Genomic DNA, 115,343 nt, shown 5'->3' on the forward strand with positions numbered 1-115,343 from the left:
GCCTGGCGGCTCTTGGTTTGGCCCTGACGGGCCAATCGGGCCTGACGGCCCGTAAGATGACGGAGCGTCACGCCTGACGGCGTGACTGTTGGTTGGTGCGGCCGACGATGTCGGCCGTTGGGCTGAGGCGATTCCCCCTGTCGGGGGAATCGTGGGAACTGTGCTGGAGGCCGGTGCCTGCCGGCACTCGGCGTGAAGTCAAAGTTGGTTTTCTACATGGTTATTTGAGTAGGCCCCTCCCCTGGCGGGGAGGGAGTTGGTTCTCATGGAGGGTATGGGGTGGGTTGTCGTTAGCGAAGGTTCGCCGGCTGCGCCAGCTTGGTACTTGATCCCTGAGGCCATATTTCGGCTTGGCTCCTGCGTCATCGGAAAGGGTGTTCAGGACGAGTGGATGGAGCACCTGAGCTCTGACGAGCTCAGGTGCTGTCATGACTCGCCAAGGGCCGCACTCAATACCGGCGTTGTGGCTGGGCATCGCACGATGAGGTGGCTGCTGTCGTGCGCGGTACGTAGAGGCTTGGCCGTTGTCTACCTGTCGGCCATCACGGCAGTCATCGTTGAGAGTTCGGGGCCGCCGCTGACGCAGAAGAACCACGCCTCTATCTCACCACCGCAGTAGCCGCAGGACGGCAGAGAGTGGGGCACGTCTATGCGCCGGCACGGGGCTGCTTCGGCTATGTCCTCGGATCCGGTGCCGCTCTGCAGGGCGGGCTGGCGTCATCATGGAGCCTCTGGGCTCTTGGCAGGAATACTGAGGTGGTGAACCGTGGCCAGCTCGCCCGACCACCGTCCGCACTCCCTGCGGCTCCCGGGGCCTCTGACGGACTGCAGCAACGAGCTGAGGAGTTACTGTGCTGGATGGCGAAAGAGGAGCAGTTGCTAGCCCTCGTGCGATCCGGTAAGGATTCGTGGGAATTGCGTGAGCGGTTGGTCCGTATCCAGGCGCTGCAGCAAGCACTGCTCGGCTATCCCGAAGCGATGAACGCCACGGCTCCTGTCACCGCGACAGCGGCACCCGGTGCCTGTGTGCCGCCCGACAGCATCGCGTCCGTCGGCGGGCCGGTACGAAGACCCCAGCACGGGCACACCCTGGCCGCCGGTGGCAGCGACGACACCGTGCGCCTGTGGAATCTGACCACCCGGTAGGTAGACACCGTTCTGCCCCATCCCGGCCCCGTCACCTCCCTCCACTGGTACAGCCCCACCGTCCTCATCGACGGCGCGGCCGACAGTGCAGTACGCCTGTGGCACCTACCCAGCCCGGTCCTGCCAGGCACCAGCCCAGTCAACGTCGTGGCCTTCACCTCCGACGGCCGTTCCCTGATGGCGGGGGCCGCCACGCTGCGGGCATGGAGCACCACCACACGAGCACTCGTGGAGACCATCCCCATCCTGGTCCCCTGATCGAATCCATGGCGGTCAGCCCGACGGGCACACCCTGGCCGCCGCTTACAGCACCAGTGTCATCGCGCTATAGGACCTCTCCCACCCCGGGTCAGCTATCCGGATCGGTGCCCCGTTGACCGGGCCGGCCACCGGCTACGCCGAATCGCTCGTCTTCAGCCCCAACGGCCAGACCCTGGCGAGTAGCAACGATGACGGCACCGTCCGACTGTGGAACATCCGCAATCGAGCGCACCCCATCCCCCAGGCAACCCTCACGGGGCCGACGAGCTACGTCTTCTCTGTCGCGTTCAGCCCCGACGGGCGAACCCTGGCCGCCGACAGTACCGACAGCACCATCTGGTTGTGGGACATCGAGCGTCCCGCCGCACCACAACTACTGGCCACCTTGACCGGCCCCGTCGGTCACATTTACTCCATCGCCTACGCCCCCGACAACCGCACCCTGGCCGGCGCAGGCACCGACGGCATGATCCACCTGTGGAACACCGATGCGGAACGGCTCGCCTCCACCGTGTGCACCAGTGCCGGTTCCCCCCTGTCCCCCGCCGAATGGCGCGAGTACGTCCCGGACCTCCCCTACAACCCTCCGTGCAATACCGGACGATGCCCGTCGAAGATGGGCTCTGCCGGTCTTCAAGGTAGCGGTGCGAATCGGAACAGGATGCGCGTCGCCGCGAGCTGGTACAGGCTTCCAGCGGCCTCCTGTACTCCAGGTGGATCGGATGGCGAGCTTGCCCATGCGCGCCGTCTCGGCGATGGCATTTGCCCGCAGAGATCGATTGGAAGGCGCTAGCCTGCCTTGGTGTCGCTTGAAGCCCTTGTTGTGGCTCTCTTTTGGGCGTACATCTGTTGGTCTGCCGAGTGAAGGATCTCCTCCGGAGTCATCCCGCACCGCGCCCAGCCGATTCCGAAGCTGGCCCCGGTTCGTATGCTGTGGCCGTCAACGCGGATGGGCAGAATGATGGCGTTGCGCAGCCGGACCGCGAGGTCGGCTGCGTCGGCGGGCGCGAGGCCGTCCGCGAGGACGACGAATTCGTCACCGCCGAGCCGGGCGACGGTGTCGCCGTGCCGGGCCGTGTCGGCGAGCCGACGACCCACCTCGATAAGGACGGCGTCACCCGTGGGGTGTCCAAACCGGTCGTTGATCGACTTGAAGCCGTCCAGGTCACAGAAGAGGACTGCGAGCCCCTTGCCAACCGACTCATTGTTCTCATCGGGTGGGACGACGTGGACATGTGCTTCCTGCAGATGCTGCATCTCTTCGGTTGCCTGGATGGTTGCGGCGTCGTCGCCTGTGTTGCGCTGCCCGGGGCACAGGCGCGCCCGGATCCGTGCCCGCAACTCCGCGCTATTGGGCAGGCCGGTGAGGGGGTCGAGGCTGGCCGCGGGGGGCGCGAGCTGGAACTCGTGCCCCCCGCGCTCCTCGATCTCCGCGACGTGCGCGATCAGAAAATGCGGCCCGTCAACCGTGTCCGCGACTACCGAGTTCCGCAGCGAGACCCAGACGTAGGTGCCGTCGCCGCGGGCCAGCCGCAACTCGGCCCGCCCGCCCTCGGCCAAGGTGAGCAGCAGCTCACTGTCCTCGGGGTGGACGAGATCGGAGAGGGAGTAGCGCCACATCGTGGATGCGGACCGCCCCAGCAGCCGGCACAGCGCGTCGTTGACGCGCAGCAACTTGCCGTCCTGGTCGCCACCCATCTCGGCGATGCCCATACCGCTGGGCGCGTATTCGAACGCCTGCCGGAAGCGCTCCTCGCTGGCACGCAGCGCCCGCTGATCGTGGTCCAGCTGGACCGAAGGGGGCTGGGTTTTGGCCCGCAGTTGGGCGTTGTTGATCGCGATGGCCGCCTGGAACGCGTACATCTGGAGCGCCTCACGGCCCCATGGTCCCGGGTGCCGGCCGTTGGTGGGCTTGCCAACGGAAATCACGCCGATCAGCTCGCCTCCGATAGGACGAGAGGCGTACATCGGGGCGTAGAGACGGTCGTTGGGGTGCCACCCGTCGAGGGAGGGGGCAGGCGAGTCCTCCGGTGCGTCATCGCTGTCGGGTTGCCTGGGGTCAGACCAGGAAACGAAGCGCAGAGTGCCCCACCGCTCGCCTTGCGTCAGGCGTTGCTCCCAGGTCTCCCGGGGGGTCACTGTGCCGGGTCTGGCGGGGGCACGCCCGGCGAACGCAGCCAGGATCAGGTCGCCGTTCGGGCTCACCATGTTGACTGCGACTAGCGCGTAGCCCAGGCTGTGGGCTACTCCGTCGGCCACAGCCTGCAGGGTGTCAGCGACACTCCGCGGCGCATGGAGATCCGTTACAACCTGGTGCAGCTGACGCAGGGTCGCGAGACGGACATACGGCTCCGATCGGGTATCGGTATCTTCTTCGGCCAGGGCTAGCGGCGCTCCGGCCGAAAGCTTCTTGCGACCAGCCAACATCTTGCCCTGTTGGCCGGGGGCTGGGGTGTTGTCGTCCGGGTGATGGGCCGTGGCGAGGTCTGGAGGCTCCGACGGTGTGTGGGTCCGCGCGGGTGGGGAGGTCGGGTACTCCTGTCGGCCAGCAAGCGAGTTCGACGGGCGTGCGGCGGCGAGTTCGGCGAGTACCCGCTGGGCACTGGGCACTCCGGACCGAACAGCGATCTGCAGCCAGCGCACTGCCTCTGTCTCATGATCGCCGTCACGCTCCAAGAGGTAGTGCAAGCCCACCTGATAAGCGGCATGGCCCACCTCGGCTCGGTCCGAGGCGAGGGCCAACGCAGCGGTCTCCTCGGGGTTCATAGCAGCCAGGCGGGACATCACCATGCCGAAGCCGGCTGTGAGCTGTCCCTCGCTGGTTTCGGCTTTCTCTGTGCTGCTGTCGTCGTTGCTCACTCATCCACCTCCTCAGGTCGAGGCACGGTTTGGTAGGAGCCGAGCCGAACCGACCCTCGGAGTCGGTTCCGGGCCGTCTTGAGGAGCTTCTTCACCGTGTTCTCGCTGATGCCCATCAGTGGTGCCGTTTCATCCACTTTCAGTCCGTCGAGATAGTGCAAGTGAAGCGCCTCGCGCTGGCGGGGTGTCAGCGCAGCCAGCGCTTCCATCACATCCATGCGCAGGCAGGCGGCTTCACCTGCATCACGCTGTGCAGCCGTCCACGCGTCGGCTAGGAGTGTCAGGTCATCCCCTTCGACTGGCGCTTCACGCGATTTGCTGTGCTTCTGCCAGTATTCCGCGAGCCGGCACCGTGCGATCGGGAACAGCACTTTCACTGGGTCATCGTAGTTTTCGACATGGGTGTCGTACTTCACGAAGAACACCAGCCAGATCTCTTGGCATACGTCTTCGGCATCCGCACTTCGGCTGGCCATTCGGCGGCTGACGAACCCCCGCAACCGGGAGTGGTGTGACGCATAGAAGTGCCGCATGTCCTCCTGCCGCGCCCGGTCGGCGGATCTGCGCGGGTCATCAGCGTGTCCGTAACTCACCGATTCCCGTCACCGCCCCCCGGGTCCTGCATACGGTGTCCGCCACTGCCACCGCCGGAGCCGTGCGCACCCAGGTCAATCGTCCATTGGCCGGTCTGGGTCCGCTGCCGCACGTGTGCACGGCGGCCGCTGGCGGCCAGAACTGCAGTCACTTCGGCCATCGCCCGCCGTTGCTCACGGGCCAGCGCCACTCGTCCTCGGATTCGGATCGCCAGCGCGCCCAACCCAAGCAGGCTGGTGACCGCCGAGGCCACGCCTCCAAGCCCTACCGAATCAAGCACCTGAGGCCTCACAATCCGTCAGTGAACAGCATCAACACCTACATCGGTCGCGAGCGGTAGGAACGGGTACCCACCGGACCAAGATTCTTGGCAATATCCGTCCACGGGTCTGGGAACTGTCAATCCAGAACTGATCGTTCCGTGCGCTCTCTGGCGATGTACTGGGCCGGCCCGGCGGATGCGGCTGCGGGCTGGCGGCTGTCCAGGGCGTCGCCCCCTTCTACGAACGTGGCCCAGGCGATGGTCTCGGGCAGTCCTCGGGTCCAGCCGCAGTCGATGACCATGCCCTGGGCCTCGATGACGGCAATGCCGGTCTCACGGGGCCGCGTACTGCTCCACCTGTGCCCCAGGCGAGGTCGATGCCGATGAGCCGCTCCATTGCCATGCCTCGGTGTATCAGAACGGTCTGCGGCAGCGGCGGTAACTGACGTGCGATTGTCCCCGGTGGAATGGCCCCGGCTCCGGAGGCACTGGCTAGGGCGTCCACCGCATGTCAACGGCTTCGAGGGCAGCGATGCGTTCGGCGGTGAGGCGTTCCCTGCGGCGGCGGATGTTGTTGAGCCATTGGCCCAGGCGCACGGAGTCACCGTTCAGGTCTTCGATGTGGCGCTGGGGGACGTCGAGGTGTCCTTCGCGGGCGTGGAAGGCGTGGGCGGCGGCCAGCCCGCGCTGGAAGGCGCGCTCGTGCGCCGATAGCCGGTCAGGGGATGCCACCTGGGGTGGGCGGGCTGTGGGGGCGCACCGATCGCGTTCCAGGCTGGTCAGGAGGCGGAGTTGTTCGGGGTGGAGGCGTTCAGGATGTGCGTGCTGGGTGTGGAGCCACTCCCCCAGGTGCAGCCCGTCATCGGTGGTGCGGTGGCGGGAGGTGTCGGGGCTGGGAGTGGTTTCGGTGTGGTGGCGGGTGGCGTGGTAGGCGCGTTGCCAGGTCAGGGGCCAGGGTGGGTTCCACCACGGGTCGAGGGCGTGCAGGGCGGTGGTGCGGGCGGGGGTGAGGTGGTCGGCCTGGGTGCGTTGGGTGGCGAGCCAGCGGCCGAGGGCGAAGCCGTCGTGGCGGGTGGTGACGGGTGCGGCGAGGTGGCCGTGGAGGTCCGCGTAGGCGCGGGCGTGGGCCAGGCCGCGGTCCCATGCCTGCTGGCGGGGGTTCCAGATGATGCCCAGGCGTTCCATGGCGTTGGTTCGTGCGGGGTCGAGGGCTGCGGTGGTGTGGAGGTGGCGTTGCCAGGTGAGCCAGGTGCCCAGGGGGTAGTCGGTGTCGTCGGTGAAGGCTTGGGGGACGTCGAGGTGGTGGTGGGTGCGGTGGTAGCGGCGGGCGGCGGTCAGGCCGCGGCGCCATTCGGCGCTTTTGGGGGCCAGGACGCGCAGGGTCAGGGCGAGGGCGACTTCTTCGCCTTGGGTGGGGCGGTCGAAGCGCAGCCAGGCTTCGGGGTCGTGGTTGGGGTGGCTGGGGCGGTGGGTGCGGGGGTCGGCGAGGCGGGCGGTGAGGCGTTCGTCGTGGGCGCGTAGGGCTTGGACGGTGCGCCACAGTGGGGTGTAGGCGTCGGCGCCCAGCAGGTCGTCGGGGTCTTCGTCGGGGGCGAGGTAGACCGGGACGATGAGGGTGGCTTTCTTGCCGGCGCCGGGGCTTTGGCGCAGGGCGCGGCCGACGGCTTGGACGGTGTCGACGGGGCTGTTCTTGGGGTCGGCGAAGACGACGGCGTCGATGGTGGGGACGTCGATGCCTTCGCCCAGGACGCGGGCGTTGGCGAGGACGGCGGGGGTGTGGGGGTCGGTGTGCTGGGCGAATTCCAGCAGGATCCGGCGGCGTACCCGGGGTGGGTGGGAGCCGCTGATCCAGTTCGACCACAGGTGGGGCGGGCGCAGGTCGGGTGGGAGGGTGGTGGCGGTGTCGGTCAGGGTGGTGGCGAAGGCCCGGGCGTCGGCGACGCGGTGGTGGAAGGTCAGCACGCGGCGTAGCTGGTGGTCGTGGATGGCGCGCAGGACGGCGATCTGGCGGCCGGCCAGGCGCAGGCCGTCGACGCCGGCGCCGGGTCCGGTGGCGAGGAAGTCGCGTAGCTGGGTGTTGTCGATGACGGGGACGAGGATCTGGTAGTCGGCGAGCAGGCCCAGGTCGATCGCGTCGGACAGGGTCAGGCGGTAGGCGATAGGCCCGAACAGGGCGGGGTCGTCCATGGAGGCGAGGGGTTCGTCGCTGCGGTCGGCCTCGGGGTCCCAGATGCGGGGGGTCGCGGTGAGGTAGAGGCGCCGGTTGGCGGGGACCTGGTCGTCGTGGTGGATCGCGGCCCAGGCTTTGCCGAGGCGGCCGGCGGTGCGGTGGGCCTCGTCGATGACCGCCAGGTCCCAGGGGGGTAGGTGGTGGTCGCGGTGGGCGGCGGTGAGGGTGGGCAGGCTGGCGTAGGTGGCGTAGACCGTGACCGGCCCGTCGGTGGTGGTCAGGGCGGTGAGTTCGGCGGGTGCGGTGGTCATGGGCGTGTCGCCGGCCGGGTGGTGGTCCAGTGCCTGGCGGGAGGAGCAGGCGGCCACGGCCGGTCCTTTGCGGCCGGCGTCGCGCCAGGCTCGCACGGTCTGGGAGAGCAGGTCCAAGGTGGGGAGAAGGACCAGGACCCGGCCGCGGGGGGTGAGGCGGGCGGCGGTACGGGCCGCGATCAGCGTCTTGCCGGTACCGCACGCGGCGATCACGCTCGCCCGCGCATGGGTGTGCAGGGTTTTGACCGCGGCGGTGACGGCCTCCTTCTGATGGGGTCGGAGTTCGATCGCGGCGGTCGGCATGTTCTCCTGGCCGGTTCCTGGTCGGGACGATGTTTTCAGGCGCCGCGGATGCGGTGCCGGGCGGGGCGGTGGGTGTTCCTCTGCCCGGTGGCTCTGACGTTACAGATCGGCGCTGATCAATGGGCGCAGTGTGGAGCCGTTGCGGTGTTTCATCACGTTGAGCTGGCTGGGGATTCGGCGGCTGAGTTCGGCGACGTGACTGACGATGCCCACGGCCCGGTTCCCGGAGCGTAGTTGGTCCAGGACGTCCATGACTTCTTGCAGGTTCTGTTCGTCGAGGGTGCCGAAGCCTTCGTCGATGAACAAGGTTCCCAGCGGGCGGCCGCTGGCTTCCTGGGTGACGACGTCGGCCAGGCCGAGGGCGAGGGCGAGGGAGGCGGTGAAAGTCTCGCCGCCGGAGAGGGTGGAGGTTTCGCGTTCGGTGCCGGTCCAGGTGTCGAGGATTCTCAGTGCTAGGCCGGACTTGGGACGTCCGCGTCGGCCTGCGTCCTTGTCGGCCGTGTGCTGGAGGAGGTAGCGCTCCGAGGTCATGGCCTGCAGTCGGATGTTGGCTGCGTCGGCGATCTCTTCGAGGCGGGCGGCCAGGACGTAGGCCTCGAGCTCCATACTGAGGGTGTTGGTGGTGGTGGTTGCTGAGGCGATGCTGGCCAGGCGGTCGGCCAGGGCGTGGCGGGCTTGCAGGGGTTCCAGTTCGCGGAGGCAGGCCTCGAGGGTGGAGATCAGGGCGGTCAGGGCGGTGACACGGTCAGCTGCCTGTTGACGGGCAGCGGCGGTCTTCTTCACACAGTCTTCGGCCTGGAGCAGCGTTGTGGCTGCGGCTTGTGGGTCGGCAGCGGGTTGGAGGCCGGCTTCGAGCAGGTTGGGTGCTGTGAGGAGATCGATGACGACGGCGTCGTCCTTGTCCCATTGATCGAGTTCCTGGCCCCACTTCTCGAGGAGCGCTGCGGTTTGCAGGGCGGCGGTGGCCTCGTCGAGGGTCGGGAAGCCGACGTCGTGCGCGGTATCGGTGGCGGTGGCCGTTGCGTCACAGTGGCGGTCGGCTGCGTCGGCTGCCGTCTGGGCGGCGTCAATGGCGTCGGACAGCCCTTTGGCGGCGCAGCTGAGTTCAGTGATGCGCTCGCCCAGCGTGGTGGCAGTGCCGCGTGCGGCGGCCAGGGTGTCGGCGAGGGTGCTCTGCTGCTGGGCCAGGGCCTTGGTGCGGGCCTGGCATTCCGTCACACGGTCTTGTGCTTCCTGGCGCTGCTGGGTGCGGATGTCGTGCTCTGTGCGCAATCGGGTCAGTGCTTCCTGGGCGGGGGGCAGAGCGGCGGCTGCGTCGCACGCGGCCCGGTGGGCTTCCTGGGCCGTTTTGAGCTGTGCCTTGAGTTCTCCGCAAGGGGTGGGTCCTGCTGCTCCGGCTGCTTCGGCGTGCTGAGTGGCGAGGTCGTTGCGGTGACGGCTGGCCTGGGTGTGGAGGGTGTCGGCCTGCTCGTGGAGGGTGCGGGCTTTGGCTTCGTCCTCGCGTGTGGGCTGCGCGGGTTGGCGTTGTGCGGGGGCCGGGTGGGTCGGCGAGCCGCAGACCGAGCACGCGATCCCGTCGGTGAGTTCGGCGGCGAGCTCACCAGCCATTCCGTCCAGGCGGCGCTCGCGCAGGTCCAGCCATTGCTCTTTGGTATGGAGGGCTTCAGCAGCGCGGCTTGTTTCGGTTTCTGCGGCTGAGGCGAGCTGGGTGCTGAGGGTGTCGCGCAGGCGTGCGGCCTTGAGATGGGTGTTGAGTGTTCGGATGTCCCGCTCGCGTTGGGGTACCTGCTCGGCAGCCTTGGACATGTCTTCGAGGCGGCTGGTGTGTTCGGCCTTCAGGGCAGGCCATGCGGTCAGCCATTGCCCGGCCTCCTCCAGGTCGGCTCGTGCCTGTTCGTCCTTGGTGTCGAGCTCGGTGATCTGGGCGCCGAGCTGCGTGTGGTGCTGTTCGTCGGGCAGCAGCCCTTCGAGGCGGCCCCGGTCGGCGTGGTGCTGTTCGAGGACGACCCGCAACTGGGGAATGCCGGTGTGACGGTGCTCGTCGGCCAGCAGGGTGCGGGCTTCGTCCTCGGCCGTTGTGGCCATGCCCAGGGCCAGTGAGGTGTGCTTCACGGTGCTAAGGAGGGGGCGCAGTTGTTCGGCGCGCCGGCCGTGGTCCAGTTGCGAGCGGAGCCGTGGGTGGTCGGCGGCCTTGTCATCGAGAGCTGCGCGTCGCGCCTGGGCTTGGGCGTGTTGGGTTTGGTGGTTGGCGAGCTCGATGGTGCGCTGGTGTTCGGTCTTGGCGTGCTGGTGTTCTGTGTCGCTGTGTTCTTCATCGGTCTGTGACGCGGCGTGGGCCTGGGCGGCGAGGGTGTGGAGGTGCTGGGCCCACGCCAGGACGCCGGCGGGGTGCTGGACGTCGGGTCGGGCGGGCCCGTCGGTAGTGGTGTCCTCGTGGTGAAGGAGCGGGCCCGCTTCCTGGTAGATGCGTTCGCTGAGCTGCCGCAGGACCGTGGTGACCTCGTCGAGGTCCTTTCGTGTGGCTTTGCTTCGGTTGGTGAGCCATACCTGCAGTTCCTGGAAGCGTCCTGTGTCGAAGAGTCGGCGCAGCAGCACGGCGCGGTCTTTGGCGTCGGACTGCAGGAAGGTGGCGAAGTCGCCTTGCGGCAGGAGGACGACCTGGCAGAACTGTTCCTTGGACAGTCCCAGGGCCGCCTCGATCTCCCGGGCGGTGTCCTGGTGGTTGGCGGCGACCGGCTCCCACCCCGCGACACCGTCGGTGTCGGTCCACTGGTGCAGCTCGACGGTGGCTTCGGCGGTAGCGGTGCCGGTCTTCGCACGTTTGCTGGGGTAAGACTGCTTGGGCTTTCGCGTGACCTTCAGTCGGCGGCCGGCTGCGCTGAACTCCAAAATGACCTGGGTGCGCGTGTCGGTGGGGGCGTGGTCGCTGCGCAGGCGGTGGGTGGGGCGGATGCCGGGCACGGTGCCGTAGAGGGCGAAGCAGACGGCGTCCAGGATGCTGGTCTTCCCGGCCCCGGTGTCCCCGCGCAGCAGGAACAGGCCGTTGCTGGTCAAGTCGTCAAAGTCGACGGCTTCGGTGCGGGCGAAGGGTCCGAATGCCTGGATGGTCAGGTGGTGGAGGTACATCAGCTGGCCTCTCGTGCGGCTGCTGCGGTACGGACGCTTTCGAGTCCTTCTTGCAGCAGGCTCTGCTCCGGGGCGGTGGCGGGGATGCCGGTGACATGGTCGAGGAAGCCAAGGGTGATCTCGTGGTCACTGCGGCCGTTGACGCGGGAGCGGTAGGACTCTTCTGCGGAGCGCTGCTGCTGGGGGAAGCTCAGCTTCAAGGCGTGGGGGAAGCGCCGCTGCAGGCGTTCCATGGCCATGTGGGGCCGGTCGGTGTCGGTGAGCGTGATGTGCAGCCAGCAGTCTTCGTACTCGGTGTGCTCGGGTTGGGTGAGCAGGTCGTTCAGCGTGCCGGTCAGCTGATGCAGGCGGCGAGGTACAGGGCACAGGATCGTACGGGCGGTGAGGGCGGAGCCGGTGTCCAGGTCGATCAGCCAGGTTGCCTTGGGGTGGGAGGCCTCGGAGAAGGAGTAGGCCAGCGGAGATCCGCTGTAGCGGATGCGTTCGCTGATCTGCTGGCAGCGGTGCAGGTGCCCCAGCGCCACGTAGTCGACTCCGGTGAAGACGGAGGCGCCGACGGAGGGGACGCCGCCGGCAGTGATGTCGCGCTCGCTTTCGCTGGTGTCCGCTCCGGTGACGAAGGCGTGGGCCAAGACGACGGAGCGCGTGTTCTCCGGGCGGGCCGCGAGATCGATACGGATGGTGTCCATCGCCGCGCTGAGCACGGCGTGATGGCTGGGCTGCTCGACCCCGAAGTGCTTGTGGACCAGTCCTGGTTCGAGGTAAGGCAGACCGTAGAAGGCAACCGGTCCGTGCTCGTCGTGCAGGACGGCCGGGCGGGCGCAGTCCTGCACACTGGTCCGCAGGTGGATTCCCGCGCGCTCGATGAGCCTGGCATTGACTCCCAGCCGGCGGGGCGAGTCATGGTTCCCGCTAATCATCACGAGCGGGACCCGGAGGTCGGCAAGCTCTCCCAGGACCCAGTTGAACAGGTCAATCGCATCCAGCGGTGGGATAGCGCGGTCGAACACATCGCCCGCAACGACCACAGCCTCGACGTGCTCCCGGCGCACTGTGTCCAGCAGATGCTCGAGGAATGTGCGTTGCTCCGCGAGGAGCGGGACGCGGTGCAGTTGACGTCCGAGATGCCAGTCCGAGGTGTGCAAGATCCGCATGCACGCAGACGGTAACCGCCCGGAAGGGTGGTGCGGGCGGCTTTCCTGATAAACGGGCTTAGCTATCAAACTGAACAGATAAGCGAAGAAACATTCCACTCCTGACGCCACGGGGGCAGCCGGGGCGTGTTCTGAGCGATTTCGGGACTTGGGTGCTTCATGACGAAAGCCACCTTCCCTGTTGACGGCCTGTCAAGCTAGGGCCAACGTCGCTGTGGGCGTGAAGGGGCTGATGAAGGGGTCGCTCTCGCGCTTGACCACTACAAGGAGGGCTGCTGTGACAGGGATCGTCTCTTTGGCCGCGGTCATGATCGCTGCGATGTCGGCGTCGGAGTAGCGGAAGACCTGACCGAGGCGCCGGTTACAAGGCACCAGTCCCGGTGGCGCCACCTGGGTCGCCGAGTCGGTCCCACTCAGATAGCCCGCGAACCCGCGGACCGCGGTGATCCGCCGGGGACTGACCGTCGTGACCACCTCGGGCTCGCGGGTCTTCATCCAGTCCAGCGCGGCAGCGACGGTGTCGGTCTGTTCGCCGCGGTTGTCCGTGAAAGTCACGAAATCCGGCAGCAGGTACGCCGCTTCGGTCATCTGGTGCCCCAGCGAACGGCGAAGCCGCAGGTAGTGATCGAGGGCTTGGCGAAGATCGGCCATGCCAGCTGCGCGACCGCGCGCAGTGCGATGAAGTCGACCTTCGCGTAGAGCTCGGTCGTGGCCAGGTCCTGATGCCGGAGCACCTGCCCAATCGCGGTGAGTCCAGCGCCGCGGCACAGCATGTCGGCAGCCAGGGCATGGCGTAGTCGGTGCGGCCCGACCTTGGGCATCCCGGCTCGCCGGCAGGGTCGTTCCACCACGTCGCCGACCAGGTCCGCCCGGATCGGACTATGCGGATCCGTGCAGGTCAGGAACACGTGACGGGCATCCGAGGCGAGGCCTTGGACCGGACAGTACGCGACCAGGGCTTCCCCGACGTCGGCCGGCAAGGGAGCCGGCCCTCACGGCGTCCCTTGCCGCGGACGACGATCCCTTGCGGGCAATTGCTCCAACAGCCGCTGGATGTCGCCAGTCGCCATCGCCGGCGGCACGGAACCGAAGCGCCAGTCGACGCCGACAGGCCACGCTCAGGCTCCATGCAGCACCGGTACCGCCCCCGTAGGACCCCCGCTGGCGACAGATTGACCTGCGGTGCGGGCACCACCGCGGCCTCACGCAGGAACGTCAGCAACGGGACCATGCCGCGCGGACCAGCCATCCGGCATTTTCGACGCAGCACATCATCTGGGTCGCCTGCCGTCGAATCGATAGGCGTTGAAGAAAGGGGTGAATTCGCGCCAGCGTCGCGACCGGCCCTGGTGGCTGGCGGTGCGGAAGTGCCGCCCGTGGACTGAGGGGCCGCGTGCGGTTGCCTGCAGGCTTCCTCTCCGCAGGGTCCTCCGATGGCCCCTTAGGGTGAATTCACCGGACCTCGGAGCTGATTGTCAGACCACGCGTGTACGGTGCCGATTGCTAGCCCGTCTGGATTAGCCCCGTAAACCATTTGGTGGGGCATGGAAGGGGAATCTGTCATGCCCTCCGGCGAACACGCCGCTGCACGAAAGATCATTACGGCCGTCCTGCGGGCCGGCGCAGCCTGGCTCAACAGGAATGAGGAGCCGCGCGCATGGCGGGAGATATCTCGCATGCATGGTGTCGTCCTGGCATTTCTGCCGATCGGATCCGGACCGGCGACACCGTCCGACATGATCGACAATTTGTCGTCCCGGCTGCGGGACTGGGTGCCGCTCGACTGGCACCAGTTGCCGACAGCCATGGGCGAGCTCGCCGTTCTCGGCAGGAACGACAACGGCCACGAAGAGCTGACCGAAGATGCGTTTGAGGCGGGGCTGAGTTACCTCGAGGCCTTGTACGGGGACGACGGGCAATTCGATCTCGGCGGAGCATGGCTTCCAGCGTGGGTCCGGCAGACTGCCGAGCAGACCGAGCGGTCGACGTTCCGGCAGATCCGCTCGGGAAACCAGGCCGAATACGAGGCGGCACGGGCCATGCTCAGCGAGGTGCCGTGCGGCACCAAGCAGACTCTGATCGATGAGTACTCCCGGCGTGGTGCGCCACGCATGGACGTGTATGAGCCCCTTTCGCGAGATCGCGTCCATGAGGGGAGGAATGCTTCCTGGTGGTGGCCGTGTCCAGAGTGCCGCTATCCCATGGTGCTGCGTGGCGGTCAGCTCAGGTGCCAGTACCCGCCGCATCAGGGACGTTTCGGTGCCTTGCTCGACAGCGCGCGCGATGACAGGCCGCCGCGTATCACTGGTCTCAGCCCGCGCCTGAAGACGACCGCCGTACCGGCAGAGGGTGTGCTGTGCGTGAACTGGGCGGTCTGGCGCTACATCACGTGCCCGGGTCTGATCGAGGTGGGTCTGATGCAGTGGCTCGAGCGGCAGCCGGGCGTCCGGGTCGCACGCTGGGAGAACATGGATGAATGGGATATCGGTGTCTACCTGCCGGACGGGTGGATCTGCCGGGTCGATGTCAAGGACCACAAGGATCCTCAGAGCATCATCGACCGGCCGCCGACGGGTGAGACCATCGTTGTCCCCAACTACCGTCGTTCACAGGTCAACGCGCTCCAAGCCGGGCTTGATGCTGTGCGCACACCTGATGGCCGGCCGTACACGGTGTTCACCGTCAGCCGTTTCAAGGCCTCGGTGTCCAAGCGCCTGAAGGGGGAAGCCGCATGACGCCCGCAACGCGTCGCAAATACTCGGTGAGCGCGCCGCTCGTCATTCGGGCGGCGGTGTTGCTGGCCGCCCATACATTTCCCAACCGAGCTCCGCAGGAACAGGCTTCCTGGCGGCACATGGTCGACCTCGGCGACGCGCACTTCCTCGTCTCAGGGCAATTGCACCTGTGGGATGCGTGGCCCGACTTGCAGGAAGCGGACCAGGTGCGGATCACCCGCCTGCTCCGCCAGCGCCCGGCGTTCCTCGCGTCGCGTCTGGTGTTCCTCGACGAAGCCGCGACGCTCCTCAAGAACGGCGGGGCAGCCGAGTTCGCCCTGGCCGACACGGAGCACCACGTCCTTGTCCTACCCAGCGCTGACCCCCAAGCGCGGATCGAGGAGGTTCTCGATGCTCTGGAGGACAACGCGGCGCAAGGGTCCCCCTCCCCCGGGCCGGCTAAGCCGGGCTCCTACATTTCCGACCTCCGCATCGACGACCCGCTCAGCGCCTCGGGCCGGGTCGTCGATGTGTTTTACGACCTGGATTATCGGGGCGCCCCCGCAGCGAACACGGTGCAGGCTCTGGCCGCCCCGCCGGTGATGAACGAGGTGGTGATCCCGTTCGCCGCCCTCGAGCACATTGCCCATACCTTGGACACCTTGCGTGGCCAGAGCTACCGGAGCAAGGCAGTCGCGGATATCAGGCAGCATGCCCGCGGGCGGGACGCGGCAGGCGTGGGTGATGCCCTGCACATAACGGCCGGCCCCTTGCGGGTCTTCCATGCCCCTACCGGCATGGGCAAGAACGTCCTCAGCGAACTCATCGCCCTGTGGTGTGCGGACAACGATCGGGTGATTTCGCTGGTCGTCCCGCAGAACGCGCAAGTCCTCGATGCCGTGCACCGCCTGCGGCAGGACCTCGACGATCTGAAGATCACCGCGCAGGTCACCCCGATCATCTCCCCGAATTCGATGCAGGATCTGGCCGAACAGGCGGCGAGTAATCCGCAGGACGACCTGGCCTTCCGCTCCTGGGTGTACCAGGAGATGTCCTACAGCTGTCCCCTCACCGCCCACGCCACCGTGTCCGCGGCGGCTGTGGACTCATGGTCTCCTGGCCGCGAGCCGTGCGACCAGCTCAAAGCAAATGGCCGAGCCGGCAGCAAGGCCTACTCCTGCCCGTGGCGCGGATCCTGCGGAAAGTTCCGGCACCACCGCGCCGCCGCCCAGGCGAACATCCTGGTGACCAACCATGCGAACTTCCTGACCGGGCACATCCACACCCCACTGACCGGGCGCCCCTCCCCCGGTCGCACCATGACCACCGAGCAGCTGATGCTCCACCGCAGCCATTTGGTGATCATCGACGAGGTAGACGCGGTGCAGTCCCAGGCCTTCGACCAGGCCGCCCGGCAGGTGCTCCTCGCCCGGGACGGTGCGTCTCACACGCCGGTCCGCGACCTGGATGCCCAGTTCCGGCAGCACGGTCACCGGCTGGACATGGGCGTCGAGCAGCACCTGCGCCCCCTCATCACCCATCTGATGTGGCTGTCGGAGTCGTACGTCTCCCATCTCGTGGGAGGGGTCATTCACCCCGGCCGCGAACGGCGCAGCATGGTCGTGCCGCGCCGCTGGGATGCCATGATCGCCTCCCGGATCTTCGGCCTCGCACCGGGTGAACGCCCCAGTGCGCAGCAAATGGATGCGGTCAGCCAGCTCTACCAGCGGGAAGGGAAACTGGAGTTCGCGGATACTGTCTCGGGGCTGACGGAACTACGTGCGCTGCTGTCCTCCATTACCGACCTGTCGGGTGGGTTGGACAGACTGAACCACGCCACGTTGAAACTCATCGAGGACGCGTACTCCAAGATCATCGGCGAGACGGACGAGAAGCGTCTGCATCCTTTGGCGCTGTTCTCGGCGCGCCGCGCCTATCTGGAGGAGATGCGCAGCATCCTCCACCGCATCGTGAGCGTCGCCGCCCCGCTGCAGGGAGCCGGGATCTCTGCCACCAACGCCTTGGCTGACGCCTTGTCCTCGCACGTTCCCTGGCGTGCCGCGCCCTACGGGCCGCTGGGGCGGCCGTTGTTCGCGTTCTCCGAGACTTTTGATCCCGCGGACCGCCACCAGACCGCGCTCCACCTCAAGTCCTACGTCGGCGACCCCCACACCCACATCGCTTACCTGGGGGAAGTGACCGCACTGGCCCAAACCGGGACCCGGCGCGCCGTCATCGGCATGTCGGCCACCGCCTATATGCCCTATGCCCCGCGCCACCACATCCTGCAAACTCCCACCTGGTACGTGCCGGACGACGTCAACGGAAGCCTGACCGTGGAGCTGCAACCAGGTCAGGACAACGGGGCGAACGTCGTGGTGTCGGGGACCGACGGGGAGAGCCGTGAGCGCGCTTACGAGGCCATGGGGCGCAGTCTTGGGCGGGATCTTCCCGCGCAGCTCGCTGCCGTTGCCGCTGATGCGGCCACCGCTCACCGGGCGTTCTCGCTGCTGGCCCCGACCTCGTACGATGCCGGTCCGGCGCTCGCCCGGGGAATGATCGCTGCCGGCGTCGCCGCCTTTGAGATCTGCGTGGCCGTGCGGCCGACAGACATGCTGTCCTATGAGCGCAACCCTCCTGGTTGGGTGCCGATCCCCAGCAACCGGCTGGAGCAGTTCCCCTACGCCGTGGGTCACGGCCGGTGCCGCTACCTCATCGCGCCCATGGCCCGTGTGGAGCGCGGTCTGAACATCGTGGACAGCGCCGGGCGTTCTTTGCTGCACGTGGCGTGTTTGGTGAACCGGCCTCTGCCGATGATGGAGGATCCACCGGTCCTGCTGTCCATCGTGAACTCCATCGCCTACCGCCACGCTCAGCCAGGACCTAGACCAGCCGTCGAGCTTGAACGTCTGCGCATCGTGGCAGGGCAGACGTTCGATGACATCCGCAGCGGTCAGGGGTACTTCAAGACGCTGGGCACGGACGTCAAGCTTGCTGTCGTCGCCGAGATCCTGACGCGTCTGATCCAGCTCGGGGGCCGCACCCGCCGAGGCGGAGACTCTGGCCTGCTGCGTCTGCTGGACGCCGCGTTCACCGACACCGCCTCCCATTCCACTTTGCCCGCGCTCCTGGATCAGTTGCGGACGAACTGGCGCGAACGGGGTGAGATGCCGCTGATCGAGGAGATTTACCGCACCACCATGACCGGGGCCCTGCTGGGGCTGGCCGACCGTGGTGCTTCCCGCCCCGACGAACAGGAGTTCCCCCAGTGGTGAGTGACGACAACGACCAGGGCCTGTTCACGCTGTCCTTTCCCATGGACCAGCGGCTGCTGGGCGAGGTGTACATCTATCCGCAGTCGGATCAGTTCCGGTCCCTGTGGAGCCGCCTTCCCAAGCCCCGCGGCAAGGACGCGGTTCAGCCGATCGCTTCTCTGCAGACCGCTGCCCGCGCCGTCACCGGGGAGCGTCTGGTGTTCACCGACCCCAACTGGCCTTCCTTGGAAGGCTCCTGGGCCAAGCGGTCTCTGCTCATCACCCCCGGGCCGCTCGAGGGCAGGGTCGTCCGTAATGTGCTTCGGGAGTGGGAGACCCGCATTCCCGAGCACGAAGGGCGCAGCACGCTGGCCCCCGCACTGGAGCTGGACGAGGCGGCAGGCCCGTACCAGCTCGGGGAGCTGCTGCACCATGACGAGCAGGGACGCATCGTGGGACCGCACTGGGCGTTCCGCGTGGCGGGATGGAAACTGGCGAACATGCTCGCCGGCCAACCCATGCCCGTCGACAAGAATCTGCCTGGACCGCTGCCCTTCGTTCTCGATAGCGAAGGTGACCTTCTCGCCTGGGACTGGCCGCTGACGCACGAGAGAACGTGGACGGACGAGGAGACCGGGCGACGACGGCGCATCGTGGGCTACGCGATGGAACGTATCCACATCGAGGTGGAGCCGGCCCCCGGCGGAAAGAGCCTTGTCGCTCACCTGTCGGCACGTGTCTCCCGTGTCGCCAATCACTGGAAAGGGGTCCGCAACGTCCTCCTACGGCATCCCGTCAACTCCGGTGTGATCCTCAGGGCTCCCATCAGGACGCGGTGGGAGAAGGGTCCGGACGGTGCCATGCAGCCCCGCGCGGTCGAGTACCGCGGTGCGACAGCTCAGATCGTCGAGGCCTGCGGTGTCGGCTGTCTGCCGCAGCCGCCCCTGACCGATCTCGATGAGCTCACCGACGTGCGAGGCGTGCACCGCACCGACCGGCATCCCATCGACAAAGGTGTCGGCGCGATGTTCCTGGCCAGGCTCGAAGAACACGCCGCCAGCGTCTTCCAGCAGGACCCCGTCACGTACGAAGCGACCGGCATCAAGATCAGCAAACCCGGAACGGGCTCCCTTCCCTACGTGCCGGCTGGCAAGATGGTCCCCGCCCTTCGTAACGCTGATCTGGAAGCAGTGCGCGTTGTGGTGCTGTACGAGTCACCGGAGTGGAAACGGCGAGTGCTGGGGCAACTCGCCCGGGACTACGCCCTGCCGGCCCTGGCAGAGGTCGCCAACGAAGAACTTGTTCAGCTTGCGCCCGGATTCGAGCTCATTGCCCTGCGCCTGCCAGAACTCGTCCGCCACGGAGCCCACGACCGGGCCTTGGTCCTCAACAGCCTGCCCTGGTTCAAACCCGCGACTGAAAAGGGTCTGGTGACCGCCCTGTGCGAGACCCGCTACCTCACCGGACAGGAAAAGGAGGACAACGTCACCGATGCCAAACACGCCCTCAAATCCCTCTTCGCCGAGCGCGGTATCCCATCGCAGTTCATCACCATGGACTCCGATCCAGGGGACCCCTACCGGTTGAACATGCGCGACCGGATCGAACGCGCCAAGGCCCGCGAAGCAGAACTGCCTGAACCCGTGGTCGCCTACAAGGACGACAACGCCGTACAGATCGCGCTGGGGAGTCTTCAATCCGACTCGGGCATCATCGACAACCGCCTCGCAGCCACCGCATTCCACCGCAACGCCAAAGACACCGCCCTCGACCGCCCCGCAGTCGCCGTCGGACTCTGGACGCGCTACCACCGCTTCGAGACCATCACCGGGCGACCCAAGCGCCCTGCCGTCCTGGCCATCACCCTCGTCGCCATGCGCATCACTCCCGGAGCAGACGAGTACTGGCCCACCTTGATGTACAGCGACCAGGGCTGGCGGCGCCTGGCCACAGCACGCGCCATGCACCATGCCGGCCCGATCGGCAAGAAGGGTCATCACCTGCGCGACGCCCACGGGGGCCCCGACAACGTCCGCGACTATGTGGACCGCGCTCTCGCCACCCTCGGCAGGCACTATCCGATCATCGTGTTCACCGAGCAACGCAAGGGGATCTGGCCGGGCCTGTCCAACGAGAGACTCGGTGACCCACGGATCCCCGGCCAAAGCCTCATTGACCAAGGCTTGGACCTGGCCGTCGTCCGCGTAGGCAACGGTCAGGGAGTTCCGCAGCCGTCTCGGCGCACCGGTGGAGGAGGTAAGGCTCCAACCAATCCCCAGCAGCCCGCCATGCCGGAGAAGATCCTCTACCGCTCCCCCCACGGTGGCGCCCCTTCTTGGCTGTTCTCCGGCCAATCCCGCCAACACGCAGGAGGCCAACGCACCGGAACACAACACACCCGCCGCACCCTCCCCAGCGGCCAGATCGCCCAGATGAGCGCACCCTTCCACGCGATGACACGCACCGAGTACGTCGTGGCCCATCCCGGCGGGTGGCGTGAAGAACAGCTCGTCGGCCTCGCCGCGCGCATCTCCGAACAAGCAGCCATGTGGGACGGACGTACCAACCTCCCCGCTCCGCTCCACCTAGCCAAGAGCGCGGACGAAAAGCACCCCGCGTTCATGGACCAGGAAGGCCTGACGGACTAGTCGTGTCCACGGGGTCATGCCCAGCACCGTCTGGCCGTGCTCGAAGAAGCCCAACTACACCGTCTGCTGCCCGACCTGCGCCCCAAAGGTGTCAGGTGACGCGGGCGATGCCCCAGGTACTGGCCGCCCAGCACGGGGGATCGAATCCCAGTGCAAGGCGCTCGCCCATCCGAAGAGCATCACGACCTGGCCTGTCAGGGCGCGGTGGACCCGAAGCGGTCCCGCCGGTAGGTGGCCTGTCTGGGTCACACGGTCGGCGGCTCGGTGTCCGGGGCGGAGGCGGTGTGGCCTGTTCGGGTGTCGTTGATGATCTGCTGCTGGTGGACCGCTAGGCCGAGGGCGGCGATACGGGCGAGGTGGAGGGCGGCCCAGCTGGCGGTCAGGACGGCGCCGAGCCGGTCGCGGTCCGGTGCCGTATGGCGGGCGCTCATCAGGCCGCTTCCGGGCTGCTGACAGAGGCGATGGCCCACTCCAGGGCGGTCATGACGTGCTCGGGCTGCAGGCCGGCGTGCGGGTCGGGCTCGACCAGCAGGGTCGCGCGTCCGGCGGCGGTGCGGTCGGCGGCCCACTGGTGGTCGAGCGGGGTGAAGTCGTCGTCGATCCACACGACCGGGGCATCTGCGAGCCACCGCTCGACGTGGTCGCGCTTCCACAGATAGCCGTCGGGGTGGCTGGTGGTGGTCGAGGGGCGGGGCAACTCGATGTGCTCGAAGGCGGGCAGGCCGAGCAGGGGACCGATCAGGCGCGGAGCGTCGACGCGCCAACTGGTGCACCACACCGGCCGCACGAGCCCGGTGTTGATGGCGGCAGCGATCAGCGGGCCGTGCTCCGGGTTGAGCCAGACCCAGACCGGGTCGGAGTAGCCGGTCACCTGGACCTGGTGGCGGCTGTGGGTCGCCGGGGTGGACTTGTCCTCGGCCGGGAACGGGATCAGCACCCCGTCTACGTCCAGCAGGAGGAACGGGATCTGGTGCATCGGTGCCTCCAGGGGTTGGTCAGGGCTTCCGTGCGGTGATCAGGAGGGCGGTGGGCCAGCGGGTGCCGGTCGGCGCGTAGAGGTGGTGGACACCGGTGACCAGCAGCCCGGCCCGGTTCAGCGCGCGGGACCAGGCGGCGGGGTCCATGTCCCAGCGCTCGACGCTGTGGATGGCGCCGTCGGGCAGGGTTACGGTCTCTCGGGTGCGGGGGCTGATGGGGAAACCGCCGGTCCGCTGCGGGTGCGGGAGGGAGAAGGCCAGGACGCCGCGTCGGGCGAGCCTGCGGGAGCACGCGCCCAGGACCCGGGACGGCTCGGTCATGCCGACCGCACCGAACACGGAGACGACCGCGTCCAGGCGCTCGGTGCTCCGGCCGAGGTGGACGGTCGCGCTGGCGTTCAGGAACTGGGCCCCGGTGTGCCCGTAGTGGGCGGCAGCACGGCGGATCTGGCCGGCCGAGCGGTCTACACCGACGACCGTGGCCCCTGCGGCGGCGAGGTGGGCGGTGTTGTGGCCGGCTCCGCAGCCGAGCTCCACGATCCAGCGGCCGGTCAGGTCCTCGCCCAGGATCTCCGCCCCGGGGCCGATGCCCGGCCGCTGGGTCCACTCCATCCTCGGTGGCGGCTCCAGGCGGCCCGCAGGCCGCTGGTCGAGCCGGGCGGCGGCGTGGGCGTCCCAGAGGTCCACCTCAGGGTTCCAGGAGCCGCACGGCCGTCTTCAGGTGGCGGCGGACGACGGTGATGTACGCCTCGTCCTGGGACGGGTCGTTGATCCAGCGCAGCGCTTGCTCCATGAACCACTCGACCGCCCAGACGCGATGCCAGCCCAGTGCCCACGCCTCCGGGGCGAGGCCGCCGCGCTCGGCCAGCGCGCTGGGGTGGCCGCCGGCGGTGACGTACGCCTGGATGAAGCGGCGGAGCCGGACAGGGTCGGCGTCCTCGATGGTGCCGTGCCAGGAGGCGAGGTCGATCAGGCCGGGGCCGTTGAACGCGCGGGCGAAATCGAGCAGGCGCCAGCCGTCCCTACCGATGTGGAGGCTGGTGGGGTGGAACTCGGAGTGCACCCAGCCCCACGGGGCGGTGGTGGCGCCGTCGGCCCGCTTGGCGGCGGCATCCGTAAGGGCGTCCAGCATGCCGACGATGTCGTCGGTGCCCTCCGTCCACCGGCCCTTGTCGCGCAAACGGCGCAGGTGGCCGCGTGCCAGCGCCGGGAGGGCGGTCAGGGCGTCGTCGTCGAGCACGAGCAGCATCGACGCCGGGGCGGCGTCGTGCAGGGCGACGGCGGCCACGATGCCGTCAGCGTCCACCGCGTCCCGGACGGGCTCGCCCAAGTCCTCGATGACCATGCCCAGGACGTCATCGCGCACGATCGCGCCGATGACTGCGGGCACCGGGACGGCGGCCTTGCCGGCCGCGTGCAGAATCCGGTCCTCACTGGTGAACGGCTCGGCGGCGAACTTGTAGATCGCGGTGGTGCCGTCGGGGAAGGCGATGCGCTCCACGCCGGACAGCGACCACACACGTACCGGGTCGCGGCTGGGCTGGGGCAGGCCGACGCTGGAGCAAATGTCGGCCAGGATGTCGGTGATGAGCTGGGTGTCCACGGGCGGGCTCCGTACGACGTGAGGACTGGAGGCGGGGCGGGGGCGGTCCGGGGCGGCGACGCCTGCCGCCCCGGACCGGTGGGTCAACGCATGAATCAGGCGACGGTCACGCGGTGCGACTCGACCCGCTGGATCCACTCGTCCTTCATCCCGGCGAGCTCCACGGCGAAGTTCGCCATCGAGGTGCCGTAGGCGGCGACGACGCCGCCGGACTGGTCGGGGACGGACTGGCAGCCGTGCACCAGCCGCCCGCCCAGCGCGGTGTGGGCCTTGATGCCCTCGATCCGGCGGTGCTCGTTGAACCAGCCGCCGTGGTAGACCTCGTCGAGCATCTGGCCGTCCCGCTCGGAGAGGTCGAAGACGACCCCGGTGGCGGAGGGGAAGAACCAGCACGGGCCGACGTTGGAGATGTGCCCGTCCAGCTCGACCTTGTTCAAGGCCATGAACGTCGCGGCCTCGCGGAGCATCCGCAGGTGATCGGCGGTGAAGTTCGGCAGGCCCAGGGTGGCCAGGTGCTCGTCGCGGAACAGGTAGGAGTACACCTGGTAGGCGATGGCCAGGACCTCGCCGGCGTCGCTGGCGGAGCGGCCGTGGGCCTTCACGAAGTCGAGGGCTAACTGCTCGACGGCCGATTCCTCTGTTTCCTCGGCGTGCAGTAGGCCGGACGTGACGGTCTCCCAGTCGATGACGAGCCAGGAGCTGTTCTCGAAGCGGAAGAAGTACGCTTCCGGGTCGATGGTGATGCGCTTGCCGTCCACGGTGATGCCGGGCAGGCGGTTCCAACGCTGGTCGAACGCCTCGGGCAGCTCGACCGTGATCGTCGTTGTTGCGACGGTGGTGGTCACCTGGGTCTCCGTTCCGGATGAGGCACCCTATGGGTGCCTACGGCTGGGCCGGCCGCCCCGGATCGGGGGAACCCTGTCGCACCCGGGGCGGCCTGAAGACCACAGTGCCGCCCCGGCGTCCGTCACATCCGCAGCCGGGGTGCGGACCCGCAACCCGGCTGCGGGCCGGACTAGACCTGTTGCGCGCGCCCAGCAGGGGAGGGTGCCCTGCTGCCTTCTATGGCTGTTACTCGCTTTGCGGTGTGACGTGCTCGTCCCACTTGTGCAGCATCACTCCGAGCGGATGCTGCTGGGCGTAGTCAATGAGCCGGAGCGGCGGCATCCAGGCTGTGACGAAGTGCTGGTTGAGGTGAAGCGTAAGCGGCAGCAGGACATTCTCGTCATGCCACGGCTCCATCGCGAGGATGCTTGAACCCGGCTCGGGCGTCGGATTGATGAGCCCGGTTGCCGGATCGGTCCAGACGTAGAAGCCCTTGCCGAGAATCCAGATGCTGTCGGGCCAGTCCTCTGGCTCGTTGTTCGCACACCAGTCGGCGAAGTGGCCTCCGAGGACGGTGAGGTCGATGCTGTCGAACGCGAAGATCATGCCCACTGTCGGCACGTACGGGTAGGTCTTCCCGTAGGCCGTGCGGGTCCGCTGCGGTTGAGCAGGGTAGTACGCGGTCTTCGAGAGTTTCTTGGCCCTTTTGACCTTCTCGCAGGCGTCGATTAACTTCTCTTTGTCCAGCTTGGTCTTCACCTCAGCGACGCCGTAGACGCACTCGTTGACGACGATCCGATACCCCTGCAGGTCGGTGAGAGCTGGCGTGCTGCGGTCGACGATCGCGATATCGCACTGCGCTGACACGTCACCGGTCACGGTGACGATCTCGGCGTTATGGAGGACGTCGACATGCCCAGGCAACCGGTTGGCGAGGAACTCGCGGAAGAGGACCTCGCGGGTCGTCCCGGCTTCACCACGGTGCCTGAAGAGCTGTGACTGCTCGTAGTCGCTCCGCATTCTCTGTGCCACGGACGTCAGAGCACTGGCGAGCTTGTTCTCGTTCATGTCGATGACGCTAGGTCAGGTGCACATCGAGGAGGGCTTCGAGTTGCCGGATCGTGTCCGCCGGGTCCGTCGCGAGGATCGTGGTGATGCCGAGTTCTTCGGCAGGCGGAAGGTTGCGGGCGGTGTCGTCGACGAACACGCATGCCTCGCCCGGAAGATCCATGAGATCGAGCATAACCGCGTAGATCTCGGGGTCGGGCTTGCGCATCTTGTAGTTCTCAGAGATCAGCACGGTGTCGTAGAGCCCGTCGAAGTCGTATCCGGCGTAGACGTCGTGCGGTTCGGTGCCCAGGCTGTTGGAGAAGATCCCAACCTTGATCCCGGTGGCGCGGGCGGCCTGGGCAGCGGCGATCACCGACGGCTCCGGGTGCAGGTCCTGAAGGACCCGGCCGAGCAGGTTGGTGCCGTCAATGCCGAGCAGGGCGGCCGTGCGTTCGTTCCACTCAACCTGGGTGATTGTCCCACGCTCCAGGTCCGCGTAGAGGGCGGCGCCTTCGGGGTGCTTGGCGATGACGGACAGGAAGGTCCCCTCGGGCAGGCCCGCCCGGCGGTCGAAGCCGACAGCGCAGGCGGGCACGCTCGTGGTCAACACTCCGCCGAAGTCGAGGATCAGGCCCGTGCGGCGGCTCATGCGGCACTCCCGATGGTCTTGAGCAGAGCTCGGGTGTCAATCAGGTGCTCGCCCAGGCTCCGCGTCCCCGCAGTCTTGCGGCTCCGCAGGCCGCGGTGCAGTTCGGTGACGCGGCGAAAAGTCTCGCCGTGTTGAACCTGGGCGACCAGTTCGAGGGCGGCGTGGCCGTCCTCGCAGGCGGCCTCGACGTGGTTGGCCCCCGCGTGTGCCTCCGCGCGGGAGACGTACGCGGTGCACCGGTGCCGCAGCATCTCGGGCGATAGCTGTTCGATTGCTTTGTCCAAGGACGGCAGGGCTTCGGCATGCCGGCCGAGCCGGACCAGGTCGCTTCCCTCGTAGGCATCGGCCTTGGACAGGTCGAACCAGGCGATGCCGCCCCAACGATCGTCGTCCATCGGGCCGGACAGCAGGGTGCGGGACTCCTCCAAGGAGGAACGGAAGCCGTGATCGTCGCCGGTGGTGGAGTACATCTCGGAGGCGACCGCATTCGTCCACGCGCGCATCCGCTTCGAGGCCCCGCGCTCGGCGGTGTCCACAGCGGCGAGCGCGTAGTCCAGGCCGCCGTCGGGGTCGCCGCCGTAGGACGTGCGGAAGGCCCGCCCGCCCAGGATCAGCGCGGCCAGCTCCGGACTGCCGATCTCCTTCGCGATCTGGTAGCCGAGGTCCATGTAGGCGTCGGCCTGTTCCTGGTCGCCCAGGTCGAGCGAGAGCAGGACGGCGGCGAGTGCCGCCATCTCCGCCATGTGCGTCAGAAGCGAGCTCCGCAGGTGGACGGGCTGGTCCTTCGGCCGCAGCGAGGTGACCAACTGGAGCTGGTCATGGGCCACCGGGACCAGGCTGGAGGCCGGGAACGACTTGTAGGACCGGCGGTAACTGGCACCGATCGACCGCAGCTCGTCCACAGTGGCTTGATCCACGCTGCCACCCGAAGGCCAGCTGACCTGGGCTCGGGCGTCGGGTGACAGACCCTTGATGGCGGCGGTCAGACCGGCCAGCGAGCCGAGGGTGAAGGAACGTCGAAGCACAGTCTCTGAGCTTTCCGCATCGGACGACATCATGTGTGGTGAACACGGGGAAGGCGCGTGTGATCTGGGTGACGGAGTTACCAACGGAACCGTGGCGTATCGCACGTCGAACGCCAGGATGTGATCAACAGTCAACCCCAGCGACCCGGCCATTCGCTCCGCCATGCTCAGGCTGTCCAGCGCGCTGACACCGCGCTCCACCTGGCCCACCCACGATTCGGACCTTCCCACCGCAGCCCCGAGTTCGTGCTGAAGTAAGCCCTTGCGCCTCCTGCCTTTCTCGATGCGTTTGCCGATGATCTTGTCGATCTCCGCCACTGGACACCTCGAAGTCCGTGATCGCACAACTACAGACGGCAACCGTACCCGCCAAAGCCTCGCTCCGGCAGCGCAGCGCAGGACCCGAACTGCGCGGCCCGTCAGCTCCAGCCCACTCCCGGGCTCCGCTGGGAACACCGCCGGAAGGCCGCAGGCGCCGACGGGCAGCGTGTCCGCCGCCTTACCAGCCGCTACAGACACTCACGCGGTACGGGAAACGCGTCGGAACACTCAACAGCGATGGCTCTACTTCAGGCCGCGGCAGACAGAAATCGTCGGTTGGTCATTCGCAGCTTCCCGGATATGCGGTGAGCTGGTTCAGGTGTGTCTCGAGCTCATCCAGGCTGAAACTGATGTGGGTGTGCTCAGTTCCTCTGGGCACGATGCTGATGGTCTGGTTCAAGAACTCCTCTACACGTGCTCGGGAAAAAGATACCAATGCTGTTCCTTCAGGCGACCTAAGTTCGATGAAAGTCTGAGGTTCGCCGTCGCAGCCGCCCGCGCTGGTCCGGATCGTCACATCGCCGTTGCCTGACCTCCCGAACAGACCGTCTGCCAACAGATCCCGGCCGAAGGTCCAGGTGACGTGTCCCTGCTGCGACTTGAACACCGCCTCCACTGCGTAAGGATCTGCTGCCCGATACAGCAGGCGTGTGGGCAGCGGCAGGGTGCTGCTGCTGTCGTCTGATCCCCGGTAGAGCCGTCCGACAATCTCAGTTTGGATGGCATGCCGAGAAAGGACATCCTTTCGTCCGCTTGCCTCGTCCCGCAGATTCGCGACATTTGCACTGTCCGCCTCGGCCGTTTTTTCCGGGATTTTCCAACCGCTGTCGGGCCTCCAGAGAAGCGTCTGCGGCTTTCGTGGCACGCCCAGGCAGCGCAGTTCTAGAGCTGGCACCCACGAACGCTCCACGGCGGCAGGTGCGAATAGTCCCTTCACCTGTTGGTACCCGTCTGTCGACACCCGCCACCCCTCCTCGGCGAGCGCGGCTCCGAGCGCCCGCCGATGCAAGAGTTCATCAAGTTCTTCACACCTGAGGACAGCTTCCAGGAGGTCGCACGTGGCAGGAAGGTGAGCGAACTGCAATCGCCAACCCTCCAATGTCTGCGGTGTCTCTGGCTTGCCGTGGGCTGCGATGTCAGAGAGCAGGTGGATATGCGAACTCCACCCCCGCTGTCGGTCATCGCGGCGTGTCAGATCGACCCAGGAGGCGGTCCGGTCGGATACCGAGGAGGGCGCCCGCTGCGGAGCTGGGTTCCTTCGCATGGTCGGCCACTGCGTTCGCTTCGCGTGCGCATCAGCGATCACGGCAAGCCGAGCGGTCAAGGTGTCTTCATGGAACTCTTCCTGGAGGCGCCTCCCGAGCGCGTCCAAGATGCCCGACTCTTTGGTCTCAACACGCCCTGCCGCGCCTTGCTTCACCGCGGTCCGCCTCTGACGTTCGGTCACACCCCCAGGACGTTGAGAGAAGCACCGGTGTGCCTTGAGCCTGCAGTCTCGATACTCCATGAGTTCGGGCAGTCCAAAACTGAAAGCTTCGGCGGAACGCAGCAGGCTGCAGGTTTGGTTGCGGGAATCGACGAGAGTCGCTTCCCGCGTTAGCCATGCGCCGGCCACACCTTCGAAGAACGCAACCGTGTAGTCCTGCAGGTTGGGGAGCCGGTGCTGGTTGTTCTCTCCGTTCCGCTCAGTACGCACCCAGTCATCCAGCGCTGCCCAGCGATCGGGTACGACGATGATGGCTTCTTGACGCAGCAGCGGGCAAAGACCCGCTTCGGCAGCAGCCTGGAAGAACTCGGCAAGGCAGACGCGGAGGCTGCTCTTGCCCGATCCGGTAAAGCCCCTCGTGTAGCCAAGAGCTGGTTCCTGCCGCGATTCAACAGGCCGTGTTGTCAGGAGGGGACGGTGGGTGTCGGTGCTCTCGGCGGGGGTTGCGTGCTGGTCGCTGCCGGTTTGTGGGCAACGGGCAGCCTCGGCGAAACGCCGCCGTGCGTCCGGGGTCGCCGAACCGAGCGCGGCCATCACCCGCGGCGCCCCCAGGCTGGAGGCTTCCAGGAGGGTGTCGAAGTCGTCGTCGTCCGCCGGCGCCGTGACGTTGTCCATGGCCCCTTCACTCCCAGCGCTCATCGCGCTCCTCCCTCTCCCAGCTCAAGCTGGCGAACCTGCTTGGTGAGACGCTCCCGCAGTCGGCCGAGGCGGCGCTCCAGCGCTTTTTCCGTCAGCCCGACGCGCTGTGCGGCCTCGGCCTGTGTGTATCCCAGAGCCCGCCATCCCAGTCCCTCGCGAACCTGCGGGTCCTTCACGAGCGGCAGGAGGCGGCTGACGTAGTCGTGGGTCACTGCGACGTGGATCGGATCGGTGGCCCGTTGGTCAGGGACCAGCGCAAAGGGATCGGCGGGGCCGTCGCTGCTTGCGTAGTCCAGCTGAGCCTGCTCCTGCTGGTCGTTGTCGAACCAGCGAATATAAATCCGGGGGAAGGCTCGGATGACCGCGCCGATGAAGTAAGTGTCCAAGTTTGCGCCGCCCTTGGGGCTCCAGCGTCCCTGAACGAGGCCGTAGGTGCGGAAGACATGCAGGCCGCCGAGGACGCTGTCGACGACCACGCCGTCCCGGTCTTCGCGGGTCCACGCGACGCTGATCTTGTCGGTGGGCACAGGGCGCCCGACCTCGCGGGCCCTGACGAAGACTTCGCCGCTCGCGGTCCATTTGGTCATGGTGTGGTAGCCGTACTCCGACAGGCGGTGCACGACCTTCTGGTAGTTCTCGCCCTCGAACCCGTCTGCGCGCAGCTTCTCGACGATCTTGCCGTCCAGCTGCCGGCGCCGGGCGCGCGTCTGCTCATCTGCTTCTGCGCCCAGGTTGCGGTCGAGGAGCGCCAGGTCGTGCGGGACCAGCTCGACGTCCTCCGGTGTGAGAGGACACAAAGGGGGACAGGCGATGTTGTCGCCGCCCTCGAGCGCTTCCGGCACATTCGCTCCCAAGCATCCGCAGCAGGTCTGGGCGGCCCCATGTGGACGCCTCGCATACGTCTTAGACGCCGCGGACGATTCTCCCCCCGGGTTGAGCCGAGAAATTTTTGGTTTCCGAAAGTGATCCACGTCACAGGGGAGAGTGTGGCGCTGTCCGCCTATACCTCTTGCATCACATGCGTCCGACACGACGGACGCATCGCCCTATCCCAGGAGTTGACGGTGTCCCAGCCCAACCCGGAGCCTTCGCTGCTCAGTCAGCGCGCCGCGGTGGTCTTCCTGCTCGGCGTCCTGGCCGCTGTCGCCGCGGCGGTCCTGACCGTCCTCGCCGGCGGCGCCCTGGCCGACGGGCTTCTCGCCGGGGGCGGCGCGTTCGTCGCCGGCGTGCTGTTCTTCCACACGATCATCGCCTGACGGCAACGCGCGAAGGCTTCCCCGGTCCCGCACCCCTTGGTTGCGGGACCAAGAAGCCTCCCCGGCGGTTCTGCTCCCAGCCCGTTTCACGATGATCACCACGATGTGCGCGGTGTCCTGCCCTGACCGTGCTCCCCCGGCATTGCCCAGCTCCGCTCACGCTCAGGCCGCTGTGTCCGAGATTCTTTCGGTCGGCATTGGACAGTACCGGTCCGGATTTTGACCGTTCCGCCTGGCGAATTCGATCGCCCAGGAACGTGAGTTGCCCCGCCGCCCTTTTCCGGCTGAACCGCGCTTCCGGCTTCAGCCCGAGCATGATCACCAACTGGTTACGGGCCGGGCTACCCGCGCTCGCTCTCTCCGCTCTGCCTCTCCTCGCCACCAGCACCACGGCCACCGCCGCTACCCCGGCCGTGGAGGATTCCCCGGCTTCGGGTTCCCCGGCTACGCCGGGTGCCGTGGTGAGGCGGCTGGTCCGATCGCCCGATCCGCTCTGACCGCTGCTGAGCAGGGCTGATGGTGAGGTATCGGAGCCGGTGCCGTGCCTCGTTCCGTCCAGCCGGAGTCCGCAGTGGTTTGACCTCATGCGGTAGGTATCCCGCAGATGGGCGTTGCGGTCGCATTTCGCAGAAAAGAACACCAAGTGGGGGGTGCTTGTCCGAGTGGTGCGCTAAAAATCAATACGGGACAGAAAGCTCGGGGGTGCGTCATGGCATCGATCGCTCGGTGTGGGATCAGTCGTCGTCGCTCGACCATGAGCGTGGGCCGATTGTGGAGCCGCCGGTGAGAGGGCTGCCGGGCGCGGGTGCGCCGTTGTTCTTCCATGAGCTGACGTTGGGCTGCGCTGCACTGCCCGGCGAGGTGAAGGAGGAACTGGTCTGCTTTTTGGAGGACGTGGCGCACGTGCGCCGTGGGCCGTTGCACCTGTGCACTGCCTTCAACGCCGTGTACTTCGGGTATGACCTTGATGCCGGCGCCTACAGCACGGACATCCTTGACCCCGAGGCGTTTACCCTCTTGGGCTCCGGTGTCCGGGATCCGCTACCACCGGTGGGTTCCTTTGTGCGAATAGAACGTGGTGCGCACTCCTTGTGGGGGGAAGTCTGTGCGTCGTTCGGTGCCTCGTTGGAGGTCGACGAAGACGGATGGGCTCCGGGCTCCGTGTCGGGGGCGCCGTTCACGGCCGAGTCGCAGGCCCCGCTCGCGCGTGCGGTGATCGACTGGGAGGCACTGGGCGCGTTGACGGCCGTTGAGCACAAGGAGCTCGCCCGCATTCGCCGGTCCTCTGCGGGTGTGGTGGACCAGCGGGGCCATGTGGTGGGGACCGCCGACACGAGCGGTCTGGTGTCGGGGCGGGATCATAGCGGGCTGTATCGACAGTTCCTCTTGGGGCCGGCCCGGGGACTGCTGGCGGCGGGAGCCCTGGGACCCCTGCTGCAGGACCCTGCAGACACGGTGGCGGCAGAGCGTGCTCTGCAGGGGTGCTTCAGCACGTTGCAGGAGCTACTGCGCCAGGCTCCAGGGTTGGCCCTGTGGGACCTGTACGCGCAGCCGGTGGACCGGCATCGGCAGTTCGCGTCCGGTCCGGTGGCCGAGGAGATGGTGGATCGGTTCACCCGTCCAGCCTCGGACGGTTCTGCGCGCTACAGCGCGGTCTGGCCGGTGCTGGCCGGGTGGGAACGCGAGGTGGGTGATGAGCACGCGCTGGAGCTCACCGCGGCGGCCTCCGCGATGGTGGATGCCAATCTGGTGCTGGCCACGCAGGCCACCGGGGGCCGCCTGCGCCGCAAGGTGGACCTGCGGATCGATGACAGCTGGCAGCAGGGCGGCATCTGGCGGGCGCAAGCCCTTCCGGTCGACGTGGTGTTGGCGGACTGCGACCCATTGATCCCGGCCGGCCTGGGGCATCAGGAGCATCTTCGGCCGGAGGCCGGCGCGCGCACGGGCAGCCCCAGCAGTAGGCAGAACGCCTCGGTGGTGCACGTGGAGCATCTGGACGCAGCGCTGCTGGTGGTGTCGGTGGCGCTGTCGGGGGCGGACCTGTCGGCCGGGCGGCTGCCGTTGTCAGGTCCGGTGCTGGCCCTGTTGGGCGAGGGGGCGTTGACGTTGCAGGTGCATCACAGCGGTCAGCTGGTGGACCGTGATGTGGCCCGGCAGCGGACGCAGCGTGAACCGGGTGGGCTGGTACCGGTGCGGTGGCCGGATTCCTTCTATCCCGGCATCAAGATCACTGTGGCTGCTGCTCGTTCCGGTCGGCAGTTGATAGCCACCACAGCGCTCCTACCGGATCCCGTGCGGGTCGGGGACGCAGTGTTGGACTGGGATTTCGACCCGGTACTGCTGGCCGAGGCGTGGGGCTTGCCGGCTCTTGCCCTCCCGGTGGGCCTCGTAGCGCTGCCGCAGCGGCCGGTCAGTGGGGGGTATCGGCCGCCGGTGACGGCGCTGGAAGTATTGATCGTGGCGGCGTTGGTGCGCGACGGCAGGATCGGTCCGGCCCGTTCCCGGTCGTTGGACGGCCAGCAGCTAGGTGCGGCGATGTTCGGCCCGGATGTGGTCACGCCGCCCTTACTGTGGACGGTGATCCATACCTGTGAGGACATGGCAGCGGTCGGGATCCTCACCCGCACGGTGGTCGCTCACGGTGGGATGCTGCCGGAGGTGTTCACCTGGTGGCCCGATACCGAGGAGGCTCGGGAGGCACAGCGGGCCGCCGAGGGCGCCGATACCGCCGCACGGCAGATTCGGCACTGGCGGCGTCCCTGGGAGCGCCGGTTGCCTGACGGGCACCACGCCACCGCCGCTGCACGGGCTCGTTACGCCCAGTGGCGCCTCGAGGTCGACGGCCCGGACGCCGACACCGAACTGTCTGAGGGGCACACGTTTGTACGCGGCCATCGACGGGGCCACGGGCAGGCCCCCGCCTGGCACCAGCACCTGCACCGCTGAACCATGGAAAGGAATCCTGTGGCACGCCGCACTCCGCGCACCTTGCACCAGACTCTTGCTGAGCCGCATCGCACCCAATACCTGGCCCTGGAACAGGCCGTCGCAGGACTGTCGGACCCGGTCGGGGATGTGCTGGCTTTGGTCACCGAGGAGCAGCTCGCCTCGATGCTGGAGCGGCTCAGCCGCAAGAACCGCACGGCGGTTCTGCAGGAGCTGCGTACTCCGGCCGTAGGGCAACCGAGCACCCACGCGGTGCGGCAGGCGCTGGCAGCGCTGCGGCGCAGTGAGGGGGCTCAGCAGACCTACGCCATCGGGACGCTCACCCAGCCCACGCTCGACGGTATGCAAGATGGGCTGTCGACCTGGTTGGAGCAGGGTGCGGACCGTGAGCTGGCCGGTTTGGAGGAGCTGGCGCCGGACCGGACCGTGCTGCTGCTCACCGGTCTGGTGCAGTGGCGGGTTACGCATCTGGCAGTCCCGTTGCTGCACTTGGTGCTGCGCGACCATCCCCTGTCGTCGTGGCCTGCCGAGAGCGCCGACGCCGTGGTGCGGGCCTGCCAGGCCTTCGAGGAAACCTATCGCAACCGGCCGGCCGGCAGCCTGCCGGTCGAATTGGCGTCTGAACCTGCGGATCAGCCGGGCTCTGGTGAGGCGCCTGCGGTACCGGATAGTCCCTTCAACGCTATCGATCTGAGCAGCGCGGCAGCCTGTGCAGCTCAGGCCGAGCGGTTGCGTGGTGCCTTTGTGTCGGGCACCGAGGTGGTAGCCGAGGCCGCGCTCTTGCTGGCGGCCGGCCGAGTGGTGCCCGCTGAGCTGCTGCGCCCTGCCGAGCGGGTACGGCAGGTGGTCGATGAAGTGCACATGGCCGTAGTGCGGGCAGGGCACGCACTCGGCCCGCTTCCGGGGCCGGATCTGCCGGGCCTGCTGGAGGCACTGGAGGCGCTGGGTGCTGCGGCCGACCAGGACCACGCGTTGCGGAAGGCCTTGCGGGACGTGGCGGAAACACGCGGTCCGGAGGGACACCCGGCGGTCGCGCAGTTGCATGCCGCTGTGGACGCGTTGCTGGCCGTCGATGGTTGGGCCCCGCAGCAGGTTCAGGAAGCCGGTCATCTGGCAGCAGTCGCGGAGTTGGCGCACGCGGTGGAGTCGGATGATGACGACGGCGCCGATGCTCTGACGGAGCGCCTGCGCCAGAGTCTGCCCCCGGCTATCACGCCGGTGCTGACCTTGATTCTTCGCGGCAAGGCTGTTCTTGGGCCCCTTCCCTCCGGTAACGGTCAGGCGAACGGTTCAGGAGTCGGGCAGACGCAAGACCCGGCACCGCGTGTGCCGACCAGCCTCGAACTCCCGCCCCTGCAAAAATCAGGTGCCCCTCTGGTCAGCGATGCCGAGCGGCTGCCTGAGGCTGACGCAGCGCTGATCCCGCTCCCCCGGCAGATCGACGTCGTGCAACAAACCCCGGTCGGCGATTCTTCCCCCGCCGCCCGGTCCTCGGCATTGCCCTCGGCCGGCGTTGTGGCTGTCGATGACCAGCTCATCGCGGTGCGGCCCGTTACCGCCCCCACCGCAGTGGCACCGACCGCGCGGAAACCAGATGATGCGCCTGCAGACCCGCCTGCTCCCACCGCTTCCCCCGTTCTTGCCGATCTGACGGGACGGGGACAGCTGGCCCTGGCCCACCACGCGGCTCGCGCCCTCGGCCATCACGACACCGCCTCGGCGCTGCGCGCCCTGGCCTTGGCAGAGGCCATGCGGTCGGACACCGGTGCCTGTGCCCACGAGTTGCGTGCGGCGGTGACCGATCAACTGCAGCAGGGTGTGCCGGGGACCTTGGCCGATCAGCTGATCATGCTGGCCGCCGCTGTACGGTCCGGGCTGCTCGCCGGGGATCCCGACAGTGGCGAGTTCGCCTTGAAGATCGCCGCGCAGTGGCACGACCTGCCCGCAACGGATGCGGTGGCTACTGCGATCGGTCACGCGTCCGCCCGGGGTCAGCTGTCTGGACGCACCACCCTCAATGTCCTGGCCGCCCGGCCCGACACCGGCGATGACCTCGCCGTAGTCTGCGACACCGCCCGCGCCGAGCTGCGCGGTGGCCCCAACCTCAACAACCTGCGAGCCAAGCAGTTCGCCGATCGGTGGTGGGCGCCCGACGGCCGGATCGGGACTTTGCTCCACGCGGTGGCCGATGACCGGCGGGAGCTGGCAGCCGCCACCCGGCAGCACCTGCGGGAGCTGGGCGCGCCCGGGTCCCTGTCCGTGTTCTTGGACCGTGATGACAAAGCGGTCCGCGGCACGTCCCGCAAACTCCAGAATGCTGCCCGCTCACGGATCCTGCAGCACGCGGCCAACTCCCTCGACATTGTCCAGCAGTGGCTGGTTCTTATCGCCCAGGCCCAGCCCCGTGCGACCGATCCGCTGTCGTTCTTGTACGAGGCAGTGCAACCGCATCGTCAACGCATGATCGACGAGCTGACCGCCTTGACCGAGGTCGACCCGAAGTCTCTGACCGCGGCGGCCGCGCGCGCTTGCTTGGCGAGCTTGGAGACAACGGTGCGGCTGTTGGCCGGTGGAACACTCCCCGGCACCGAACCTGAGCCGTCCGCTGTCCTGAACAGTGACCTGCTGCGCGCCCCCGACCTGGACCTCAACGCCCAACTGACCCCGTCCCGTGCCCCGACCCTGGACGATGTCGCAGCTGCCGACCGCTCTGACTGGGCCCAGGCGGTACGCACGAGTATCGACCGGGAGAACTACGCCATCGCCCGGATCGCCCTGGACGCCTTGGAACAGACGGACACCGCTTCCCCGGCGCTGACGGACGAACTGCGTGCCACGCTGCATACCCGGCGCGCCCATAGCGGCAGCGCAATCAGAACCCTGCACGGCGAACTGGCCCGGGATATCGACACCGCTATCCGGATGGGCCGGGTGCCCGAACCCGGACGCGCTCGGATCAGCGCCCGGATGGAAGCCGCCCACAGCGCGCTGGCCGGTGACGCCCTCGGCGCTGTCCGCCGCGAATGTGAGGCCATTCGCGAGGAGCTCACCGACCTGGGCGCCGAGGCCGCCCGGTTCTTGCAGGAGCGGGCCACCGTCGAGCTCAACGAGGCGGACGCGCCCACACAACTGACGGACGAAGTACGGCAGCTGATCGTCGAGGGGGACCTCGCGACGGCCGAGGAGTACTTGCTGGCGGCCCGCGAGGGGAACACCCCACCGCGTGCACAGCACACCGCGCTGGCCGACTTCAACGCCTACTTCCCCGCGGTCCCCCAAGCCCTGCCCGAAGGCATCACACCCGCAGTGATCGCCGCCGCTGAGAACGGCAGCCGCCTGGGTCCTTTGGACTTCGGGCCCCTGTCCCCCGGTGACCGCCGGATCGCTGTGGATGCGCTGTCCGCCTGGCACCACGCCGCTACCCGGTGGGCCCAGGTCCGCACCAACAAGTACGTGCTGCGCCCGGCCCTGCGCCTGGCTGGTATCGAGTATGTATGGGAGGCCGATCCCGGCCTGCCAGTCGCCTCGAACCTGCGCCGATGGGTCGATCTGCGCGAGGTGACACTGATCGGCAAGGTGCGCCTGCCGGCCTTTGGTACGCAGGCAGACGGCCGGCTGCGGCTGCTGATGACGTCCGAGGTCACCGATGCCGCCAAGCTCCTGGCCTGGGTCCAACAAGACCTCAGTTCCATCCCGGTCGTCATCGCGTTCACCGGCACCCTGTCTCCCGCCCAACGCCGAGCCCTGGCCGCCGCGTGCGCCGAGCGACCCGCCAAGCCCGTCCTGGTGCTGGACGCTGCCGCCCTGGCCTACCTCGCCTCTCGCGGCAGCGGCCAGTTCACCTTGACCGAACGCATCCTGGCCCCGTTCAGCGCCATCAACCCTTACACCCCCGATGCCAACGAAGCCGTGCCGGAAGAGATGTTTTACGGTCGCGGCGAGGAACTGTCCGCCGTCACCGACCAGCACGGAGTCAGCCTCCTGTACGGCGGGCGCAGGCTGGGAAAGTCGGCGCTCCTGCGAGCCGCCGGTCGCCGCCACGCCCTCACCGAAGGTCATATCGCCCTGTACCTGCCGCTGCCCAGCAGTCTGGCCTCGGGCACAGAGGAGATCTGGGACATGATCTTCACCGAGATGGGCCGGGCCGGGATCGGCCTGGCTCCCGGCAAACACGCCACCACCGCCTATCGGCGTGTCCGGGACGCTATCGCTGCCTGGCTCGATCAAGACCGGACCCGGCGGCTGCTGCTCCTACTCGACGAATGCGACTCCTTCTTCGACGCCGAAGCCGACGCCGGCTTCCCCCAGACCACCCGCCTACGAAACTTGATGAGCAGCACCGAACGCCGCTTCAAGCCGGTCTTCGCCGGTCTGCACCAGGTCCAGCGCTTCGCCGGCCTACCCAACCAGCCACTCGCTGAGGCACATTTCGGCAGGGCCCAGGGCATCGGGCCCCTCTCCCCCGGCCCCGCCTACCGCCTCCTGCAGGAACCCGCCGAAGTCCTGGGGATCAACTTCGCGCACGACAGCCTCATCCACCGCCTGTTGGCCTACTGCAACTACCACCCCAAACTCCTGCAGGTCGCCGGTGAGGCCCTGGTCACCGAAGCACTGGCCAGCCGCACACCTGACGGACCGCCCTGGACCATCGACAACGACATCCTCGAACGCGTCATCGGCTCCCCAGACCTGCGACGTCGCATCCGCGACACCGTGCGCCTCAACCTCAACCTCGACCCCCGCTACAAGGTCATTGCCCTGCTCATCGCGCACAACGCCCACACCCACGGCGTCGAACACAACATCAGCACCCGCACCCTGCGCCAGCAGTGCGCCGACTGGTGGCCCGAGAGCTTCACCCACCACACGGCCGACGAATTCCGGGTCCTGTTGGAAGAGATGGTGGGTCTGGGGATCCTGGCCACCGAACGCGACGGCTGGCGCCTACGCTCCTCCAACGTCCTGCGGCTCCTCGGCACCCCCGACGCCATCGAGGAAGAACTCCATGCCCACGACCCCAACGACATCCCCACCCGCCTGTCCATCAGCCAGGCCCGGCGCCCCCTTCCCGGCGCCCGCATCAGCCCCCTGACGGAACAGCAGATCGCAGGGCTGGTGCGCCGCGACAACGCGCTGCGCATCGTGCTGGGTACCGACGCCACCTGCCTCGACGACGTCATCACCGCGCTGGCCGACCAGCAGCAACGCACCCCCAGCGACCTGGCACCCCTGATCAAACCGACCAACCCCAACAGCTACCGCCAGGCCCTGAGCGCAGGTAAGGCCCGCGGCCCCCACCGACTGATCATCAGTGACATGCGAGCCTTCAAGCCCGACGCCGTCGATACCGCTCTGCGGGACGCCATCACCCGCCAACCGGCCTCTGGTGTCACCCGCTGCGTCATCGCCCTCATCAACGCCGGGAACCGCGAGCATCTGGAGGTCCTGTCCCGTCACGCGGAAGAGGACATCCTCGTGCCCCTGCAACGCGCCACCGCCGACGGAATCCGCAGCTGGGTTGCCCCCAACGAGGTCCTGACCGCCTTCAACGCCCCCGAAAACCGACGCCGCCTCTTCACCACAACTGGCGGCTGGCCGATTCTGCTCAATCAAGCCGCAGACCTGGCCGCCACGAAGCACAGCGCCCCCGACATCTGCCGCACCCTGCACGACACCCTCGCCACACCCGCCGGAGCTGGACAGCTCCTGGAAGCAGCCGCTCTGACCGATCCGGCGCTGCAGGGCATCCTGCACGACCTGTCCGAGCTCGACGAGCCCCTGTCCGAAGGCGACCTCGTCGACCTCCTCACCGCCGAACATCCCGACGCCGCCGGCGCTCTGACCACTCTGCGCCACTTGGCGGCTCTGACCGAATCACCCGGCACCGCCGACTCTGCTCTGGAAAAGACCATCGCCGCCGCCTGGCGTGCGCACGGTCCCGGCTGACGATCACCCCGGTGCTGCACCGTCACGTGGGCACCGGGACGGACTGGCCTGCCTCGGCCCTGCGCGTCCGGGTCCGGGACCCCGGACGGGGTGCTGCCGCAGGCGCGGCCCCGCCCGCAGATCGGTACGAGGCGTGCGGAAATGCGGGTGGCTCCCGCACGCGCCGGTGACAGACGGCCGAGGCACCCCTCCGATGCGTGTCTGGAGTGGCGGCCCCGCCCATGGGGCAGCCTGCCTGTCAGCGCGGCCCGGGTGCGGGATTTCCGTCGGGGTGCTGGTGGATCCAGGACAGGCCGCCGAGGTCGAGGCGGTCGCGGGTCCGGGTGACGGCGACGTAGGCCAGGCGCGCCTCCGCGTCATCGATGGGTCCGGGCAACGGGTGGCCGTTGCTGTCTTGGAGGTCGGTGTCCTTGGGCGGGGTGAAGTCGTCGGCGATCCGAACGGTGGCCCATTCCCGCCCCTTGGCCTTGTGCGCTGTGGAGACGGTGATCCGAGCGTGGTTTTCGTCAGTGAGTTGGTCTACTGCAGCCAGGACGGCGCCGGTGCCGTGTTGGTCGATGAGCTCCACGAAGGGTTTCAGGTCGCGGCCGGCGGGGTCGTGGTCGGCGTACTCCTGCAGTTCGCCCCAGGTGGGAAAGAGCACCAGTTCGGGATGCGCGGTGCGGCGTCCCTCCTTGAGGTCCTGGGCGGCGGTAGCCAAGGCGCGCAGGCTTTGCCCTCCGCCGGCCAGGGCCACGGTCTGGCCGGCGGCCAGGTGGGTCATGACCTCGGTCATCGCGCCGATGTTGGTACGGCACAGTACGGCGTCGGGGTCGTGGACCTCGCCGAGTTCGGTGCTGATCGCTTCGGTTCCGGTCAGGCGGATCGGAGCGTCAACGATGCCCAGCCACCGGTTGGCCTCGTCGGCCAGGTGGGGGCCGAAGCGGAAGGATTGCGACAGGGTCAGGGCGGTTCCGTTGAAGCCGGTCATGATGTCGCGGGCGCCCCGCCAGCCGTAGATCGCCTGGGCCGAATCACCGACCATGACGAGCTGCGCATGCTCGCGCTGGGCGCAGAAGACCTGTTCCAGGACGGGGTTGGTGTCCTGTGCTTCATCGAGCAGGAGGTAGTCGGCGTCGATGGTCGGGTCGGACAGCGCCCACAGTTTCAGGTAGTGGTCGTGATCGAAGCGCACCACCCCCTGCTCGGGGTGTTGGAGGTCGGCCCATGCCTTGCGCGCGAAGGGAAGGAGCAGCTCGGCGAGCTCGGCGTGGAGGTCCTTGTCTTCCAAGCCGCGCAGGGTCGGGATGTGGTGGGCGGCCAGGGTGCGGTCGGCGGAGTGACAGTACCGGGCCACCGCGTGGAGCACGGTGTGCGACAGCGTCCTGGCGGTGATGTCCCGTTCCCCGATCCGCACGGCCTGGATCAGGCCCAGGGCCGCCCCAGTGCGCCAGCCCGCCTGGCGGGGGGCGTTCAGGCGCGGGGCATAGCGGTGGCCGATGGCGGCGTAGGCCAGGGCGTGGGCGGTCTTGCACTGCACGGTGCGGGGGAAGCGGGTGGCCGCGTCGAGGGCGATGGCTTTGTTGAAGGCGATGTAGCGGCCGCGGCGTTGGGTGCGCGAGGCGAGGAGGAGCAGGGTGCTGGTCTTGCCGGTGCCGGCGCCGGCCTGCAGAGCGAGGTGGTCGCCGGCGTGGAAGAGGTCGGCGGCTGCCGCTTGTTCGTCGGTTGGGTTCAGCATGGGTTGCTCCGGTGGGGGTTGGAGGGGGGTGGTCCGGGTCGCGTGGGCTGGCGGGCGCGGTGTCCGGTTGCGCACGGTCAGGTTGGTGGTGGATGCCGTGGCGGAGGTTCCGGCAGGGCGTGGCTGTTTGCGGCGTGGTGGAGGGTGTCGAAGGGTTGGGGGTGGATGTGTTGGTGGTGCAGGAAGGTGTCGAAGGGTTCCCAGCCGGTCAGGGCGATGTCTGCGGCGGAGGGTGTCGCGGCGTGTGTGGGGCAGCGCTGGGCGCGCCAGCGCAGTTGTTCGGCGTACGGCTGCTGGCTGAGGTCGTAGGTGGCCATCACGGTGGGGGTGTCTGGGGCGGTCAGGTGTCCGGGGTTGGCGGGTGTGGGGATGAGGATCCAGGTGCCCGGTGTGGTTCGTGGTGCGAGCAGGGGCAGGGTGCAGCGGTGGCGTGTGCGGGTCTGGGCCACGCAGAGGATCTGGTCGACGGGTGCGGGGGCGAGGTAGAGCAGGTGGAGGAGTTGGACCGCGGGGCGGCGGAGAGGTGCTGGCGTTGATTCGGCGGCGGGCGGGTTCTGGCGTGGCGTGAAGCGGCCGGCGTCGAGGAGGCGGCGAGTGTTGAGCGCCAGGTTCCGGCGGGCCTCCTGCAGCCCGGGGATACCGAGGTCGGGTGTGGCGGGGCACAGGGCGTCGTGGTGTACCCGGCACCAGGGCGAACCGTCCTGGGACGGTCGGGCCACACCGGACAGGACATGCCAGCGCTGGCCGTCCGGCACCAGCTGGGTGGGGAGTTCGCCGGGGTGCAAGGGGACGGCGCGGTCGCTGTCGCGGTAGTACCACTCGATGCGATTGCCGCAGGCAGTGCAATGACCGGTCTGCCCGGAGCGCAGGAGCTTGGTGGGGCTGTCGGGGCTGACGCGCAGGGCGCGCGGGGGGCGGCGGTTCTTGGGGGTGCCGTCCCAGGCGAAGCCGTCAGCGGCGGGGTTGTTGGTGGCGCGCATACGGTGAACGTCGCAGGCAACACGCCGCCACCGGGATGTCAGAGCTGTGGTTGTCCCCCGGGAGGCGGCATTTCCAGCACGTGCGTTCGCCTACTGGTTCATGCGTTCGCTTGCCGATACCGGATCGGGTGGCGGCGGCCGGCCCGGGTCGGCCGCCCGCGCCGGGCCGAGGGGGCGTCAGACGGGGGGTGGGGCTGGCGGTTCGTGGCCCTCACAGAGGGTTCCCAGGAGTTGGTCGAGGGGGGCACCCAGGGCGTGGGCGAGAGCGTGCCAGGTCTTGAGACTGCCGATGGTGCGGCCCTGCTCGATCTCGATGAGGGTGCGTCGGGCCAGGCCGGTACGGGCGGCGAGCTCGTCGTAGGTCCATCCGCGCGCGGCCCGCAGTCGGGACAGCTCCAGGCGGAGTGCTCCGAGGTTGGGGTCGGGCGGGAAGATCGTCACCCGTCCATCCGACGGTGCAGACCCCTGCCCTGTCAGTGCAGACTTCTGCCCTATCTGTCCCTTTCGGACTCAACCGAAGAGGGCAGGGGTCTGCACTACCGTGTGCCGCCGCGGCCCATCCGGGCCAACCAACAAGGAGGCACGGTCCGTGTCCAGGGCCGGCAGCAAGGAGAGCAACACCCGATGGGGTCTGCCACCACCCGGCAGCCGGCCCGGCGCTGGACTGTGCAACTCCGCGCCACCCACCACGGCCTGGTGCTGAGCTGCCCGCAGTGCGGAACCTGCCCGCTCCCAGCCGGAGCCAGCAGACACGGCGCCGTGCTGGCACACCTGGCTCAGCACGCCCGAGACAACCCTCTCGCCCCCTACCTGCGGACCTGCCAGTGCGGTGCCCAGAACTGCCCCTGGCATCCCCGCCGACGAGGCTGTGACGGACCGATCCTGCTCATCCTCACCCGCAACCGGGCAGGCAGTATCTGGCGCCTGGCAGACCTCTGCCAGGCCTGCGCAACCACCACGGTCTACTCCGCCACCGTCCCTGAACTGGCCACCATCTCGCCGATCGAACCACCGGCTGGCTTCGACGAGGCCGATGGCAAGGACGGCGCCGGGGCCGAGGAAGACACGTGGTGGACAGAAGGAACCGAGTTCTGAAGCCCGTCCAGGCAGGTGGACCCCATCCCGTTCGGCCTCGCCTCAGGCCGGGGCCCTCTCACTCAGCAGATCAGCACCGGGAAGTCCTTCCATCGCAGATGCTCAGGCATCGAAACCGTCCGGAGCCTCATGGGCCGTTGGCAGCCGCAAGCGCGGAGATACCGGACGGTTATCAGCAGCAGGCCTCAATCGGCTCGCGGACGCCAGGATCGTGCCTGGCGGGCGGCGGTGGAACCGCTGACAGCACTCGCGACACCTGCCAAGATCGCCGTCCCGGCCAGGAGGGACACGATCAGGGTCCAGGACAGTGTCGCTCCGTCGGTGCCGCCGAGCACTGGCTGGACCAGGACGATGTGGATCGCAGTTCCGACCGCGCCGGCGATCAGAAGCGGCATACCCAGGGCCCATGCGGCGGTGCGGTGGAAGATTCTGGTCCGGTCGGTTAGTACGGCCAAGGGGGCGAGAGCTTGAGAGAACCGGACGAATTCCGAGAAGGAGGCCGTGATCATCGCCATGACGAGGACGAGAGTGCCGACCGTCCCGAGGAAGGGGATCCACCGGGCCTGGTAGCCGAGCGCGAACGAGGTATCGCCGTCCTCGCCGATGGGTTTCACCGACGACATCATCGACAGATGCACGTGTGCAGCTCGCTTGATGGCCGGGACATCCATCGGCGTGCTGTTCCCGGTGAAAACCAGCAGTTTCAGACCGGAATCCGCCACGAGCGGCAGGACTGGCCCGGTGCGCACCGTGGCCGGAGCTCCTCCGAAGAGCTGTGATCCGGACACCCGCAGCCGATCATCGAGGCCCGCATAGGGGACGACTGCTTCCATCGTGCTACCGGGGCAGGGGAGCTTGAGGCCTTGCAGGTCCGGGCATGGGCCCTGAAGGAGACGTGTCACCCTTCCGCTGTCCTCGACGAGTTGGCCCAGCGCCACCATCCGGGCCCCGGGCGGCAGCGCGCTCACGAACTCCTGAGACGGTCCGGTACGCCGGGTGGTCTGGATTAGGACCATGCTCTGTCCGGCTTCTGCGGTCAGGTGAGACGCATCGCCAGAACGGGTGGACAGAAGGCTGGTGATGATCTGTGTTTGGCCGATGACGCCGATGGCGATAACTAGGGCCGCGATCAGGCGGACGACCATCGCCGGGCGTGCTGCCATGGTGCGGACAGCGATCAGGCGGGCGGGGTCCGCCCGGTGGCGCTGGGATGCTGCTGCCCGGTGGCTGATGAGGCCCGCGGACCAGCCGATGACCCAGGGCAGGGTGATCCATACCCCGGCCACGGCGAAGAGGTAGGTGGAGGCCGAGCGTTGCGCGCCGCCCAGCAGCGGGCCGGAGAACAGAGCGAGTGCTACGAACGCTGGAAAGGCGCCCAACGCAAGGAGCCGCAGCGGTCCTGCTGCCGAGGGTTTGGGTCTGGTCGAGGACGCCCAGCGGGCCAAGGCCGGGCGCAGCAGCACGGTCACTGCCAGTGCTGTGCTGCTGCCGATGATGAGGGCGATGGCCAAAGGAAGGGCAGCGGCCCGTAGGTCTCCTGCGGCCAGGGTGTAGCCGATCCACGGCAGGCGCACATTGACGATGAGGGCCGGAGTAAGGAGGGCTGCGGCGACGGTGGTGCCCAGCAGGACGGGGAGCAAGGTAGCGCCCAGGTCCATCCACAGGCGGGCTCGAGGGGGCGCCCAGGGTGTGCAGCAACGCATTGCGGCGGTCGCGGCCGGGGGCGCCCATGCGGGCGGCAGCGGCAACAAGTCCCAGGGCCGGCAGCGCAAGGAGTATGGCGAGCATGGCCCACATGCTGGACTGGGGGCCGATGATGCGCAGGTCGCCGAAGGGCACCCAACTGCCCTGGTAGCCAGTGATTTTCTCGAGATGAGTGACGGCCTGCTGAGCGGAGGTCGGTCGTACGTAGGCCAGACGCTCGCCGGGCGACGCGAGCCCTTCGTCCGCGATGGTGCCGTAGCGGTGGCTGAAATCCTCGCGCTCGGAGTCATGCATCAGGGCCGGCGACAGCCACACCTGCCCGGGTCCTGGCCACCGGACCACACCAGGTGGCAGCGGGGCGTCCGCCGTAAGGGGGGCGATGACCACGACGGTGAACTGGCGGCCCTGGTAGGAGTCCGAGTAGCGGCTCCACAACGCGGTCGCCTGCTGGCCCGGGTCAGCGATGGCGGGAATGCGGGCAGCCCCTCGTTCCTCACGGCCCCGCCAGATCGCCGAGGTAATGACGAATGAGGCGGTAGCCAGGGCCAGAACGGCGGTGGCCAGGACTAGGGCGCAAAAGCGGGCGGCACCATCCTTGGCGTTGCGGTCGGCGGTGCGGCCCAGACGCACCATGTGCCGGGCCAGGCCCGGGCCGACGCTCACGCCGCGCCCGTCAGGAAGCCGTCGTCCAAGGTCAGGACGCGGTCAGCTCGGTGCGCCACCGCGTGATCATGGGTGACGACCAGCAGCGCGCAATCTTGGGTTTTGGGTATGCCGAACAAGATATCTGCGACATGGTTGCGAGCCTGGGTATCCAGGGCTCCGGTCGGCTCGTCGGCCAAGATCAGCGCCGGGTTCCCTATCAACGCCCGTGCCACGGCCGTCCGTTGGCGCTCCCCGCCCGACAAATCTCCGGTGGAGGTACCGTCAGCCGGGACGCCGAGCTCATCCAGCAATCTCGTCGCACCATTTCGGGCAGGAATAACAAATCCGAGCAAATCGTCAACCTCGGGCGGCTCGCCTCCTCCACCATTACGAAGAGGTGAGCCGCCGCTTTCTCGCCGGAGAGTCATCGCCTCTCACTTGAAAGGCAACTTGCACATAGTCCGACGGCTCGGCTCTATGCGTTTCTCAGACGCTGAAGCACACGGTTCCATTCTTTGTTTTTGCTCTCCCGCAAATCGAAGTCTTCATCCCACAAGAAGAAATCCCCAAGGTTCCTTCCCCCGACGAACATTCTCGCCACCCGGTCCCGAACTTCTTGCAAATACTCGTCCGGCGCTTCGGCCTGGCCGTCGGAGAGTCGACGGAGATCCGCAAACTGGGCGATCCACGCCGAGGAGTCCTCCTCGCCTCGCAGAGCTTCCAGTACCCAATCGATTTGGGTAACCGCAGCCGCAAAGCGTTGCTTCAGGGATGTTTCATTACTCACCGTAGAGGCCCTTCGGAGATCACTGTGACACCGGGAATTGACCAAGGTGCTGGAATGTAGTATTGCTCGCCCCCGCCCACGTAGATCCCCCCTTGAGATCCAACGGGACCGCGGTAGACGACCGTGCCCTTGGGGATCTTCACAGCATATACCGACTCCAGCGGAGAAGAACCAGAGAGCGCACCCGTCTTGGGGTCAATCCATTGTGGCTTGACAGCTGAGTCGATGCGCACGTAGGTGGACGACGATGGCGGAGAAGAAGTAAACCATTGGCCAAGCGCGTTCTTACCACCACCGGATGCTCCGCCTCGGTAGAACACCGTGTCACTCTTCAATGCTTGCGGAGTGTATCTGCCGCCCGCAAAATTCAAGGCGGGACTGTCTTTTCCTCCACCAAGAGGTCCGGGTTCAGACGCCAGGTTGTATTCCTTCGGCCCACGCAGGCCCTTGAGCCACTTAAAGGCAGGGCCGATGAGGGTGGAAGCTCCGCCTCCCACAGCGCCGATGAGCAGGTCCGTGGGCGTGGTGGGCTGGCATTGGACGGTGTTGACGGCCCAGTTGTAGCCCGCGCCGATCGCTGCATTGATGCCAACAGCGGCCCAGGTAGCGGAGGTGCCTTCGAACCCGAGGGCTGCTGCGGAGGTGCCGCCGATGGGGGCTAGGAGACCGGCGCCGATGCCGATGATGGTGCCCTTACCGGTGGCAGAGGCGAAGTCGGTCCAGTCCCACGGGCCATCACGGTGCTGCCAGGCATAGATGCCAGCGCCGACAGTTCCGCCGATGACGCCACCGACGATGGCACTGATGCACAGCGGGCAGGCCCCGGAGGGGTCGGACTGGTTGACGGGGTCGTTGTTGGCGTAGGCGTAGGCGGAGGCGTTGGGGCTGCCGACGCCTGCAGGGAGCGGGTCGCGGGTGGTGAAGCGGCCGGTGGTGGTGTCGTAGCTGCGGGCGCGCAGGTTCACGCGGTCCGGGAGGGCGGAGTCCTTGGCCTGTCCGGTGTACCCGAAGGCGCTCTGCTGACCGCCGGTGACGGTGGCGGTGCCAGTGGTGGCGCCGAAGGTGCCGTAGGTGTACTTGTAGGTCTCCTTGGCTGCCGCGTCGATGACGCTGCGGACGGAGCCCTGGCGGTCGTGCAGGTAGGAGTAGCTGCTGGTGGCGCTCCGGTCGACGGACTGCGGCTGGCCCAAGGGGTCGTAGTGGTAGTCCCCGACCAGGGCGCCGGCGCCGTCGGTGTCGGTGGCGAGCTGGGGCATCGGGTTGTTGATGTCCCAGCGCGATGTGCCGGCCAGGGTGGTGTTCTTCTTGGTGGTGGTGCGGTTGCCGTCGGCGTCGTAGGTGAACGCGGCGGTGGTGGTTCCGGTGGTGGAGGTGGCCAGTCGTCCGGCCGGGTCGTAGATGGAGGTGGTGGCGTCGGCCTTGGTTTGGTTGCCGTCGTTGTCATAGACGAACTGGGTGGTGGTGGTCCCGGTGACGGCGGTGCTCAGCTGATCGGCGGCGTCGTAGGTGTTGGTGGTCTTCGTGGTGGTGGTTCCGGCGACGGTGGTGGCCGTGGCGCGGTTGCCGGTCTTGTCGTAGGTGTAACTCTCGCCGGCGGTGCCGCTCAGGCACGAGGTGGAACCGGTGTCGGTGCAGGCCCGGGCCACCCGGCCGGCCGGGTCGTAGTCGTAGCGGGTGGCCGGGAAGACGGTGGCGGTGGCGTCCTTGTACCGGTCGGTGATGACCCGCCCGTCACCGTCCCGCCCGTACTGGCGCGCACCGGCGCCCTGCGAGAGCGATGCCAGCCGGCCTGCCCGGTCGTAGGTGCGCGTCTCAGCGACCGCCGGGGTGGTGGGCAGGGCAGTGGAGGTGAGGTTCCCGGCCAGGTCGTAGCCGTAGGTGGTGGTCTTGGCGTTGACCGTGGTGGTCTGGATGCGCTGGTCGGTGTCGTACCCGTAGGTGGTGGTCGAGCCGTCGGGGTAGGCGCGGGTCTTGAGGGCGTTGTCGTTGTCGTAGGTGTAGGTGAAGGGCTTCGCCGCTCCCGGCGAGGTGACGGTCAGCAGTTTGTCGGCGTTGTCGAAGACCAGGGTGCGGCTGCCGGTGGCATCGGTCACGGTGGCCGGCCGGCCTGCCGCGTCGTAGGTGTACGACACTGCCGGGGTGGTGTCGGAGTACGTGGTCTTGGTGATGAGGTTGCGGACGTCCAGCGTGGAGGTGATGGTCTGCCCGCGGCCGTTGGTGACCTGGGCGGTGTTGCCCTCCGGGTCGTACAGCAGCTTCACAACGTGGGTGAGCGGGTCCTTGATGGAGGTGGTGCGGCCCTCCGCGTCGTACCCGTAGGTGGTGATGTGGTTGTTCGCGTCGGTCTTGGTCTCCGCCTGCCCGGCGGGGTTGTAGCCGTACACGGTCTTGCCGCCGTCCGCACCGATGGTGAAGTCGACCCGGTCCAGCACGTCGTAGCTGGTGGTGGCGGTCTTGCCGCGGGCGTCGGTGGTGGAGATGACGTTGCCGACGGCGTCGTACCCGGTTCTGCGCACGTTTCCGAGCGGGTCGGTCACCGCGACCGGCTGCCCGGCCTCGTCGTAGGTGACCGTCGTGGTGTAGTCGGCCGGGCTCGCGCCGGTGGCGTTGCCGCGCGGGTCCGTGCTGCTGGTGCGCAGGCCGTCCTTGTCGTACCCGAAGGTGGTGCGTTCCTTCAGCGGGGTGACCTGGGCGGCCAGGTTCCCGTCGTTGTCGAACTCGTAGGTGGTGGTCCCGCCGTTGTTGGTCTTCGTTGCGGTCAGTCGGTTCGCGGCGTCGAAGACGAACGTCGTGTCGTGGTTCAGGGCGTCGGTCCGCTTGGTGGCGTTGCCCTCGCGGTCATAAGTAACGGTGCGCTTGTGTCCCAGGGCGTCCGTGGTCGTGGTGGGCTGGTTCTTCGCGTCGTAGTCAAACGCGGTGGTGTGGCCCTGCGGGTCGGTGGTGGTCTTGCGGTTGCCGACCTTGTCGTACCCGTAAGTCCACGTGTAGTCCGCGGCCTTCGCGCCGGGGGCGTAGCCGCGGGCAGTGATCATCTGGGTCAGGCGGCCGGCTCTGTCGTACCCGGTGGTCGTTTTCGCACCGGTGCGGTCGATCACCGAGGCCTGGCGGCCTGCCGGGTCGTAGCCGACCGTGGTCGTCTTGCCGACCGGGTCGGTGGTGGTCTGCAGCCGGTTCGCCGGGTCGTAGGCGAACGTGGTGACCCGGTTCGCCGGGTCGGTGACCGTCTTGAGGTTCCCGGCCAGATCATACTTGCTGGTCGTCAGGTGCCCGCGGGCGTCGGTCACCGCGGTGATGCGGTCCGCGTCGTCGTAGTCGTAGGTGGTGGTGAACTTCGCCGGATCCGCGCCGGTGGCGTAGCCGCGGGGGTCGACGGAGGTTTTCACCCGGCCCGACGCGTCGTAGGTGCGGGTGGTCTTGCGTCCCTGGGGGGTGATGATCGAGGTGAGGTTCCCGGCCGCGTCGTACGCGTAGTTGGTGATCTGCCCCAGGGGTGTCTTCTGGGTCTTGCGCTGCCCGTTGGGCCAGTAGGTGTAGGTCGTCTCGTGCAGCAGGGCATCCTTGGCCGAGATCAGCCGGTTCTGCGGGTCGTACCCGTACGTGGTGGTGTGGTAGTCGCTGTCCCGGTACGTGGCCAGGTTGCCCGCGTTGTCGTAGGTCCAGTCCTCGTAGCCGTCGATGAGGCGGTTCTTGAGCAGACCGTTGGCGTAGTAGGTCCAGTTGGTCTGCCGGCCCTCGCCGTCAATGGCGTTGTCGCGGTTGTAGTGCCCGTCGTAGCGGTAGTAGCTCTTGTTGCCCAGCGGGTCGATCTGAGTGAAGAGCATGTTCGTCGCGTAGATGTCGGTCCACACCCCGCCGTCCGGTGCGGTGGTGTCCACCTCGTCGAACACGCCGGTCTTGGTGTAGGCGTAGCCGGTGGTCGCGCCGTCCGCCGCCGTCTGTGACGTCACCCGGCCCTGGGTGTCGTAGAGGTTGAACACTTGCCGGTGGCCCAGCGCGTCGGTGACCGCGTTCAACCGTCCGGCGGCGTCGTATCCGTAGGTGCTCGTGGTCCCGTCCAGCGCGGTGACGGAGGTGAGCTGGGTGCCGGTGTAGCCGTAGTCCACGTGCCGGCCGTCGGCCAGCGTGAGCTTGCTCAGCCGTCCACCGGTGTAGCCCAGGGACACCGTGCGCCCGGCGGCATCCGTGAGCGAGGAGACCTGGCCGCCGGTGTACGCCAGCGTCAGCCCCTGCCCGGAGGAGTCATTCATCGCTGTCAGGTGACCGGCGCTATCGTAGGTCAGGGTGCGGTGGTCCAGGGTGGTCAGCCGGTAGCCCGTCCCGTCGACGACCAGGGAGGAGCGGGCCCAGCCCGGTGCGGTGAACGCCCCACCGGAGGCTTTGGTGAACGGGTGCGCCGCACCGCCCTCGGCGTGCAGGGTGACATTTCCGTTGCCGAGGACCTCCAGGCTGCTCTCCCAGGGCAGCAGCCAGCCCTTGCCCAGCACCCCCGAGGTCGTGACGTCCGAGCCGTAGCTACGGTTGGCGGTGAACGCGATTCCCGGCGCGGACACCGCGGCGTCGGCGAACGATTCGGTGAACGCACCGGTGGCGGTGTTGACCGGGTCCCCGCGCAGCACGTCCGAGCGGGGGCTGCCGCTGGCATCCCCGCAGATGCACCCGCGGGTCGCGTCAATCGGCAGATAGGGGACGACGGCGAAGTGGTTGTACGAACCGCAGTCTCCGGTGTCCGTGGCGTCGTCCATCACCCGCACGCACTCGTGGACGAAGTACAGGGGATCGGCATGCGTGCACGGGGTCGCCGGCAGCGTGATGACGGTGTTGACCGTCGGCGGGGTCGGCGCGTTGGCGCCGGGGAAGCCCCAACTCGGCGCGGAAACGATCTGGTTGAGGTCGATGTCCGGTACCGGCACGTCGTTGCAGTAATTCGTGATCTGGTAGTACACCTTGACCGGGTGCCACTCCACGGTGGTCGGGCTCCCGCCGGTTTGGTACACCGCGGAGGACACCAAAAACGGTTCACCAGGAAGCGCGGCCCCCATGTGGTTGCCGAGACTGGCCAGCCAACCACCCTGCTGGGCAGCGGTGTTCCCGAACGGATCCTGGGACACCTGCCAGTAGACCAGACCCGAATACTTCCCCGCGGCGGCCGACCGCCTCTTCGGCACTGGGGCCAGTCCCGCCAGGCGCTTGTTGGTCTGCGCGATCTGCTGCGCGGTAGCCGCAGCACCCTGCCCGGGGGGCAGCGCATGCGATACGGTCCGCGCCGGTAACGACCCGACCTGCTTGCGACGCTCCGCCAACGTCATCGGCTTCTGGGGCTTGACCGGCTGCGGCACACGGCCCACCGCCTGTTGCACAGGGGCCTGTGCAGCGGCGTATTCGGCCGGCAGGAAACTCAACCAGCCGCCCCCCGCCACCACTGACAACACGACCGCCAGCACGACCAGCCGCGTTCGGGCCAGGACAGCACGCAACACCGCATACACCCCCCGTGTATTCGGCACGCCCCAACTGCCACTGGCGCACCACAAGTTCGCACAGTCTTGCGACCCATCAAGCCGCCAGGGAAGATTACACAGTCGGCACAACGCACCTTTTATCGGCTTAACCGACCATCACTTTAGATACTCTTTGCCAACTCTCGTCACGCACTGCCATGTTCACTGGGAGGATCTGCCCCGTGTGGGATCTCACCCTTCCCACCGGCGGCAAAGACAGCGTGCGGCCGGCCCGTCCCTTCGACACTCCCGGGCACCGGCCGCACCCACCCACCTCAACGGCCCTCAGCATGAACACCGCCTCCGGATATGCGGGCGTCAGCCGCCGAGCCACCACCGGATGCGAGCACGAAGGTCCCGTCCGGCCTGCGGTACCGCTACAAGGTGCTCGCGACAGCGGCCGGCGAAGCGGTGCAGTCGATCGTGACTCTCGGCTGCACTGATAGGTACGCGGAGAGTGCGGCGCCTGTTGCCGGTCAGCATTCCCCGAACAGGCAGGCCATCACGCACGTCTTCCTGGTCAGAGGGCAGTTCGACCCCGACGGTGCACGATGGCCTTGCCCCAATCGCAGCCGATGCGACTGCGGGTCCACTACGTACGCCGACGCGGCGGCCTGTGTCCCATCGTCAACAAGGCGCTCTTGCGCCCCAGAAGGAACCTGCCTACGGTTCCCGGGCACGGCCGAACCCGTGAGCCACGCTCCGGTACGAGCCGTTCGCAGGGGGGTCCTGCCCGCAGCCGGCCATGGCGATGGCGTGCGCTCTCCCCTGCCCACACCCGGCGGGAGACGCCCGCACAGGTACAGGGGAGGAAACCCACCATGCATCCGATCGTGACCCGAATTGCCCGCATCGCCGTGGCCTTCGCAGCCATCTCGGCGGCGGCCGCCACACCCGCTTTCGCCGCAGACACCCCGGGCGCTGCCGGGAAGGCGACGATGTCCCCCACCTCCGTGCAAACGGCAGGCTGCCCCAGCAACGGATATGTCTCACCGCTGGTGAGGTGCACGTCGCTGAGCAACGGCGCCCTGTTCACCTCCAGGGACTTCGGTGGCGGCGACCTCAAGACCTGGTACGTCAAGACGGGTGGCAGCGCGATAACAGCCCGGCTCGGTGTTTCCCACGGTAGTGCCCTCGATTGGTCGGGCTGGTTCACCCAGACTTCCGGCACCACCGTGGCCTTCCACGAGGCGTTGATCATCTCGTGCGGCCCCACCACGGGCTGGATGGATGTGCAGGGCAGCAACTCGCTGGCCTATACAACACCGAGCACGCCCTCCTGCTGACACACCGGTGCTGCGGGGCGCGCATGCGCGCCCCGCAGCACCGCGTTCTCCCATCACGAACGGACTGGTGACATGTTCTCCGCCGTATTTCGGGGACACCCGTACATCCCTGTGATCATCGCCGCCCTGTCCCTGGCCAGCGCCGTAGCCACATTCCTGTATGCGCGGGGAAAGAATGTGCGTCCCTGGCCGTACGCCGCGTTCGGTTTCAGCCTTACCGCCGTGGCGTGCCTGACGCTGTGGCCCTCGCGCGGCGGCCACCTGGCCCAGTGCACTGTCAACCGGGACCTCGCCGAGCCCTTCCTCACCGAGCAGGGGCTGCTCAACCTCGCGATGTTCGTGCCCATCGGGGTCTTCGGGGTCCTCGCCACCCGCCAGCCCCTGGCAGTGGCGCTGGGGGCGCCCCTGCTGTCGGTGACGATCGAGGTTCTACAGGCGTCGGTTCCCTTCATTGCGCGCGGCTGCGACTCCGGCGACCTGGTGACGAACACGACCGGTGCCCTGGTCGGCGTCCTCGTGACCTGCCTGGCTCTGGTCGCAGCGCATGCACCCGTGCACCCCATGGCCTACCGGGCTGCGGTCACGTGGCGCTCGGCCGGGTCGGTCGCCGTGGCCAACGGGATCATCCTGGTGGCGTTCGTCCACATGGCCGTCGTGGATTCCACGAGCCTGCAATTCGCCACCCCGGACAAGTCCGCGGCTGCCGAGCGAGCCGTGCACAACGCCTTCGGTGACCACTACCGAACGGGCGCAGCGCAGTACATGAAGGGCACCCAGGGAATGCCGGGGGTCGTGTTCATCACCCTTGACCGGGGATCAGCCACCCTGTCCTGGCCGGACCAGCGGGACTTCCAGGTCAGCCTGGCGCCCGACGGCGTGGACGGCGCCGCGTTCTTCCCTGTACCCGGAGTGGCGAACACACCTCGCAACACGCAGGACGCCGAAACCATCGCCACTACCTACGCCACCAACCGCTACGCCTGGGGCCTGACCGGTTCCCAAGCCCACGCCGAACCTGTCGGCCCGAACGCCGAAGGCGGGTGGTTCGTCAGTTGGCGCCGCACCCGCGACGGGGTCCTCATGCCCATGCGCCTGGACGTCCTCGTCGACCGCACCGGCCGCATCCGCGAGGTCCACGCCATCCACATCGACGACCCCCAGAACCTGCCCCCCACCACCATCTCGCGACAGCAAGCCGTCACCGCCGCACTGGCAGCCTCCCCGCACACCCCAGACGCACACGTCGCCGGCATGGTGCTCCTGGCCGTCGAACGCCACGGGCACTGGGCCCCCACATGGCTCACCGCCGTACAGAGCACCAACTCACCGCCCCAAGCCACCCGGCTCTACGTCGACGCCACCACCGGAAAAACCGAACCTGCAGACCCCTCAGCACCCAACCCCACCACCACCGCCACCACCGGAACCCTCACCACCACCCCCAACCAATAACCGGAAAAGCACCAGGCAGCACGCAGCGGTTCGCGGGACGCAGGACGTCGTCGACGAGGCGCAATTCCGCCCGCCCGTTCAGCGCGGGCGCCAGGTTCGGATCTCCAAGTGGCTGATAAGTGCCCATTCGTGGATCCGGTCGGTCTCCAACAACCACTGCTGCACCGCCGCGCTGACGTCGCCACCCGCGGCATCCACGCGGCCGGCAAAGTCGGCAGCATCGAAGCCGCCGGTGGAGGAGGAGCCGTAAGAGCGCTCCTCGGTGCGGTCCGCGCGCTGGACGACGTCGCGGCGCACGCCGGGTGAGTCGAGGCGGCTACCGGAGGCCAGGGTGTAGGCGGTGGCGGGCATCCGCACAGTGAAGGCGAGCTTCAGACCGCGGCGGGCGGCCTCGGCGATCAGCGGGCGCAGCCGGGTCGCGCCGGAGGCGATGGCTTGGGCGCCGGCGCGGCCGGTGCCGGAACCTTGGGGGGTGATGAGGACGGAGCGGTGGCGGACGCGGGCCTGGGTGCCGGTGCGGGTGGTGCGGCGGGTGATGTGAGGGGCGGCGATCGCGGCGAGTTCGGTGGGGTCGGTGATGCCCGCGGTGTGCAGGGCGGTCAGGGCGTGGCGCAGGCCTTCGACGAAGGCGGCGCCTTTGTGGTGGGTGTGGAATTGGGAGACCAGGGAGGGGTCGCGGCCGATGATGGTGGCGACGTGGCGTTTGGTGTAGCCGGCGGCCAGGAATTGGTCGGTGATCAGGGCTGCTTCGTTGAGCGGGCCGGCTGCGGGGGGTGGGGTGGGTCGGCGGTTGCGGGGGGGCATCAGGTACGCGCTCCGGTGCGGGTGGCGGCCAGGTGGGTGCGACCCTTATCGCGCAGGGTCAGCAGGTCGTCCTCGGTGGCGGGTGCGGGGACGGGTCCAGGGAGATGGCCTTTGCGGAGGTAGTCGCCGGGCTGGCCGTGGTAGGGCCAGGGCTGGGGGGTAGTGAGGTAGACGGCGTCGGTGCGGAAGGCCACGACGGTGCCGGGCGGGGTGTGCAGGGCGCCGACGTAGGTGTCGTCCTCGCGCATGCGCATCGACAGCAGAGCGGCGCGGGCGGAGGACCATACGCCGGCAGCCCATTCAGGGTGGGCGAACGGATCGCGGGCGAAGCCGGTGGGGCGTTGCCAGGTAATGGTCTGCTCGTCGAAGCCGATGATTTCCGCGTCCGTGGGGACGTCGCGTTCCTGGGTGCGGGGGGTGGTGCCGGTGACGGTGCGGGGGCGTTGGGCGAACGCCCCGATCCCGTAGAGCAGGATGGCGCGCACCGCGCGGGAGGCGAGGTGGGCTGCGGTGCGCTGCTCGGGGTCGGCGTGCAGGTCGGCTTGGGCGGCCAGGCGGGACCAGCAGTCCTTGAGTTTCGTGGACCAGTCGTCGAGGGGTTTGCCGTCCGCCCACAGCAGGCCGTCGAGGATCTCGATGTGCCAGGGCTGGATCGGGTTGGACAGCGCGGTGTAGAGCTCAGGGCCGCCGGCCCAGGTGGTGAAGGTGGTACCGGGGGTGGCGGGGTAGTGCCAGGTACGCTCACCGGGGGCGGGGGCGGGCAGGATCCCCACATGGTTCCAGCCGTGCGGGACCGTCACCCGCAGGTGCCAGTGCCCGCACCCGAACAGAGCCTTGGTCTGCTCCTTCTCACTCCACCCGGCGAACGTGGCGGCGGTGATACGCCGCGGAAGGCCGACGCCGGACTTCCAGGTGTGCTTGGCGTACGCGAACGTCCGGTCGTACTCCACCAGGCCCGGCAGCTGCTCCGGCACGGCAGGCGGGGTCAGGAGCTGGGTGCGGCCCTGCCCTGCGGTAGCGTGCAGCAGACCGCGCAGCTCCTCCGACAGCACCGGGTAGCCGTCGGCGAACTGCCCCTTGACCGGAATGGTCCGCGACCACAGATCACGGCCCGTCTGCGAGGGCGAGCCCATCAGCACCGCGTCCGACCAGTGCGAGCGCAGCACCTTCCACAGCATCACGAACGCATCGCGCACCACGGCCGGGGAGGCGCCGGCGGGCTCGAACCACTCCCCCACCGACCGGATCTCCACATGCTGCTCGCCACCATCGCGCTGGTAGCGGCCCACCGGGTGGCGGGCGTGGACGAAGTGCCCGGCCATCTTGTCCCGGCCCCGCCCGGTATCGGCCCGCCACCCTTGGGCCGGGGCGTTCAGCCACGCGGTGACCGCGTCCTTCAGGTACGGGTAGCGGGCCGCGTCCCGGTGCCACGGATCCCCGGCCGTCACATAGATCCGCTCCACCGAACCGGTCACCGTAGCGAAGACCGCGGTCAGGATCTCCCCCACCGAGCTGGCCCCCAACTCCAGGCGGGTGACCTGGTCCCGGTGGACCAGAACACCAGTGGTGGTATCGAGGAAGACCGTGGCCCGGGCCTGCTGGGCGAAGTTCGGATGCGCCGACGCCAGGTTCGGAGTGTGCCCGATCCACCGGTCCCCGTCCGGCCCTACGGGCAAGGACGGCAGCTGGCGGGGCTGGCCCATCCGCTCAGGCGCCCCCACTGCCGAGATACCGGCGGTTGCAGGAGCAGCAGGCGGGGCGGGATCCGATGTCGGAGCAGCAGCGGACGGTGCAACGGCGGTAGCAGGCAGGGTAGTGGGCGGCGCGGTAGCTTCGGGCGCGGCGGGAACGGTTACCTTCGGCGCGTGAGCCGGTGCCGGTGAGGCCGCAACAGCAGGAGTCTCGCCGGCCACGGCCTCGGCGGCGGCTGCCGAGGACGGCTCGGCCCCGGCAGCGGACACGGCGGGAGCGCCGGTCTGCTCCTGCAGAGCTGGTGTTGGCGAGAGTGCCGAAGCCGGGGCCGAGCCGGCGAAGGGCTCAGAGACGACGGCCTCAGCCGGCACCGCTCCCTCCACCGTGGAGAGGGCTTCGGCTTCAGCCGCCGAAGCTGCCGGGGTAAGCGCCGGAGCCAGGGCGCCGGGCACCAACAGCTCCCGCGCAACAGTCGGTTCGGCCTCGGGCGCAGTGGGGGTGGGTTCAGTCGGTTCGGCCGCCGCGGCCGGGCCTGCGGCGGCCAGGGTGTCCGGCGCGAGGGCGGGGGCCAGTGCGACGATCTCGGACAGGCTCAATCCGGCGGCCGGGGCGATCCGGTCCGCCTTGGCCTTGTCATACCCCGCCAACAGCACGATCCGCCGGCCGCGCTCCGCCTCGAGCTTCGCCAGAGCGACCTGCGCCTTCTTGATGTCGTCGCGCAGCGTCCGCAGCTCGGCCAGAGCGGTGGTGTAGGTCTTGGCGTCCATCACGATCCCTGATGCGGTGCGGATGAGGTGGCGGCATAGCCGCTGGCGGAGTGGGTCGTGACGTAGGCGATGGCTCCGCCCGAGTGCGATTCAAGACGGGCTCCCAACAGCAGGCCGGCGGTAGCCCGGCCTTCGGCGTCCGGGGCGGTCAGGTGGGTGACCGGGCGCACCAGGTCGGTGAGGTAACCCGCCAGCACCGCGTCAGGGAAAGCGTGGCGGCCCGGCGCGCTCTTCTCCCAGCGTTGCAGGCCGGTCAAAACAGCCACCACGTATCCCGACAACGTGATCGGCAGGACTCCCCCGGCCGCGACGGCCGCCACATCACAGCGCCAGTGCCCCCGCAAGGCGGCGAGCAGGTCGGCGGGCGGCAGGCTGGCCGCGAAACCGATCCACCGGCGGTCGTCCTCGGGGGCCGGTCGGGCCGTATCCACCCGCAATACCGCGATTTCCGGTACCGCCAGCTTCTCCAACGGGGCCCGCGCCCGGCTCTTGAGGGCCTGGACCACGGGCAGCGGGATCATCACCCGATTGCCTCGCTGGGACAGTCCCGGCAACACCCCGGCGTGCACGAGACGGCGGAACGTCGTGACAGCACAGCCAAGCTCCTGCGCGGCCTGTCCCGTCGTCAACAACACCACGCCTCCTTACATACAAACTCTGATATCTGATTGGGTACCTACGGTAGAGGGTGGGGTGGCTGCCCGTCAACGAGTAACACCCGCTACGTCGGTGACGCCGACCGTTAGGACAAGAACCCGCTGTGCCGTGCGACTGTTCACCTGCGACCAGCACTGGCGGTGCACAAGCTCCCCGAGGCGCACCGTGGCGAGCTGACCGCGCTGAGGATGCGGCCGGCTGACCACGACGGGCGGGTCAAGGGCGCGGTGGTGGTGCGCGGCCCGGCTCGAGTGGCTGATGGAGATCGCGATCGCGGCGCGGCAGCACCCGGCCGAGCGGCGACTCCACCGGCTACCCCCGCCCTCAAGGAAGCCTGATCTCAGCGACGCTGTCCCCCGGACCCAGGCAAGGGGGACAGCTCGCCGCCCAGCCAGCGTGAGCGGTGCCCACCCCTACCCCGTCGTCCTCGCGCAGTCCGGCCGCATCCGGGTCACACAGCGTTCTGAGGCCGCCGCCGACCGGGAAGCCGCAGCGGCCCATCGACTGCCCAGAGCACGGGTACTTCGAGCGGGCACGGCGCTGGCCCGTGCCCTGGCGTTTTGTGGTGACCTACTCGCTCGTTGTGCGCGGTGGGGGGCGGCGTACGAGGGTGACCTCGGTGGGTCTGGCTGTGTCTCTGCTCAGTACGCCCAGGATCACCGGCTCGATCCCAAGCTTGGGCTGGTCCACCAACTGCCCGATCAACTGCTCGTCCAGCACGTCCGCCGACACCCCGACCGACCGGACTTCTTCAACCACCTCAACCGAGGCAGCTACGTCGCTCATCAAGTGCTACTTCCATGATCGGGAGTTACACCGAAGACCGGGGTCTTCCAAGATTTTCGTAGACGTTGATCGACTGCTCGGTTTCGGCCCGGCCGGGTGCTTCGCTGGGGCAGGGTGGTTGCGTGTGATGTCGAGCTGACGGACCTGCTGCCGCACCTGTCGTCGGTGTTGGTCGAGGCGGTGGAGGCAGGCGGAGCCCTGGTCAGGATCACGGTGCGGACCGAGGACGCGGTGCCCGTGGATTGTCCCGGCTGCGGGCGGTCATCGGACTGGGACCACAGCCGCTACGTCCGGCGGGTGGCCGACGAGGCGATCGGCGGCAGACCCGTACTGATCGAGATCTCGGTGCGGCGACTTTACTGCGAGAACCCCGACTGCGCGAAGACCACGTTCGTCGAGCAGGTCGCAGGAGTGACCGAGCGTTACCAGCGCAGAACCCCGGCACTGCGGCGGATCGTCGAGGCCCTCGCGGTGGTGCTGGCGGGCTCGGCCGCGGCCAGGCTGCTGACGGTACTGCACCAGAGCCTGTCCTCGGCGACGGTGGTGAACTGTCTGATGCGGATCCCGCTGCCGCGACGACCGACGCCGCAGGTGGCCGGAATTGACGAGTTTGCCCTGCTCAGAGGCCAGCGCTACGCGACGATCATCATCGATGCCGACAGCGGACAGCGCGTCGAGGTTCTGCCCGACCGCAAGATGGTCACAGTCACCGCCTGGCTACGTGAGCACCCCGGCATCCGCATCATGTGCCGGGACGGTTCCGGCGGATTCGCCCAGGCCATCACCAACGCCGACACGACGATCATCCAGGTCAGCGACCGCTGGCACCTTTGGCACGGCCTGGCCGAGAGCGCCCGCAAAGAGATCGGAGCGCACGCCTCATGCTGGGGAAAATTCGGCCCGCCCTTGCCGGAAGGCAAACGTGCTACCACCACACGGGAGCGCTGGCGACACATCCACGACCTCCTCGACCAAGGCGTCGGCCTGCTCGCCTGCGCCCGCCGCCTGGGCGTCTCGCTGAACACCGTCAAACGCTACGCCCGCGCCGCCGAGCCGGACCGCATGGTCCGCGCCCCCGTCTACCGTTCCTGCCTCGTCGACCCCTACCGCGACCACCTGTGCAAACGCCGCACGGACGACCCAGCCGCCCCGGTCACCCACCTGCTCGCGGAGATCCGTGAGCAGGGCTACACCGGCAGCGCCAACCTCCTGGTCCGCTACATCAACCAGGGCCGCGTCGAGGCCGACCACGCCGCCCTCTCACCCCGCAAGGTCACCGGCCTGCTCACCCGCCACCCCGACCACCTCGACGACACGCAGCGCGCACTGCGTGACCAGCTCGCCGGCGCCTGCCCTGAGATGACCGCGCTGGCCGAGCAAATCCGCACCTTCGCCGGCCTCCTCGTCCCGTCCGCGGACAATGCCGAACAGCTGACGGCCTGGATCACCCGGACCCGCGCCGCTGACCTGCCATTCCTGCACTCCTTCGCCACCGGCCTGGAACGCGACCGCGCGGCTGTCGATGCCGCCGTCACCCTGCCCCGCCACAACGGCCGCACAGAGGGCGCCAACTGCAAGATCAAACTTCTCAAGCGTCAGCGGTACGGCCGTGCCAGCCACCCCCTCCTGCGCCAGCTCATCTTGCTCAACTGACCGTCATCGGCACTGATCAACGCCTACGAAAATCTTGGAAGACCCGAAGACCGTACAGACTCTGGTAGGGCGCAGCCCACGTGTTGTCAGGGATGCCGGCTACGTTGCCCCCGTCATGCTGGGCTCAGACCGTGGGCCTCGAGCGAGGCGATCTCCAGGACAGCGGGCAGGGTCTGCCTGTCGAGGGGGCCGGCGAATTCGGTGGACTGGCTGCTCCACAGGTTCACGTTGAACTCCAAGGGCTGGTCGGGGATCGGGGTGGGGTCCCACACCGCGCGCTCGTGCACGGTGACCCCGTCCACCCGCCACCGGATGGAGTCGGGCTGCCAGTCGATCTCGTAGTGGTGGAACGTCTTCGCCGCGTCGAATCCCAGATCGATGACCGTGGGCGTGCCCCGGTACCCGTACTCCAACGTCGTACCGGGGGCACCGGGGTTGTAGAAGACGTTGACGAGCATGCGGGTGGTGTCCTGGCCCAGGATCTCGATGTCGATCTCTTGACGGGGGCCGTTGCGGTGCAGGAACAGTCCCGTCACCAGGCCGGGTCCGCAGGGCACGCGCAGGCGTGCGTTGAAGGTGCCGTAGGTGAAAGATGAGCGGCTGGCAATGGCGGCCCCGGTGAGGTCGCGGACTGCGGTCGGTTCTTCTTTGAGCGTGAGCGTGGCGGGGCCGCGGGGCGGCAGCGCTGCGTTGTCGGGCCGGAAGAGGACTCTGTTGCTGGGGAAGGTGTCTTCGCGCAGGTACCAGTAGCGGTCTTCGAGGCGGGTGCCTTCATGCCAGGTGCTCGCAGGGGGGCAGGCCCGAAGGGCGGTGTCCTGGGGGGTTGAGGTCTTGGGCATGATGCCCGACCATCCCACATGTTGGACGATCCAGGGGCTGGTGTCCCAGGTCATGGGGTGTCCGGAAGTGGAAGAAGTGGACTCCTCATCGCGTGAGCGGGTGATGACGTGTCGCTGGCCCTGTTCAGGTCGGCGCGGCCAAGGGTGGGTGGGGTAGTCGCAGGCGAGAAATCGGGCGAGTGTCTGCCAGGGGTCCGGGTCGTCGGCCGCAAGGAGGAGTTGTCGTTGGGGTCGTTGTTGGTCCCATGCTTCCTGGAACGGCGGCGGCTGCGTCGTGGTCGTGCTCGTCATGATCAGGCGCGCCCGGGTCGAGGAGACGATGCGTGCGACCTCGCGCGGGGTGAGGGAGCCGATGTTGACGTACGCGTCGAATATGCGGTGCCTGCTGCCTCGCACGAGCGCTTGGTGTTCGGGGGCGGGCAGCGTGCTCAGGTCGCTGACGCAGCGCAATCCCAGGACGGACAGGGCCGTGGCGAGGGTGGACAGCCCGGTGCCGGGCTCGCCGATGACCAGGATCGGGTCTCGTGTCGGGCGGTGCTTAAGGGTCTGGGGGGCTTCACGCCGCAGGGCGCCCATTTTCGCCAGGATCGGCATGACCGAGTAGGAGTTGCTGGAGGCGATGCCTGGTCGCTGTTCGATGACGGGGCGGTGGGTCATGCGGACGTGGAGGTGGCAAAACTGCTGGTTGATCCACAGGTCGATGGGGCCGTGGGCTGGCAGTTGGTCGAGGAGCTTGCGGGCGCCGGCTTGGGAGAGCACGTAGCCGGATAGTTGCCACACTCCCCCGGTGGGGCGCCGCAGGGGCGCCTCTTTGCGGCGTCGCGGTGGTGCTTGCTCACCGGTCTCCTGGTAGGAGAGGTAGAGAAGGTCGACGGGGCGGCCGGCATCGGAGCTTGCCTGGATGTCGCTCCAGGCGTGCTCGAGCACGGACAGGCAGGTCCGTGTGACGTACGCGTCGTCTTCGAGTACTAGGGTGTAGGGCGCGTCGCCGGCGGCGATGAGCTGCCAGACGTGAATGTGGGAGAGGGCTACCGCGATCTCTTGCGGTGTCATGTCGATGCGGATGGCGTGTGCGGCGTCGTCGATGGCCAGGTGAGGGTGCGGGTCGACCTGGAGTTGCTCGGCGAGTGTGTAGGTGGGCTCGAGGAGTTCTGGCGGGGGCGGGCCTTGGAGGTAGCGGGCGTCGACCGCCGGGAAGCGTCTGGCGAGGGTGTGCAGCCGGTTGCCTGCCGCTTCCCGCAGCCGTTTGAGTTCACGGTTGACCGCGCTCCACCGCTCCTTGGCGCGGTCGAGGTTGATCACGTAGATGCGCTCGATCGCCGTGGTCGCGGGGTAGGACGAGAACGCGGTACTGCGTCGTCGGAGGGCCAGGCGCCTGGTGCGGTAGCGGGCGTAATACCGCAGGGGGGCGGACAGTCCGTGCAGGGAATGGATGTTCATGTGCGGAAGGACACTGCCTTTGCTGTTCGAAAGGTCTTCGACTGGGCCAGGTCCGTGGTCACTGCTGCTGGCGCCATAGGCGCCAATTACGCTCGTCAGCGCGGTAGCTGAGCGGCCACCGACTCACCGCTACGGTGTCCCAGTCCAGGAGGATCTCGACGTCGACCGGTTGGTTGGACCGCTGCTGGTCCAGGGCGTGTCGGGCGAGCGCGACGGTAAGGTTGCCCGGCCCAGTCACGGACTGGACGTCCAGGCAACCGCCGGTGTGCGCGAGGAGCGCGGCGGTGGATGCCTCAAGTGCCGCAACGACGACGGGATGCCCGGCAGGCGCGATGAGCGGGTTGTTGTTGACGTAGTGGATGAACGTACCGCCCTGAGCGTCGGACGCGAGGGCCTGCCGCGGGTTGACCATGGTGTCGGTGACGGTGTCGTAGCACAGCGCCTGCACGCGCAGCCGCGCGTCGCAGAACAGGTGGGTCACGTCGGTGCCCTGATAGACGTCGTCCGCATCGACGTAGAAGCCGCCGTTTCGGGCGAGGTAGCACAGCCGGAAATAGTCGCTGCGCATCGCGGGGTGGGAACAGGAGTCGAAGGCTGCCGTATGCGCGTCATCGAACAGGCAGGCGATGAGCGAGCGCGCTGAGCCGTCGTCGTAGACCTCCCGCCGGAAACCCTGGTCTTCCAGCGTCGCCCAGCTCGTCATGCACTCCTGAACATCATCGGGCAGGTGCGCGCCGTCGTCCCAGAACTGGACGATCACGCGGGGAACGGGAGCGACCGGCGCCGCGGTGGTGGGCTTGGACAGCACGCCGGTCAAGTGCCGAAGGTAGCGGGACCTGCGCGCGTGGTCATCCTCGATGTCCCGCGCGGTGAGTGGGCACTCCCCGAACGCCTCCGGATGGCCGGACAGCCCCGGCGGCATGGGTGTGGTCATCGTCTTCCCCGCTGGAAGCTCTGCCGGTGGGACTTGAATCTGCCGCTCCGGACCACGGAACCTCTCCTTGCCTTCGTGCGCTGCGCCCAGTGTTCCAGGGGGCGCTGACAGTGGTTCGCCTACAGCCGCCATCAGGCATGGCGGCACGGCCGCTTCTTCACTCGTCCGAGCGCAAGAGCGTGCGTGCGCTTGACTCGGATGGGTGATCAGGCGCCGTCCTGAGTGTGTCGGGCACAGCTGCAGGGGCCGACCGCATGAGCTGAGTTGAGCGGGGTGCTGCGCCACCTGGACGGTGCACCGTCACCGTCCGCTCGAGCGCCGGGCCGGGCAGAGCGGTGACGCGGAGGCAGAGCGGGCGCCCCCACCAGGGGGTCATGAGCCCAAAGGGGCCGAGTGCCGACAACGAGGGCCGACAGCCTTCGCACGCCCTGGTGATCATCACATTAAGAATGACGAATGCAGTCGCACCTAACGCTAGAGCACTGTGCCGCTCGGGAAGCTCTTGACATGCACTGGATTGCTTGCTCACTTGGGTTGCGCCAAGCCTGGATAGCGATGCGGGCGCCCCAAGACGGCATGGCAACCAGGGGGCGCGAGCATCCCACCAAGTGTGCACCATGCTTCCGCGCGCCCCCCCAGTCGCTGAACAGGATGAACCTTCTGGCCGTAGGGAACCAGTGGTTCCTCTAGCGTGTCTCCACCTGCGCATGTCCCTTCTGGGTTTCCCGCAGAGCCATGCGCAGAATTAGCACACCGAGAGGGGGGAAATGCATAATCCACGGAAAGACAAGGGGTGGCGCGTATTTATTATCGCGGCCGCAACCGTTGTATTCCCTGGTGCCACCTTCGGCATCGGCGCCCTGGCGAGTCAGATGCACGGATTATCAAGGGCCTTGACCATCACCGCCGGAGTACTGCTGTCCAGCACCTTGGCGTACTTCGCACTACGCGGCAAGAAGAGGTCCATGAATACCCAAGTCATCGAGTTCAAAGAGGCATTGTCCGCCATCATGGAACACCTCGCCCGGCTTGCAGGGGGGCCTGATGACCACGGCGACCTGAAGGCTCAAATCCGCGATAGGGCAACGTCATTGCTGGCTACGCATGTCCGCCCGGACGCGAGGTGCGCCTTCTACGCTCTGGAGAACGACGGCCGCCGGCTTCAACGGCGGGGCAAGCACGGTGACATCAGCCAGTCTCCTGAATTCTTCACCGACGGAGACCGCGATGGTCGAGACTTGCTGCACGCCGTCAGACGCAGAACGATCATCAGCATTCCTGATACGCAAAATACCAATGGCAATCTGGGGATTAATCTCGGAGATGATTACCGTTCGGCCATCATTGCACCCGTGTATGCAGGAGACAGTGCGCAGGGCGTCCTGATCATCGATGCTCCGAATGTCGACGCATTCGCAGAGGTGCATGAAAGCTTTGTCCGTCTCATCGCATGTGTGCTAGGCGCGACCCAGGCGACAGTCGTCGAAGCGAACAAACCCTCGATGGTGGGCGAGCAACGAGGACCGGTTCCCGATTCGTTGCAAACAGGTGAGAGTAGCGCTGCGAACGGGTAGAAATGGGGAAGGCTCAGGATCCAAGGAGACTGCGGCCCGGCAGGCCGGGCCGCAGTCGCCGCCACGCCACTGGGGGCTGAAATGATCAAAAGCGAAGAGACAGTCGTCGAATCGGGACGACGTTGGATGGCCGGTCAGCTCAGCGACGATGAGTACTTCAAGAAGGTCAACCGCTCCGTGGAGGGGGAAACCTTAGCCTCGCGGACGCATCATGTCATCGCCTCCCTCATCAGGTTCCTGAGCCGATCTTGAGCCACCGCGCGAGAGCGATGTAGGCAACGACGCCGTGGTGCTTATGGGTCCCCGGAACTGCGCGGCTGTGACTGCGCAGCCGAACCGGGAACATCGCCTTGCCTGTCGCTCTTCGCCAGCGATTTCGGCTGCCGCGTCAACCGGGCAGCCACCTCGCCGCAAACGCACTGCGTGGACTCCCCTGGAGTTCCTCCGGTGGCATCGTCCTGCAGCGAGCAAAGAGCCCGCCACGGCGCTCCCGTTGGTGTGCTCGAAACCCAGTGTCCGCCCCCCGGTCGCAAAATCCCTCGACGGACGGGGCGGCCATCCGCCCACGGGCCGTGCGGGCGAAGGCACCTCAGCGGCGAGGGCCCCAAGGGCGGCGTGCCGGACTCCTCCGCCCGCCCGCCCGCCTGCGGCGGTCAACGTCGGATCGTCGCGTGCGTTTCCCTGAGACCGCGTTTGAGATCTGCCGTGACCCGTTGCTGGACCGGTCGTTGAGCCCTCCGTGAGTGGTTCTCGGGGTGGGTATCCGTCCGACCTGACGGATGACCAGTGGGCGCTGGTGGAGCCGTTGCTCCCGCCGGCACGGGTGGGGCCGAAAGGCGGACGACGGGAAAAACACCCGCGGCGGCGGATCGTGGACGCGATCTTCTACGTGGTGCGGACCGGCTGTGCCTGGCGGCAACTGCCGAAGGACTTCGCGCCTTGGCCCACTGTGTACTGGTACTTCACCTGGTGGCACGACGACGGCACCGTCGAGCGGATCCACGATGCGCTTCGAGGCCGGGTCCGCGAGGCCGACGGGCGAAGTGCCGAGCCGAGCGCGGGGCTGATCGACTCTCAATCCGTCCGCACGGCCGACACCGTCCCGGCCGCGACCAGGGGATTCGACGCGGGCAAGAGGGTCAAGGGCCGCAAAAGGTTCATCGTCACCGACACCCTCGGCCTGCTGCTCGCCGTCCATGTCGTCGCTGCGAACGTCCAGGACCGCGACGGTGCGAAACGCTCACTGCTGTGGCCCCGCCTCGACCACCCGAGCGTCCAGAAGATCTGGGCCGACCAGGGCTTCGCCGGCCGCCTGGTCGACTGGGCCGCCACGATCCTTGGCCGCGAACTGGAGATCGTCCGCAAGGCGCCCGACCAGCGGGGATTCCAAGTCCAGCCCAAGCGGTGGGCGGTAGAGCGCACGTTCTCGTGGATCAACGCCCACCGGCGCCTCGCCCGGGACTACGAAGCCAGTCCGGCCCGCTCGGAGACCATGATTCGCTGGGCAATGATCGGCATCATGGTCCGCCGGCTCACTCGCGGTGGCCCGGCATCACGGCCAGGTCCGTATCCGCTGACACGAATCTCGGTGTAGCGAGACCGCGTAGTCAGAGACCAACCGAGCACGTCAGTCCTCGGCCACGTCAAGAAGTACGCCCTCCAGCGCGAGCAAGTCCGCGCGGCTGAGCTGCGGGGCAACCCAGTCGTTGCCTTGCGCGTGCACGACGAACCGCGGGTCAAGTGCAACGCGATGGTTCTCGACGTAGTAAGCGAGGTCGGAGTACCAGAGCCAACGGCCGTCCGTCAGCAGGTGCAACCCACCGATGACGTCATTGCCTGGGCTGAGAACGTCGAAAACGGTGCTGGCTGTGGCAGCCACTACCGCGCCACCGCGCAGGTACTGGACCAGCTCAAGCGCGTGCGGTGGCTCCTGGGCGCAGACGGCGGACCGAAGCGACGGGCCGTCCGGCCTGCCGTGCTGCAATTCTCTGAAGTCGCCGACGAAGGGGAACCTCTCATCGTTCACCCCGCCGAGCCTAGAGCACCCACCGCGAGCGTGATCGACAGAGATCTCAAACGCGGTCTGAGGCACCGCGCTCAGTGATCCGCGGGCCGACAAGGCCCTGCGCGGTGTGGCGGACAGCGGTCAACCAACCGAGACTGGTCCATGGCGTGTCCGTCCCTCCTGCGATAATGCGCGTGTGACAGGACCGGCGCGGGTTGCAATGTGGATATTGGTGGTGCTGCTGGGCCTGGCGGCATTGGGGTTGGGCATCGCGGCGGCGATAGTCGACCTCGATACGTCTGCCCAACTTACGACCGTGGCAGGGTCGATCGGCGCTCTGGCGGTTAGCGCCATGAGCGGATACGTCCTGCTGCGTCCGCCTGCCTCTCCCGCGGGCGCGCCCGCGGCAACAGCGACCGGAACACGGTCGGTCGCGGCCGGCGGCAGTGTCGGACGGGCCGTTACCGGTGACCGTTCCCGCCTCACGACAGGCCCTGTAATGCCACAGGCAGCAGGGGCTCCCGGATCGGCGCAGGCCAGCGGTGAGCGCGGCATCGCGGCTGCCGGTGGAGTCGGCGAGGCGATCACAGGGGACGACGTGCACGGATGAACCGATGGAGAAAGGAACCTGAGGCAGCACCAGTTGCGCACAGCTCGCGCTCTGAGCGCGCTCCCCAGCCATCGGGCGGTGCCGCGATGGCCTCGGGGATACGGTCCGTTGCGGCCTCCGGGGATATCGGCGCCGTCACCACAGGCGACCACAGCCCCATAACGGTCACGATGCACAAACCGGCACCGCTGCCTACCGCGCTTGCTTCCCTCCCTCCTGCGCCCGCGGTGCTGAGCGGCCGACATGCGGAAGTTACCCAGGTCCTGTCGGCCTTGCGGCCCATCGCATCGCGCAGGCCGGGTGCGGATCCCTCGGGAGGTGTCCCGGCAACCGCCACTTCTGGCCAGGATGCCTCTCCCCCCGTGTTGGTGGCGTCGATCGGGGGTCTCGCCGGCGTGGGCAAGACGGCACTCGCCGTCACGGCCGGGCATGCCGCCATCAAAGCCGGCTACTTCGACGGCAGTCTCTTCATCGACCTGCACGGGTACGACGAGAGGCCCGTCCAGGCCGGTCAGGCCTTGGAGGCGTTTCTCCGGGCTCTCGGTGTCGCCCACGACGTCATCCCCGCAGCAGTGGAGGAGCGTGCGGCGCTGTACCGTTCCGAGCTGGCTACTTTGGCCGGGCAAGGACGAGGCCTGCTGATTGTGGCCGACAACGCCTCGAGCGCTGACCAGGTTCGTCTCCTGCTCCCAGGTGACGGCGCACACCGGCTCCTCATCACGTCCCGGCACACCTTGGCGACGCTGAACGCGCGCCTCCTGGATCTTGGTGTACTCGACCCTCAAGCGGCGGTGGAACTTCTTCGTCACGCGCTGCTGATGGCCGACCCCACCGACCGCCGCGCCACCCAAGCGGGCGCTGGCCACGAAGAACTGGCGAGCCTGTGCGGATACTTGCCGCTGGCGCTGCACATCAGCGCCGCCCTGTTGATCCTGGAGGCTTGCCAAACAGTCACGGAACTCGCCCAGGAGCTCGTGACGGCCCAGTCAAGGCTCAGCTTCCTGGACGATGGCGATCGCGCTGTATGCGCCTCCTTCGACCTTTCCTACCGGCGGCTGCCCCCAGATCATGCCGAGCTCTTGCGTCTCCTGGCGCTCAATCCCGGCCCGGACATCGGGCTCGGCGCGGCGGCTGTCCTCGCCGACCGCCCCTTGCCGGCGGTACGCGTCGTACTGCGAAGCCTCGTCCAGGCACACCTGCTCGACTGCGTGAACCAGCGCTGGTCGATGCACGACCTCGTGCGGGACTACGCCACCGAACTCGCCCACGGTGTCTCGAACCCGCTGCAGCACCCCGTCACCGAAGGAGCTTGCCAGGAGGTTGCAACGGAACAGGGCCGCTCACACCGCCGGCTACTGGAGCACTACGCGACAACCGCCGCCTCGGCGTGTGCGCGGCTCGGTGTGCAGGCCGCAGCGCCCACGCCAGGCGATTTCGCCGGCCAAGAGGAGGCACTGGCCTGGCTTGACGACGAGCGGCCCAACCTGACGGGGTCCGTGACCGCCGCGGCGGACGCCGGACACCACGGCATCGCTGTCCATCTTTCGGTGATCCTCTACGACTACCTCACCTGGCGCGGGTACTACGACGACCTGATCTCCGTCACGACGACCGCGTGCCGCAGCGCCCATCAGTCGGGAGCACTCGCCGCCGAAGCCGGGGCGTGGAACAACCTCGGCATCGCGCTGAGCGAGGTCTCACGGTACGAGGAAGCTTTTCGCGCCTACGATCGGGCGCTCGACCTGTTCACGTCACTGGGCAATGACAACGAACGGGGCAAAGTATTCAACGGGATCGGCCTGGCCCTGCGGAACTCCGGGAAGCCTGCCGAAGCGCTGAAGGCCCACCGGGAAGCCGTCTCGATTCAGCGTGCCGCGGATGACCTCCGCGAACAAGCCGCTGCCTTGACCAATCTTTCCCTGGCCTATCAAGATCTTGAGGATCACGCAGAGGCATGCGCGGCGGCGGAAGAGGCCGCTTCCATCTTCCAGCAACTCGGCGACAGCGCCAACGAAGCAACCGCTTTGTGCACAGCGGCGTTCGCCCTGCAGGCATGGGGCAAGCCCGAGGAGGCGCGTGCCGCCTGCCGACGCGCCCTCACATCCGCTCGCCTTGGGGGGAATCCCCTCGTCGAGGCGTTAACCCTGATGACCTGTTCCCAACTGGATGACCTCACCGCGCAACAGCAGATCGAATACCTGATGCAAGCAGAGGCGGCAAGCGAACAGGCCAATGCCACCGAACTCCGAGCCGAGGCACTGTCTGGCATCGGCAAGGCGCACACCGCGGAAGGCGCAACAGACCAGGCGGTCACCCACTTCCTGCGCGCGCAGAGGATCTTCGAAGAGCTCGGTCTAACCGAGCAAGCAGCAGAAGTTAGCGAAATGATCGCGGCGCTCCAGTCCTAGCCGTACTCCACACCAACCGAGAACGCCGGAGCCGGAGGGGCAGCAACCGCCCTGAATCGTCAGCCATGCTGAACGCTCCAGCAACGGCTCGACACACTCGGTGTACGGCTGGTCCTAGGATTGTTCGTCGAGCGCCAGCCCCGTACCAGCGACCGCCTCAGGGTATGGCGCGAGTTCAGCCAGACCGCCGGACATGAACCCGGTCAGACCCTCACCCCGTCCCCCGCATCACTCGAGTCCACCGCAGCACCGAGGATGAGTGACCTCCCTCGCGCGGAAGCCTCCAGGAGGAGACTGACTCCCGTCCTGCATGCAGGCCACAAGAATACAATCGACAGGCTCAGCACACGACAGGTCGACCGCGCCCGAACGTCCCCGCAACAGCAAACATCCCGTGGATGCAGGTGCCCGCCGTAGGGCCTGATCAATTCCCCGACAAGCGAGGCGCCTACCGGCGCGCTTTCGGCGATGCCCTCACTCGACCCCGAGGGCATCAAGCTGTCTGACTTTAGGCGTCTTCAGCGCGATGATCCGGGGAGTTGCACCGCTGTCCGGGCTTTGTGCCGCGCACCGGTTCACAGACCGCGACGCTGTAACTGATCACTACCGATTCTGGTGGCGGATACTGCTGCAGGGAAGAATCCTGACCTTGCGGACCCGGCCCCGTCGAAGCAGTAGATGCGGGCTTGGTCGATCACGTCGGCGGGCGGGTCGTCATTTTCGAGGATGATGGCCTGGCCCGGGAAGTTGAGCATCTCTCGGTAGAACTGGTCCACTACGGTCGATGTGAGGTCGACGTCCACGCCGACGGGATCGCTGATCGGATCGCGATAGGTGACGACCGGAGAGTCCAGGACGACGAATCCAGGGTGCGGTCGGGAGTAGTCCCGGCAGTAGCGGGCCAGTGCGGTAGTGAACGCCGAGTGCAGCACGGAGCGGACTCCCTTGCCACGGTTCGCGCGATGCCGGCCACCTGCATGGACGTCCATGGCGTACTGGTCGTATTCCGGGAAATCCACGGACGGGACCTTCCACGATTCCAAGGTGTGACGGAGCGTGTCGTCAAAGTTCGACAGGATGCGGGTGGGGATGTATCCGGCCGGTCGAGCCGCAGGCCCTGCTTCTTGTCCGTCCAGCCGGGAGCGTCGCTCCTCGAGTTCGTCGATCCGTGTGTGGAGTTCCAGATTCCGCTCGATGACCGAGCGGGCCTGGAGGCTTTCCTCCATACGCTCGCGCAAGGGGGCTAGTGACTGTTCGGTCGCCTCGATCTCCCGGTCCATCCGGGCGCTCTCGTCGAGCAGGGAGTTGCGGCGGGCGCTGAGGTGATCGAACTGCTCGCGCAGGTCCTGGATCGTGGGCAGGAGATCGGCGAGCAGGGCGTGGGTCTTGGTTGCCTCGCTTTGCACTGCGAGGTGCAGTTGTGTGGTCTCCAGCTCACCATGGTGCGGGTTCTGGTGCTGTGGCTCGGCGCCGCAAAATACGCAGGTGCCTACCTGGAAGAAGCCCAGGAGACTGCCGGCCTCGGTGACCATGTCCAGCCGGTCAAGGTCCGATCGGTACTGTTCCTCCAGGAGGAGGAACCTGGATACCAGGTCGCCGACTTCGTTGAGGCGTGATTCCAGGGTCGCCAGTTCCTCGGCGGTCCGCATGCGCGCTGTGACGGCCCGCAGGTGGCGGTCGGTGATGGCGCGCAGGGTGCTGGTGTGTTCGTCGATGGAGGCTTGCAGGAGTGCTTGCCGGGCGCGCAGTTGGGTGATGTTTTCCTGCGTGGTCAGCTTGATCTGCAGGTCGACGATGATTTGGTCCAGGAGGGTGATTTTGCCCTTGTTGACGCGGCGCTGTCCGGGGTTCAGTCCGGTCTCGACGTCAGGGTCGCCGTCTCCGGTCAGCAGCAGCCGCATGATCGAGGCTGCCGCGGTCTTGCCGCTGGCGGCCGCCGAGTGGAGCACCGGGGACAGGGAGTCGACCATCCGTGTCTCTGGGATGACCGACAGGTGGATCAAGTCGGCCAGGGCCAGGCTGCGGGTGGCGCCGGCGTCGTTCTTGCGGAATTTGTGGTCGGTCAGGTCTAACTGGCCGAGCAGGAACTGCGAGAGGCTGTTCTTGCTGCGTGCGGTGTGTAGGGCCGTCACGGTGGCATCGGCGGGCCGGGTCACCAGTTCTCTGAGGTCCTCGTGGTGCAGGTAGATGGTGTTGGTGTCCGGGACGCGCAGCAGCGTCAGCGGGCTGCCGTCGGGAAGCAGCAGCCCTAGAAGGATCTGGCTGTAGCCGTCCGCCTCGGCGACCAGGTCGAGGCGGGCGCCGCCGAGCATGTAGCCGATGGAGTCCGCGATGAACGACTTTCCTGTGTCCGACGCTCCGTAGATGATCGTCAGTGCCGCGTCGAACTGCACGCTCGCTACCGGCTTACCGGATCCGGCGTAGGTCAGGTGGGTCAGGCGGAGTTCACGCACGGCTGTTCTCCGTCCACGCGCCGTCGGCGGACGCGCGGTTAAGGATCTCCCGGGTGGCGACCCGGGCGTCCGCAGTGGGGAGGTAGTGCTGCACCGCCCATTCGGCCCGTTCTCGCAGCGACTCGACATAGGGTGCTTCAAGGACGTCGACGAACACCGGACCCCGGTCGGTAGCCGTGTACATCAAGCCGTCACTCCGGTCCTCGACACCCGCTAACCCGGCCCTGATCAGGACCAGCAAGGCCTGTTCCAAAACGCTCCGCTTCACCCCGAGTTCTCCTGCCCGCGCGGGAAGGTCGGGATGCAGGCTGGGCGGCCCGTCGAACTCAGCGCTGTGCAACACGACATGATCCAGCAGCACCAGTTGGGAGAGGTCCAACGGCTCGGGATGGGTCTCGGCCAGGAGGACCAGAGCACGCACGCCGATCTCCAACGGGCTGTTGAGTGGGTTCACTGCTCCTCCTTCTGGCACCAGGTCAGACGGTTGTCGTTCGCTAAGTGATGGCATACCCCTTTGCGGGCCTTCGGCTGCACGTACGGCGTGAGAACCGTGGGGGTCAGGTGAACGGCGCTGGCAGCGGTGGTCACCGCTCCGTGGCGCTCCCATCCATTGGGGTAGGCGCAGACCGCCACTTCGACGACGATGTCGTAGACGTCCTGTTTGACCTGCTCGAAGTAGGCGGGGGTGGTGGCGTCGCGGGCGAACAGGCGCAGGGCCTCAGCGGTGTAGAACGCCTCGCGCTGCCGTTTCAGATGCTCGTCAGCATCCGCGACGTCTGGTACCTGCTGCAGGGTGCTGATCTGGTCGGGAAACTTCTCGCGGTAGACGTCGAGCAGGCACTGGACGTAGCGGTGTTCGTTCTCGCCGTGCTCGTCGGGCGGGAGGATGACCTGCGGCCCGTGGGCGAGCTGGGCGTGCGGGAAGCGTTCGGCCCAGTGCGCGGTGGTGCTGTGGAGCTCGAGCATCTCATCGAGGTCGACGCATTCGAACATGGAGAAGTCTGCGGCTGCGGCGAGGGTTTTGACCGCTGCCAATTCATGGGGCAGGAGGTCAGACATCACCTTCTCCTTGGCCGTGGCCAGGTCCTGCAGGAACCTCTCCTTGCTGTCGGTGGGCTTGGCCAGCAGACGTGGCAGGCTGCGCGCGATTTTCGGGGCTACGAAGACGTAGCGCGTGGGGACGGTGAAGTGCCCGGCCGCGGCGGCCACGAACATCTTGCGCATCTCCTGGGCAGCGGTTGACCAGGTGAGGGCTGCGCTGTAGCGCTTGCACTGGTAGTTGTGCCACTGCCCCTCCAATCGGTGCGCTGACAGGTAGCCGGCCACGTCGATGCCATGATCCCCTGAGCCGCCGTGCCGTTCGACCAGGGTGTATCTCGTGTCGAGGGCCGGCACCCACTCCTTGACGAACACCTCGAACTCGTCGGGGTCGTAGAACGGGACCAGTTGCTTGGGCGAGGGCACCGGTGCCATGCGCAGCGTATGGGGTAGCACTGTCAGCGGCGGCGGATCTCCCTCCGCCGGTGCTGTCTCCTGCGGGTCCTGCACCCCGCGCCCCCTTCGTCTGCTGAACACTCGGCAGGCGCCGAAGACTCTGGCCAAGTGATACCACCCTGCGGGTGTACACGAATAGAGAACAGAGACAGTCAAGGGCTCGTGAGAGCGCAGGCGGGCGATCGGAGGGCGGGCTCCGATGGGGCGTCCACGGGGCCAGCATCAGAGATCGTGTACCGGTCGCACCGGGTCCGTCGGCTGCCTGCCGGTACCCCGAATCCGGCAGGAGCAGAGACGGCTGCAGGCGGCAGCCGCCCGCAGCCTTCCCCACCAGAAGAGGCCGCCCTCACTTTTCCTCACATTCTCTCGATACGAGGTATGCTGCCTGCATGACCAAGAGCATCACGCTAGACGACGTCACCAATACTCAGATCGCCCTGCTCGCCCGTGCCTGGGACGTCTCACCCGGCGAGGCGGTGCGCCGACTGGTTGAACATTTCCAGCACGCCTCCCCCACCGCCACCACCCGCCCGGCCCCCGCAGGTAGTTGGGTGGCTGTGCATGCCATTTACGACGGAGTGCGCGTTCCCGGCCTGTATGATCCCGCGTCCCGGGCCCTCACCGTCACCGATAGTCCGGCGGCCGGCGCGTACCGCACGCCCAGCGGGGCCGCCAGCGCAGTCTTGCAGGCGCTCAAGCCGCAGGTGAAGCCCAACCGCAATGGCTGGGAGTTCTGGACGGTCGACGACAGCGGCGAACTCCTCCAAACGCTCCGCCACCAATGAGCGATCGGCGCCTCCTGCCCATCGCCAGAATTTCATCCTTTCTCACTTTCCTCACTTTTGCTACCCTGGGCAGCTCATCTCATCTGAGTGACGGCCGCGCCCGTCACTGCGCGTACGGACCAAGGAGCTGTCGTTGCACGACGACCACGACCCGCTGCTGAGCCAACGCTCAGCCCTCATCATGCTGCTGGGCGTGCTGGTGGGTATCGGGGCCGGGATCTTGGCCGTACTCGGAGATGCCGACCCGGCCAGCGCCGTGCTGACCGGCGCAGGCGCCTGCGGTGCGGGCATCCTGTTCTTCCACGCCACCATCGCCTAGAGCCTGCCCAGCCCTGCGGCCGGGGACGTCCGGAGCCAGCATCTGCAAGCTGAGCCAGCGGCCTGGACCGTGATCTTGGTGAGAACAAGCCTGCCTTGATGACACCTATCGCGCTCGGCTCGCATCCGCAGGTGCCCACAGCTCTGCAGGCGGGGGGTTCAGTAGTAGAACTCGAGATAGTCAATCTGCTGCAGTGTGACCTCTTCAAGGGCAGCGGGCCGTCCCGAGCGGTGGAAGTAGCAGCTGGCCAGGGCTTCGCCCAGGGTTTTGTTGAGTTCCGATTCCGGCGCTGCCCGGTGGCGGGCAGCGAAGAGGTGTTCGGGATGGGGTTCGCGCAGGCTGAGGGTGAGAAAGCGTAGGCGGGGGTCGTCGGTGGAGCCGGCTGCGGAGGTGAATCCGAACCAGGCGCGGAAGGAGACGGTCATCAATCCGCCCTGGTCCAGGATGGTGCGATGAGCGCTGTGGCGGACGCGGGGTTGCCAACAGCGGATAGTCTCCCGCTCCAGTGCCCGATGCAGGGGGTCATCCGTCTGTGGGCGGTGGCTGGCCAGGACCTCCTGCAGAACAGTGGCGCTCACGCTGAGCCGGGCGGCGAGGGCCTCGGCGGTGGCGTGGTGTTTCAGGAGAAAGCGGAGCTGGGATCGGGCGGATCGGGGCGCTGGGCGTGTCCAGTGGCGGGAGTCCGCGCGATCGAGGGCTTCTTCGACGGTATCGGCGTAGAGGGTGATGGGCATGGGGCTGCTTTCGGTGGACGAGGTGGGGGTTGCTGAAGCCCCGGTGAAGCGGCGTGGAGGGGTCGGGGCGTGGTGACGGATGATGCTGGTGTGCCGTTGCCTCGCCGGCCCGCCCTGGTGGCCCGGGAGACGACTGCTTCGTTTCTTGGCCGGTTGGCGGAGATGAATGATCTGGCGTTCGGGGAGTTGACTCGCCGGGTGGGTGGCCCGCGAGGACTCAATGACGCTGATCCTCGGCTGCAGGAGGTGTGGCTGGGGCCGGTGGCACGCGCCCGGCTGGCCCGAGTCTGCCGCAGGCCGCAGGCCCAACTGGAAGCGGTGCTACCGACGTTGGGCCAGGCCCCGATCACGGCGAGGGCACGGTGCCAAGTGCGGGTGGAAGCATGGCCTGAGCCCGGACGGCCTGTGCAGGCGTGTGCGCTGTGTATCGCGGGCAAGTCGGAGTGCCCGGTGTGGCAGGTGTGTGCCGACACGTGGACGGTGTGTACCCGGCACGGTCAGTGGACGGGTGAGGCCGACGGGCGGTTTCAGTGGGGGGTGGCGCGGGCGCCTGAGGTGGTGGAGGCGCAGGTGCGCAGACAACGCTATGAGCGCAGGACGGGGTTGTACGGGCGCGCCCTGATGGCGGACGCCCTGCAGATAGCCGTCTACTGGTGGCAGTGTCGGCAGATGGGGTCGCGGGGAGTGTGGGCTGCGCGGCAGGACACCTTGGGGGTGAGCCGCAGCGCGCTGTGGGCGGTGCCGCTGGTGGTGTACCCGGAGGCGGTGGTGGTTGCGGAGGCGATGGCGGTGCGGGAGCGGCAGCGGGCCTTGGGCCGAAGCTTCGCTGGTGGTCCGGCAGGCTGGACGACGGGCCGGTGGGTGGAGTGGGTCGGCGCGCGGCTCGAGATGCGCGAGGAGATGGCGCAGGGCGGGCACCGGGCGCTGGAAGCGTGGTTGATGCTGCACCGCAATACGGTGCCGGTAGTGGAGAGGCAGGCGGCCCCGGCTCCGCCGGCCGGGTACCGCAGTGTGCCGCTGCGGATGCTGGAGCCTCATCGGTCGGTGGCTGCCTTCGGAGCATTGGAGCAGGTGTCGTGTCTGCCGTGGCGGTTGGGGTCGCCAATGACGAGTGTGGGGCTGCGGGGGTGAGGGCGGTGGCGCTTGGCCCGTTTGCTGATCTGCGGGTCAGGGGGAGCGGTCCTTGATGTAGCGGGCGGGGTTGGCTCCTTCGTCGAATATCTGCTGGTACCAGTCGAAGATCCGGGTGCCCTCTTCTTTGACCCAGCCGGGGTTGACGCCCAGGCGGAACGCTCCTGCGACGGGTGTGCCGTCCTTGGCATGGGGGACCACGTCCAGCGCGGTGGGTTCGTGTGCGGGGTACAGGGCGCAGTCGGTGAGGACGGCCAGGGGGTAGCGGCCGATCAGTTGGGCGGTCTTGGTCATTTTGCGGTGCATGTTGACGCGGGAGCGGGAGATGATCGCGGCGCGCAGGTCGGGTCGCCAAGTCGGGGTGTTCAGGGCGGGCCACGGTTCGTACGGGGCGCGGCGTGGGTCGCGGGGTCCTTCGCGGAGTTTGCCGATACCGCCCTTGCCGGTGGCTTTGATCGCGGTCAGCAGCGAGCGCAGCGCGGGGTCAGCGGTGGGGAGGGCGTGCATCGCGTCGAGGAAGGCGGCAGAGGGCATGCCGACAGTGATGCCGAGGTCTTTCATGGTGGCGAGGTAGGCGTCGCGGAGCCGCTCGTACCAAGGGTCGAAGTAGCGAGTGGCGTCGGGTCGCAGGTACGCCTCCGAGGGCTGCACGGTCATACCGAGTTCGGCGGCGTACGCGAGGGTCGGAGTGGCGTACCAGGCTGGCCCGGTGGGCGGTTGGCCGCTGGAGGTGAAGGGCGAGGGCAGTGCGGGGTTTGTCTCGCAGCCGCTGAGGTCGCAGTACCAGGAGCCGGGGATTTTCGGGCTGAAGGCGGGCCGGACGACGTGCTCGGGCGGGGTGTTGGCTCCGACGAGGAGGCCGGAGGAGGAGGACGCAAAAGCCAGGTTGATGTCGATGCCCACGATGTAGGAGTAGATGCGCTCTTCGTCCGGGGTCGACGGGCGCTTCCAGTCCCAGGCCTCTTCGTCCAGGGCGTCACGCGGGTCGCGGCCTTGCGCGAGGGGGTGCGCGTCGTGGGCTTCGGGCGGGGCCGGGTCCAGGGGCTGCCACAGGCCGGCGGGATTGGTGTCGGAGTGCCAGGTGCCGTCCTGACTGCGGACGGGGCGGGTGGGCGGCCGCAGGGCGGTCATGAGGTGCTGACCGCAGACGGCGGTGGATCCGCGGGGGGTCAGGACCCGGTCGGCGTAGGTGCCCAGCAGGCGGGCCAGGACGCTGGGGGTGAGATCGGCGGGAGGGTTCCAGCCTCCTTCGGACAACGCGCCCCAGGGGATGACAGCTACCTGGACGCAGCGGCGGCGCCCGGGCTGGGGTGGTTGGTAGATCCGAGCCCAGGAACCGAAGCCGCTGCGAGGCACATTCCAACGGTCGCTGGTGAGGGCGGCAAGGACGGGGTGGTCGTCGGGCAGGCACAGGCGGGCACGGTCCTCCAGGGCCGGAGGCAGGCCGAGGTAGTCAGCAGCGGAGGAGACCAGGACCAGCAGAGGGTCCGCAGCACGGTCAAAGGGACTGAGACGCGCCTGACCGAGACCCGCCTCAAGGGCCCAGTGCAGCACGTCGGGGAAGGTGCGGGCCGGGCAGCGGCGGACGGAGCCGTCGGCGAGATGAGCGGTCAGGCAATCGGTGTAGGCCAGTACGGCCAGCGGGCCGGCGGGAAACCTGTCGTCGGGTGCCGGCGCGCCGGCACCCGGCCCGTGCGATGGGGTGCGGGAGGCGACCCGGGCCGGCACAGAGCTGAGTGGGGTGGGCAGGGGCGAGGACTCGGAGGGCAGCAGCGTGGGCGGGACGGGGGCCGGCTGCGCGCTCTCCCAGGTGAGCAGGCCGTTCATAAGGCGGGCGTACGCAGCGCGGTCGATGCCCGCCGACTCGACGAGTCCGCTCTCCCAAGCTTCAGCGAGTTCCGGGGCAGTGCCCAGGGCGTTTGCCAGGGTGGTCAGGGAGAATCCGGCCGCCAGGCGTAATCGTCGGCGTTCGTCGGGATGCGGTAGCGGGGCGGCCAATTGGGCCAGGAGCGCGTCGACTCCGGCGAAGACATGGTCACTGGGATCATCAGGCACGGACCTAAGTTTTCATGGACCGCAGGCACGAATCCTACCGGGGTGGGGCGGAGGTGCCGGTCTGTTGTGAGTGGTGCGATTCGCGACCGCGGGTCACGTGCAACGGGTACGGTGGTGCACATTTACCGATGCACCCGTCCCGGCGGCGAGCGCCAACGTCCGGCGGGCTACGAAAAGGTGATGGGTGGTCAGGGACCTGCAGGTGGTGCATCTGGACGCGTCCGGCAGGACTCGGAAGATACCGGCAGCTCACGCGGGACAGACCCCGCTGACGCAACGCCAGCCGGTATGGACGCCAGGGCGGCACCCTTCCGAACGCAGCATCGCGACGTTGTGGTGGTCGGCTACCACTCATGAGCTGGTGGGCTGCCGGTCGTTGGATCGGCTGTCGGTGGCCATGCTGTTGGATTTCAACCCCGCAGTCGTGGACTTCACCGCGTGGGCAGCGCAGTTGGAGTGGCGGGAACGAGGCCGGGTACGCACGTTGGTTCCGGACTTCTTCGTCCGCACGGCCACAGGTGCCACCGTTGTGGTGCACTGCCCTCCAGCCGCCGGCCCCAGCAAGCGCTGGCACGACCAGCGCGAGGTACTGCAGCAGGCCTGTCAGGAAGCGGGCTGGCAGTTGGGGGAACCGCGGGTCCCCGGCCCGATGGCGCAGAGCAATTTGCGGTGGGTCTCGCGATATCGGCAGCCCCGCAACAGCGATCGTGCCGTGGAACGGGCCTTGTGGCAGGCCGTCACCGCACCGAGGCCGCTCGGCGACATCGTCCGGGCCTGCGGGGTGCCGCGGCTGCTCGCCCTGCCGCGCCTGTTTCACATGCTGTGGCGGGGCGATCTGTCGATGGACTGGAGCCTGCCGTTGGGGCCTGGCGCACTGTTGCAGCGCTCGGACCGTACCGCGCCGGCTGCGACCTTCCAGCCCTATTCTCTTATGAGCGCTCAGTGAATCGGACCCCCACAGAGCAGCCCTCGGCACTACCTGCGGCCACCCGTGCGCATCATGGCGTGCTCGCCTCGGGCGACATGATCCGCTGGCGAGGCGAGCTCTACACGGTCGCGAGCCTGGACGGGGTCACGGTGCAACTGCAGCCGCGGCCGGGCAGCGGCCTGCTTCCGGTGGCGGCGCCGCTGGCTGCGCTGGCCGCCGCTGACGACTTCGCCGTCCTGGACCCGGACGGCCAGCCCCTGACCCACCTGGTCCTGCCCGACTGGTCCCTGCTGCAGGGCGTCAGTCCCGACGCCGCTGTCGAAGCACGGTTGTGGGAACGGCACATCGTCGAGATCGACACCGGGGTCCTGCCCGGGCGGCCGCAGGGCAGTGTGCCGCGGCCGGGCTATGCACCCGAGCAGTTCACGCTGATCGAGCGGTACAAGGCCAAGGCCGAGGAGCTCAATGCGGTCCTGGACCTCGCAGTGTCGTGGCACACCGTGCAACGCAAAAGGTTGCTGTACCGGCAGCAGGGGATCTGGGGTTTGGTCGACAAGCGGCGTGTGCCGGCGCCATCGCCGCACGGGCGCACCGATCCGCGGGTGGTGGACACCTTGCTGGCGCTGGTCGAGCACCGGGCCCGCCAGTCCACGATCACCGCTCGGGGGCTGTTTCGTCTGCTGCGGCGGGCGGTGCGTTCCACGTGCGGGGAGCAGGTGAAGGTACCGGCCGACTCCACGCTGTACACGCTGCTGGAGCGGCTGGACATCAAGGTCAAGGATCTGCGCTCCCCCGTCCGCCGCCGGTTGGACCGCACGAACCGGCCGGATCCGCCGTTCGGCGTGAGCACCGCGCTGGCCCCCGGTGAACTGGTGCAAATCGACTCCACCGACCTGGACGTGAAGGTGCTGGGCGATGACGGCCAGCCCACCTCGGCGGAACTGACCGCAATGGTCGACGTGTGCACCCGCACGCTGATCGCGGCGGTCGTGCGGGCCAAGACCGCCCGGGGTCGCAAGATCCGCCAGCACAGCAACGCGCTGATCGCCGCCCGCCGCAGCACCGGACGGGCCACCAAGGCCGTCGACGCGTGCTTACTGCTCGCCCAGGGGCTCGTGCCGGCCCCGATGCGGCCGGGCTTCAGCCCGCTGGCGCATGCCAGCGTCTCCGATCTGCCCTATGAGGATCTACTGGAAGCCGACCCGCGGATGGCGCAGGCCGCGGCCCGTCCCATCATCATCCCGGACATCATCGTCATCGACCACGGGTCGGTGTTCGCCGGGAAGGCCTTCGCAGACGCCTGTCAGTACATGGGGATCTCGGTGCGTTCGGCCCGTCGGCGCACCCCCACCGACAAGGCGATCGTCGAGCGGACCTTCGGCGCGGTGAAATCGATGTTCAGCCAGTTCGTGAACACCTACACCGGCAGCGACATCAGTCACCGCGGCCGCACCCTCGACGGCGAAAGGCTGTGGAACCTCACCAAACTCGACGACATGGTCCAGGAATGGATCGCTCTGGAGTGGCAGAACCATCCACACGACGAGCTCCGCAACCCCTACGACCCGAATCTGCCGCCGCTGAGCCCGAACCAGATGTACAGCGCCTGTGTACAGGCGGCCGGGTACCTGCCGGTGCCGCTGGGACGGGAGGACTATCTGCGGCTGCTGCCCACCGCGTGGGTGGGGGTGCGCGATGAGGGCATCACGTTCAGGAACCGGGTGTACGAGAACCCGCGCGGTGAACTCAACAACTACCGACACCAACGGTCGGGGCTGGGCGGAAAACGGCGGGGCGGCTGGGAGCTACGCTACAACCCCTACACACCGGAACAGGTATGGCTCTACGACCACCACAAGAACCGGTGGGTGGACGCGATGTTCCGCCACCAGCACCTCATTGGTGCGCCGTGGACGCAGTACCTATGGGATATCGCCACCGCTGAGCATGTCGATCGTGGGGGTCGCAAGGACGACGACGGGGCCATCGCGCAGGCGTTGACGGAGCTGTTGGAGCGGGCCGGGCGAGGGCCGGACGAGACCGCGACGGCGCCCGTGCCGGACGGCTGGGGCCCGGTCCTGCCCGCTGCCGCACCCGGCACGCCCTTCGATCCATACGCCAGCCTGCCGGGCGGCACGGACCTGCCGCTGAGCGAACTGGATGTGGCCGCCACCGGCATGTACACGCTGCCTGGGCCCGCCGACCTGGCCCGGCGCGGCGGCCACGGACACGATCCGCTGCTGTTCTCCCCGGCGGCCCAGCATGGTGAGCAGGTCTGGACGCAGGAGGCCATGGACACGTTCAAGGCCGACTACTTCGCCGGGCTGCCTCCCCTGGAAGAGGACGGGGTGACGCTGACGGACGATCTGCTGCTGCCCGGCGTCGCTGGTAGCGGGGCAGGGTCAGCTGCCGAACGGTTCGACCTACCCGACGATGACCTGAAGGATGGACATGAGCCGCCGCAAAATCGATGACGAGGTAGTCCGTGACCTCGTCGAGGGCCCGGCCCGGCGCCGCCCGCCGGAACCGGAGTGGCGTGACACGCTGCCCAACTGGCGGGCCTCCTGCGACCGGGTCCTGGACCCACCCGACCTGGCGGACTGCGCACCGCTTGGCCTGCCGGTCACCGATGACGATCCGCGGCTGCTGTTCCACGGCAGCATGCGCCCGGTGGCCACCCCGGCCATCAACCAGGCCCTGCTCGTGGTGCGGACCCAGCTGCAGGCTAACGCCCGGCGGGAAACGGGCCGCATCGGCGTCATCATCGACGGGCCCAAGAACACCGGCAAGACCATGTTGATGCAGTACATCGGCCGGCACTACGAGATGCGACTGAACGAGCTCTACGAGCGGGACGAGGACCGCATCCCGGTCATCGCGCTCAGCGTGCCGGCCCAGGGCCGGGGCGGAGCGCGCAACTGGGCTGCGGCGTTCGCCTACTTCCTGGGTCTGGAGCGGGACGGGGGCAGCGACCCGACCAAGTCGATCTGCCACGTGATGAAGCACTGCCGGACCCAACTGGTCCTCATTGATGGCATGGAGCGGCTGCAGCCCGGCGCTGATGTCCAGCAGACCTTCGCATTCCTCGAACACATCAGCGACGAGACCGGTGCCACGTTCGTGTACTGCGGGCGCAACAGCCGTTCCATCGTGGACCCGATGACCCGCGACCGGGCCACGAAACTGGAGGACAACGAGGACCCGTGGGGCGATCATCCGGTGCTGTGCACCAGCCGGCTGGGCTACGACGATACCGGCCGCGACAAGTTCCGCCGCATCGTCAACAAGTTCGACAAGGACCTTCGGCTGCACCACCACGAGCCCGGTGACCTCACCCGGCTGGCCCCGGTCTTGCACCTGCGCAGCAAGGGGTATCTGCGGGCGCTGTCACAACTGATCTGTCAGGCCGCGCAGCGGGCCATCTTGACGCAGGAGGAACGCATCACCGAACAGCTGCTGGACACCCTCGCCGTGGGTCGCACCATCGCCATCTGATCCGCGCCTACCGCTAGGAGCTATCCGCAAGGGCACGGGCGTTATCGGCGGGGGCTGTCTTGCCCGGGCTCGGGGTGCGCGGGTGGGCGGCCGCTGGACGAGCCGGTGCGGCTGAGTTTCGGGTCCCACACCATGTACAGGCCCTCCAGGGCCCGCCGCTCCTCATCGGTGAGCTTTTCAGGAGCCTTGCGGACTTTGTGAATCCAGGCTCCAAGGTTGATCAGCTGCTCGCCCCAACTGGGCTCGTGGTGCCGGCGGGGAACGTTGAGGTTGCCCTCCCGCGCGAGGTAGTTGGCCGCGGCGCAGAAGTATGTACGGAATTCGTCGCGCCGGTCCGTGCCGACTTCGCCGCGGTAGAGACTTTCCGCGTTAGGTCCGATGTGGATGCTCAGGAGCAGTTGGGCCTGCGCGGGGTGCAGGGTGTGGAAGTGGTTGCGCTGGCGGTTGAGCCACTGTCCCAGCGGGGTGCCGTCGCTGGTTTTGTACGCGTTGGGGACGTGGCCGGTGCCGTGGACGGCCACGTACGCGGTGGCGGTGGCGTAGGTGCGGCGCCAGGTGACCGGGAAGGGCGGGTCCCACCACGGGTCGATACTGCGCAGGATCTCGTCGTGGGCCGCGTCCAGTTGTCCGGCGCGGGCCTTTCGCCGGCACTCCCCCAGCCAGATGCCGATGCGGTGTCCCCCGATCTCTTCGTGCTGTGCGGCGCCGAGGTGGCCGTGCCGGGCGGCATAGGCCCGAGCGTGGACCAGCATGCGGGCGAAGTCGCCCTGCGGGGTGGTCCAGAGCATGCCGAGCGCGTCGAGCGCCGTGCGGTGGGAATCTTCGAGGCGGCCTGCGATGTGGCGCAGCCGCTGATTGCTGACCCACTCCCCCAGGGCGAAGCCTTCGGTGTCGCGGTAGTCGGCGGGCACGTCGAGGTGCCCCAGGGTGTGGTGGTAGGCGGTGGCGGCGGGCAGGGCCTCGTCCCAGGCGCCGGTGGGGGGCAGCGTGACTTCCAGGCCGAGGGCCAGGGCGATCTCCAGGGCGCGCTCGGGAGCGTTGTAGTAGGTGCTGCGGGCCGGGCGCCCGGAGGGTCCGCTGCTGTGGGGCATGGCGACACGGTCGAGGTAGGTGTCGTCGTGGGCGCGCAGGGCCTGCAGGATCGACCACAGGCCGGAGAATTGCGACTGCTGCAGCGCCTGGTGGGCGGTTGCCCCGTCGGGCAGGAACACCGGCACCACCAAGGTCGCCTTCTTGCCGGCGCCCGGGGCTTGGCGCAGGGCCCGGCCGATGGCCTGGATGGCGTCGATGACGCTCTTGCGGGCGGCCGCGAAGACCACAGCATCGATCGTGGGGATATCGACGCCTTCGTTGAGGACGCGGACGTTACTGAGCACCGCCTGCGGGCCGGCCCCACCGAACGCTGCCATTAGCCGGCGGCGCTGGGTGGCCGGCTGCGCGCCGTAGACGCAGTTCGACCACAGGTCGGGGATGTGCAGGTCGCCGACGGCCTGGGCGGCGGTGGCGGGCAGCGAGGCGGCAAACGCGTTTGCGGCGGCGACGCGGTTGTGGAAGACCAGGACGCGCCGCAGGTCGTGCTCGCTGATCGCGCGCAGGACGGCGACCTGCAGGGCAGCGGCGCGCAGCCCGTTGTGGTGGGCGCTGTCGGCTGGTTTCGCGGTCAGGATGGAGCGCAGGTCGTGGTCGCGGACGATGGGCATCACCACCCGGTAGTCAGCGAGGATGCCGCGTTCGATGGCGTCGGCCAGCCCCAGGCGGTAGACGGTGGGACCGTAGATGTCGAGGCGGTCCATGGTGGCGGTGGGTGCGGCCTCCGCCAGGTCGGCGAAGGTGCTCAAGGCTGCGGGGGTGTTCCAGATGCGGGGGGTGGCGGTGAGGTAGAGGCGCAGTTTGGCGGGCAGGGCGGTGTCGTCGTGGATGGTGCCCCAGCCCTGCCCCAGCTTCATGCAGGTGCGGTGCGCTTCGTCGATCACGATCAGGTCCCAGGCCGGCAGGTCGTGCTGGTGGTGGGCCTGGCGGATGACGCGCAGGGAGGCATAGGTCACGAAGACGGTGAACGGTCCGGCACTGCTGCGGCTGATCTCGGCCACGTGGGCGGGTTCGTTGCTCATCACGGCCTCGTCCCGGGTCAGGCCGCTGCGGTGCTGCTGCAGTGAGGAGATGCCCAGGGCCGGCCCGCGGCGGCCTGCTTGGCGCCAGCGCTGGATCGTCTGGGTCAGCAGGTCCAAGGTGGGCACGGCTACCAGAACCGCCCCGTTCGCAGCCAGCCGCTGCGCGGTCTCCGCAGCGGTGCGGGTCTTGCCCGTTCCGCACGCTGACACCACGGTGGCGCGGCGCTCTCCGGCTTCGAACGCGGCCACGGCAGCATGGACCGCTGCGATCTGATGCGGCCGTAGAGCGGGAGGAGTAGCAGCCACACGATTCCTTAGGATCTGCCTCGCGGCGCCCAGCACGCAGCGCGTTATGATCCTGGACCCTATGCAGGAACCGCCTCCTTGGCGGTCAGAACCAGATATGCCGGACGGATCGCCGCCTGAGCGCAGGGCAGTTGAGCCCGGACCCGGCATGATCTTCGTTCTACGGCGGCTCTTGCGCATGGCACGTAGTGCGCAGACGGGTTGACGAAGGAGCGGGCACCATGGTGAAGGTCGCGAAGAAGGCCGGTACCCGCGGCAGGGTCTGGAAGCCGGTGGCGGCGCATCCCCGCAGGGTTCGTCTGATCGCGCAGGAGTCGACCGGCTCGTTTGTGTCCCGGCTGGCCGCCGCGCACGGCATGTCCTGCGGCGAGTTGCTGGACGTGGTCGGAGCCGGCACCGTAGCGATGGAGCCGCAGTTCACCGAGCTCTACCTCAACGCAGCCGCACTGGAACGGTTGGCGGACGTGTCGGGCCACAGTCGGGACGTCCTGCAGCACACGCTGCCGAGTCTGGGCGCGCACCGCCTGCTGCCCGATGATGGCGGCCCGCGGTGGACGTGGCCGCAGTGGCAGGCCCGCGGGGTGTTCCTGGTGCGGGCCTGCGAGTTGTGCACCGCATCCCTGCGCATGCCGCACGAGGTGTATCTGGTCTCGACGACCCGGTGGCGGGTCTGCGCCCGCCACGGCCGCTGGCTCGACAACCTGCGCGAAGGAGGCAAGACCTGGCTGTGCCTGCGGGCGGTGCCCGAGGTGATGGAGGCCCACCGGGGTCGGATGCTGCTTGAGCGGCGTCTGGGCGGCGGGGGCCGTGTGCTGTTCGCGGACGCCCTGCACATCGCCGCGCTGTGGTGGAACCTGCCCCATCTGTCCCCGCCGGTATGGGGGCAGCGACAGGCGCGCCTGCAGGCAGGCGGGGGTGGTGACCTGCGGGCAGCGGCACTGGTCGCCTACCCCGAAGTGGCGGACCTCGCCAGGGCTTTGGCGGCCCGCGAACGGCGCCGGATGCGCGGCTCGTGGACCGATGCCGACGATGATGGCTGGCTGAACAGCCTGCGGGGCCGGCTGGAGGACTGGCAGATGCCGTCGTCGCACGCTGTTCTGCCCCTGTCCCAGTGGGCAGCACAGCACAGCGCGCCGACCGGAGGGCGAGCGCCGGGCAGTGACCTGGAGCAGGCGAACCGGCGCCCCTCCCGAGGGCGGTACCGGCGCCTGCCCGCTACGTATCCGCACGGGGCACCGGTGACAGACGCCCATCTGGAAGAGCTGACCTGTATGCCCTGGCGCTTCGGCGAGGATCCACCCGAGCTGGATCCGGCGTTTCTGTGGTCGATGGTCGGCCAAGCCTGATCGGTGTCGCTGGCGGAGCCGGGTCACCTCGCACCCGGCGGTGACCGGGCTCCGGCACGGCTGTCCTCAGCCGCCTCGCTGGCCCTCCTCGAAGAAGTCTCCCCTGCCCTGGCTGAGGTCCGGAGAGGGGGGATCGAAGCCCTGAACGAACGGCACGTTGAGGCAATTCGGACGTCGAACCGGCGCGCGGACGAATATTTGAGGCGTGCCGAGGCCATTAGCCGCCAGCCCGCAGAACGGGCGTAGAAGGGCTTCACCGGCAAGCCCGCGATTTTGGATGTCATGGCCGAACTGTTGACCATATCTGCCCCCGGCACGCATGGCCTGGTACTTCCGCCGGGAAGTGCCCAAAGGACCGCTGGCGAGGCCGCCCAGTTCGTGCGGGATGCAGAAGCATGTCGCCGCCAGGGAGCGGTGGTGGCACGTGCGGCTCTTTCCTGACGGTCTCTGATTTTTCGCTTGCGTAAACCCCCAGGGGCCCGGCTCGCCATGCAGGCAGCACCACCCGCGGGCCGTAGCTCGTTGCCGGGCAGTGTCAGTACCCACCGATAGCGTTGATGCTGTGATCAAGGAGTACTACCCACAGGCATGGCAGCACCTGCGCAACGCACGTCAGGCGGAGACGATGATGGCGTCGTCGTGGAGCACGCTTCTTGAGGGTGGCCTTGTCGAGGAGAGCGTGGTCACGCATGCGGATGGGTCTGGAGTCATCGGTGCCTGGCTGGCGTGGCCGCCCGGCGGGCAGGCGGAACTGACCGGGCTCTTCCATGAGTGTGTAGAGGAGCTGTGGGCGTGTCTGGACTCGCTGGTGACGGAGTCGGTTGAATCGTTCAGCGTGCTGCACCGTCCGCGCAGGACGGAGTATCCCCGATTCTTTCCGGTCGCCGATTCCCTAGACGGTTTCCGGGCATTGCTGGCCGAATCCTGCATGGACGGCACCCTGCGCTCTCACGTGGCGATGGTGGAGGATTGCCAGCCGTTCCAGAACACCGACGACGACGAGGTCATCGACCGGATACGCCGAGGGCTGTCCCATCTGACGCAGTGGAACCTCGCCCTGGATTCAGGAGCGGCGATGGGTGCCTGGGCGACCCCAGGCGACCCACAGATTAATGCCGCGGAGCCTGCCGTGCTCGAGAGCCTGCACGCGGCAGCACCCTGTGCACTCGGCAAGGACGAGCGTGCCCTGGCCCACTACCAGCTGAGCTCTTACCACAAGGGATGCGCCGTGCACGCGCTGGCAGACACCTACATCGACTTGTGCTTCACCGAAGGATTCAACCCGGCAGGCAATGAGGACACCTTCGAGCAGCGACTGGAACTGGTGATCGAGGCGGTCACCCGGTTCGCCGTCTCGTTCGCCTGGCTCTCCCGCCAAGTGCCGGGTAGCAGGCAGGTGCTATCTGCCGATCGAGCCGACGCTAACAGCACGTGGGTCGAGGCAGCACGCTCGTCCCGAAACTGGTCTGCCGAGCAACTGGCGGCGCTGGCCTCATCGGAAATCGGCCTGGGACGGGTCTTGGATTCCGACGCTCTCACGCTGATGGTCAGCACGCCAAGCGGGGTGTACGAGCGGGTCGTTCCGCACGCGACGCCCTTGCGCGCTCATGACCGGCGGGGCACAGCTGCGGAGATAGCCGTTCAGGACGCTGCCGCGACCTGGGGCCTGCCCGACTTTGTGATGGCCCCGAGCGTGGAACGCAAAGGACGCGGCGTGAGGGAGATCAGCGACGGACTGTTGGTGGTCGGTGACTGCGGTGTCGTCGTACAGATCAAGGCCCGTGAAGGCGAACCCGGCACGGCAGAGCGAGAGACGTCCTGGGTCTCCAAACAGCTGACGGCAGCGGGCAGGCAGATCCATGGCACTGTGCGCCGGCTGAAAGCCGGGGACGTGCAAATGGTCAATGGACGGGGACGCAGCGTCCACATCAACAGCCCCACCATCGACTGGGTCGGTGTCATTATTATCGAGCATCCCGATCCCCCGCAGGGCCTGGCTGTTGCCGCGCACCACGGCAGTATTCCGGTGATCGCCCTGCTGCGGCGGGACTGGGAGTTCTTGTTCAACCAGCTGCGTTCCACCTACGCCGTCGTCGCCTATCTGCACCGTGTCGGAGTATCGGCGCCCAAGCTGGGCGGCGAGCCGGAGCGCTACTACGAGCTCGCGGCCGCGGATGCCGAGGCGGTGCCAGGAGAGGTCGACCCGTCCTGGACACGGCGCGGCGGACAGCCGCACAGCGTGCCCCTCCTGCCCGCAGCCCCAGCTGGCAGCGACGATGACGAAGCCCACACCATGGTCCGTATCCTGCTCGAGGACGTGGCCACCAGCCCGATGAATCCCGGCGAGTGGCAGACCTGGCAGCGGACGCTGGCTTCTTTGGACAGTCTGCCTGTCGGGTACCGCTCCGATCTGGGCCGGTTGCTGCTCGACGCCTTGGCGACAGTCGCCGAGACCGAAGCAGGCAACACAGCGTGGCGGATGCGTACCTTTGGCGCTGGCCCCAATCAAGACCAGCTCGGCTTCGCCGTCTGCTCTGCCTTGAACGACCGCACCCGCACCGCGTTCTCCGCCTGGCTCCAGCTACGCCATCACGAACGCGGTGAGAGTACGGATCTCGCACATCTCACGTCGGTGGGTGTGCTGCTCACGCCTCGTACCGACGGGTACCGGGATTGGGACACCACCGTGCACGCCATCAGCGGCGACCCGGAACTGACGGATGATGAACTCCGCAGATACCAGGCCCTATTCAACGCTCCCCCAGCTCGTCAGGAGCAAACGTGAGGCCGGCGCCCTTGAGCCCGTAGTACAGCAACCAGCTGCCACTCATGCATCGGTCAGCGCAGTCCGCCCAGAGCACCAGCCCGCTGCCCCACGTGGGGCCGCCACCTCGAACGCATCGTGGACCCCGCCATTTGGGCGGTTGTCCACACATGGCGGAGCCGGCGTCTGCCCAATAGTTGTCATCCGAGTCCTTCCAGGAATTGGGATGCCTCGTACCGGAGCTGGAAGGTATGGGCGTGGTCGCCGTTCATCCAGTACAGGGTCATGGCGGAAAGAATGCTTTCTTTCACCCAGCGGGTGCGAGAGGGCGCACCAGCATTCTGGTCGAGGATCCATGCCTCCACCTGTTGTGGCAGGCCGAAGGTCAGCCTGTAAGCGTCCGGGGCGTCCAGGGCGCGGATTTCCCACACATGGTGGGGTGCCGACTGCCTGAGTCGGCGCAGGCGGACCAGGTGTGTCGGGTGCTCGAGCGCGTAGTTGACGAAGGCGTACAGGTCGTCGGAGGCTAGGCCGAGGACGAACGGTGCGGCGGGAAAAGCCAGGATCAGTCCCAGGGTGGAGCGGCTTTGCAGGCTTTCTGCCAGGACGTCGAGAGGAATGGTGAGCGAGGGGTGGGAGACGACCGGTTCCTCCCACAAGTCGAGAAGTGGCCGCCGCAGATAGTTCCGAATCTCGTTGGTGGCAGGGATGTCGGCCGCCGGCAACGCCTTCATCGCGGCGTGGACATCCTTTGCTGCCGTCCTCACCAAATTCCGTAGCTTCTTGAAGTCCGGGACCGACAGGTCCACCAGGGACAGCTGGTGGGCGAGCGCGAACTCTTGGGCATCCTGGGTGAATCCGGAGGTCGAGAAGATCGCGTAGCTGTAGCGGTAGCGGGTCCTTGGCCGACGCGGGCCTGAGCTCGTCGCCACGGTGGTAATGACATTTTCGTTCACGTCGTGCACGACTCCGTGGCCGTTGCGGACGGTGGAGAGTCCGACCTTGGGGTGCGTGAACTTCCCCTCGACGAACAGGCGTACCGGCAGCGAGAAGGGCGGGACATACCGGAACTGCCCCAGCGTGTCTGCCTGATGCCACGCTCCACGGCCGCGCACTACCAGGCCGTGGTTGCGTTCCTCCAGCACTTTCCACGGCACCTTCTCCTGATCGTCCCGTGCGGTGAGGACTTCGTACCCACTGGACCGCAGCAGCCATGCCAGGACTTCTTCCAGGATGTATCCGCGCAGCACAGCCTCAGCGATCATGGCGAAACCCTAACCGTGTCGCGGTAGGGCCCGCCAAGCGGTGCCGGGCGGTGGGATGTCATCGCGCGCACCTCCTCACGCTGGTGCCACGGAGCGGGGCCCGAAGGCACCAGCAGGGTCGGGTGACGCGGTACGGGGCCCATCGTGCTCGCGGGCTATGCCGTCTGCCGTTGAGGAATCCAGCACTGCGCAGCGGCGCAGCGGAACCAGTCATGCGTCGGCTTCGCCGGGCGAAGGCGACCGCCTTACGGGAGGTGCGATTGCAGTTGTCGAGCTTGCTCTCCCATGGGGCCGGTAACGCGTGCGGTTCGGCTGATCAGTGTCGCTGCAGCGATGCGCTGCTCATCTGTGCCGTCCAGCATTGCCGACCAAGAGTCGCTGGCCTGGGTCGGGTCGAGGGCCTCGAGGGCGGCGTCGAGGGTCTCGGGGGCGCAAGCGTCCGCCACGTTGAGGAACTCCGTCAAGCCGATGGCAGCGTGGAAGCTGTCCTTCGCCAGTGCGCTGGTGAGGTCTGGACGGCTGCGGCGCAGCAGTTCCACAGCTACAGGCCTGTTCGTTGCGGCAAGGGATTGGATGGCGTCGGCCGCCCAGTCCCAGTGCGCCCCGCCGGACAGGTCCAAGGAGAGCGTTCCACCGCGCTGACCGACGGTCACTGCAGCTTCCGGGGCGATCGCGATGGCCCAACTCGGCATGGTGGTGATGTCGTCTGCGTGGGCGGTGATCCAGCTGCGGCCCGGTTCTCGGGTGGTGCCGCAGCTGAGGGCCTGCGTGATGGATCGAAGTTCCGCCATGTTATGCCAGAGCCCTTTGGTGCGGGTATCCAGGGCGGTGAGAGCGATGTGGTCGGTGAACGTGGCGTACGCGGCGGGGTCGTGACTGTGGAGCCAGTGGGCTAGTAGATCGAGGCTCTCCCATGAGCGCAGGTCGCCGTTGCTCACCGCATCAGCTGCGGTTTCCCACGAGGTCGCGGCAATGATGCGCTGCACAAGGATCGTGGCCTCTTCGACGAACCCACGCCGGGCCCCCTCCAAGGGCTGGGGCTCCTCGCCCCAGAAGGTCGCCAAGAAGAACTCGAACAGGTCATTGACGGCCGGCCCCGGTGCCGCGGTCAGCGCGCGGCTGATGGCTGGAACGGCCTCGCCCATCATCTCGAAGTACAGCTTGGTGTCCGCTGCGGCGCACCACATCGCGAATTCGGTGTAGCCGTGGAGGGAGTATTCGTCGAGGTCGTGGGCCGCGGCCAGCAAGGGTGCGCGGTCCAGCGCCTGCACGCATTGCTCCTTCCACACCTGGGGCACTACCTGCCACAGCTCGCCCACCAGCTCGGCCCAGGAGAAGGCGGATCCGGCCGTGAAGTCGGCGCTCAGGCGGTGGGCGAACTCACGAGGCGTGATCTGTCCTGCGGTGCTGGCCCAGCTGCCGCTGTCGCCGGTGTGGGAGCGCAGTGCGCTGGCGGCCCAGCGCAGCGCATAGGCCTCAGCTGAGGTGGCCTCGTTGATCCAACGAGCGATGGTGCTGTCGTAGGCCAGCACCTGGGTGCAGGCTTGTTCTCCCCACCAGGTGATGTTCCACAGGACCATCGCTGCTGTCGCTCGTTCCTCGCGGGGTGCGTGGATGCAGCGTTCCACCAAGGTTCGAGTCGTTGTCTCGTTCATGAGCGCTTGGGGTCGTCTGTGCCGGAGCTGGTCGACTTGACGAAGGTCATCCAGCAGCCAGTGGATGCCTTGGAGGGCTGTGGTCGGATCGGTCAGCTGCTTGCGGAGGTGTTGCAGGAGCTGTTCGTCGGGCTGGGGGTCCGCGGTGAGGACGGCACGCAGTGCGTATGCGGCGAAACGTTGGTGGGTGGTGCGAATGCGTTCACCGGGCAGTGTAAGGCGGCGTCCGGTGACGGCGGTCAGCGCGTCGTGGGCCCATCGTGGGGAACGGTCGAGATTCTCGGCGGCCAGGGCGAGCAGTGTCGCCTCGTCGATGCCGGCGTCGAGGGAAAGGAGTTGCTGCGCGCTGAGGACCGCGAGCAGGAGGTCTGCTCGCTGGTGTTCGCGCAGGAAAGCGACTTCCTCTGCGGCGCGGCGTTCCCCTCCGGTCAGGACGAACATGAACTGCCATGGGCGGGTGGCGTGGCGTGCTTGGGTGAGCCGTTCGTCGATGGGGGTGGTGAAGGGCTTGTGGCCTAGGCGGTCGTCCAGCTGGGAGAGAACGGGTAGGAGGTCGTTTTGGTGGGCGCTGACGTGGTCCGCCAGGAGCCGAACAGCCCGGGCGGGCAGCAGGTGCACGGTGGCCGGGTCCGTCGAGGGGGTGTTCTCGTCGTCGGTGTGGACGAGCAGGATCTTCAGTCGGCTGGAGGCAAGGCGTTCCAGATCGGTGTGGACCTCGGGACGCAGGGCTTGTGCGTCGTCGATGACAGCCACGGTGGGATAGCGCGAGTGGGCGAGGGCTTGAACGGTCGCGCGGGTGGCGACTGCGGCCTCGGCGAGTTCGACGACTTCCCAGCCGTCGTGGTTGAGCTGGCGTGCGGCCTGGAAGGCGGTGAGGGACTTGCCGCATCCGCTGGGGGCTTGGAGGCGGGCCAGGTTGGCGACGGTCAGCCGCTGGGCCACATCGTCGGCTTCGGGGGTTTGCGGGCAGGCTTCGGTGTCCTGGGAGGTGAGCCGGTAGCCGCGCAGGGCGGCCCCCAGGTCTCGCTGGATGGTGTAGTCGACCCAGCGCCAGCCGGGCAATTCGGGCTCGGGGACCAGTTGGGATGCGAGGTCGGGCAGGGCGTCGTCGGCCGTGGCGGTGACGGCGAGTGGTCCGGTGGCGAAGGGGCCGATGCGCACGACGGGCCAGTGCTGCCCCATGGGGCCGGTCAATTGGGTGACGACGTCCTCATCGCTTTCGGAGTAGCCGACGATGAGCAGGACGCGGGGGCGTTCGGTGAGCATGGCGCGTACCCGCTCGGCAAGGTCGGATGGGACGAAGCCTGGCTCGTCGGGCAGGATCCATGGGGCCCCGGGATGGGCGGCGTCCCCGTGGGGTTTGACGAACTGGGCTGCGGCAGCCGGCAGTGGGGTGCCGTACTGGGAACCCCATGCGCGTTCAATGGCGGTGTCCCAGTTGAAGGAGACGGTGAGCTCGATCAGGCCCTGGTGCATCAGGCGTGCCATGGCCTGGTGTGCGGGTGAGGGCCGGCGCTGTCGGTCGAGTGCCTGGAATCCGTACTGGAAGGAAGTGCGGGCATCGGGGTGCAGGCGCAGTTGCTGGTAGCCGTGGCTCAGTCTGTCCCGGTCGTTACCGATCAGGTCTTTGGCCGGTGCGGGTGGCTGACCGGTGGCGTGGGCTGTCGCGTTCAGTGCGGGCGGGCACGCATCCAGGGCCTGCCAGAGCAAGGGGTTGAGTCCGGCGGTCATGGGATATCCGGCGAAGGACATGCCTGCCCCGACGATGGCTACGGCTCCCCAGGGCCTGATCTGCGCCATGGCCGCTTGCAGCTGATGTTCGTAGGGCTGAGCGTGTGAGTGGTTCACGGTTGCCGCCAGAAGAGGTGACTCGCACGGGGCGCGGCGCCGACACGCCGCGGGTTCAGAGTGCCACCCCACCCCTATTCTCGTCAATATGACGACAATGGGGGGTCGACCTGCTCCTCGAGTCCAGCCTTTCCCCTTCATCTGCAGGACGCCAGGCCTCCCGTTTCGCATCCGGCAATGCCGTTGCGTTCCCGGCGCTGCTTCCCCGCTGGAACAGCGGGCTGAAGTTCACAGCGCACCGTCATGGGGTGGGAGGCTGGTGCCATGCCCCCTATGCAGCCCTTCGCTCCCGACTGGGACCGCGTCGCAATACAGCAATCCGAGCAGTGGAACTGGCTCGCGGTCGAGATAGCCGAGATCCGGCGCTGCGCCGACGTGGGCGATCAGGCACACGACCGGCTTGCACTCATCCTCCTCGACCACCTGGTGGAGGTCGTCGTAGGTCGTGAGGTCAACGCTCAGCTGGCTTTCCAGATCGCCGACAGCCGCATCGAAGAGATGCGCGCGTTCCGGGACGGCGGCGGGGAACTTAGCCAGGAACTGAACCGGCTGGTCGATGAGCACGTGGGACCGGATCGCCGCCAGGCCATGGACGCTCACCTGCACGAGAAGACCCGGTTCCTGATGCGCAGGGGCGTGCTGGCCACCCCGGAACGCGACGTTCTCGACCGTCTGCACCAGTACCGCAACGCCGCCTACCATCGGGACACACTGGAGCCGGACCTGATCTCCGATCTCGTCCTGGCCTACCGGGTGCTGGCCGACGAACTCATCGGCCGGCACCAACCCATCGCGTGGACGATGGCGTCTTCCGACCCGGCCCCCATCGTGACGCCCCAGCAACTTCGGGGCCGGCTCACCGAAGGTGTGGACGTCGACCGCAAAGCGATGGCGCGCCGGTTCCGCGCCCACGCGGTGCAGCGCGTGCAGGCCATTGCCGAAGCAGTCGCCACCGCGCAGCAGTTGCTGGGTGTCAACAGCTCCGGGGAGGCGGACGCCTCCCTTCCCGAGGATGATATGGCCCGCATGCTGAAGGATCTCTGCGAGGTGTCTAGGCACCTGCCGTCCTGGGCGAGGCAGGCGGAGGGGTTGAAGTCCAAGACCTCGTCGCTCACGGGGCTGATGCTGCCGTTCATCAACCTGGATCGGGCGTTGAGCTGCGTCGAGCCGTCCGTGCGGCGCCTCGACATGATCTTCGACTGGTGGGAGCAGCGTCGGATCGACGAGCTTCGCGGCAGGTAGTAAGGGCCCGCGGCAGGTGTGCGGCGGCCCGTCGCGTCTGCGCGAACGATCCGGCTGGCCCCCTTGCTGTTGCAGCTTTGCATGCCGGTTTCCAACCGTTGCACGGGCGCCGGCAGCGGTACGGGTATTGCTCGCCCGATGAGCTGCGGCGGGCGTGATAGAACGTGAACGGCCGGCGTACCCGCAAGCGCACGGCCATCTCGGGCGCCGCCTCGTGCTGCCCCGTTGATCTACCTCGAGAAGCAGGCGGTGGAGGCACGTGCAGCCAAGAAATGAGGACAGCGTCGCCCGGTTCACGGCCCGCTATCCCCAGCCCGACATGACGCCTGCGGAGTTCGAAGAGTTCGTGGTGGAGCTGCTGCGTTCGGGAGAACCTGCAAGTCTGGACTTCACGGTGACGTTGCACGAAACGGTCCAGGGCTTCGATGGCGGCTACGACATCGATGCGACCGTGCGCTATGCGTTCCTCGGCATGGACTTCCTCGTCCTGGTCGAGGCCAAACACCATCAACATCCCATCAAGCGGGAACTCGTGCAGGTCCTGCACCAAAAGTGCACGAGCGTCGGCGCGCAGAAAGCTCTGATGGTGTCCACCGCGCCGTATCAAAGTGGGGCGGTGGCATTCGCCCGGGCGCACGGAATCGCGCTGCTGACCGTCACCGAGGGCCGCTACACCTTCGAGACCAAGTCCGCCGATGGCCGGCCGGCCCTCACCCGCGAGCAGGCCCTCGATCACTTCGGCCTGCCCGCCTTCGCCGCCCATCTGTACACGGCGGGAGAAACGCCGACTACCACCTTGGTTCAGCTGGTCACCCCCGCCGAACCAGCCGCCCTGCAGGAATGGCTGCGCAAGGATCCATCGCGGTGAAGCGGTAGACCCTGCGGTCAGCACACAATCCCGGCATGCGGTCCCGCAGAGGCTGGTGGTGGCGGGCCGGGTCACGCCGCCAGAGGGCGGCAGCCGCGGCCCCGGGACGCACCGGGCATCAGCAACGGCCCCCCGGGCGCGCAAAGCCCCAGCTACTCGCAAGTGCAGGCTCTTTCTCTTCGGTGGTGCCGTGAAGCAGGAGACAGGCGGCCGCACCTCACGATGCGCTGCGAATGCGCACGCGTTGGCACGGACTACCGGGAGTGGAACCACCAGATCCCGCTGGTCACGGCGGCACTGCCGACGGCGTACGCGGCGCCTCGAATCATGGCGAACCCAGCAGCCCGCAGCATGTGTCGAGGCCCCTTGCGGAAACGGCTTGTCATGTGATCTTTCCCCTCTGAGCTGGTTGCCGTGCGCCCAGCGCACGGCCGGCGGATGCCGTAGGACTCAGTAGGCCAACCCGCCCCCTGGTGAGGGTGCCAGTCAATCGCGGGGTTCTAACTACACTGGCCGGGTGGTGTGGAAAGAGCCCAGCGACGCCGAACGGCGACTGCATGAACAGCTCGCGGCACAGGGACTATCCGTGAGCTGGGCAAAGATCCGCCGATGGCGGGAGTTCGGCGCGCTCCCCTGGAAGAAACAGCAGGGCCTGGGGCGTGGCTCGGGGTCCACCTCGCAGCTCCTGCCGGAGACCTTCCCGGTGGCTCAGGCCCTGGCTTTGGCCACCGTCAAGAAAAGGCCCCTGGAGCAGGCGGTACTCCACGTGTTCAGCACGCGCCCCCAGACCTGCGCGGCCGCGCCGGCACTGCTACCCGAACGTGCGGTTCGACGCGCTCTGGCTTGGTATATGACCCGGCATGACTCCCATCCGCTGGCTGTCATCGAGAGGGCCGTACGGTCCGCGGGCAGCCCCGACCAGGCCATGAACGCCGCTTTGGAGGCGGCGCACCGCTACTTCCGCAAGCTGTACCGCCAGGCGAAACAAAAAGGCCACCCTGCGGGCACAGCGGTGCCCGATAGCCTCGCCGACGCCCAGGCTCTCGCCACCTTCGCCGTGGCCACAGTGCATGGCTTCGAGAACTTCGGCGCTGACGCCATCGTGGAGGCAGTCAGCATGTCGCTGCCGGAACTCGCCGACGAGTACGGTGCACAAATCTTCGAGCAGATGAGTCAGACATCCCGAGAGGTAGAAAGCGAAGGCGAGAATCCATTTTCCCGCCGCACCCGCTGGCCCTCACTCCCAGTCCGGATCCAGAGTATGGAACGGATCGAGTACCCGTTGATCTGCGCGGTCCGCGACGTGCTGGCTCTCTTCGTAGAAGCCTCCCCTGCCCTGATCGTGGCCCGGAACGAGGGGATCCAGGACCCCGACGTACGACACATTGAAGCAATTCGGTCGTCGAACCGGCGCACGAACGACTACCTGGAGCGGGCCGAGGCCATCAGTCGCCAGCCAGCAGAACGGGCCTGGAAAGACTTCACCGGTCTTCTTCTCAACGCGTGCACTCCCCCGCGGCTGCTGACGTTCCAGGAAGACGTCACAGCCCTCGATCCCGCTCTGGACGACGTGCCCGGCCTTTACTACCGCCTACTCGCCAGCTATGCACGCACGGCAGCGACCAGCCCGAACAAAGTCTGAGGCCCAAGCCCAACGACACCGTTCCGGACCCGACGGACGACAAGTTCTCCGGTGCTCGTCCCACCTTGCGCCCGGGGCACCCCCCGGCCTGGTTCATGCACAGGACCGCCATCACGTTGTCGGCGAGAACGCCACGTCCCCGCGCGCCCCAGCGAACCACCGTGGCGCGGGTCATACAGCGCGCGGCCGCCGGCCCACTGCGACAGCTCGGTGATCAGGGCGACCCCGTCGTCGATTTCCCCCGGCCGCGGCCTGCAGACAAGCACCGGCCCTTCGACTGCACCGTACGTCTGGTGCAGGGTCTCAGTGTCTACAGCACCGATGCGGGGGCGGTCGCACTCCATCCTCAGTGCGCACCCCAGTACGCAGATGAACCGCGCCTCCGGCATCGGGTGTGCACGCTCTCACTCGTCTCCAATTCAAGCTAAGTACCTATGTAGTTGCAACACTGTCCAATTGAACTGCCGCACCACAGGTCAGTGATGTAGTCCCACTGCGCGCGGCTACATCACCCCAGTTCACAGGCCCTCTGAGCTCTACCGAAAGATTTACCGCACCCCAGGTCAACAATGTACTGATGCGGCAACTGTGCCGGTAAACGACAGCCGAGAATCACAGGGCCGTACTGGCCGATGTCCGCGACCGTCGATGCGGGCAGCACGTCCGCACGCAGACCCTCGCCGCGCAACGCCTCGCCGATCATCTCAGCGATCCCGGCGGTCGAGTTGTTCTTCGTTCCGTACGCGACGAGTACACGCTCACTCATGGCGGGCCTCTCACAGCTCTCGCATCTGGTCGTCGGCCACGCCGTGCATGACCCATGTCCATCGTCTGCCTATTCGAACGCCCAGGGCAGAGGCCGAACGGCCCCAGCGTCCAGCGTCCACCGGGGTGCGGAGTGCTATGACCCTGGTATCCCCCTCGGGACCCGTAGCCGAGTAAGGTGACCCCCGGATTGTGGACAGAGGGTTCATGCTGCGAGTGAGAGTTTAGCTGTCTTGTGGTGCTGCTGTTCGAACTCCATCGGGGAGAGGTAGTTCAGCGCGCTGTGGCGTCGGCGGGCGTTGTAGTAGGTGAGCCACTGGAAGATCTCCAGCCTCGCCTGACGGAATGTCGAGAACAGCTTCCGGTGCATCGTTTCTCGTTTCAGGCTCTGCCAGAAGCTCTCGGCGAGGGCGTTGTCATTGCTCGAGCCGACCCAGCCTATGCTCCTGCGGATGCCGTACCGGTCGCAGACCTGGGCGAACGCGGCCGAGGTGTATTGGGCGAGTTCAACCGGTCGTTGCAACACCGGGCTGTTGTAGTGAGCGTAGCTGCTCTTCGAAGACCTCGGCCGGGGTCTTCCAGCCGAGGATCTTGCGGGGTCGGTTATTGATCGCCAGGGCGACGGCTTCGAGGTCCTCGGCCGACCATCGGGACAGGTCGGTGCCCTTCGGGAAGTACTGACGCAGCAGCCCGTTCGTGTTCTCGTTTGTGGGTCGCTGCCAGGGCGAGTGCGGATCGGCGAAGAACACCTTCGTCCCGGTCTCGAGCGCGAACTGGGCATGCCCGGAAAGTTCCTTCCCGCGGTCCCAGGTGAGGGTCTTGCGGAGCTGTTCGGGTAGCTTCGTCATCGACTCAGTCAGTGCAGTGTTCATCGCGACGGCGCCGTAACCACCCAATGGCGGGCCGTTCTTGACAGGCGGCACCTCGCCCCAGCCCTCCATCCTCGGCAGATGCACCAGGAGTGCAGATCGGCTGCTGCGCTCGACGAGCGTGCCGATCGCGGACCGGCCCGTCCCAATGATCAGATCGCCTTCCCAATGCCCCGGGACCGCGCGGTCCGCGGCCTCTGCAGGACGTTCGCTGAGGAGGACATCCGCGGTGACATGCCCTTGCGGCTTGTTCCGTGACCTCGACCGAGGCTCTCGAAGTGCCCGCCCGGTGCGCAGGCAGGCGACCAGCTCCCGCTTGAGCGCACCACGGCCCTCGATGAACAGCGACTGGTAGATCGCCTCGTGGCTGATGCGCATGGATTCATCCTCGGGGAAGTCGGCCTTCAACCGGTGCGAGATCTGTTCCGGGCTCCATGCTGTCGCCCACCGCCTGTCTTGCCGGTGCGGCTTGTTCAGCCCTTTCCACGGAGGCGTGGGCGGTCCCGCGACGACCGTCCCGTCAGGCCGGTGAACGTTCCCCGAAAGCCGCTCCTGCACGTACTCACGCAACCGGTCGTTGCCCAGGAGCTTCGCGCTCTTCGGGCGCTTGGCCGCCTGCTGAGCCTTCCACTGGGCGACCGTCGCGCGGTACTCCTGCTTGCCGCCGCGCGTGGCGGCGTTGCGGCGCAGTTCGCGAGAGATTGTCCCGGGGTCACGCCCCAGGGCGCGGGCGATCTCGCGCACGCCCTTGCTCATCGCACTGAGGATCGCGATCTCCTCGCGCTCCTCGAACGTGAGGTACCGGCCCGCGGGCTCGGCCAACGAGATCGGAGGCATGCCGCCAGCGTGACGAAACCACCTCGCACCCACCGGCCACGACACGCCGACCGCCAGCGACGCCTCCACTGTCGTGACCCCCGTGGCGATCAGTCACCAGAACTGGCGCTGCACTACCCGAGACGGATCAGGCCGTCCCGGCGAACGCATCGCCGGCCGCAACGCACGGTCAGCGCGCCACTGCCGACGCTGGCCTTCCGGAACATCGCTGGTCTTCAAACTCCAGTCCGCCGTGGCCACGTCGCACCCCTCCGAGATCAGGGTGTTGCGACGACCAGTTGAATCCGCCGTCCATGCCTTCGCCCGGTCCATGCAACAGCGCACACACTTCGGCACGACGGATGACGCAAGGGCACAGGAGATTTTCTCCAGCCTCAGCTCGGGGCACGCCATCGTGCTGCTGACGATCACGCGGCTGGTGGAGACCGTCGCCGAGCAGTCCCTCGTGCTGTTGGACGAGCCCGAGGCCCACCTGCATCCTCCGCTGCTCGCGTCCTTTGTGAGGGCCTTGTCTGACTTGCTGACCGACCGCAACGGCGTCGCGTTGATCGGCACTCACTCGCCGGTGGTCCTGCAAGAGGTTCCTCGCTTGTGCGTGTGGAAGGTTCATCGTTGGAACCGTCGTCCGCCGCGACGGCCGGATCTGGAAACGTACGGGGAGAACGTTGGGGTCCTCACCCATGAGATCTTCGGTTTGGAGGCCCGGCGGGCCGGCTTCCACGCCGAGATCGCCAGGGCCGTCGACGAGCTGGGAACCTACGACCAGGTGCTGGAACGCTTCCAGGGGCAGCTCGGCGGGGAGGCGAAAGGACTGGTCCGGATCCTCCTGGCGTACCGAAACACGGACGGACACCGCTGATGTGGCCCTTGGACCCACCGAAGTTTTCAGCCCGAGACAGCTATGACGCGTGCGTCCGCGGCACGCGGGATCCGCACCGGCGAAGTCTGCTGCTGGCCGCCGGTGACAGCATCGAGGCCGCAGGCGGGCGGTTCCGGCAGGCGGCACAGCGCGGCGCCCTGCACGAGTTGAAGACCACAGAATTCGTCGTGCCGGGCATCGCAGCGAACGACGCCACTCGATGGGTCTACGAGAACGGCATGGTCAACACGGTGGAGGGTCGTGCCGTCTACGACCGGATTATGGCCGCTCCCACGGACGAACGGTGCCCACTGTGCGGGCACGGTGTGGTCCGTACGCTGGACCACTTCCTGCCCAAGAAGATGTTCCCTGCACTGTGCGTGGACCCCCTGAACCTCGTCCCAGCCTGTGCCGACTGCAACCACGCCAAGGGCGAACGGCTGCCATCATGCGCCGAAACCACGCCGCTGCACCCCTACCTGGACCGTATCGAACACGACCCATGGCTGGCGGCCCGGATCGTGGATTGCAGCCCGCTCTACCTGGACTTCTTCGTCAACCCCCCATGCGAATGGGAACAGGTCCTCGTCGACCGAACAGCACACCACTTCAACATGTTCAAGCTGGCCGAACTCTTCGCCACGCAGGCCAACCGCACCATCAACAACATCCGCCAACAGCTCACCACCATGCTGGCCACCGGCGGTCCGGCCGTGGTCAGCGCCTACCTGTCCGCTGAAGCAGCAACGCGCCGCGCCCACCGACTCAACAGCTGGGAAGGCGTCACTTACCAAACTCTCGCGTGCGATGAAACCTTCTGCACCGGCGCATTCATCCCATGAGCCAGGGCTGGCCCCCTGCCCATGGATCAAGCTCCTCCCGAAGGGGGCGGTGCCGGCCGAAGCACTCGACGGTGGCTCGCGCGGACCGGCCTCCGCGGAGGGGATGTCGGCGGAGAGCCCTCGGCAAGGTCAGTCTGCCCAGGGAAACCCGGGAGTCCCGTCGACAGCTTCGCCCTCAGGGCCACCTCGGGGCCGTTGGCGCTGCCGAGCGTCGCTTGTCCGGACTGGCTTGAGTCTGTCGGCGGTGCCACAGCGTCCTGGAGACCCCTGGAAGCTGCCGGATGGGCTGGACGAGTGATTCCATACCCGCCACCGGAGAGGATTCGCCGAAAGTACGCTCCGACTTACGGCGAGGTGTCGCAAAAAACCGCCTCCGTCGGGGAGTTGCACTCGTCAGACGGCCGCCCACAGCCTCCGAGCGGCCGTTGAGGAACGACGTCCTGTACCAGCATGGGTAGTTGCTCCGAACAGAGCGCCCAGAACATCCCTGGAGGCCCCTGTGAGCCCCTGAAGCTCCTGCGAATGTGATGTCCTTCGCTAGTGCTGTGACCGCATAGGTTCGCCGGGTTGGTCGTCGTGGCGGTTGGATGTGGGATGACGTCCGATCCGACCTTGGAGGAGCGGTGGCCGAGCCTGTCCGTGTGCGCAGACTTGCGGACCAAGAGGGGCAGCGGCTACAGCAGATCGTGCGCCGGGGCAGTACACGTTCGGTGCGATATCGGCGCGCGATGATGCTGCTGGCCTCGGCCGGCGGGAACCGGGTACCGGTGATCGCCCAGTTGGTGCAGGCCGACGAGGACACCGTGCGCGATGTGATCCACCGGTTCAACGAGATCGGCCTGGACTGCCTGGACCCTCGGTGGGCGGGAGGCCGTCCTCGCCTGCTCAGTCGTGACGACGAGGACTTCGTGGTCCTGGCGGCCACCACCCGCCCCACCAAGCTCGGCCAGCCTTTCACCCGCTGGTCGCTGCGCAAACTCGTCGCCTACCTGCGGAAAGTCGACAGCCGGGTGATCCGGATCGGCCGGGAGACGTTACGCGGCCTGCTCGCCCGCCGCGGTGTCACCTTCCAGCGCACCAAGACATGGAAGGAATCCCCCGCCCCGGACCGCGAGGTGAAGCTGGACCGGATTGAGGAGGTCCTGGACCGCTTTCCGGACCGAGTGTTCGCCTTCGACGAGTTCGGGCCGTTCGGAATCCGGCCCACCGCAGGCTTGTGCTGGGCCGAACGGAAACATCCCGACCGGGTGCCGGCTACCTACCGCCGCACCCACGGCGTGCGCTACTTCCACGGCTGTTACTCGGTTGGCGACGACACCCTGTGGGGCGTCAACCGCCTCAGGAAAAGCGCCGCGAACACGCTGGCCGCGCTGAAGTCGATCCGCGCCGCCCGGCCCGACGGCGCACCGATCTACGTGATCATGGACAACCTGTCCGCTCACAAGGGCGCCGCCCTCCGCCGCTGGGCGAAGAAGAACAAGATCGAGTTGTGCTTCACCCCGACCTACGCCTCGTGGGCGGACCCGATCGAGGCGCACTTCGGACCCTTGAGGCAGTTCACCATCGCCAACTCCAGCCACCCCAACCACACTGTGCAGACCCGGGCGCTGCACGCCTACCTGCGCTGGCGCAATGCCAACGCCCGCCATCACGACGTCCTGGCCGCCGAACGCAGGGAGCGGGCCCGCATACGAAGCGAGAAAGGCATCCGCTGGGGTGGACGTCCCCTCAAAGCCGTAGCCTGACCCAACTCCCTGAACCTACGAGGGCACAGCATCGGCTCTACTGACGGTCGGCTAGGTGACGTTGAAGGTCGAGGTGCCGGAACTGGTACACGGCTCCGACGCGGCGAAGCACTGCGTGTTGCTGGTGGGCATCGACGAGGAAGCTCATGAGGTTGCGGGGTGCCTTGCGGCGGAGGGCCAGGTACCAGCACGTGATCGTCAGCGCCGGCGAAGCCGTATGCCGGAAGGCCACCGCAAGGCCCCCGTAGAGGCTGAGGCCAATCAGGCCCAACGTCGTCAGGGCCACCTCCGTCAAAGGGAGCTCGGCAGAAGCACCAGCGAAGGCAGCTGGCCCCTGCGTCACGAGCCCGAAGATGAGCAGCCCAGCGATGCCGATCAGGCCCAGGGCCGGAGGGCCAAGGATGATGGTGCGTGCGGTCTTGCGGTCGCGCTCCAGGAGGGAGAGAGGGTCCATAGCAACGACTGTGTCGGCTTCCTGGGTGGCCTTCCGGCCGAACCCCAAGAAGACGATCACTACGGCTACAGGAAGTACCAGGACCCCGGTGCCCACATCTTCCCGGTAAGCCGCGAAGCAGCTGATCGCGAGCACCATCGCGACGCTCAGCCAAGAAACACGGATCCGCGCGGCGGGCTCCGGCTTAGGCTCCAAGAAAGCGTAAAGGGCGCCAAGGACCCAACCAGCGGCCACGACGCCAGCCGTGGCGACCAGCCAGGCAGGCGCGGAAGAAACGATGGCCAGCGGGGTGGCTACTGCGATCGCCACCCAGAACGGCATCCCGATTACCGCGGCATGGATAACACGTGGAACGGCCCGACGCAGATTCCACCATTCGATGTCGGTCGTGCCGCTCACGTTGTCCTTCAGATGACCAGCCAGGAATCGTAGGCTTTTCTCGGCCTCCTCAGCCGTCCACCGGGTCGCACCCGGGCGACCCGGGTCGTATGCGGATGGCACAAAGCCAGCGAGAAGTTGGTCCTCGACTTCGGCGCGGGTGCGGGATGTGCCGGTGGCCGGGTCGATGATGAGATCAACGGGGGACGGGCGCCCTGCAATGGCCTCACCAGGACGGATGCTGTAGATGTCGGCGGCCAGTGAGGCCATGAGGGGGGTGCGGAGTGCGAGAGTGACGGGCCGGGTTGCGTCGGATAGCTCTTCCATGACCGGCCGCCAAAGCTGTGACAGGAAGTCGTCACTGGCACCAGCGCACAGGTGGGCCCGCACTGTCTCTACGTCAAGGTCCTGGAGTTCGATGCCAGCAGCCTGCACGAGTGGTAACGGCCGGGTCCCCGAGTCAGCCGGCTCGTACGACAGGGCGTTCTGGTAGTCCTCGGTGCGGCAAGCGAGAACGATTCCTTGGCCAGCCAGCAGCGCCGCGTTGATTCTCCGCAGCGCCTCCATCCGAAAGCCTTGTTTGATCTCATCGAAGCCGTCCAGCAGAGGAAGTATCCGCCTGTCGTCGAGCAGGGCTCTGGCACGGCTGATCGAGCCGTCCGGTGCCGGGGCGGCCAGGCCCAGGAATTCATAGTCGATCGACAGCCTGCGGTCCATCCAGGCGAACAGATCACCCTCCTCCACTGGATTCCAGGACGCCAGGGAGAGGAGAACCGGGACAGGCTGCTCGCTGTTCTGACCGCGCAGTGCAAGGAGTTTCCGTAACAGCTGGACAAGCAGCACCGACTTCCCCGCTCCCTCTCGCCCCAAGACAACCAGGCGGTGTGTGGGGACCTGTTTGGAGAACACCTCCGTGATCCGCTCGGCACCGGCTCCCCCCAGACCGGCGGAGTCAGCAGCCCACTCATCCCGATTCGGCGCGCCGCCCGTAGGCCAATGCTCGGCCGCCGCACAGATGCTCGCCCAAGGCTCGGTCAAACCCGCAGGGGCCTGCTGCCACGAGACGGTCAAAGATCCATCGTCGTCCAACCCTCGCACTTTCGCCTCGGCCTCCCAGACCTGGCTGACCTTGCGCGCCAGGTCATTGGCGATGCCGGCCAACTGGACGCTGTCCGCCGCATCCCGGCGGTCTGCCTTGTATGCCTCCCATGCCACGGCCAATGAGGCGATCCCGGCCACCAGGCCAAGCACGCTTACACCGAAGCTCAAAACCCCAGCGATTCCAGAGGTGTCGAGTTCGGGTCTCCGCGCCGCCCGTACCGTCCACACCACCCCGGCAACTCCAGCCAGGACAAGCAGAATGCCCACCCAAAGCCAGAGACCCCTCCGGCGCCTGCGTTGTGGCTGCACTCCGAAGCCCCCCATGGAAGAGTGATGCCCATCTCTTTGTCTGCCCATTCCCTGCCGGTAGACGGGGCGCAGCGGGCCCCTGCACTCTCGCTTCGCCCTGACGGTGGACGGTGACGTCGGGGCGGCCGAGCAGGCTGCGCAACGCCTCCCGGCCGCACACGGAGAAGCTTGGCCACACCCGGCGAACCTATGCAGTCACAGCACTAGCTGCGCCATTCGGGCACGACGCGCTGCTGCGCTTGGTCGCCGACGGCGAAGGCGGCGGTCAAGGGACCCTGATCACCGGACTCGCGTTCATGCCCACCCGCGCGCAACGCCAAGCGCGGCCCTTCGACACACTCGGCTGGCCCGCCAATCCCGGCCCGTGGCCAGGCTGGGACCACTACCATGTCAGCGTCCACAACGGACTGCAGAAGATCCAGCTTGTGTGAGGGCAATGCCTACGCTCCGCGCGCTCTACCGGTTCGGCGGGATGCCTTTTAGGCTCGGTGGATGTCCAAGGAGCAGCGGGGTCGTCGTCATCGTCAGCCTCAGCAGCGGCCCGCGCGCCCGGCAAGTCGGGTGCCGGCGCCCGTGGCTCGCCGGGATTGGCAGAGCGATCCGCGGTACGCGGGGTCTTCGCCGCTGCGGGGGCGGCCGGGTGCGGTGGCCACCTTGTTGGAGCGGTTATCCGGCGATCAGCTTGTGGAGTTGTTGATGCCGCATCTGTGGGCGTCGATCGTCGAGGGCATCCCGTCGAACACCTGCGTTGATGCGTGCCACACCCTGCGCTACGCGTACGGGCAGTTCGGGCTGCGCAGCGAGCTGCAGCCCGTGAGCCTCATGGTCCGCAACGGGCAGGGCGAGACCGTGGTGGATACGGCCGAGGAGCCGTGGTGGAGCGCCGACGGCAGCATCTTTCACGGGCACTGTGTGCTGGGCCTGCCGGACTGCCTGCGCGTGGTCGACCCCACCGTTGAGCAGTTCGCCCCCGTGCGGGAGCTGGGACAGGGCCCGCTGGTGGGCCGGACGATTGCCGCCGAGCCCCCGGCACAGGCCGGGCGCCTGATGGCGCCGGGCACGCTGTTCGCGGTGCAGCGCGGCGACTGCAGGCTCCTCTACACCGTCGCTGCCGACCGGTATACCGACGTCGTGCGCGACCAGGAATGGATCACCGCGCACGCGCCCGCTTACTACCGCACCGGTGTCAACCTCGCCTCCATGATGATCCTGGCCCTGCGTATACCGGACGTCATCGGCCGCGCCCGCCAAACCCCTTACCCGCGGCTGCATGCCCTCCTGCGGGTGATCGGCGACGCGCAAGAGGAGATCGACGACGCCCGGGACCTGCGCTTTCGGATCATGGTGGACGGAGTCATCCAAGCGCTGCGCCTGGACGAGATACCCCTGCCCGCAACTACACCGGCTCCCGGTGTCCCGAACCCCGCGTGATCCGTCAGTCCACCCCTCGTGCCGTCACCTCGCAGACGTCGCACCCAAGGTGAGGTCAGCTGAGCCGGTGTGAGGAACGCGGCGAGGTCGACGGCGGCATTGGTGTCGGCGGCGGCCAGCCGAGCCGCGAACGCGACCTGGTCGGCGCTGACACCCGGTGCCAGGCGTGCGAGTTCGGCGAGCAACGCGGCGTGCGCAAGCACCGGCGCAGGCAGAAGGCCCGCGGCGGCCTCGCGGGCGGCCGAGTCCTGGTAGTGCCCCAGGCGCGCAGCCAGCGCGCTTGCGAGCCAGGCATCGAGGTCAGCCTGAACGTAGGACCCGGCCCGGCGGGTCAGCTCATCACGAGCGGCTTCATCGCCCACACGGGTCTCCGCCTGCTCCAAGGTGCCCTGCTCGCGCAGCGTCTGCAGTTCGTCAGCACGAGCCGCGGTGCGGGCGGCTTCGCGCAGTTCGGCGTCCCGAGCTGCGATGGCTGCGGCGTCTGCCGCGAGCTCGTCCTGGACGACGATGTCGTCGTCCGGGTCGTCCACGCCGCCGACGGTGGCGAGCAGCTGGGTGATCCGCTGCCACTCAGCGAGTTCGGCCGGCCCCCGCTCATCGAAGGCCAGATCCTCATCCCGTGCATCCTGCCGATCCTGCCAACGGGCGTTCTCGAGCGCGGCCACAGCCTCGCTGTGCGTCATGCCACGGGCGCGACGGCGGACCGAGCTGCGCCCCACCTTCGCCCCGTCGATCACCGTGCGGGTCACGGACGGTGCAGTACGGGTCTCTGGAACGTGGCGGTGGGAGGCGGCCATGCTCATCAGGTCTCGCCTATCTGTCAGAGGGAGTGACGGCCCGCCCCCAGAGCGCTTTGACGGGCCGTCACTCGATGTATAGCAGGTTCTGAATTCGCTGTGTTCGGAATCCATAGAGACGGGAAATCTGGCAAATTTGCAATTCAGCCCACTAGATGGGCGCCACATTCCGAAATGGGCATTGTGCAAGAAACAGAAGAAGGCGGACTCGCATGCATCATAACCACCGGGAAGCCCCACATTATGTCAGCGACCACGTCCGCGCGGCTGCAGAGGCGCGCGGCCCCCTACGATGCGACGCGCTCCAGGAGCTCACGCACTGCGGGAGGGTTGCCGAACGGTGCGAGGGCGGTCAGGACGGTGTCCAGGCGTCGTGCTGCCCGTGGTGAGTCTCGGTGCCGTCGATCCGCCGGCTGACCCCTTCGGCCTCGGCATAGGCGAACACGTCCTCCAGTGTCCGCAGCCGGACACCGGACCGGTCGGGAACGGCGAATTGCGCGACGGCCGGCCCCGGCAGCGCGCCGCCGGTCCCCGTCGCGTCGCTCGCGCAGCGCCGACTCCCGTGGGGCCCCTCGTGCACACTCCGGCGAGTTGCTCGAAGAACTGGCACCGAAGTGGAAGAGCCCAGGCAAGCGTCACAACTTGTCCAACCCGTGCAGCCCTCTCACGTCACGGGCCGACCGCTACCGCTCTCGTTACCGCCTGCAACCCGTGGACATCGAGGACCCGGCAGAGAGGCGCCGAGGAAACCCCGAGCACGACCGTCGCCTGCCCGTTAGCCTCACCTGCATGGAAGAAGTGGATCTTCTGCCGCATCTGGACGGGACGGAGCGCGGCCTCGTCGTGATGATGTGCGGATTGCCCGGCTCGGGCAAGAGCACCTACGCGCAAGCACTCGAACGCCGCGGCTACACCCGACTTTCGATCGACGAGGTGGTGTGGGCGCGCATCGGCCACGACGCGGCCGACCTCGACCCGGCGGAGTACGAGCAGCTCAAGTCCGCCGTCGAGCAGGAACAGTGGGAATATCTGATCCGCTTGATGGGGGCGAAGGTGCCCGTCGTCATCGACTACAGCTTCTGGAGCCGGGCCGTCCGGGACCGATACAAGGCCGCGATCGAGAGCCACGGATGCCGCTGGGAACTGATCCGCCTCAAAGCCGATCTTGAAACCCTGCGACGCCGACTGGCCGCCCGCAACGAGCGAACCGGCGCTAACAGCGTCACCGTCTCCGATGAACTCCTGGAACGCTACTTCGCAAACTTCGAGGAGCCCATCGGCGAGGGCGAGCGCGTCATCATGCAGCAATGATTCCCCAGCTCGTTAGCCGATGCCGGTGACCTGCAGGGCGGTGGTCCAGTTGGTGGCGATGGCGGTGCGGGCGGAGGACAGGGTGATGGTGCCCTTGCAGACGGCGTTCTTCAGTTTCGTCTCCACGCCGTCCTTGGTGGTGGCGGTCTTCGTACCATAGCGGGGCTCGGGCCACAGGTTCTTCGGATCCCGCGGGGCGCCGCCCAGCTCGAGGGGGACCTGGTGGTCTTCCTCGTAGTCCGCGGTGCTGATGTCGGTGTAGCCGTACTCGGCGATCTGCTGGACCTTCAGCGCGTTGGTGTACGACGTGGGCGGCCGCACGGTCGCGGTCCAGCCCGAGACACAGATCGTGGAGCCGATGCTCGCCTGCGTGACATCGGGGTTGTAGGTGCCCGGGGTACAGGTGCGGTCCGGCAGCGGCAGATACGACTGCGAGCACGTCGCGGCGTGGGCGGTGCCGGTAGCGGCGATGAGACCGGCCGCAGCCAGAGCGACGGCAGATCCGCCAGCGATGACACGGGACAGAGAACGCATGTGAGGGGACTCCCAAGTTCGGCCCGACGGTGGGGGTTTCGGGCGGCTGAGGGCATGACACCACCCGGAAGGTCTATGCGAGTAGACCCCGACGGTGAACATCACGTGACGTGCGCAAACCCCTCACCACCACATGACCAAGACTTTCCGGAACGAAGGGTTTCCGCCGGCAGTCGGGGCACCTTCGGCCTCCTCTTGCTGTGGGTCCTTACCTGTGGTGCGGGTTGCCCGCCGCTTCGGGGTTCATGTGGCGCGCCGCTCTCGCGGAACACGGGGCGATGCCGCCCGGCCAAGGGGGACCGACCCGCTGGGGCCCGACGCCCTGGGAGGGTTGCTCACCTCATTGACGCGCGTCAAAGCCGAAAGTTCTCACGACCGCGCTGCCGCTTCTGCCCTGTCGGTGCGGGGGTTGGCGAGTGCCGCCAGCAGTGGCTCGAACCCGTCGCGCTCCGGTGCGATACGCCGCCAGGTGGGTCCGTTCGGACCGTGCTGCTGCAGACGTGCCAGGGAGGTGAGGACCAGCGGGACCTTGCCGGCGACGTCGAGGTAGCCGTCGCTGTCCTGCTGGGAGGAGCGGGTATGCGCTGTCATGTGCGTCTGCGTGAGGTCGGTGAGGTCCTGGATCCGGTGAGCCAACGCGCGGGGGCCGGCGTCGGTGAATACGAACGCCAGCGGCGGCCAATTGGTCAGTCCGGTGTCGGGGTACAGCGTTTGCCAGTACGGCACGGTCCCTTCCTCGGCCCCGCACCCCTCGCAGGTGCGTGGCGTGGCTGGGTCGTGGACGCGGCGGCGGTAGCACGCGGCGTAGGCGGCGACCTTGTCCGCGACGCGCTGCACCGGTGTGGTGCTGCTGTCGATCTCGACCATCAGCAGCGGCAGGCCGGCCTCCTTCGCCCGCAGCACCGCGTCCGCACGCACATGGTTCTCACCCGAGGGGGTCAGGGCGTGGGGGACCTCGGTCCGCCAGGAGGTGATGTTCCCGATGCCGCCCTGGGTGAACGCGACGATGGTAGGGTTGACGCCCATCGCATGCGGAGCTCCGCCGCGTCCAACCCCCCGGGACCTACGGCCCATCTCCTGCGGGTCACGTTCCAGCAGTCGCCCCGCGGCTTCCAGGCCGGCCGGAGTCAGGCTCCACAGTTTCTGCGACGGCTCCCCCGTCCGGTCCGGTGCCCCGAATCTGCCGGACGGCCCCGCTGTGTTGCCCTCCGAGACCACCTCGCCCCGCGCCGTCAAGGACAGCAGGGCGTTGCGCATCACCTTGTTGTCCGTCAGGTGCGGGCGCACCAAATGCAGGATCTGCGTGGCGGTGGCCACCTTCAGCACGCCCAGCACCTTCAGCGTGTCCTGTTGATCCCTGACCGTCGATCTCGGCTTAGCCATGGAATGCCTCCGTGCGGCTCTGCGGAGACTCCATGCTGGCCTTCCGGTCTGACAATCGGGTTTGACCTGCCCTTCTGGGACGCCCGTGGCCGGCTGGGAGTCGATGATGAGCGTTACCGGGTGGGGGCATCGGCCCTTGCCGGTGCGGATCTGCCGCCGTAGCTGGTCACAGATGAAGGTCAACCACCCGGCCCGGTTTCGCCTTCGGTGGCGAGCAGACGGGACGTGATGGTGAACGAACACCGCTCCTTGCCGCGCCCCTGCTCGGCCTGCGCCGCGCCAGTGCCGCGACCTGCCCGCGTTGACGCCGGAAGCGGCGCGGAAGCCATATGGGCCAATCCGTCGGCAGCCGCCTCAGGCCGGTGGTAGGCATCGATCATGGATTGGATCCTGCCGGAGCCCATGCTCGCCGCCGCCGTCGAAAGCGCCGTGCTGCCTGCGAAGACCGCGGCGGAACCGAAATGGGACGGCTACCGGGCGCTCCTGGCCCGCTACGGGGACGGGCGCGTGGTGATCCGCTCCCGGCGCGGCACGGACATGACTGCGGCTTTTCCGGAGATCGCCGCGTCCGCAGCCGCGCTGCCGGTCGATGTCGGGCTCGACGGTGAGCTGATCGTCTGGGAGAACGGCCGGCTGGCGTTCGAACGGCTGCAAGGCCGGCTGAACCGCACGGCGGCTGCCACTGCCGACCTCGTCGCGAAGTGGCCGGCCCACTTCGTGGCCTTCGACCTTCTCCACCAGGGCAGCACCGATCTCCGAGCCGGTCCTACACCGATCGCCGCACCGCGTTGGCGCGCCTGTTCGCGGACCACGACCTGGGGCCGTCGGTGGTGCTGAGCCCCTCGACCACCGATCCGCACACCGCGGCCCAGTGGCTGTCCTGGTCAGCGGTGGGTATGGAGGGCTTGGTCTTCAAGCGCCTGACGCAGCCCTATCTGCCGGCTGCACGGGGATGGCGCAAATATCGGTCCCGAGCCACCACAGAGGCCCTGGTTGGTGGGGTCAGCGGCTCGCTGTCTGCGCCCACGACCGTGCTGTTGGGACGGCTCGACGTTCACGGGCGACTGCGCTTCGTCGGCCGCAGCACTGTCCTGTCACGGCAGGCCAGCCAGGCTCTGGCCAAGGAACTCACCCCCGCGGCCGGAGGACACCCCTGGACAGGCTGGTCATTCTCCGCCGGCTGGGGAACCAAGGAGAAACTGCGCGTGGCATTGGTCGAACCCCAACTCGTGGCCGAGCTTGCTGCAGACGTGTCCCTTGACCCTTCCGGGAAGTGGAGACATCCCGTGCGCTGGCTTCGGGTCAGGAGCGACGTCTCACCCGCCGACGCACCACTGTTCGGATCAGGCAACCAACCCGCGGCCGGCTGAGACCAACCCGAACGTCAGGACACCGCTCCGGATCGCTCGCGCCTGCCGCCGCCTGCTCTCACATTGATCCCTGGCCGTCAGCGTCGGACAACCGCTCCACGCGCGCATCCGCACGCTGGGCGCGGCGTCGGGCCTCGCGCAGCTCCCGGTCCGCCTCCCGGGCCCTGTCCTTGGCCCGCCGCGCACGGTCGGCCGCCTTGCCCTGCTCCTGCTGCGTCTGCTTCAGCTGCTCGGCGAGGTCGGCCGCCCGCTCCTTGAGCTCCACGGCTTCCTTTGCCGCTGCCTCGACGTCGCGCGCGGCGTCGTCGGCCGCTTCTTGTCGACCACGCAGTACCTCGGCAGCCTGCCGCGCGTCCTGGCGGGCCTGGTCCAGCTCTTGGCGGCGGCGGTCATGTGCGGCGTCGGCCTTGGGCCGGGAGGCGGCCGGTTTGCCGGCAGCGGCTGGCTTGGGCGGTGTGGGCGTGGCGCCGGGTGCTACCCCGGGAAATCCGGCAGGTCTAGTCAGCGCTTTGACCAGGCGGCCGCCAGCCCACGCCTGGGCGGCCTCGGGACTGGCCAGGACCGCCTGCAGCGTTTCCTCGATCTCCCGCTGGACGTCGTCACCCAACTGGTGCCCGGCCTGGGAAGCTAGCTGCCGGGCCTGGCGCGCCAGGGCTGCCACCAGCTGGCGCTGCTGACGGCCCAGCTCACGCAGCTGCTCACCGTCCAGGTCTTGGTGAGCCTGGCGCAGCTGCTCTCCGAGCGCGACCAGCGGATCCGCCACGTCAGGCTGCTCACGCACGAGCACGTTGCTGGCCCAAGCCGACAGGGAGGGGCGGCGCAGCGCCGTGATCTGCCCGGCCAGTTCTCGGTCGCCGGCCTTCTTCGCAGCGGCGGCGTGTTCGCTGCGCGCGGCAATGAACTCTTCCGGCCGCAGCCCGTACAGCTGATCGGCGACATCGTCCAGATCCACCGATCACACCTCGATTCATGCCCCGGGAATGCGCCGAGGGTCGTGCCGCCTGGCCGATACGTGTGATCCCATGCTGACCCAGCCCGTGCCAGCCTGCCGCTTTTGGT

81 protein-coding genes and 4 pseudogenes are annotated in these 115,343 nt (G+C 67.7%); 36 read left to right on the forward strand and 49 right to left on the reverse strand.

Annotated features, from left to right (window positions below):
- Positions 1–858 precede the first annotated feature (858 nt).
- Positions 859–1,146, forward strand: coding sequence for a hypothetical protein (locus O3X23_RS12480; protein ID WP_269271384.1), 288 nt, complete (start codon positions 859–861; stop codon positions 1,144–1,146).
- A gap of 373 nt (positions 1,147–1,519) precedes the next feature.
- Entirely contained in the window at positions 1,520–2,200 is a 681-nt protein-coding gene (locus O3X23_RS12485) for a WD40 repeat domain-containing protein (protein WP_269271385.1), read from the forward strand.
- Here the strand turns inward: O3X23_RS12485 and O3X23_RS12490 are convergent.
- From O3X23_RS12490 to O3X23_RS12520, 7 genes are all read right to left on the reverse strand, one after another.
- On the reverse strand, positions 2,197–3,834 hold the full coding sequence (locus O3X23_RS12490) for a diguanylate cyclase domain-containing protein (RefSeq protein WP_443047839.1): 1,638 nt from the start codon (positions 3,832–3,834) through the stop codon (positions 2,197–2,199). The genes O3X23_RS12485 and O3X23_RS12490 overlap by 4 nt on opposite strands.
- A gap of 428 nt (positions 3,835–4,262) precedes the next feature.
- Positions 4,263–4,799, reverse strand: coding sequence for an RNA polymerase sigma factor (locus O3X23_RS12495; protein WP_269271386.1), 537 nt, complete (start codon positions 4,797–4,799; stop codon positions 4,263–4,265).
- Positions 4,800–5,614: 815 nt separating this feature from the next.
- Entirely contained in the window at positions 5,615–7,906 is a 2,292-nt protein-coding gene (locus O3X23_RS12500) for a DEAD/DEAH box helicase (protein WP_269271387.1), read from the reverse strand.
- A 99-nt stretch (positions 7,907–8,005) separates the two neighbouring features.
- Entirely contained in the window at positions 8,006–11,032 is a 3,027-nt protein-coding gene (locus tag O3X23_RS12505) for an AAA family ATPase (RefSeq protein WP_269271388.1), read from the reverse strand.
- Positions 11,032–12,186, reverse strand: a complete 1,155-nt coding sequence (locus tag O3X23_RS12510) for an exonuclease SbcCD subunit D (protein ID WP_269271389.1) — start codon at positions 12,184–12,186, stop codon at positions 11,032–11,034. Before O3X23_RS12510 ends, O3X23_RS12505 begins: the two co-directional genes overlap by 1 nt.
- A gap of 192 nt (positions 12,187–12,378) precedes the next feature.
- Positions 12,379–12,774: a hypothetical protein gene (locus tag O3X23_RS12515; RefSeq protein ID WP_269271390.1), complete on the reverse strand. Its 396-nt coding sequence runs from the start codon at positions 12,772–12,774 to the stop codon at positions 12,379–12,381.
- Entirely contained in the window at positions 12,771–13,166 is a 396-nt protein-coding gene (locus O3X23_RS12520) for a tyrosine-type recombinase/integrase (RefSeq protein WP_269271391.1), read from the reverse strand. The genes O3X23_RS12515 and O3X23_RS12520 overlap by 4 nt, the downstream gene beginning before the upstream one ends.
- Positions 13,167–13,748: 582 nt before the next feature.
- Here O3X23_RS12520 and O3X23_RS12525 point away from each other — a divergent pair.
- The 3 genes from O3X23_RS12525 to O3X23_RS12535 are packed head-to-tail and all read left to right on the forward strand — an operon-like array spanning position 13,749 to position 20,802.
- The gene (locus tag O3X23_RS12525; RefSeq protein WP_269271392.1) at positions 13,749–14,921 is read left to right on the forward strand and encodes a restriction endonuclease-related protein; all 1,173 of its coding nucleotides are present in this window, start codon (positions 13,749–13,751) and stop codon (positions 14,919–14,921) included.
- Positions 14,918–18,175 (forward strand): hypothetical protein, encoded by a 3,258-nt coding sequence (locus tag O3X23_RS12530; RefSeq protein WP_269271393.1) that lies wholly within the window; start codon positions 14,918–14,920, stop codon positions 18,173–18,175. The genes O3X23_RS12525 and O3X23_RS12530 overlap by 4 nt, the downstream gene beginning before the upstream one ends.
- The gene (locus tag O3X23_RS12535) at positions 18,172–20,802 is read left to right on the forward strand and encodes an RNaseH domain-containing protein (RefSeq protein ID WP_269271394.1); all 2,631 of its coding nucleotides are present in this window, start codon (positions 18,172–18,174) and stop codon (positions 20,800–20,802) included. Before O3X23_RS12530 ends, O3X23_RS12535 begins: the two co-directional genes overlap by 4 nt.
- Before the next feature lie 245 nt (positions 20,803–21,047).
- Here O3X23_RS12535 and O3X23_RS12540 read toward each other — a convergent pair whose 3' ends face one another.
- From O3X23_RS12540 to O3X23_RS12585, 11 genes and pseudogenes are all read right to left on the reverse strand, one after another.
- Positions 21,048–21,233: a hypothetical protein gene (locus tag O3X23_RS12540; RefSeq protein WP_269271395.1), complete on the reverse strand. Its 186-nt coding sequence runs from the start codon at positions 21,231–21,233 to the stop codon at positions 21,048–21,050.
- On the reverse strand, positions 21,233–21,778 hold the full coding sequence (locus tag O3X23_RS12545; protein WP_269271396.1) for an HAD domain-containing protein: 546 nt from the start codon (positions 21,776–21,778) through the stop codon (positions 21,233–21,235). The genes O3X23_RS12540 and O3X23_RS12545 overlap by 1 nt, the downstream gene beginning before the upstream one ends.
- 19 nt (positions 21,779–21,797) lie before the next feature.
- On the reverse strand, positions 21,798–22,466 hold the full coding sequence (locus O3X23_RS12550) for a class I SAM-dependent methyltransferase (RefSeq protein ID WP_269271397.1): 669 nt from the start codon (positions 22,464–22,466) through the stop codon (positions 21,798–21,800).
- 1 nt (position 22,467) lies between these two features.
- The gene (locus O3X23_RS12555) at positions 22,468–23,382 is read right to left on the reverse strand and encodes a phosphotransferase family protein (protein WP_269271398.1); all 915 of its coding nucleotides are present in this window, start codon (positions 23,380–23,382) and stop codon (positions 22,468–22,470) included.
- Positions 23,383–23,477: 95 nt separating this feature from the next.
- Positions 23,478–24,227, reverse strand: coding sequence for a hypothetical protein (locus O3X23_RS12560; protein ID WP_269271399.1), 750 nt, complete (start codon positions 24,225–24,227; stop codon positions 23,478–23,480).
- 226 nt (positions 24,228–24,453) lie between these two features.
- Positions 24,454–25,275, reverse strand: a complete 822-nt coding sequence (locus O3X23_RS12565) for a DUF6602 domain-containing protein (RefSeq protein ID WP_269271400.1) — start codon at positions 25,273–25,275, stop codon at positions 24,454–24,456.
- A gap of 10 nt (positions 25,276–25,285) precedes the next feature.
- Positions 25,286–25,906: an HAD-IA family hydrolase gene (locus O3X23_RS12570; RefSeq protein WP_269271401.1), complete on the reverse strand. Its 621-nt coding sequence runs from the start codon at positions 25,904–25,906 to the stop codon at positions 25,286–25,288.
- Complete coding sequence (locus O3X23_RS12575) at positions 25,903–26,931, reverse strand: hypothetical protein (RefSeq protein ID WP_269271402.1); 1,029 nt, start codon at positions 26,929–26,931, stop codon at positions 25,903–25,905. Before O3X23_RS12575 ends, O3X23_RS12570 begins: the two co-directional genes overlap by 4 nt.
- Positions 26,932–27,066: 135 nt before the next feature.
- A pseudogene (locus tag O3X23_RS44145) lies at positions 27,067–27,450 on the reverse strand (helix-turn-helix domain-containing protein); the annotation flags it as partial.
- A gap of 82 nt (positions 27,451–27,532) precedes the next feature.
- On the reverse strand, positions 27,533–29,353 hold the full coding sequence (locus O3X23_RS12580) for an SsgA family sporulation/cell division regulator (RefSeq protein ID WP_269271403.1): 1,821 nt from the start codon (positions 29,351–29,353) through the stop codon (positions 27,533–27,535).
- Positions 29,354–29,373: 20 nt separating this feature from the next.
- Positions 29,374–30,219: a hypothetical protein gene (locus O3X23_RS12585; protein ID WP_269271404.1), complete on the reverse strand. Its 846-nt coding sequence runs from the start codon at positions 30,217–30,219 to the stop codon at positions 29,374–29,376.
- A gap of 222 nt (positions 30,220–30,441) precedes the next feature.
- Between O3X23_RS12585 and O3X23_RS12590 the strand changes: the two genes are divergently transcribed.
- The 3 genes from O3X23_RS12590 to O3X23_RS12600 all read left to right on the forward strand — a co-directional run bounded on the left by O3X23_RS12590 (position 30,442) and on the right by O3X23_RS12600 (position 39,525).
- Complete coding sequence (locus O3X23_RS12590; RefSeq protein WP_269271405.1) at positions 30,442–30,633, forward strand: hypothetical protein; 192 nt, start codon at positions 30,442–30,444, stop codon at positions 30,631–30,633.
- 702 nt (positions 30,634–31,335) lie between these two features.
- Positions 31,336–33,579 carry a hypothetical protein gene (locus O3X23_RS12595; RefSeq protein WP_269271406.1) on the forward strand — a complete coding sequence of 748 codons (2,244 nt, stop codon included), beginning with the start codon at positions 31,336–31,338 and terminating at the stop codon, positions 33,577–33,579.
- Positions 33,580–33,597: 18 nt separating this feature from the next.
- Positions 33,598–39,525 carry a hypothetical protein gene (locus O3X23_RS12600; RefSeq protein ID WP_269271407.1) on the forward strand — a complete coding sequence of 1,976 codons (5,928 nt, stop codon included), beginning with the start codon at positions 33,598–33,600 and terminating at the stop codon, positions 39,523–39,525.
- Between the two features lie 238 nt (positions 39,526–39,763).
- On the opposite strand, the gene O3X23_RS12605 is transcribed toward O3X23_RS12600, so the two are convergent.
- The 3 genes from O3X23_RS12605 to O3X23_RS12615 form a co-directional block, all read right to left on the reverse strand.
- Positions 39,764–41,239: a UvrD-helicase domain-containing protein gene (locus O3X23_RS12605; RefSeq protein WP_269271538.1), complete on the reverse strand. Its 1,476-nt coding sequence runs from the start codon at positions 41,237–41,239 to the stop codon at positions 39,764–39,766.
- Between the two features lie 80 nt (positions 41,240–41,319).
- The gene (locus O3X23_RS12610) at positions 41,320–42,222 is read right to left on the reverse strand and encodes a DUF6083 domain-containing protein (RefSeq protein WP_269271408.1); all 903 of its coding nucleotides are present in this window, start codon (positions 42,220–42,222) and stop codon (positions 41,320–41,322) included.
- 177 nt (positions 42,223–42,399) lie between these two features.
- Positions 42,400–42,663 carry a helix-turn-helix transcriptional regulator gene (locus tag O3X23_RS12615; RefSeq protein ID WP_269271409.1) on the reverse strand — a complete coding sequence of 88 codons (264 nt, stop codon included), beginning with the start codon at positions 42,661–42,663 and terminating at the stop codon, positions 42,400–42,402.
- A 318-nt stretch (positions 42,664–42,981) separates the two neighbouring features.
- Between O3X23_RS12615 and O3X23_RS12620 the strand changes: the two genes are divergently transcribed.
- Positions 42,982–43,317, forward strand: a complete 336-nt coding sequence (locus O3X23_RS12620) for a hypothetical protein (RefSeq protein ID WP_269271410.1) — start codon at positions 42,982–42,984, stop codon at positions 43,315–43,317.
- A gap of 185 nt (positions 43,318–43,502) precedes the next feature.
- On the opposite strand, the gene O3X23_RS12625 is transcribed toward O3X23_RS12620, so the two are convergent.
- From O3X23_RS12625 to O3X23_RS12640, 4 genes are all read right to left on the reverse strand, one after another.
- Complete coding sequence (locus O3X23_RS12625) at positions 43,503–44,975, reverse strand: hypothetical protein (protein ID WP_269271411.1); 1,473 nt, start codon at positions 44,973–44,975, stop codon at positions 43,503–43,505.
- A 705-nt stretch (positions 44,976–45,680) separates the two neighbouring features.
- Entirely contained in the window at positions 45,681–45,977 is a 297-nt protein-coding gene (locus O3X23_RS12630) for an ATP-binding cassette domain-containing protein (RefSeq protein WP_443047835.1), read from the reverse strand.
- A gap of 164 nt (positions 45,978–46,141) precedes the next feature.
- Positions 46,142–46,453: a hypothetical protein gene (locus O3X23_RS12635; RefSeq protein WP_269271412.1), complete on the reverse strand. Its 312-nt coding sequence runs from the start codon at positions 46,451–46,453 to the stop codon at positions 46,142–46,144.
- Positions 46,450–51,417, reverse strand: coding sequence for a DUF6531 domain-containing protein (locus tag O3X23_RS12640; protein ID WP_269271413.1), 4,968 nt, complete (start codon positions 51,415–51,417; stop codon positions 46,450–46,452). Before O3X23_RS12640 ends, O3X23_RS12635 begins: the two co-directional genes overlap by 4 nt.
- Positions 51,418–52,772: 1,355 nt before the next feature.
- Here O3X23_RS12640 and O3X23_RS12645 point away from each other — a divergent pair.
- Both O3X23_RS12645 and O3X23_RS12650 read left to right on the forward strand, forming a co-directional pair.
- A complete protein-coding gene (locus O3X23_RS12645) occupies positions 52,773–53,237 on the forward strand; it encodes a hypothetical protein (protein WP_269271414.1) in 465 nt (154 codons plus the stop codon).
- Between the two features lie 177 nt (positions 53,238–53,414).
- Positions 53,415–54,689 carry a VanZ family protein gene (locus tag O3X23_RS12650; RefSeq protein ID WP_269271415.1) on the forward strand — a complete coding sequence of 425 codons (1,275 nt, stop codon included), beginning with the start codon at positions 53,415–53,417 and terminating at the stop codon, positions 54,687–54,689.
- 78 nt (positions 54,690–54,767) lie between these two features.
- Here O3X23_RS12650 and O3X23_RS12655 read toward each other — a convergent pair whose 3' ends face one another.
- From O3X23_RS12655 to O3X23_RS12670, 4 genes are all read right to left on the reverse strand, one after another.
- On the reverse strand, positions 54,768–55,493 hold the full coding sequence (locus tag O3X23_RS12655; protein ID WP_269271416.1) for a helix-turn-helix domain containing protein: 726 nt from the start codon (positions 55,491–55,493) through the stop codon (positions 54,768–54,770).
- Positions 55,493–57,952, reverse strand: a complete 2,460-nt coding sequence (locus O3X23_RS12660; RefSeq protein ID WP_269271417.1) for a hypothetical protein — start codon at positions 57,950–57,952, stop codon at positions 55,493–55,495. Before O3X23_RS12660 ends, O3X23_RS12655 begins: the two co-directional genes overlap by 1 nt.
- Complete coding sequence (locus O3X23_RS12665) at positions 57,952–58,590, reverse strand: helix-turn-helix domain-containing protein (protein WP_269271418.1); 639 nt, start codon at positions 58,588–58,590, stop codon at positions 57,952–57,954. The genes O3X23_RS12660 and O3X23_RS12665 overlap by 1 nt, the downstream gene beginning before the upstream one ends.
- Positions 58,591–59,179: 589 nt before the next feature.
- A complete protein-coding gene (locus O3X23_RS12670) occupies positions 59,180–59,395 on the reverse strand; it encodes a hypothetical protein (protein ID WP_269271419.1) in 216 nt (71 codons plus the stop codon).
- Between the two features lie 114 nt (positions 59,396–59,509).
- Between O3X23_RS12670 and O3X23_RS12675 the strand changes: the two genes are divergently transcribed.
- On the forward strand, positions 59,510–61,048 hold the full coding sequence (locus O3X23_RS12675; protein ID WP_269271420.1) for an ISL3 family transposase: 1,539 nt from the start codon (positions 59,510–59,512) through the stop codon (positions 61,046–61,048).
- 113 nt (positions 61,049–61,161) lie between these two features.
- Here O3X23_RS12675 and O3X23_RS12680 read toward each other — a convergent pair whose 3' ends face one another.
- Together O3X23_RS12680 and O3X23_RS12685 are read right to left on the reverse strand one after the other, a co-directional pair.
- On the reverse strand, positions 61,162–63,327 hold the full coding sequence (locus tag O3X23_RS12680) for a family 16 glycosylhydrolase (RefSeq protein ID WP_269271421.1): 2,166 nt from the start codon (positions 63,325–63,327) through the stop codon (positions 61,162–61,164).
- Positions 63,328–63,385: 58 nt separating this feature from the next.
- Entirely contained in the window at positions 63,386–64,135 is a 750-nt protein-coding gene (locus O3X23_RS12685) for a glycosyltransferase family 32 protein (RefSeq protein WP_269271539.1), read from the reverse strand.
- A 1,019-nt stretch (positions 64,136–65,154) separates the two neighbouring features.
- On the opposite strand from O3X23_RS12685, the gene O3X23_RS12690 reads away from it, so the two are divergent.
- Both O3X23_RS12690 and O3X23_RS12695 read left to right on the forward strand, forming a co-directional pair.
- Positions 65,155–65,835, forward strand: coding sequence for a GAF domain-containing protein (locus O3X23_RS12690; protein WP_269271422.1), 681 nt, complete (start codon positions 65,155–65,157; stop codon positions 65,833–65,835).
- Between the two features lie 739 nt (positions 65,836–66,574).
- Positions 66,575–67,429 (forward strand): IS5 family transposase, encoded by an 855-nt coding sequence (locus O3X23_RS12695; RefSeq protein WP_269271423.1) that lies wholly within the window; start codon positions 66,575–66,577, stop codon positions 67,427–67,429.
- A gap of 33 nt (positions 67,430–67,462) precedes the next feature.
- On the opposite strand, the gene O3X23_RS12700 is transcribed toward O3X23_RS12695, so the two are convergent.
- The gene (locus O3X23_RS12700; RefSeq protein WP_269271424.1) at positions 67,463–67,861 is read right to left on the reverse strand and encodes a hypothetical protein; all 399 of its coding nucleotides are present in this window, start codon (positions 67,859–67,861) and stop codon (positions 67,463–67,465) included.
- 951 nt (positions 67,862–68,812) lie between these two features.
- On the opposite strand from O3X23_RS12700, the gene O3X23_RS12705 reads away from it, so the two are divergent.
- Positions 68,813–70,858, forward strand: a complete 2,046-nt coding sequence (locus O3X23_RS12705; RefSeq protein ID WP_269271425.1) for a tetratricopeptide repeat protein — start codon at positions 68,813–68,815, stop codon at positions 70,856–70,858.
- A 575-nt stretch (positions 70,859–71,433) separates the two neighbouring features.
- Here the strand turns inward: O3X23_RS12705 and O3X23_RS12710 are convergent.
- Genes O3X23_RS12710 through O3X23_RS12720 form a run of 3 tightly spaced genes read right to left on the reverse strand, consistent with a single transcriptional unit; the run spans position 71,434 to position 74,859 of the window.
- On the reverse strand, positions 71,434–73,311 hold the full coding sequence (locus O3X23_RS12710; RefSeq protein ID WP_269271426.1) for a hypothetical protein: 1,878 nt from the start codon (positions 73,309–73,311) through the stop codon (positions 71,434–71,436).
- Positions 73,304–73,765 (reverse strand): ABC-three component system middle component 2, encoded by a 462-nt coding sequence (locus tag O3X23_RS12715; protein WP_269271427.1) that lies wholly within the window; start codon positions 73,763–73,765, stop codon positions 73,304–73,306. The genes O3X23_RS12710 and O3X23_RS12715 overlap by 8 nt, the downstream gene beginning before the upstream one ends.
- A complete protein-coding gene (locus O3X23_RS12720; protein WP_269271428.1) occupies positions 73,762–74,859 on the reverse strand; it encodes an ABC-three component system protein in 1,098 nt (365 codons plus the stop codon). Before O3X23_RS12720 ends, O3X23_RS12715 begins: the two co-directional genes overlap by 4 nt.
- A gap of 335 nt (positions 74,860–75,194) precedes the next feature.
- On the opposite strand from O3X23_RS12720, the gene O3X23_RS12725 reads away from it, so the two are divergent.
- Complete coding sequence (locus tag O3X23_RS12725) at positions 75,195–75,590, forward strand: hypothetical protein (protein ID WP_269271429.1); 396 nt, start codon at positions 75,195–75,197, stop codon at positions 75,588–75,590.
- A gap of 133 nt (positions 75,591–75,723) precedes the next feature.
- On the forward strand, positions 75,724–75,909 hold the full coding sequence (locus O3X23_RS12730) for a hypothetical protein (protein WP_269271430.1): 186 nt from the start codon (positions 75,724–75,726) through the stop codon (positions 75,907–75,909).
- Positions 75,910–76,067: 158 nt separating this feature from the next.
- Here the strand turns inward: O3X23_RS12730 and tpg are convergent, their stop codons facing one another.
- Positions 76,068–76,643: a telomere-protecting terminal protein Tpg gene (gene tpg / locus O3X23_RS12735; RefSeq protein WP_269271431.1), complete on the reverse strand. Its 576-nt coding sequence runs from the start codon at positions 76,641–76,643 to the stop codon at positions 76,068–76,070.
- A 90-nt stretch (positions 76,644–76,733) separates the two neighbouring features.
- On the opposite strand from tpg, the pseudogene O3X23_RS44150 reads away from it, so the two are divergent.
- Together O3X23_RS44150 and O3X23_RS12740 are read left to right on the forward strand one after the other, a co-directional pair.
- Positions 76,734–77,129 (forward strand): annotated as a pseudogene (locus tag O3X23_RS44150) (TniQ family protein); the annotation flags it as partial.
- Positions 77,130–77,198: 69 nt separating this feature from the next.
- A complete protein-coding gene (locus O3X23_RS12740) occupies positions 77,199–77,774 on the forward strand; it encodes a hypothetical protein (protein ID WP_269271432.1) in 576 nt (191 codons plus the stop codon).
- Positions 77,775–77,810: 36 nt separating this feature from the next.
- Here the strand turns inward: O3X23_RS12740 and tap are convergent, their stop codons facing one another.
- The gene (gene tap, locus O3X23_RS12745; protein ID WP_269271433.1) at positions 77,811–79,829 is read right to left on the reverse strand and encodes a telomere-associated protein Tap; all 2,019 of its coding nucleotides are present in this window, start codon (positions 79,827–79,829) and stop codon (positions 77,811–77,813) included.
- A gap of 184 nt (positions 79,830–80,013) precedes the next feature.
- Between tap and O3X23_RS12750 the strand changes: the two genes are divergently transcribed.
- The 3 genes from O3X23_RS12750 (at position 80,014) to O3X23_RS12760 (ending at position 84,252) form a co-directional block, all read left to right on the forward strand.
- A complete protein-coding gene (locus O3X23_RS12750) occupies positions 80,014–80,775 on the forward strand; it encodes a TnsA-like heteromeric transposase endonuclease subunit (protein ID WP_269271434.1) in 762 nt (253 codons plus the stop codon).
- A gap of 77 nt (positions 80,776–80,852) precedes the next feature.
- Complete coding sequence (locus tag O3X23_RS12755) at positions 80,853–83,231, forward strand: hypothetical protein (protein ID WP_269271435.1); 2,379 nt, start codon at positions 80,853–80,855, stop codon at positions 83,229–83,231.
- Complete coding sequence (locus O3X23_RS12760) at positions 83,209–84,252, forward strand: ATP-binding protein (protein WP_269271436.1); 1,044 nt, start codon at positions 83,209–83,211, stop codon at positions 84,250–84,252. Before O3X23_RS12755 ends, O3X23_RS12760 begins: the two co-directional genes overlap by 23 nt.
- A gap of 41 nt (positions 84,253–84,293) precedes the next feature.
- Here O3X23_RS12760 and O3X23_RS12765 read toward each other — a convergent pair whose 3' ends face one another.
- Positions 84,294–86,849: a DEAD/DEAH box helicase gene (locus O3X23_RS12765; RefSeq protein ID WP_331283905.1), complete on the reverse strand. Its 2,556-nt coding sequence runs from the start codon at positions 86,847–86,849 to the stop codon at positions 84,294–84,296.
- Positions 86,850–86,890: 41 nt separating this feature from the next.
- Here O3X23_RS12765 and O3X23_RS12770 point away from each other — a divergent pair, with 41 nt between their 5' ends.
- Positions 86,891–88,015 carry a TniQ family protein gene (locus tag O3X23_RS12770; protein ID WP_269271437.1) on the forward strand — a complete coding sequence of 375 codons (1,125 nt, stop codon included), beginning with the start codon at positions 86,891–86,893 and terminating at the stop codon, positions 88,013–88,015.
- A 562-nt stretch (positions 88,016–88,577) separates the two neighbouring features.
- Positions 88,578–90,800, forward strand: a complete 2,223-nt coding sequence (locus O3X23_RS12775; protein WP_269271438.1) for a hypothetical protein — start codon at positions 88,578–88,580, stop codon at positions 90,798–90,800.
- Between the two features lie 179 nt (positions 90,801–90,979).
- On the opposite strand, the gene O3X23_RS12780 is transcribed toward O3X23_RS12775, so the two are convergent.
- Both O3X23_RS12780 and O3X23_RS12785 read right to left on the reverse strand, forming a co-directional pair.
- Entirely contained in the window at positions 90,980–92,044 is a 1,065-nt protein-coding gene (locus O3X23_RS12780) for a hypothetical protein (RefSeq protein ID WP_269271439.1), read from the reverse strand.
- Positions 92,045–92,289: 245 nt separating this feature from the next.
- Positions 92,290–95,430: a hypothetical protein gene (locus O3X23_RS12785; protein ID WP_269271440.1), complete on the reverse strand. Its 3,141-nt coding sequence runs from the start codon at positions 95,428–95,430 to the stop codon at positions 92,290–92,292.
- 390 nt (positions 95,431–95,820) lie between these two features.
- On the opposite strand from O3X23_RS12785, the gene O3X23_RS12790 reads away from it, so the two are divergent.
- From O3X23_RS12790 to O3X23_RS12800, 3 genes are all read left to right on the forward strand, one after another.
- Positions 95,821–96,789: a hypothetical protein gene (locus tag O3X23_RS12790; RefSeq protein ID WP_269271441.1), complete on the forward strand. Its 969-nt coding sequence runs from the start codon at positions 95,821–95,823 to the stop codon at positions 96,787–96,789.
- Positions 96,790–97,048: 259 nt separating this feature from the next.
- Positions 97,049–97,657 carry a restriction endonuclease gene (locus tag O3X23_RS12795; protein ID WP_269271442.1) on the forward strand — a complete coding sequence of 203 codons (609 nt, stop codon included), beginning with the start codon at positions 97,049–97,051 and terminating at the stop codon, positions 97,655–97,657.
- 517 nt (positions 97,658–98,174) lie between these two features.
- Positions 98,175–99,299: a hypothetical protein gene (locus O3X23_RS12800; protein ID WP_269271443.1), complete on the forward strand. Its 1,125-nt coding sequence runs from the start codon at positions 98,175–98,177 to the stop codon at positions 99,297–99,299.
- Positions 99,300–99,807: 508 nt separating this feature from the next.
- On the opposite strand, the gene O3X23_RS12805 is transcribed toward O3X23_RS12800, so the two are convergent.
- From O3X23_RS12805 to O3X23_RS12815, 3 genes and pseudogenes are all read right to left on the reverse strand, one after another.
- Positions 99,808–100,065, reverse strand: coding sequence for a hypothetical protein (locus tag O3X23_RS12805; protein WP_269271444.1), 258 nt, complete (start codon positions 100,063–100,065; stop codon positions 99,808–99,810).
- 204 nt (positions 100,066–100,269) lie between these two features.
- On the reverse strand, positions 100,270–100,590 hold the full coding sequence (locus O3X23_RS12810; protein ID WP_269271445.1) for an integrase core domain-containing protein: 321 nt from the start codon (positions 100,588–100,590) through the stop codon (positions 100,270–100,272).
- Positions 100,571–101,989, reverse strand: a pseudogene (locus O3X23_RS12815) (IS30 family transposase). The gene O3X23_RS12810 and the pseudogene O3X23_RS12815 overlap by 20 nt, the downstream one beginning before the upstream one ends.
- 91 nt (positions 101,990–102,080) lie before the next feature.
- Here O3X23_RS12815 and O3X23_RS12820 point away from each other — a divergent pair.
- The 3 genes from O3X23_RS12820 to O3X23_RS12830 all read left to right on the forward strand — a co-directional run bounded on the left by O3X23_RS12820 (position 102,081) and on the right by O3X23_RS12830 (position 105,216).
- Positions 102,081–102,629, forward strand: a complete 549-nt coding sequence (locus tag O3X23_RS12820; RefSeq protein WP_443047840.1) for an AAA family ATPase — start codon at positions 102,081–102,083, stop codon at positions 102,627–102,629.
- 8 nt (positions 102,630–102,637) lie between these two features.
- Positions 102,638–103,471, forward strand: coding sequence for an HNH endonuclease (locus tag O3X23_RS12825; protein ID WP_269271447.1), 834 nt, complete (start codon positions 102,638–102,640; stop codon positions 103,469–103,471).
- A gap of 623 nt (positions 103,472–104,094) precedes the next feature.
- On the forward strand, positions 104,095–105,216 hold the full coding sequence (locus O3X23_RS12830; protein ID WP_331283906.1) for an IS630 family transposase: 1,122 nt from the start codon (positions 104,095–104,097) through the stop codon (positions 105,214–105,216).
- A gap of 37 nt (positions 105,217–105,253) precedes the next feature.
- Here O3X23_RS12830 and O3X23_RS12835 read toward each other — a convergent pair whose 3' ends face one another.
- Entirely contained in the window at positions 105,254–107,299 is a 2,046-nt protein-coding gene (locus O3X23_RS12835) for a hypothetical protein (protein ID WP_269271449.1), read from the reverse strand.
- Positions 107,300–107,697: 398 nt separating this feature from the next.
- Here O3X23_RS12835 and O3X23_RS12840 point away from each other — a divergent pair, with 398 nt between their 5' ends.
- From O3X23_RS12840 to O3X23_RS12850, 3 genes are all read left to right on the forward strand, one after another.
- A complete protein-coding gene (locus O3X23_RS12840) occupies positions 107,698–107,889 on the forward strand; it encodes a hypothetical protein (RefSeq protein ID WP_269271450.1) in 192 nt (63 codons plus the stop codon).
- Between the two features lie 61 nt (positions 107,890–107,950).
- Positions 107,951–108,889: a hypothetical protein gene (locus tag O3X23_RS12845; RefSeq protein ID WP_269271451.1), complete on the forward strand. Its 939-nt coding sequence runs from the start codon at positions 107,951–107,953 to the stop codon at positions 108,887–108,889.
- Between the two features lie 191 nt (positions 108,890–109,080).
- On the forward strand, positions 109,081–109,722 hold the full coding sequence (locus O3X23_RS12850) for a hypothetical protein (protein WP_269271452.1): 642 nt from the start codon (positions 109,081–109,083) through the stop codon (positions 109,720–109,722).
- 358 nt (positions 109,723–110,080) lie between these two features.
- Here the strand turns inward: O3X23_RS12850 and O3X23_RS12855 are convergent.
- Positions 110,081–110,176: pseudogene (locus O3X23_RS12855) on the reverse strand (transposase family protein); the annotation flags it as partial.
- 299 nt (positions 110,177–110,475) lie between these two features.
- Between O3X23_RS12855 and O3X23_RS12860 the strand changes: the two are divergent.
- A complete protein-coding gene (locus O3X23_RS12860) occupies positions 110,476–110,997 on the forward strand; it encodes an AAA family ATPase (RefSeq protein WP_269271453.1) in 522 nt (173 codons plus the stop codon).
- 12 nt (positions 110,998–111,009) lie between these two features.
- Here O3X23_RS12860 and O3X23_RS12865 read toward each other — a convergent pair whose 3' ends face one another.
- From O3X23_RS12865 to O3X23_RS12875, 3 genes are all read right to left on the reverse strand, one after another.
- A complete protein-coding gene (locus O3X23_RS12865; RefSeq protein ID WP_269271454.1) occupies positions 111,010–111,531 on the reverse strand; it encodes a hypothetical protein in 522 nt (173 codons plus the stop codon).
- 369 nt (positions 111,532–111,900) lie between these two features.
- Complete coding sequence (locus O3X23_RS12870; protein WP_269271455.1) at positions 111,901–112,914, reverse strand: replication-relaxation family protein; 1,014 nt, start codon at positions 112,912–112,914, stop codon at positions 111,901–111,903.
- Between the two features lie 179 nt (positions 112,915–113,093).
- Positions 113,094–113,294: a hypothetical protein gene (locus O3X23_RS12875; RefSeq protein WP_269271456.1), complete on the reverse strand. Its 201-nt coding sequence runs from the start codon at positions 113,292–113,294 to the stop codon at positions 113,094–113,096.
- Here O3X23_RS12875 and O3X23_RS12880 point away from each other — a divergent pair.
- On the forward strand, positions 113,293–113,751 hold the full coding sequence (locus O3X23_RS12880; protein ID WP_269271457.1) for an ATP-dependent DNA ligase: 459 nt from the start codon (positions 113,293–113,295) through the stop codon (positions 113,749–113,751). The genes O3X23_RS12875 and O3X23_RS12880 overlap by 2 nt on opposite strands.
- Positions 113,742–114,284 (forward strand): ATP-dependent DNA ligase, encoded by a 543-nt coding sequence (locus tag O3X23_RS12885; protein ID WP_269271458.1) that lies wholly within the window; start codon positions 113,742–113,744, stop codon positions 114,282–114,284. Before O3X23_RS12880 ends, O3X23_RS12885 begins: the two co-directional genes overlap by 10 nt.
- A 58-nt stretch (positions 114,285–114,342) precedes the next feature.
- Here the strand turns inward: O3X23_RS12885 and O3X23_RS12890 are convergent, their stop codons facing one another.
- Complete coding sequence (locus O3X23_RS12890; RefSeq protein WP_269271459.1) at positions 114,343–115,236, reverse strand: hypothetical protein; 894 nt, start codon at positions 115,234–115,236, stop codon at positions 114,343–114,345.
- Positions 115,237–115,343 lie beyond the last annotated feature (107 nt).

The organism is Streptomyces sp. H39-S7 (genome assembly GCF_027158205.1).
GTDB lineage: Bacteria > Actinomycetota > Actinomycetes > Streptomycetales > Streptomycetaceae > Actinacidiphila.

Coding starts and splice junctions, on each gene's coding strand:
- O3X23_RS12580 (WP_269271403.1), bottom strand. CDS start 29,353: ATGGACAACGTCACGGCGCCGGCGGACGACGACGACTTCGACACCCTC.
- O3X23_RS12660 (WP_269271417.1), bottom strand. CDS start 57,952: ATGGACGCCAAGACCTACACCACCGCTCTGGCCGAGCTGCGGACGCTG.
- O3X23_RS12670 (WP_269271419.1), bottom strand. CDS start 59,395: ATGAGCGACGTAGCTGCCTCGGTTGAGGTGGTTGAAGAAGTCCGGTCG.
- O3X23_RS12525 (WP_269271392.1), top strand. CDS start 13,749: ATGCCCTCCGGCGAACACGCCGCTGCACGAAAGATCATTACGGCCGTC.
- O3X23_RS12545 (WP_269271396.1), bottom strand. CDS start 21,778: ATGCACCAGATCCCGTTCCTCCTGCTGGACGTAGACGGGGTGCTGATC.
- O3X23_RS12570 (WP_269271401.1), bottom strand. CDS start 25,906: ATGAGCCGCCGCACGGGCCTGATCCTCGACTTCGGCGGAGTGTTGACC.
- O3X23_RS12880 (WP_269271457.1), top strand. CDS start 113,293: ATGGATTGGATCCTGCCGGAGCCCATGCTCGCCGCCGCCGTCGAAAGC.
- O3X23_RS12865 (WP_269271454.1), bottom strand. CDS start 111,531: ATGCGTTCTCTGTCCCGTGTCATCGCTGGCGGATCTGCCGTCGCTCTG.
- O3X23_RS12820 (WP_443047840.1), top strand. CDS start 102,081: ATGCAACAGCGCACACACTTCGGCACGACGGATGACGCAAGGGCACAG.
- O3X23_RS12625 (WP_269271411.1), bottom strand. CDS start 44,975: ATGGACCTGGGCGCTACCTTGCTCCCCGTCCTGCTGGGCACCACCGTC.
- O3X23_RS12490 (WP_443047839.1), bottom strand. CDS start 3,834: ATGTTGGCTGGTCGCAAGAAGCTTTCGGCCGGAGCGCCGCTAGCCCTG.
- O3X23_RS12875 (WP_269271456.1), bottom strand. CDS start 113,294: ATGATCGATGCCTACCACCGGCCTGAGGCGGCTGCCGACGGATTGGCC.
- O3X23_RS12860 (WP_269271453.1), top strand. CDS start 110,476: ATGGAAGAAGTGGATCTTCTGCCGCATCTGGACGGGACGGAGCGCGGC.
- O3X23_RS12565 (WP_269271400.1), bottom strand. CDS start 25,275: ATGAACGAGAACAAGCTCGCCAGTGCTCTGACGTCCGTGGCACAGAGA.
- O3X23_RS12480 (WP_269271384.1), top strand. CDS start 859: ATGGCGAAAGAGGAGCAGTTGCTAGCCCTCGTGCGATCCGGTAAGGAT.
- O3X23_RS12870 (WP_269271455.1), bottom strand. CDS start 112,914: ATGGCTAAGCCGAGATCGACGGTCAGGGATCAACAGGACACGCTGAAG.
- O3X23_RS12505 (WP_269271388.1), bottom strand. CDS start 11,032: ATGTACCTCCACCACCTGACCATCCAGGCATTCGGACCCTTCGCCCGC.
- O3X23_RS12805 (WP_269271444.1), bottom strand. CDS start 100,065: ATGAGTGAGCGTGTACTCGTCGCGTACGGAACGAAGAACAACTCGACC.
- O3X23_RS12780 (WP_269271439.1), bottom strand. CDS start 92,044: ATGATCGCTGAGGCTGTGCTGCGCGGATACATCCTGGAAGAAGTCCTG.
- O3X23_RS12500 (WP_269271387.1), bottom strand. CDS start 7,906: ATGCCGACCGCCGCGATCGAACTCCGACCCCATCAGAAGGAGGCCGTC.
- O3X23_RS12655 (WP_269271416.1), bottom strand. CDS start 55,493: ATGCCCCCCCGCAACCGCCGACCCACCCCACCCCCCGCAGCCGGCCCG.
- O3X23_RS12790 (WP_269271441.1), top strand. CDS start 95,821: ATGCAGCCCTTCGCTCCCGACTGGGACCGCGTCGCAATACAGCAATCC.
- O3X23_RS12755 (WP_269271435.1), top strand. CDS start 80,853: ATGATCCGCTGGCGAGGCGAGCTCTACACGGTCGCGAGCCTGGACGGG.
- O3X23_RS12530 (WP_269271393.1), top strand. CDS start 14,918: ATGACGCCCGCAACGCGTCGCAAATACTCGGTGAGCGCGCCGCTCGTC.
- O3X23_RS12725 (WP_269271429.1), top strand. CDS start 75,195: ATGACCAAGAGCATCACGCTAGACGACGTCACCAATACTCAGATCGCC.
- O3X23_RS12540 (WP_269271395.1), bottom strand. CDS start 21,233: ATGAGCGCCCGCCATACGGCACCGGACCGCGACCGGCTCGGCGCCGTC.
- tpg (WP_269271431.1), bottom strand. CDS start 76,643: ATGCCCATCACCCTCTACGCCGATACCGTCGAAGAAGCCCTCGATCGC.
- O3X23_RS12515 (WP_269271390.1), bottom strand. CDS start 12,774: ATGACCGAAGCGGCGTACCTGCTGCCGGATTTCGTGACTTTCACGGAC.
- O3X23_RS12845 (WP_269271451.1), top strand. CDS start 107,951: ATGTCCAAGGAGCAGCGGGGTCGTCGTCATCGTCAGCCTCAGCAGCGG.
- O3X23_RS12770 (WP_269271437.1), top strand. CDS start 86,891: ATGGTGAAGGTCGCGAAGAAGGCCGGTACCCGCGGCAGGGTCTGGAAG.
- O3X23_RS12510 (WP_269271389.1), bottom strand. CDS start 12,186: ATGCGGATCTTGCACACCTCGGACTGGCATCTCGGACGTCAACTGCAC.
- O3X23_RS12765 (WP_331283905.1), bottom strand. CDS start 86,849: ATGCGCAAGAGCCGCCGTAGAACGAAGATCATGCCGGGTCCGGGCTCA.
- O3X23_RS12645 (WP_269271414.1), top strand. CDS start 52,773: ATGCATCCGATCGTGACCCGAATTGCCCGCATCGCCGTGGCCTTCGCA.
- O3X23_RS12785 (WP_269271440.1), bottom strand. CDS start 95,430: ATGACCGCCGGACTCAACCCCTTGCTCTGGCAGGCCCTGGATGCGTGC.
- O3X23_RS12495 (WP_269271386.1), bottom strand. CDS start 4,799: ATGCGGCACTTCTATGCGTCACACCACTCCCGGTTGCGGGGGTTCGTC.
- O3X23_RS12760 (WP_269271436.1), top strand. CDS start 83,209: ATGAGCCGCCGCAAAATCGATGACGAGGTAGTCCGTGACCTCGTCGAG.
- O3X23_RS12680 (WP_269271421.1), bottom strand. CDS start 63,327: ATGAACATCCATTCCCTGCACGGACTGTCCGCCCCCCTGCGGTATTAC.
- O3X23_RS12610 (WP_269271408.1), bottom strand. CDS start 42,222: ATGCGCGCCACCAACAACCCCGCCGCTGACGGCTTCGCCTGGGACGGC.